General features: G+C 69.9%; 105 protein-coding genes and 1 tRNA gene (2 of these 106 running past the window's edge). 55 read left to right on the top strand and 51 right to left on the bottom strand.

Translation table 11 applies throughout. The features are described from left to right. A protein-coding gene (locus RS84_RS03360; RefSeq protein WP_045256334.1) for an amidase crosses the window boundary here: on the bottom strand, window positions 1-236 show its 5' end (the start). It extends 1,474 nt beyond the left edge of the window; the window shows 236 of its 1,710 coding nt (coding positions 1-236); its start codon is at window positions 234-236; its stop codon lies off the left edge, out of view. Window positions 237-354: 118 nt separating this feature from the next. After that, on the bottom strand, window positions 355-1,377 hold the full coding sequence (locus RS84_RS03355; RefSeq protein ID WP_045256333.1) for an agmatine/peptidylarginine deiminase: 1,023 nt from the start codon (window positions 1,375-1,377) through the stop codon (window positions 355-357). 94 nt (window positions 1,378-1,471) lie between these two features. On the opposite strand from RS84_RS03355, the gene RS84_RS03350 reads away from it, so the two are divergent. Together RS84_RS03350 and RS84_RS03345 are read left to right on the top strand one after the other, a co-directional pair. Then, on the top strand, window positions 1,472-2,056 hold the full coding sequence (locus RS84_RS03350; RefSeq protein ID WP_045256332.1) for a TetR/AcrR family transcriptional regulator: 585 nt from the start codon (window positions 1,472-1,474) through the stop codon (window positions 2,054-2,056). A gap of 23 nt (window positions 2,057-2,079) precedes the next feature. Continuing rightward, window positions 2,080-3,456: a pyridoxal phosphate-dependent decarboxylase family protein gene (locus tag RS84_RS03345; RefSeq protein ID WP_045256331.1), complete on the top strand. Its 1,377-nt coding sequence runs from the start codon at window positions 2,080-2,082 to the stop codon at window positions 3,454-3,456. Between the two features lie 30 nt (window positions 3,457-3,486). On the opposite strand, the gene RS84_RS03340 is transcribed toward RS84_RS03345, so the two are convergent. The 4 genes from RS84_RS03340 to RS84_RS03325 form a co-directional block, all read right to left on the bottom strand. Further along, entirely contained in the window at window positions 3,487-4,548 is a 1,062-nt protein-coding gene (locus RS84_RS03340) for an alpha/beta hydrolase (RefSeq protein WP_045256330.1), read from the bottom strand. A 57-nt stretch (window positions 4,549-4,605) separates the two neighbouring features. Continuing rightward, window positions 4,606-5,172: a cysteine hydrolase family protein gene (locus RS84_RS03335; protein WP_045256329.1), complete on the bottom strand. Its 567-nt coding sequence runs from the start codon at window positions 5,170-5,172 to the stop codon at window positions 4,606-4,608. Next, the gene (locus RS84_RS03330; RefSeq protein ID WP_045256328.1) at window positions 5,169-6,620 is read right to left on the bottom strand and encodes a purine-cytosine permease family protein; all 1,452 of its coding nucleotides are present in this window, start codon (window positions 6,618-6,620) and stop codon (window positions 5,169-5,171) included. Before RS84_RS03330 ends, RS84_RS03335 begins: the two co-directional genes overlap by 4 nt. A 136-nt stretch (window positions 6,621-6,756) precedes the next feature. Next, window positions 6,757-8,037 carry a M18 family aminopeptidase gene (locus RS84_RS03325; RefSeq protein ID WP_045256327.1) on the bottom strand — a complete coding sequence of 427 codons (1,281 nt, stop codon included), beginning with the start codon at window positions 8,035-8,037 and terminating at the stop codon, window positions 6,757-6,759. A 167-nt stretch (window positions 8,038-8,204) separates the two neighbouring features. Between RS84_RS03325 and RS84_RS03320 the strand changes: the two genes are divergently transcribed. Continuing rightward, window positions 8,205-13,736 (top strand): DUF11 domain-containing protein, encoded by a 5,532-nt coding sequence (locus RS84_RS03320; protein ID WP_045256326.1) that lies wholly within the window; start codon window positions 8,205-8,207, stop codon window positions 13,734-13,736. A gap of 118 nt (window positions 13,737-13,854) precedes the next feature. Here RS84_RS03320 and RS84_RS03315 read toward each other — a convergent pair whose 3' ends face one another. Beyond that, window positions 13,855-14,508, bottom strand: a complete 654-nt coding sequence (locus RS84_RS03315) for a response regulator (RefSeq protein ID WP_045256325.1) — start codon at window positions 14,506-14,508, stop codon at window positions 13,855-13,857. A 231-nt stretch (window positions 14,509-14,739) separates the two neighbouring features. Here RS84_RS03315 and RS84_RS03310 point away from each other — a divergent pair, with 231 nt between their 5' ends. Both RS84_RS03310 and RS84_RS03305 read left to right on the top strand, forming a co-directional pair. Further along, window positions 14,740-15,882 (top strand): sensor histidine kinase, encoded by a 1,143-nt coding sequence (locus RS84_RS03310; RefSeq protein ID WP_045256324.1) that lies wholly within the window; start codon window positions 14,740-14,742, stop codon window positions 15,880-15,882. A gap of 497 nt (window positions 15,883-16,379) precedes the next feature. Continuing rightward, window positions 16,380-17,459, top strand: a complete 1,080-nt coding sequence (locus RS84_RS03305; RefSeq protein WP_045256323.1) for an alcohol dehydrogenase catalytic domain-containing protein — start codon at window positions 16,380-16,382, stop codon at window positions 17,457-17,459. On the opposite strand, the gene RS84_RS18860 is transcribed toward RS84_RS03305, so the two are convergent. Then, a complete protein-coding gene (locus tag RS84_RS18860) occupies window positions 17,345-17,950 on the bottom strand; it encodes a CinA family protein (protein WP_200891957.1) in 606 nt (201 codons plus the stop codon). The two genes, RS84_RS03305 and RS84_RS18860, sit on opposite strands and share 115 nt — an antisense overlap. 8 nt (window positions 17,951-17,958) lie before the next feature. Further along, window positions 17,959-18,372 carry a CBS domain-containing protein gene (locus tag RS84_RS03300; RefSeq protein WP_045256322.1) on the bottom strand — a complete coding sequence of 138 codons (414 nt, stop codon included), beginning with the start codon at window positions 18,370-18,372 and terminating at the stop codon, window positions 17,959-17,961. 277 nt (window positions 18,373-18,649) lie between these two features. Between RS84_RS03300 and RS84_RS03295 the strand changes: the two genes are divergently transcribed. Beyond that, entirely contained in the window at window positions 18,650-19,327 is a 678-nt protein-coding gene (locus RS84_RS03295; RefSeq protein ID WP_045256321.1) for a DUF6766 family protein, read from the top strand. Here RS84_RS03295 and RS84_RS03290 read toward each other — a convergent pair. Both RS84_RS03290 and RS84_RS03285 read right to left on the bottom strand, forming a co-directional pair. Beyond that, the gene (locus RS84_RS03290) at window positions 19,300-19,863 is read right to left on the bottom strand and encodes an FHA domain-containing protein (protein ID WP_235281371.1); all 564 of its coding nucleotides are present in this window, start codon (window positions 19,861-19,863) and stop codon (window positions 19,300-19,302) included. The two genes, RS84_RS03295 and RS84_RS03290, sit on opposite strands and share 28 nt — an antisense overlap. Before the next feature lie 70 nt (window positions 19,864-19,933). Continuing rightward, window positions 19,934-20,266, bottom strand: a complete 333-nt coding sequence (locus RS84_RS03285) for a hypothetical protein (RefSeq protein ID WP_045256320.1) — start codon at window positions 20,264-20,266, stop codon at window positions 19,934-19,936. A gap of 77 nt (window positions 20,267-20,343) precedes the next feature. On the opposite strand from RS84_RS03285, the gene RS84_RS03280 reads away from it, so the two are divergent. The 5 genes from RS84_RS03280 (at window position 20,344) to RS84_RS03260 (ending at window position 25,340) form a co-directional block, all read left to right on the top strand. Further along, window positions 20,344-20,691, top strand: coding sequence for a hypothetical protein (locus RS84_RS03280; protein ID WP_045256319.1), 348 nt, complete (start codon window positions 20,344-20,346; stop codon window positions 20,689-20,691). A gap of 111 nt (window positions 20,692-20,802) precedes the next feature. Next, window positions 20,803-21,780, top strand: a complete 978-nt coding sequence (locus RS84_RS03275) for a TIGR03885 family FMN-dependent LLM class oxidoreductase (RefSeq protein WP_045256318.1) — start codon at window positions 20,803-20,805, stop codon at window positions 21,778-21,780. Continuing rightward, window positions 21,777-23,417, top strand: coding sequence for an alpha-amylase family protein (locus RS84_RS03270; RefSeq protein ID WP_045256317.1), 1,641 nt, complete (start codon window positions 21,777-21,779; stop codon window positions 23,415-23,417). The genes RS84_RS03275 and RS84_RS03270 overlap by 4 nt, the downstream gene beginning before the upstream one ends. A gap of 103 nt (window positions 23,418-23,520) precedes the next feature. Beyond that, on the top strand, window positions 23,521-24,405 hold the full coding sequence (locus RS84_RS03265; RefSeq protein WP_045256316.1) for an SDR family oxidoreductase: 885 nt from the start codon (window positions 23,521-23,523) through the stop codon (window positions 24,403-24,405). A gap of 26 nt (window positions 24,406-24,431) precedes the next feature. Beyond that, window positions 24,432-25,340, top strand: a complete 909-nt coding sequence (locus RS84_RS03260; protein ID WP_045256315.1) for an EamA family transporter — start codon at window positions 24,432-24,434, stop codon at window positions 25,338-25,340. A gap of 15 nt (window positions 25,341-25,355) precedes the next feature. Here the strand turns inward: RS84_RS03260 and RS84_RS03255 are convergent, their stop codons facing one another. Together RS84_RS03255 and RS84_RS03250 are read right to left on the bottom strand one after the other, a co-directional pair. After that, window positions 25,356-26,111, bottom strand: coding sequence for a YidC/Oxa1 family membrane protein insertase (locus RS84_RS03255; protein WP_045256314.1), 756 nt, complete (start codon window positions 26,109-26,111; stop codon window positions 25,356-25,358). A gap of 60 nt (window positions 26,112-26,171) precedes the next feature. After that, window positions 26,172-26,444 (bottom strand): DUF6412 domain-containing protein, encoded by a 273-nt coding sequence (locus RS84_RS03250; RefSeq protein ID WP_045256313.1) that lies wholly within the window; start codon window positions 26,442-26,444, stop codon window positions 26,172-26,174. A 101-nt stretch (window positions 26,445-26,545) separates the two neighbouring features. Here RS84_RS03250 and RS84_RS03245 point away from each other — a divergent pair, with 101 nt between their 5' ends. Beyond that, complete coding sequence (locus RS84_RS03245) at window positions 26,546-27,580, top strand: NAD(P)H-dependent flavin oxidoreductase (RefSeq protein ID WP_045256312.1); 1,035 nt, start codon at window positions 26,546-26,548, stop codon at window positions 27,578-27,580. Window positions 27,581-27,604: 24 nt separating this feature from the next. On the opposite strand, the gene purU is transcribed toward RS84_RS03245, so the two are convergent. Further along, the gene (gene purU / locus RS84_RS03240; protein WP_045256311.1) at window positions 27,605-28,456 is read right to left on the bottom strand and encodes a formyltetrahydrofolate deformylase; all 852 of its coding nucleotides are present in this window, start codon (window positions 28,454-28,456) and stop codon (window positions 27,605-27,607) included. A 75-nt stretch (window positions 28,457-28,531) separates the two neighbouring features. Here purU and RS84_RS03235 point away from each other — a divergent pair, with 75 nt between their 5' ends. Continuing rightward, on the top strand, window positions 28,532-28,996 hold the full coding sequence (locus RS84_RS03235) for a hypothetical protein (protein WP_045256424.1): 465 nt from the start codon (window positions 28,532-28,534) through the stop codon (window positions 28,994-28,996). A gap of 335 nt (window positions 28,997-29,331) precedes the next feature. Further along, on the top strand, window positions 29,332-30,504 hold the full coding sequence (locus RS84_RS03230; protein ID WP_045256310.1) for a DUF222 domain-containing protein: 1,173 nt from the start codon (window positions 29,332-29,334) through the stop codon (window positions 30,502-30,504). A gap of 1,068 nt (window positions 30,505-31,572) precedes the next feature. Here the strand turns inward: RS84_RS03230 and RS84_RS03225 are convergent. The 5 genes from RS84_RS03225 to RS84_RS03205 form a co-directional block, all read right to left on the bottom strand. Continuing rightward, window positions 31,573-32,292 (bottom strand): glutamine amidotransferase-related protein, encoded by a 720-nt coding sequence (locus RS84_RS03225; RefSeq protein ID WP_045256309.1) that lies wholly within the window; start codon window positions 32,290-32,292, stop codon window positions 31,573-31,575. A gap of 86 nt (window positions 32,293-32,378) precedes the next feature. Beyond that, window positions 32,379-32,954, bottom strand: a complete 576-nt coding sequence (locus tag RS84_RS03220) for a YdeI/OmpD-associated family protein (RefSeq protein ID WP_045256308.1) — start codon at window positions 32,952-32,954, stop codon at window positions 32,379-32,381. A 17-nt stretch (window positions 32,955-32,971) separates the two neighbouring features. Then, window positions 32,972-33,697 (bottom strand): substrate-binding domain-containing protein, encoded by a 726-nt coding sequence (locus tag RS84_RS03215; protein ID WP_200891956.1) that lies wholly within the window; start codon window positions 33,695-33,697, stop codon window positions 32,972-32,974. A 25-nt stretch (window positions 33,698-33,722) separates the two neighbouring features. Beyond that, a complete protein-coding gene (locus tag RS84_RS19545) occupies window positions 33,723-34,136 on the bottom strand; it encodes a hypothetical protein (RefSeq protein WP_082062011.1) in 414 nt (137 codons plus the stop codon). Then, window positions 34,133-35,719 carry a PspC domain-containing protein gene (locus RS84_RS03205; protein WP_045256306.1) on the bottom strand — a complete coding sequence of 529 codons (1,587 nt, stop codon included), beginning with the start codon at window positions 35,717-35,719 and terminating at the stop codon, window positions 34,133-34,135. The genes RS84_RS19545 and RS84_RS03205 overlap by 4 nt, the downstream gene beginning before the upstream one ends. 114 nt (window positions 35,720-35,833) lie before the next feature. Here RS84_RS03205 and RS84_RS03200 point away from each other — a divergent pair, with 114 nt between their 5' ends. After that, window positions 35,834-37,024 carry an ATP-binding protein gene (locus RS84_RS03200; RefSeq protein ID WP_045256305.1) on the top strand — a complete coding sequence of 397 codons (1,191 nt, stop codon included), beginning with the start codon at window positions 35,834-35,836 and terminating at the stop codon, window positions 37,022-37,024. After that, window positions 37,017-37,757 carry a LuxR C-terminal-related transcriptional regulator gene (locus RS84_RS03195; protein WP_045256304.1) on the top strand — a complete coding sequence of 247 codons (741 nt, stop codon included), beginning with the start codon at window positions 37,017-37,019 and terminating at the stop codon, window positions 37,755-37,757. The genes RS84_RS03200 and RS84_RS03195 overlap by 8 nt, the downstream gene beginning before the upstream one ends. Window positions 37,758-37,770: 13 nt before the next feature. On the opposite strand, the gene RS84_RS03190 is transcribed toward RS84_RS03195, so the two are convergent. From RS84_RS03190 to RS84_RS03150, 9 genes are all read right to left on the bottom strand, one after another. Continuing rightward, window positions 37,771-38,178, bottom strand: coding sequence for a transferase (locus RS84_RS03190; protein WP_045256303.1), 408 nt, complete (start codon window positions 38,176-38,178; stop codon window positions 37,771-37,773). 81 nt (window positions 38,179-38,259) lie between these two features. Beyond that, window positions 38,260-39,033: a DNA-formamidopyrimidine glycosylase family protein gene (locus RS84_RS03185; RefSeq protein ID WP_045256302.1), complete on the bottom strand. Its 774-nt coding sequence runs from the start codon at window positions 39,031-39,033 to the stop codon at window positions 38,260-38,262. Next, a complete protein-coding gene (locus RS84_RS03180; protein WP_045256301.1) occupies window positions 39,033-39,800 on the bottom strand; it encodes an EI24 domain-containing protein in 768 nt (255 codons plus the stop codon). The genes RS84_RS03185 and RS84_RS03180 overlap by 1 nt, the downstream gene beginning before the upstream one ends. Before the next feature lie 19 nt (window positions 39,801-39,819). Continuing rightward, window positions 39,820-44,466 (bottom strand): ATP-dependent helicase, encoded by a 4,647-nt coding sequence (locus RS84_RS03175; protein WP_045256300.1) that lies wholly within the window; start codon window positions 44,464-44,466, stop codon window positions 39,820-39,822. A gap of 38 nt (window positions 44,467-44,504) precedes the next feature. Further along, entirely contained in the window at window positions 44,505-44,684 is a 180-nt protein-coding gene (locus tag RS84_RS03170; RefSeq protein ID WP_045256299.1) for a PspC domain-containing protein, read from the bottom strand. Between the two features lie 187 nt (window positions 44,685-44,871). After that, window positions 44,872-46,194 (bottom strand): CHAT domain-containing protein, encoded by a 1,323-nt coding sequence (locus RS84_RS03165; RefSeq protein ID WP_052676190.1) that lies wholly within the window; start codon window positions 46,192-46,194, stop codon window positions 44,872-44,874. After that, complete coding sequence (locus RS84_RS03160; RefSeq protein WP_045256298.1) at window positions 46,188-47,819, bottom strand: tetratricopeptide repeat protein; 1,632 nt, start codon at window positions 47,817-47,819, stop codon at window positions 46,188-46,190. Before RS84_RS03160 ends, RS84_RS03165 begins: the two co-directional genes overlap by 7 nt. Then, a complete protein-coding gene (locus tag RS84_RS03155) occupies window positions 47,816-48,898 on the bottom strand; it encodes a hypothetical protein (protein ID WP_045256297.1) in 1,083 nt (360 codons plus the stop codon). The genes RS84_RS03160 and RS84_RS03155 overlap by 4 nt, the downstream gene beginning before the upstream one ends. After that, a complete protein-coding gene (locus RS84_RS03150) occupies window positions 48,895-50,211 on the bottom strand; it encodes a hypothetical protein (RefSeq protein WP_052676189.1) in 1,317 nt (438 codons plus the stop codon). The genes RS84_RS03155 and RS84_RS03150 overlap by 4 nt, the downstream gene beginning before the upstream one ends. Window positions 50,212-50,294: 83 nt before the next feature. Here RS84_RS03150 and RS84_RS18570 point away from each other — a divergent pair, with 83 nt between their 5' ends. Continuing rightward, entirely contained in the window at window positions 50,295-51,590 is a 1,296-nt protein-coding gene (locus RS84_RS18570; protein WP_052676188.1) for a PA2928 family protein, read from the top strand. 85 nt (window positions 51,591-51,675) lie between these two features. Here RS84_RS18570 and RS84_RS03140 read toward each other — a convergent pair whose 3' ends face one another. Beyond that, on the bottom strand, window positions 51,676-53,358 hold the full coding sequence (locus tag RS84_RS03140) for an ABC-F family ATP-binding cassette domain-containing protein (RefSeq protein ID WP_045256296.1): 1,683 nt from the start codon (window positions 53,356-53,358) through the stop codon (window positions 51,676-51,678). Between the two features lie 285 nt (window positions 53,359-53,643). On the opposite strand from RS84_RS03140, the gene RS84_RS03135 reads away from it, so the two are divergent. Further along, entirely contained in the window at window positions 53,644-54,915 is a 1,272-nt protein-coding gene (locus tag RS84_RS03135; protein WP_045256295.1) for an endonuclease/exonuclease/phosphatase family protein, read from the top strand. Between the two features lie 6 nt (window positions 54,916-54,921). Here RS84_RS03135 and RS84_RS03130 read toward each other — a convergent pair whose 3' ends face one another. After that, on the bottom strand, window positions 54,922-55,569 hold the full coding sequence (locus tag RS84_RS03130; RefSeq protein WP_235281370.1) for an alpha/beta hydrolase: 648 nt from the start codon (window positions 55,567-55,569) through the stop codon (window positions 54,922-54,924). A gap of 29 nt (window positions 55,570-55,598) precedes the next feature. Between RS84_RS03130 and RS84_RS03125 the strand changes: the two genes are divergently transcribed. From RS84_RS03125 to RS84_RS03075, 11 genes are all read left to right on the top strand, one after another. Next, window positions 55,599-56,201, top strand: a complete 603-nt coding sequence (locus tag RS84_RS03125; protein ID WP_045256294.1) for an NUDIX hydrolase family protein — start codon at window positions 55,599-55,601, stop codon at window positions 56,199-56,201. Window positions 56,202-56,493: 292 nt separating this feature from the next. After that, window positions 56,494-58,221, top strand: a complete 1,728-nt coding sequence (locus RS84_RS03120; protein WP_045256293.1) for a dihydroxyacetone kinase family protein — start codon at window positions 56,494-56,496, stop codon at window positions 58,219-58,221. Window position 58,222: 1 nt separating this feature from the next. After that, window positions 58,223-58,678 (top strand): ribose-5-phosphate isomerase, encoded by a 456-nt coding sequence (locus tag RS84_RS03115; RefSeq protein ID WP_045256292.1) that lies wholly within the window; start codon window positions 58,223-58,225, stop codon window positions 58,676-58,678. Next, window positions 58,665-59,450 (top strand): triose-phosphate isomerase family protein, encoded by a 786-nt coding sequence (locus tag RS84_RS03110; RefSeq protein WP_045256291.1) that lies wholly within the window; start codon window positions 58,665-58,667, stop codon window positions 59,448-59,450. The genes RS84_RS03115 and RS84_RS03110 overlap by 14 nt, the downstream gene beginning before the upstream one ends. After that, complete coding sequence (locus tag RS84_RS03105) at window positions 59,447-60,202, top strand: GntR family transcriptional regulator (RefSeq protein ID WP_235281369.1); 756 nt, start codon at window positions 59,447-59,449, stop codon at window positions 60,200-60,202. Before RS84_RS03110 ends, RS84_RS03105 begins: the two co-directional genes overlap by 4 nt. A gap of 82 nt (window positions 60,203-60,284) precedes the next feature. After that, entirely contained in the window at window positions 60,285-61,253 is a 969-nt protein-coding gene (locus RS84_RS03100; RefSeq protein WP_235281368.1) for a sugar phosphate isomerase/epimerase family protein, read from the top strand. Window positions 61,254-61,284: 31 nt separating this feature from the next. Further along, complete coding sequence (locus tag RS84_RS03095; protein WP_045256290.1) at window positions 61,285-62,256, top strand: 3-hydroxyacyl-CoA dehydrogenase family protein; 972 nt, start codon at window positions 61,285-61,287, stop codon at window positions 62,254-62,256. Window positions 62,257-62,266: 10 nt separating this feature from the next. Next, entirely contained in the window at window positions 62,267-63,037 is a 771-nt protein-coding gene (locus RS84_RS03090; protein ID WP_045256289.1) for an SDR family NAD(P)-dependent oxidoreductase, read from the top strand. Between the two features lie 195 nt (window positions 63,038-63,232). Continuing rightward, window positions 63,233-64,606 carry an MFS transporter gene (locus RS84_RS03085; protein ID WP_045256288.1) on the top strand — a complete coding sequence of 458 codons (1,374 nt, stop codon included), beginning with the start codon at window positions 63,233-63,235 and terminating at the stop codon, window positions 64,604-64,606. A 9-nt stretch (window positions 64,607-64,615) separates the two neighbouring features. Further along, window positions 64,616-65,488, top strand: coding sequence for an NAD(P)-dependent oxidoreductase (locus RS84_RS03080; protein ID WP_045256287.1), 873 nt, complete (start codon window positions 64,616-64,618; stop codon window positions 65,486-65,488). After that, on the top strand, window positions 65,485-66,726 hold the full coding sequence (locus tag RS84_RS03075) for a four-carbon acid sugar kinase family protein (RefSeq protein WP_045256286.1): 1,242 nt from the start codon (window positions 65,485-65,487) through the stop codon (window positions 66,724-66,726). The genes RS84_RS03080 and RS84_RS03075 overlap by 4 nt, the downstream gene beginning before the upstream one ends. Before the next feature lie 15 nt (window positions 66,727-66,741). Here RS84_RS03075 and RS84_RS03070 read toward each other — a convergent pair whose 3' ends face one another. Continuing rightward, window positions 66,742-67,809, bottom strand: coding sequence for a threonine aldolase family protein (locus tag RS84_RS03070; protein WP_045256285.1), 1,068 nt, complete (start codon window positions 67,807-67,809; stop codon window positions 66,742-66,744). A 63-nt stretch (window positions 67,810-67,872) separates the two neighbouring features. On the opposite strand from RS84_RS03070, the gene RS84_RS03065 reads away from it, so the two are divergent. After that, a complete protein-coding gene (locus RS84_RS03065) occupies window positions 67,873-69,339 on the top strand; it encodes an MFS transporter (protein ID WP_082062010.1) in 1,467 nt (488 codons plus the stop codon). Here RS84_RS03065 and RS84_RS03060 read toward each other — a convergent pair whose 3' ends face one another. Continuing rightward, window positions 69,340-69,849 (bottom strand): hypothetical protein, encoded by a 510-nt coding sequence (locus RS84_RS03060; protein ID WP_045256284.1) that lies wholly within the window; start codon window positions 69,847-69,849, stop codon window positions 69,340-69,342. A gap of 79 nt (window positions 69,850-69,928) precedes the next feature. Then, complete coding sequence (locus RS84_RS03055; RefSeq protein ID WP_045256283.1) at window positions 69,929-70,327, bottom strand: VOC family protein; 399 nt, start codon at window positions 70,325-70,327, stop codon at window positions 69,929-69,931. A 102-nt stretch (window positions 70,328-70,429) separates the two neighbouring features. Between RS84_RS03055 and RS84_RS03050 the strand changes: the two genes are divergently transcribed. Then, complete coding sequence (locus RS84_RS03050; protein WP_045256415.1) at window positions 70,430-71,389, top strand: helix-turn-helix transcriptional regulator; 960 nt, start codon at window positions 70,430-70,432, stop codon at window positions 71,387-71,389. 27 nt (window positions 71,390-71,416) lie between these two features. Next, the gene (locus RS84_RS19680) at window positions 71,417-71,542 is read left to right on the top strand and encodes a hypothetical protein (RefSeq protein WP_268748602.1); all 126 of its coding nucleotides are present in this window, start codon (window positions 71,417-71,419) and stop codon (window positions 71,540-71,542) included. Window positions 71,543-71,552: 10 nt separating this feature from the next. Here RS84_RS19680 and RS84_RS03045 read toward each other — a convergent pair whose 3' ends face one another. Then, complete coding sequence (locus RS84_RS03045) at window positions 71,553-72,191, bottom strand: SDR family NAD(P)-dependent oxidoreductase (protein ID WP_045256282.1); 639 nt, start codon at window positions 72,189-72,191, stop codon at window positions 71,553-71,555. A gap of 144 nt (window positions 72,192-72,335) precedes the next feature. Continuing rightward, on the bottom strand, window positions 72,336-73,766 hold the full coding sequence (locus RS84_RS03040; protein WP_045256281.1) for a DUF6421 family protein: 1,431 nt from the start codon (window positions 73,764-73,766) through the stop codon (window positions 72,336-72,338). A gap of 69 nt (window positions 73,767-73,835) precedes the next feature. On the opposite strand from RS84_RS03040, the gene RS84_RS03035 reads away from it, so the two are divergent. Next, window positions 73,836-74,294: an Lrp/AsnC family transcriptional regulator gene (locus tag RS84_RS03035; protein ID WP_045256280.1), complete on the top strand. Its 459-nt coding sequence runs from the start codon at window positions 73,836-73,838 to the stop codon at window positions 74,292-74,294. On the opposite strand, the gene RS84_RS03030 is transcribed toward RS84_RS03035, so the two are convergent. Continuing rightward, the gene (locus RS84_RS03030) at window positions 74,295-75,317 is read right to left on the bottom strand and encodes an ArsR/SmtB family transcription factor (protein ID WP_082062009.1); all 1,023 of its coding nucleotides are present in this window, start codon (window positions 75,315-75,317) and stop codon (window positions 74,295-74,297) included. Between the two features lie 45 nt (window positions 75,318-75,362). Here RS84_RS03030 and RS84_RS03025 point away from each other — a divergent pair, with 45 nt between their 5' ends. From RS84_RS03025 to RS84_RS03010, 4 genes are all read left to right on the top strand, one after another. Continuing rightward, on the top strand, window positions 75,363-75,722 hold the full coding sequence (locus tag RS84_RS03025) for a cupin domain-containing protein (protein WP_045256279.1): 360 nt from the start codon (window positions 75,363-75,365) through the stop codon (window positions 75,720-75,722). Between the two features lie 14 nt (window positions 75,723-75,736). After that, window positions 75,737-76,027 carry a DUF4287 domain-containing protein gene (locus tag RS84_RS03020; RefSeq protein ID WP_045256278.1) on the top strand — a complete coding sequence of 97 codons (291 nt, stop codon included), beginning with the start codon at window positions 75,737-75,739 and terminating at the stop codon, window positions 76,025-76,027. Window positions 76,028-76,043: 16 nt separating this feature from the next. Further along, on the top strand, window positions 76,044-76,691 hold the full coding sequence (locus RS84_RS03015) for a dihydrofolate reductase family protein (RefSeq protein WP_200891962.1): 648 nt from the start codon (window positions 76,044-76,046) through the stop codon (window positions 76,689-76,691). A gap of 217 nt (window positions 76,692-76,908) precedes the next feature. After that, entirely contained in the window at window positions 76,909-77,880 is a 972-nt protein-coding gene (locus RS84_RS03010) for a 1,4-dihydroxy-2-naphthoate polyprenyltransferase (protein ID WP_045256276.1), read from the top strand. Window positions 77,881-77,998: 118 nt separating this feature from the next. Here the strand turns inward: RS84_RS03010 and RS84_RS03005 are convergent, their stop codons facing one another. Genes RS84_RS03005 through RS84_RS02995 form a run of 3 tightly spaced genes read right to left on the bottom strand, consistent with a single transcriptional unit; the run spans window position 77,999 to window position 80,706 of the window. Continuing rightward, entirely contained in the window at window positions 77,999-78,334 is a 336-nt protein-coding gene (locus RS84_RS03005) for a DUF4229 domain-containing protein (RefSeq protein WP_045256275.1), read from the bottom strand. Window positions 78,335-78,343: 9 nt separating this feature from the next. Continuing rightward, window positions 78,344-79,222 carry a hypothetical protein gene (locus RS84_RS03000; protein ID WP_045256274.1) on the bottom strand — a complete coding sequence of 293 codons (879 nt, stop codon included), beginning with the start codon at window positions 79,220-79,222 and terminating at the stop codon, window positions 78,344-78,346. Between the two features lie 41 nt (window positions 79,223-79,263). After that, window positions 79,264-80,706 carry an HNH endonuclease signature motif containing protein gene (locus RS84_RS02995; protein ID WP_045256273.1) on the bottom strand — a complete coding sequence of 481 codons (1,443 nt, stop codon included), beginning with the start codon at window positions 80,704-80,706 and terminating at the stop codon, window positions 79,264-79,266. A 148-nt stretch (window positions 80,707-80,854) separates the two neighbouring features. Between RS84_RS02995 and RS84_RS02990 the strand changes: the two genes are divergently transcribed. The 7 genes from RS84_RS02990 (at window position 80,855) to arfB (ending at window position 87,280) form a co-directional block, all read left to right on the top strand. Further along, window positions 80,855-81,835, top strand: a complete 981-nt coding sequence (locus RS84_RS02990; protein WP_045256272.1) for a glycosyltransferase family 2 protein — start codon at window positions 80,855-80,857, stop codon at window positions 81,833-81,835. Continuing rightward, window positions 81,832-83,181: a polysialyltransferase family glycosyltransferase gene (locus tag RS84_RS02985; protein ID WP_045256271.1), complete on the top strand. Its 1,350-nt coding sequence runs from the start codon at window positions 81,832-81,834 to the stop codon at window positions 83,179-83,181. Before RS84_RS02990 ends, RS84_RS02985 begins: the two co-directional genes overlap by 4 nt. After that, entirely contained in the window at window positions 83,178-84,323 is a 1,146-nt protein-coding gene (locus tag RS84_RS02980; RefSeq protein ID WP_235281367.1) for an acylneuraminate cytidylyltransferase, read from the top strand. Before RS84_RS02985 ends, RS84_RS02980 begins: the two co-directional genes overlap by 4 nt. An 84-nt stretch (window positions 84,324-84,407) precedes the next feature. Next, complete coding sequence (locus tag RS84_RS02975) at window positions 84,408-85,280, top strand: N-acetylneuraminate synthase family protein (protein ID WP_045256269.1); 873 nt, start codon at window positions 84,408-84,410, stop codon at window positions 85,278-85,280. Continuing rightward, a complete protein-coding gene (locus RS84_RS02970; protein WP_052676187.1) occupies window positions 85,277-86,644 on the top strand; it encodes a DUF6716 putative glycosyltransferase in 1,368 nt (455 codons plus the stop codon). Before RS84_RS02975 ends, RS84_RS02970 begins: the two co-directional genes overlap by 4 nt. 81 nt (window positions 86,645-86,725) lie before the next feature. Continuing rightward, window positions 86,726-86,801: transfer RNA gene (locus RS84_RS19090), tRNA-Met, on the top strand. A gap of 38 nt (window positions 86,802-86,839) precedes the next feature. Further along, window positions 86,840-87,280, top strand: a complete 441-nt coding sequence (gene arfB / locus RS84_RS02965; RefSeq protein WP_045256268.1) for an alternative ribosome rescue aminoacyl-tRNA hydrolase ArfB — start codon at window positions 86,840-86,842, stop codon at window positions 87,278-87,280. Between the two features lie 111 nt (window positions 87,281-87,391). Here arfB and RS84_RS02960 read toward each other — a convergent pair whose 3' ends face one another. Then, window positions 87,392-88,168 (bottom strand): hypothetical protein, encoded by a 777-nt coding sequence (locus RS84_RS02960; RefSeq protein ID WP_052676186.1) that lies wholly within the window; start codon window positions 88,166-88,168, stop codon window positions 87,392-87,394. A 74-nt stretch (window positions 88,169-88,242) separates the two neighbouring features. Then, window positions 88,243-88,692, bottom strand: coding sequence for a GNAT family N-acetyltransferase (locus RS84_RS02955; protein ID WP_082062008.1), 450 nt, complete (start codon window positions 88,690-88,692; stop codon window positions 88,243-88,245). A 114-nt stretch (window positions 88,693-88,806) separates the two neighbouring features. Between RS84_RS02955 and RS84_RS02950 the strand changes: the two genes are divergently transcribed. Next, complete coding sequence (locus RS84_RS02950) at window positions 88,807-89,871, top strand: PQQ-dependent sugar dehydrogenase (protein ID WP_082062007.1); 1,065 nt, start codon at window positions 88,807-88,809, stop codon at window positions 89,869-89,871. 15 nt (window positions 89,872-89,886) lie between these two features. Here the strand turns inward: RS84_RS02950 and RS84_RS02945 are convergent, their stop codons facing one another. Then, a complete protein-coding gene (locus RS84_RS02945) occupies window positions 89,887-91,383 on the bottom strand; it encodes a protein adenylyltransferase SelO family protein (RefSeq protein WP_235281366.1) in 1,497 nt (498 codons plus the stop codon). Window positions 91,384-91,397: 14 nt separating this feature from the next. Beyond that, window positions 91,398-92,225, bottom strand: a complete 828-nt coding sequence (locus RS84_RS02940; protein ID WP_082062005.1) for an NADPH-dependent oxidoreductase — start codon at window positions 92,223-92,225, stop codon at window positions 91,398-91,400. Between the two features lie 198 nt (window positions 92,226-92,423). Between RS84_RS02940 and RS84_RS02935 the strand changes: the two genes are divergently transcribed. The 7 genes from RS84_RS02935 to RS84_RS02905 all read left to right on the top strand — a co-directional run bounded on the left by RS84_RS02935 (window position 92,424) and on the right by RS84_RS02905 (window position 98,968). After that, window positions 92,424-92,777 carry a carboxymuconolactone decarboxylase family protein gene (locus RS84_RS02935; RefSeq protein WP_045256266.1) on the top strand — a complete coding sequence of 118 codons (354 nt, stop codon included), beginning with the start codon at window positions 92,424-92,426 and terminating at the stop codon, window positions 92,775-92,777. An 8-nt stretch (window positions 92,778-92,785) separates the two neighbouring features. Beyond that, window positions 92,786-94,096, top strand: a complete 1,311-nt coding sequence (locus tag RS84_RS02930; RefSeq protein ID WP_045256265.1) for a M20/M25/M40 family metallo-hydrolase — start codon at window positions 92,786-92,788, stop codon at window positions 94,094-94,096. A gap of 154 nt (window positions 94,097-94,250) precedes the next feature. Next, on the top strand, window positions 94,251-95,345 hold the full coding sequence (locus RS84_RS02925) for an amino acid ABC transporter permease (protein ID WP_082062004.1): 1,095 nt from the start codon (window positions 94,251-94,253) through the stop codon (window positions 95,343-95,345). Further along, window positions 95,342-96,133: an amino acid ABC transporter ATP-binding protein gene (locus tag RS84_RS02920; RefSeq protein WP_045256264.1), complete on the top strand. Its 792-nt coding sequence runs from the start codon at window positions 95,342-95,344 to the stop codon at window positions 96,131-96,133. Before RS84_RS02925 ends, RS84_RS02920 begins: the two co-directional genes overlap by 4 nt. A 64-nt stretch (window positions 96,134-96,197) precedes the next feature. Continuing rightward, the gene (locus RS84_RS02915; protein ID WP_045256263.1) at window positions 96,198-97,196 is read left to right on the top strand and encodes an ABC transporter substrate-binding protein; all 999 of its coding nucleotides are present in this window, start codon (window positions 96,198-96,200) and stop codon (window positions 97,194-97,196) included. 111 nt (window positions 97,197-97,307) lie between these two features. Then, entirely contained in the window at window positions 97,308-98,450 is a 1,143-nt protein-coding gene (locus RS84_RS02910; RefSeq protein WP_045256407.1) for an LLM class flavin-dependent oxidoreductase, read from the top strand. Continuing rightward, window positions 98,447-98,968, top strand: coding sequence for a GNAT family N-acetyltransferase (locus RS84_RS02905; protein WP_045256262.1), 522 nt, complete (start codon window positions 98,447-98,449; stop codon window positions 98,966-98,968). Before RS84_RS02910 ends, RS84_RS02905 begins: the two co-directional genes overlap by 4 nt. A gap of 383 nt (window positions 98,969-99,351) precedes the next feature. On the opposite strand, the gene RS84_RS02900 is transcribed toward RS84_RS02905, so the two are convergent. From RS84_RS02900 to RS84_RS02865, 8 genes are read right to left on the bottom strand one after another with little or no spacing between them, the layout of a single operon-like run. Continuing rightward, window positions 99,352-100,227, bottom strand: coding sequence for a DUF1684 domain-containing protein (locus RS84_RS02900; RefSeq protein ID WP_045256261.1), 876 nt, complete (start codon window positions 100,225-100,227; stop codon window positions 99,352-99,354). After that, a complete protein-coding gene (locus RS84_RS02895; protein WP_045256260.1) occupies window positions 100,224-101,600 on the bottom strand; it encodes an NtaA/DmoA family FMN-dependent monooxygenase in 1,377 nt (458 codons plus the stop codon). Before RS84_RS02895 ends, RS84_RS02900 begins: the two co-directional genes overlap by 4 nt. Before the next feature lie 17 nt (window positions 101,601-101,617). Beyond that, window positions 101,618-102,826, bottom strand: coding sequence for an LLM class flavin-dependent oxidoreductase (locus tag RS84_RS02890; protein ID WP_045256259.1), 1,209 nt, complete (start codon window positions 102,824-102,826; stop codon window positions 101,618-101,620). A gap of 32 nt (window positions 102,827-102,858) precedes the next feature. Further along, complete coding sequence (locus tag RS84_RS02885) at window positions 102,859-103,881, bottom strand: LLM class flavin-dependent oxidoreductase (protein WP_045256258.1); 1,023 nt, start codon at window positions 103,879-103,881, stop codon at window positions 102,859-102,861. Continuing rightward, window positions 103,881-105,518, bottom strand: a complete 1,638-nt coding sequence (locus RS84_RS02880; protein WP_052676185.1) for an ABC transporter substrate-binding protein — start codon at window positions 105,516-105,518, stop codon at window positions 103,881-103,883. The genes RS84_RS02885 and RS84_RS02880 overlap by 1 nt, the downstream gene beginning before the upstream one ends. A gap of 29 nt (window positions 105,519-105,547) precedes the next feature. Next, entirely contained in the window at window positions 105,548-107,239 is a 1,692-nt protein-coding gene (locus RS84_RS02875; protein WP_045256257.1) for a dipeptide ABC transporter ATP-binding protein, read from the bottom strand. Continuing rightward, window positions 107,236-108,186 carry an ABC transporter permease gene (locus RS84_RS02870; RefSeq protein ID WP_045256256.1) on the bottom strand — a complete coding sequence of 317 codons (951 nt, stop codon included), beginning with the start codon at window positions 108,184-108,186 and terminating at the stop codon, window positions 107,236-107,238. The genes RS84_RS02875 and RS84_RS02870 overlap by 4 nt, the downstream gene beginning before the upstream one ends. Then, on the bottom strand, window positions 108,183-109,253 hold the full coding sequence (locus RS84_RS02865) for an ABC transporter permease (protein ID WP_052676184.1): 1,071 nt from the start codon (window positions 109,251-109,253) through the stop codon (window positions 108,183-108,185). Before RS84_RS02865 ends, RS84_RS02870 begins: the two co-directional genes overlap by 4 nt. Window positions 109,254-109,504: 251 nt before the next feature. Here RS84_RS02865 and RS84_RS02860 point away from each other — a divergent pair, with 251 nt between their 5' ends. The 3 genes in view from RS84_RS02860 to RS84_RS02850 are tightly spaced (at most 45 nt apart) and all read left to right on the top strand, a layout consistent with a single transcriptional unit that may run on beyond the window. Beyond that, on the top strand, window positions 109,505-110,221 hold the full coding sequence (locus RS84_RS02860) for a GNAT family N-acetyltransferase (RefSeq protein ID WP_045256255.1): 717 nt from the start codon (window positions 109,505-109,507) through the stop codon (window positions 110,219-110,221). Between the two features lie 45 nt (window positions 110,222-110,266). After that, the gene (locus tag RS84_RS02855) at window positions 110,267-111,472 is read left to right on the top strand and encodes an LLM class flavin-dependent oxidoreductase (RefSeq protein WP_045256254.1); all 1,206 of its coding nucleotides are present in this window, start codon (window positions 110,267-110,269) and stop codon (window positions 111,470-111,472) included. Beyond that, window positions 111,469-112,752, top strand: the 5' portion of a protein-coding gene (locus RS84_RS02850) for an NtaA/DmoA family FMN-dependent monooxygenase (protein WP_045256253.1). Its footprint extends 57 nt past the window's final position; the window shows 1,284 of its 1,341 coding nt (coding positions 1-1,284); its start codon is at window positions 111,469-111,471; its stop codon lies beyond the right edge, outside the window. Before RS84_RS02855 ends, RS84_RS02850 begins: the two co-directional genes overlap by 4 nt.

The raw sequence follows: 112,752 nt of genomic DNA, 5'->3' as shown, positions 1-112,752 counted from the left end.
ATGCCGTCGAGCGGACCGAGCGTCTCGCCGGCGGCGCGACGGGCGTCAGACGCCTCGGCCTCGCGGCGCGCGTCCGGGTTGTGGACCACCACGGCGTTCAGGGCTGTCTCGGTGTCGGGGGCGTCGTAGGCGGCGATGCGGGCGCGGTAGGCCTCGACAAGCTCGACAGAGGTCGTCGCGCCGGATTCGAGCGCCTGGCGCAGGTCGGCGATGGATGCTTCGTAGACGTCGAACATGAGTGAAGTCCTTCGTTGGTCACGCGTTTCGTCTCGTCGCTTCGCTCCTCGCGGGGCGATCCGAGCGGCGGTCGTTGAGCGAGCGAAGCGAGACGAAACGCCCAGAGGGGCCCTCGGGTCAGAGGGATGGCTGCTGCTGGGTGATGCAGTGGATGCCGCCGCCGCGATCGAACAGCGGGCGGGCGTCGACCGTGACGACCGTGCGCCCCGGATAGGCATCCGCGAGGATCGCGCGGGCTGTGGCATCCGCCCGCTCGTCGCCGAAACCGCAGGCGACGACGCCATCGTTCGTGACGAGGTGGTTGACGTAGCTCCAGTCGACAGGTCCCTCCTCGTCGGTCAGGGTCGAGGGCGCCGGCAGGCCGATGATCTCGAAGGCGCGGCCGGCGGCATCCGTCTGCTGCTCCAGGTGCGCGCGCAGCTGTCGGCTGACCTCGAAGTCGGGGTGCTCGGGGTTCTGCTGCTCGTGCAGCAGCAGGCGACCAGGGGCGGCGATCGTCGCGACGATGTCGACGTGGCCGTTCGTGCCGAAGTCGTCGTAGTCGCGAGTCAGTCCGCGGGGCAGCCACACCGCCTTGGTCGCGCCGATCGTGCGACGCATCTCGGCTTCGACGCGCTGCCGGTCGGCGAAGGGGTTGCGGCGCTTGTCCAGCTGCACGGTCTCGGTGAGCAGCACCGTGCCCTCGCCGTCGACGTGGATGCCGCCGCCCTCGTTCACGAGCACGGAGCTGACGAGCTCGGCGCCCACGGCTCCCGCGATGATGCGCGCGTGCTGGGCGGCCTTCTGCCACTCGGCCCAGTCGGGAGCGCCCCAGCCGTTGAAGATCCAGTCGACCGCACCGAGGCGGCCGTCGTCGGAGACCACGAACGTCGGACCCGAGTCGCGCATCCAGAACTCGTCGACGGGCGCCTCGACGATCTCGATCGACCCGCTGAGCATGCGACGCGCACGGGCCGTCTCGGCCGGATCGACGAGCATCGAGACGGGCGTGAACTCGGCGGCGGCGTGCGCGACGGCGGTCCAGGTGGCGTAGCCCTCCTCGCGCTCGGCGGCGCTCTCGCCGAGGGTCTGCCCCTCGGCGGGGAACGCCATCCAGATGCGGTCGTGGCGCGTGGTCTCTGCGGGCATTCGCCAGGTCATGGGATTCTCCTCCAGTGCCGTGCTCTTCGCCGAGATCGAGGCCGCGGCCGATGACTATTGAACGGGTGGCCAACAGGTGCTACGGTATCCCCTGATGAACACGACGTCAAGAGCCGCGGCGAAGCGGCTGCCGCCCGCCGAGCGCGAGCGCTCGATCGTCGACGGTGCCATGGCGCTGGCGCACGAGAGCGGCATCGAGGCGCTCACCGTGCGCGCCGTGGCGAGCCGCGTGGGGGTCACTCCGGCTCTGATCGCGCACTACCGCCCGGTGATGGACGAGTTCGTCGCCGAGGTGTTCGGCGAGATCGTCGCCGCCGAGCGCGAGGAGGTCCTCGGCGGCTTCGAGCTCACCGGCGACCTGCGCGAGAACCTTCAGCGCCTGATCGAGACCCTGCTCGACGACACCCGCGAAGACGTCGCCCTGGTCTGGGTGCAGTCGTGGTCGCTCGGCGCGCGCAACGAGGCGCTCGGGCAGCGGGTCCGCCACGAGATGGACCTCTGGCAGTCGGGACTCGAAGACGTCATCCGCCGGGCATCCGCCGGCACGGTCGACCCGGAGCCCGCCGCCTGGCTGCTGCTCGCGATGGTCGACGGCATGAGCGCCCACTCCCTGGTGAAGTGGGCGCCCCACGACCGGGCGGACCTCGCCCGCCGCACACTCGCAGCCGTCCTCGGCTGACACCGCACAGAACAGGAAAGCGCATGACCGCAGAACGCATGCACGCGGCTTCGGCCGAATCGACCGCGATCGTCGACGCCGTCCTCGACTATTCGAGGCGGCGGATGCTGTCGGACTTCGTGCCGCTCGACAAGCCGCAGACACCCGAAGAGCTGATCAGGCTGACCGGCGGCCGTACGATCACCGATCAGGGGCTCGGTGCGACCAGGGCGCTGGCGACCTTCGAGCATGTGCTCGCGCCCGCATGCCTCAGCACGAGTCATCCGCTGTATCTGTCCTTCATCCCCACCGCGCCGACCATGGCCGCGATCGCCTTCGACCTCGTGGTCTCGGCATCCGGGCTGTATGGGGGCAGCTGGCTCGAGGGCGCCGGCGCCGTACATGCCGAGAACGAGGTGCTCGCCTTCCTCGCCCGTGAGTTCGGGCTTCCAGACAGCGCGGGCGGCGTGTTCGTGCAGGGCGGCACGATCGGCAACCTGTCGGCCCTCGTGGCCGCGCGCGAAGCAGCCAAGGCGCGCCTCGTCGCCGCCGGCAAAGAGCTGCCCACGCGCTGGAAGATCGTCTGCAGCACCGAGGCGCACTCGTCGAACAAGTCCGCGGCCAAGGTCATGGACGCCGACGTCCTGCTGGTCCCCGCGGGCGAGGATGGCAGGCTGCATGCCGACGGCGTGCGTGCGGCTCTCGCCGAGCACGGCGACGAGGTGTGCGCCGTCGTCGCGACAGGCGGGTCGACGAACTTCGGCATCGTCGACGACATCTCAGGCATCGCCGCGCTCAAGGACGAGTTCGACTTCTGGCTGCACATCGATGGTGCATACGGGCTCACCGCGATGCTGGCGCCCGAGGCGAGGCCCATCTTCGCCGGGGTCGAGCGCGCGGACTCGATGATCGTCGACCCGCACAAGTGGCTGTTCGCACCCTTCGACTGCTGCGCGCTGCTGTACCGCGACCCCGACAACGGCCGCCGCGCGCACACCCAGCACGCCGAGTACCTCGACACCCTGACGGATGCCGACGACTTCAACCCGTCCGACTACTCGATACAGCTCACCCGGCGCCCCCGCGGTCTGCCGTTGTGGTTCTCCCTGGCCACCTACGGCGTCACCGCCTATCGCGAGGCCGTGAGCGCGACGCTCGCCCTCACGCAGCGGATCGCGGAGGAGATCGCGCGACGCCCCGAGCTGACGCTGGTGCGCGACCCGCAGCTGTCTGTCGTGGTGTTCGAGCGCAACGGCTGGGATCGCGCCGACTACGACCGCTGGTCCGACCGGCTGCTCGACACGCAGCACGCCTTCGTCGTGCCGAGCTCGCACGCGGGCCGGCCGAACACGCGGTTCGCGATCCTCAACCCGCTCACGACGTTCGACGACCTGGTGGGCATCCTCGACACCATGAAGTGAGGTCCCGAGCATCCGCACCGCCCCGGCTGGTCAGTGCGTCGTGTGCGCGTTCAGGAAGTCGATCGTCTTCTGCAGCGCGGTCTGGGCGTCCGGCATGTCGAGGTGGAACTGGTACTCGTGCGGCAGGGCCGGCTCGTGCGGCGCCGGCCAGAAGAGCGTCGTGACGTCGACTCCGAGCTCGTCCAGGCGCTTGGCCATCGGGATCGACTGCAGCCAGGTCAGTCCGTCGCCGTTGCCGCCGGAGATGTAGGTGGCCGGGAAGTCGGCGGTGACCCAGTCGACGGTCGACATCGTGGCGCCGGTCGAACCCTCGGCCCAGTCCTTCGTGCCGGAGTACGCCCACATCGACGACTTGAAGCCCCAGCCGACGAGGCCGGTCAGCTCGGCCAGCGCCGAGAGGTCGTACACGCCGCAGTTCAGCACGGTCGCGACGACCTGATCGGCCGTGAGCGCGGGGGTCATGCCCATGATCTCCGCGTAGTCGGGGTTGGTGATGAGAGTGGCCATCTGGCTCGCGAGCTGCCCGCCGGCGGAGTCGCCGGCGAGAACGATCTGCGTCGGGTCGACGCCGAGCTCTTCCGCATGCTCGTCGATGTAGGCGAGAGCGTCGTTGAGCTGGTGCACCGCGAGAGGATAGACGCCCTCCGGACCGATCGTGTAGTTCACCGCGATCGTCGTGTAGCCCTCGGCGGCGAGGATGCGCATGTACGGGTCGACGTTCTCCTTCGAGCCCGAGATCCAGGCGCCGCCGTGGATCCACACGATCGTCGGCAGCGGGCCGGTGGCGGATGCGGGAGAGAAGACGTCCATGGTGGTGTCGACGCCGTCATCCGAATAGGCGACGTTGAGCGTCTCGGTGAGCTTCGTGTCCGGCACGTGCTTCTTCATCTCGGCAGCGGTGTCATCGCCGCCCTTGGTGAACACCGAGCGGATCACCATGGCCGACGGCCACGGCGTGATCGACCCGATGATTGCGACGACCGCCACGACGCCGGCGATGACGCCGAGCGTGATCCTGGTGCGCCGCCACCGGCGACGCTTCTTCGGGTGAACGGTGTCTTCGGTGTGCTCGTCTGCGGCGTGCGTGCTCATGGAACCCCTCCCGACGAACAGTGTGGCAGTATTCCCGTTCGCGCGGGGAACCTGCGATCAGAGCGCGGCGAGGATGCCTGCCGCATCGCCGATGGTGATCTGCGGCGGGTACAGACCCATGACGTGCAGCGCAGCCGCGTGGTTCTCCGCGGTCGACCCCGCGCAGGCATCGGCGGCGATCGTGACGCGGGCCCCGGCATCGGCCGCCGCCAGCGCTGTAGACAGCACGCAGCAGTCGGTCGAGACGCCCGCGAGCACGACGTGCGCTCCGCGGCCGACGACCGCCTCGATCTCGGGTCCCCACTTCCCGAAGGTCGGCAGATCGAGACTCGGAAGCGGTGACAGGTCGACGGCATCGGAGACGAGGTCGTACAGCGGATCAGTCGCCGGCCGATCCGCGAACGGCCAGGCGGCGAAGTACTCGCCCCATGAGGTCGAGCGGTCGGCCGTCGGCATCCATCTCGTCACCAGCACGCGCTCGCCGAACGCATCCGCCAGCGCCCTGATGCGAGGCATCGCCTCAGTGAAGAACGGCGACCCCCAGGCCGAGTCGGGGGAGGCGAAGATGTTCTGCGGATCGATCACGACCAGCCACTCTTCGTCTCGCTCCGGCTCCGCGGTCACACCTGCTCCTGCCGGCGGATTGTGCCGGCCCGGCCGAACCAGGTCACGAGGAACGACAGCACGAGCGCGAAGAGCACGCCGAGGTTCGCGTATCCCCAGTCGTCGCGCCAGCCGAGCAGGTCGAGGAAGTAGCCCTGCCAGTCGTTCCATGGCGTACCGGGGATCTGGTTCATGACGAAGCCCCAGCCGATCGCCGTGGCGACGAGCATGGTGCCGATCGAGAGCGCGTCGACGGCGCCGTATCGTCCGCGCGAGTCGAAGAGCGCGGCCTCGTCGTAGTCCGTGCGGCGGCGGAGGATGTCGGCGATCAGGATGCCTGCCCACGACGCCATCGGCACACCGAGCGTGATGAGGAACGACTGGAACGGCCCGATGAAGCTCGTCGCGAAGAACACCACGAAGATCGTGCCGGTCGTGAGGATCACGCCGTCGACCGCTGCGGCGGCAGGGCGGGCGATGCGGATGCCGAGGCTCAGCAGAGTGAGCCCGGAGGAGTAGATGCCGAGCACGGCTCCCGATACGAGCGTGAGGATGGCGACGACCAGGAACGGGAACAGCAGCCACGGCGGCAGCAGGGTCGCCAGGGCGCCGATCGGGTCGCCGCCGACGGCTGCCGCGAGATCGTCATCGGATGCCGCGAGCAGCAGGCCGAAGAAGACGAGGATCACGGGAGCGACCGAACCGCCGATCGTGTTCCATGCGACGATCTGGGCGTCGGATGCCGTGCGCTTCTGATATCGCGACCAGTCGGCTGCGATGTTGATCCATCCGAGCCCGAATCCCGTCATGACCATGACGAGAGCTCCGACGGTCTGGGCGAACGTGCCGTCGGGACGTGAGAACGCGGTCGTCCAGTCGATGGCGTCGAAGGTGAAGATCAGGAACAGCACGGTCATGGCCCCGGTCAGCCAGGTCAGCACCGACTGCAGCTTCATGATCGTGTGGTAACCCAGCACCGACGCACCGACGATCAGCACGGCGACCGCGATCGTCGCGATGATCTTGACCGCGGTGTCGTCGTCACCGTTCACCCAGCCGAGCGTGCGCAGGATCGTGCCGGTCGCGAGCACGGCCGTGATCGCGAGCGAGGTCTCCCATCCGATCGAGGTCAGCCACGACACGATGCCTGGCAGCTTCTGACCCTGTACGCCGAACGCCGCGCGGGACAGCACCATGGTGGGTGCGGATCCGCGCTTGCCGGCGATCGCGATCAGCCCGCACAGGAAGAACGACACGACGATGCCGATCACCGACACGACGGTCGCCTGCCACAGGGAGACGCCGAAGCCGAGCACGAACGAGCCGTAGGACATGCCGAACACCGACACGTTCGCCGCGAACCACGGCCAGAAGAGATCGCGGGGCTTCGCGCCGCGGTCGGATTCGGGGATGATGTCGATGCCGGCACGCTCGATGAGAGCGGGGCCCGCCGCAATCTTGTCGCTCATGACGACATCCTCCTCGCTCCCCGCGCGAAAAGTCGGAGTCTCACGCGGACACGCCGCCTCCGGACGCCGGTCGCGCGGCGTGTCGTCAAGAACTCCGACTTTTCGCACCGAGGCGGGGGAGGGCGTCGGGACCGGCTCAGCCGGCGAAGAACGCTCCCGCCACGCGTGCCAGGTCGTGCAGGTCGGAGACACCGGCGAGCTCTCGAGCGGAGTGCATCGACAGGATCGGGATGCCGACATCGACCGTGCGGATGCCGAGGCGCGTCGCCGTGATCGGGCCGATGGTCGAGCCGCACGGCACGTTGTTGTGGGAGACGAACTCCTGCGCCCGCACGCCTGCGGCGTCGCACCAGGCGCTCCAGGCGGCTCCGCCTATGGCATCCGTCGCATAGCGCTGATTCGCGTTGAGCTTGAGGATGGGGCCGGAGCCGAGCACGGGGTGCACGACCGGGTCGTGCTTGGCCGCGTAGTTCGGATGCACGGAGTGGCCGACGTCGCTCGACAGGCACCACGACGAGGAGTAAGCCCGACGGCGCGTCGAGGAGTCGGCGCCGAGCCCGGCGTACACGCGCTCCAGCACGTCCTCGAGGAACGGCCCTCCGGCTCCCGAGCGGGAGCCGGAGCCGAGCTCCTCGTGGTCGAAGGCCGCGAGCACGGCGATCGGGCCGGACTCCGTCTGGTGCGAAGCGAGCGCCACCACGCCGGCGTGCACGGAGGCGAGGTCGTCGAGCCGGCCGGAGGCAAAGAATGCGCCGTCCTTGCCGAACACCTCACCGCGCGCCGAATCGGCGATCACGACGTCGTAGCCTCGGATGTCAGACGCCGACACTCCTGCTGACACGGCGAGCTCGGCGAGGATGTCGTTCTGCGTCGGGTCTCCCAGTCCCCACACCGGCTGGGTCTGGAACTGCTTGTCGAGCGCGAGGCCCGTGTTCGCCTCGCGGTCGAGGTGCACGGCGAGCTGCGGCAGGCGCAGAAGCGCGCCGGTGTCGGCGAGCACCACGCGCCCGTCTGACAGGGCCAGACGTCCGGCCAGGCGCAGCTCCCGGTCGAGCCAGGAGTTCAGGAGGGGGCCGCCGTAGACCTCGACCGCGGCCTGCAGCCAGCCGGAGGAGCCGGTCGTCGGCTGCGGCTTGAGCTTGAAGCCGGGGGAGTCGGTGTGCGCACCGAGGATGTGCGCGGGCGTGATGGCCGTGGCATCCGCGGGCACGGTCCAGGCGATCGCCGCCCCGTCGCGGACCACCACGTAGCGTCCTCCTGAGGAGATCTCCCAGGCTTCACCCTCTTCAAGCCGCCGGAATCCGGTCGCCTCGAGTCTCCGCGCGACCTCCGCGGCGGCGTGATAACTCGACGGGGAGGCGGCGACGAAGTCCGCGAGGTCGTCAGCATGGGCGAGTGCGGTCGGGGTGAGGGGCATGACTGGCCTTCCTGCGAGCGTGCATCTCCGATCGTAATCGGGTCTCGGTCCGACAACGTCCGTCGCGGGAGGGGGGACCAGTGACAAGCCCTCCGATAGGGTCGGACCGGGGAAGTGCGCCGTGCCGAGCGGCGCGGGGAGCTTCCGGGGAGAAACAAGGGGAACGCATGTCCGCGTACGCTCAATCGCGCCTTCGTCGCACCGTCGCCGGGGTCACCTCGGCTCTGCTGCTCGCGGCGGGTCTGACGGTGGTGACCGAGGTCGCCGCACCGGCTCCGGCGTCGGCCGCACAGAATCCGACGCAGTGCCAGGGAGCGGTCTCGCTCACCAATGGCACGTTCGAGTCGCCCGCGATCGGCAATGCGACGTATCGGCTGATCCCCGAGGCGCAGGTGCCCGGCTGGTCCACCGACGACAGTGCGAACCAGATCGAGATCTGGTCGAGCGGCTTCCAAGGCGTCACGGCGCCGCAGGGGCGCCAGTTCGCCGAGCTCAACGCCAACAGCGCGAGCATGCTCTACCAGGACGTCGCGACGACTCCCGGACAGACCCTCGCCTGGTCGCTCAAGCATCGTGCACGCGTCGGCACCGACGTCATGCGCGTCATGATCGGCGTCCCGGGCGGCACGCTCGTGCAGAGCGGCTCGAACCTCTCCGATACCACCGCCGCGTGGGGCTCGCACTCCGGCACCTACACGGTCCCCGCCGGCCAGACCATCACGCGCTTCGGCTTCCAGGCCGTGAGCGCCGGTTCCGGCAACAACTCGGTGGGGAACTTCCTCGACGACATCACGTTCGGCACCGGGCCCTGCCTCGTCACGACGAAGAGCGTGACGAACCTCACCCGCGGCGGGACGACGGCCGAGGTCGGCGACGTTCTGCGCTACACGGTGACGACCGTCAACAACGGCGGCAACCCGGCCACCGCGGCCGCGTCGACTGATCAGCTCGCCAGCGGCATCGACTTCGTGCCCGGCTCGATCAAGATCGTCAGCGGCGCCGGCGCCGGTGCGCTCACCGACGCATCGGGTGACGACCGCGGAGAGTTCACGTCGGGGACCCGCACGCTGCGCGTGCGCCTGGGCGACAACGGCACGGCCACGGCCGGCGGCTCGATCGGCGTCGGCGCGAGCACGAGCTACACCTTCGATGCGAAGGTCAACGTCTCCGCGGCGGCGACGACCGTCCTCAACGAGGCGAACGTCGCCTTCCGCGACGGCGTGGCGAACCAGGACCGCACGTCCACCAGCAACGAGGTGCAGACGCCGGTGAACGCCGCTGCGGATCTCGCGATCACGAAGACGCTGAACACCTCGCCTCTCGTAGTGGGTGAGTCCGCCACCTTCGCGATCACCGTGACCAACAACGGCCCGCAGGCGGCGACAGGCGTGTCCGTGACGGACGCCGTGCCCTCCGGATACTCGGTGACTCAGGTCACCCCGGCGCAGGGCACCTGCACCACCGGAGCGACGATCAGCTGTGCTATCGGATCGCTCGCGGTCGGCGCGAGCACGACGATCACCGTCACCGGCACCGTGTCCGCCTCGATGAGCCCAGGCGCAGCGCTCACCAACACGGCCTCCGTGTCGGGCACGCTCACCGACCCGAACCTCTCGAACAACACCGCTTCCGCCTCCGGCACGCTCACCGCCGAGGCCGACGTCTCGATCGTGAAGACCTTCGCGCCGGCATCGCCCGTGGCGGGTCAGAACCTGACCTACACGCTCACGGTCCACAACGACGGCCCCTCCGAGGCGCGTGACGTGCGCGTGACCGACCCGCTCGACCCTGCGACGACCTTCGTCAGCGCGACGGCGCAGCAGGGCTCCTGCGCGATGACGGGGCAGACGCTGGGATGCCTGGTCGGCACGCTCGCACCAGGAGCGACGACCACGATCACGGTGACCGTCGCGCTCGCCTCCGGTGCGAACGCGGTCGTGCAGAACTCGGCCAGCGTGACGAGCACCACTCCCGACCCCGATCCGAGCAACAACGTCGACTCGACGAGCTTCAACCCGACCATCATCGCCGACCTGGCCCTGACCAAGACGGCCTCTCCCGCGCAGGTAGCCGCCGGCGGCACTGTCACCTACACGATCGTGGTGACCAACAACGGCACCTCGGATGCCGTGAACGCCGTCCTCAAGGACGCACTGCCCACCGGTCTCACCGTCGTCACCGCCGCGGCCACCTCGGGCAGCTGCACCACGACGTCGACCGATGTCACCTGCACCTGGCCCACGCTCGCGGAGGGTGCATCGAGCACCGTCACGGTGCAGGCGCTGGTCGCCGCTGACGCCCCCGCCGGAACCGTGACGAACACGGCATCCGTCGCATCGCCCGCCGAGGACTCCGACCCCGCGAACAACTCCGACTCCGCCGATGTCGAGGTCGTCCAGAGCGCCGACATCAGCGTGGTCAAGACGGCCGACGCCACCGCCGTGCCCGGCGGGGCATTCGGCTACACGCTCACGATCGCGAACGGCGGCCCCTCGGTCGCACGCGGCGTCACGGCGACGGACACGCTTCCCGCCGGCTTCACGCTCGGCACGACGCCGGCAGGCTGCACGCTCGCCGGCAGCACGCTGACCTGCGCGGTCGGAGACCTCGCAGTCGGCCAGTCGGTGCAGATCCGCATCGAGGGCACCCTCGCCGCGAGCGCGACGGGAACTCTGACCAACACCGCCACGGTGACCTCGCCGACGCCCGATCCCGACCCCTCCGACAACACGTCGACGGTCGACAAGCCCTTGACTCCGAGCGCCGACATCGTCGTGACGAAGACCACCAGCACCCCGAGCGTCCCGCTCGAGGGCGAGGCGAGCTTCGTCGTCACCGTGCGCAACGACGGCCCGTCCACCGCTGCGGGTGTCGTCGTCGATGACGCAGCAGGGCCCGGACTCATCATCACGGGCGCGACGCCGTCCGTGGGCACGTGGTCGGCTGCGGACGCGCGGTGGACCGTCGGGACGCTGCTGCCGGGCGAGTCCGCCACCCTCACGGTGACCGCGCGCGTCGTGGCCACCGGCACCGTGGCGAACACCGCCACCGGCACCTCGCAGACGCCCGATCCCGACCCGTCCGACAACACGAGCACCTCGACCGTCGAGGGCACGCCGTCTGCCGACCTGTCGATCGTGAAGACGGCATCAGCGAACCCGGCGCAGCTGAACGCGCCGATCACGTACACGATCGTGGTGACCAACAACGGGCCGAGCCCGGCATCCGCCGTCACGGTCTCCGACCCGCTGCCGGCGGCGCTGCTGAACCCCACGACCCCGACCGCGGGCTGCACCGTGACGGCGGGTCAGCTCGGCTGCTCCGTCGGCACTCTCGCCGTCGGTGCGACCTTCACCGCGACCGTCACGGGCACGGTCGACCCGGCCACGGCGGACACGCAGCTGTCGAACACCGCGACCGTCACCTCGACCACGCCGGACCCTGACCCCTCCGACAACACCTCGACCAGCGTCGTCCCGGTCGCCGGGACCCCGCGCATCGAGCTCGTGAAGTCCGCAGCGGCTCCTGCCGACGCGAACGGCAACGGCCGGATCGACGCGGGTGACACCGTGGCCTACACGTTCACGGTGCGCAATACCGGAGACGTCACGTTCACGAGCGCGCAGATCACGGATCCGCTGCTCGGCGGCGCCGTGACCTGCCCGGCCCTCGCGGCCCCGCTCGCTCCTGGTGCCGAGGTGACCTGCGCGCCGGTGACCTACACCCTCACGCAGCAGGACCTCGACAACGGCACCGTGCACAACGAGGCGTCCGTCACCGGTCAGTCCCCGCAGGGCACCGCGACCGACGGCGCCGAGGCGAACGTGACCGTCCCGAGCGTGAACAGCGTCAGCCTCACCAAGACGCCGAGCACCGTCGTCGACGTCAACGCCGACAACCAGGTGAACGCGGGCGACACGATCCAGTACACGTTCGCGCTCATCAACACCGGGACGACGACGCTGCACAACGGGCAGATCGACGACCCGATGCTGGGCGGCCCCGTGACCTGCACCGCGCTCGACGGGGTCCTGCTGGAGCCCGGTGAGTCTGTGACGTGCGACCCCGTGCCGTACACGCTCACACAGGCCGACATCGACAACGGCGTGGTGCGCAACACCGCCTCGACCATCGCTCAGGGACCCGACAACCGCTTCGTGGAGGACACGGCGTCGGCCTCGGCCGACATCGATCAGACCGCAGGCATCGAACTCACCAAGACGGCAGGTCAGGTGACCGACGCGAACGGCGACGGCTTCATCGGCGCCGGCGACACGATCGACTACTCGTTCACGGTGAACAACTCCGGGAACACGACTCTGACCGACGTCACGGTGACCGATCCGCTCCTCGGCGCCACCGCGCTGTGCACGATCGCCGAGCTCGTTCCCGGTGCCAGTGCAGACTGCGGCCCGTTCACCTACGCCCTCACGCAGGCGGACATCGAGGCGGAGCGACGCCCGAACATCGCCACCGCGACCGCGGACAGCCCGATCGGCGAGGTCAGCGACGACGGCTCGGCGGAGGTGCTGTTCGTCGGCACCACGGCGATCGCGCTGACCAAGACGCCCGGCTTCGCAGACCCCGGCGCCGACGGGATGGTCGGCGCGGGTGACACCGTGCCTTACTCGTTCACGATCAGGAACACGGGCACGACCGTCCTGCGCGACATCGTGCTGAACGACCCGCTGCTCGGCGGAGACATCGACTGCCCGGCACTCGAAGGTCTCGAGCTCCAGCCCGGCCAGGAGGCGCAGTGCGGCCCGATCGCCTATGAGCTGACGCAGGCCGACGTCGACGCAGGCACCGTGCACAACACGGCGACGGTCGAGGGAGAGTCCTGGAGCGGCTCCGCTGACGCAGGAGCCGAGGCGGATGTCCGGGTCGCCGGCACCGACCGTCTCTCGCTGCTGAAGTCGGCGGCCGCGATCGTCGATGCGAACGGCAGCGGACGCACGGATGCCGGCGACACGATCGCCTACACGTTCACGGTCTCGAACATCGGGACCACGACGCTCACGGGCATCTCGGTGTCCGACCCGCGTCTGACCGGCGACATCGTGTGCGATGCCACGGAACTCGCCCCCGGCGACTCCACCGTGTGCGCGGGCGATCCGGCCATGCTGACGCAGGCGGAGATCGATGCGGGCGAGATCGTGAACACCGCCATCACCACCGGCACCGGCACGGGCGAGATCCCGCCCACGGCGGAGGACACGGTGGTGACGCCGATCGAGGCGCAGCCTGCGATCGCGCTGACCAAGACCGGCGGCGACTACGCCGACGTCGACGGCAATGGCAGGATCAACGCCGGCGACACCGTGAAGTTCCGTTTCACCGTCACGAACACGGGAGTCCGCACGCTCTCCGGCGTCGTGATCTCCGATCCGATGCTCGGGGGCGCGATCGACTGCGACATCGCGGATCTCGCTCCTGGTGCGGCGGCGGACTGCGGCCCGATCGCATACGTGCTCACGGCGGCCGACGTCGCCGCGGGCAAGGTCGTGAACGTGGCGACGGTGAGCGGATCGGCCGGAGCGGTCACGGTGACTGCGGCGGCGACGGCATCCGTCGACCTTCAGGTGCTCGCGACCACCGGCGGCATCGTCACCGGACTCGGCTGGGCGCTCGCGCTGCTGGCGATCGGCGGCCTGGTGCTCCTCGTGGCCCGGATGCGGCGCCGGGAGGCGGCGGCCTGACGGCTGAGACCCCTGATCGACGGCTCCCGGTGCGGATCGCACCGGGAGCCGTCGCGTTCACGTCGATGGACCGGGTGGCTCGCTCTCGCGCCGCTCGCGCTCTCGCCCTGGTGCCCGGTCAGCGGAAGTCGACGAGGCCCGCGTGCGCGGCGGCGACCAGGATCTGCACGCGGTCGCGCACCTGCCACTTCGACATGATGCGGCCGAGGTGTGCCTTGACCGTGCCCTCGGAGACGATGAGCGACTGCGCGATCTCGGCGTTCGACATGCCCTGGGCGAGGCGTTCGAGAACCTCGGTCTCACGATCCGTGAGCGCCTCGAGTTCGGCCCCGCCTCCTGCGGGCTCGGTGCTGCGCACGTGCTTGACCAGAAGCGACGCGATGCGCGGAGACAGCGAGCTCGCGCCGCTGTGCACCTCGCGGACGCCCGTCACGATGCTCTCGGCGCTCGAGTCCTTGAGCAGGTAGCCGGATGCTCCGGCACTCAGCATCGGCAGGACAGTGTCGCTGCCGTCGAGGGTGGTGACGGCGAGCACCCGCACGTCCGGCCAGCGCTCGACGATCGCGGCCGTGGCCTCGATGCCGTTCATTCCCGGCATCTGCACGTCCATCATCACGACGTCAGGGCGGTCGCGCTCGATGAAGTCGATCGCCTCGTATCCGTCCTCCGCGTGGCCGATCACCGTGATCTCGGGGTCTCGAGCGACGAAGTGCGCGAGCGCGGAACGCACGAGAGGGTCATCGTCGACGATGAGCACGCGGATTTCGGGCATGGGGAAAGACTAACGGCGCTCGCCCCGAGGTCGGGGGCAGATCTAGACCTTTGGCTAGCGAGGTCTGGCCACGAGGCAGATGTGCGGAAATCTGCCAACCGAGAAGATCAATAGATACCTAGACGAACAACCCCACTTGGGAGGTGAAAAGCTATGACTTTCTGGCAGCAGGTTGGATACTTCTTCGGTGTCTATCGCTAAGAATAACTGGCGAAAAGGAGATACTGAAGAGTGGCCTTCGACCAGTCAACCCGTGAAGACGCCGGCATACTTCGGCTGAGTCACGGAGAGAAGCTCGGCGTCGTCGAACGCATCGTCGTCCTGGTGATCATCGGGATCGTGATCGCTCTCGACCTCGGAAGCAGCTTCTTCGCCGCAGGCGTGGAGCCGGGCGCCGTGCTCGTGAGCGTGGCGTCGACCGCCGCGTTCGCCTTGTATCTCTGGTCGCCCTTGTTGGCGACTGTCGCGTTGGGGCTGATATTCGCCCTCTCTTTTCTCACAGGGACCGAGACCCAGGTGCTCACCGCAGCCGCCTTCGCGGCTGGGCTCGTCCTCAGGCTCGGCTGGACCTCGCTGATCCTGTCGTACGCCGGGGTGTTCCTGGTCTCCTCCGCGATCATCGCGTACGGAGACACACGTGTGCCGGTCAACATCGGCATCCATCTCATTCTCGCTGCGGTGTCCGGAGCCATCGGGTTCGCGCTCCGGCTCGCAGCCGCCCGGGGGCGGCGCCTGGAGCAGCGGCTCGCCGAGAGCGCAGAGCAGGAACGTCAGGCGGTCCTCGCCGAGCGGCGATGGATCGCCGGCGAACTGCACGACAGCATCGCCCACCACCTCACGGTCGTGGCGCTGCACGTGCAGATGCTGGACGATCCGACGGCGAGCGCGGAGTCGCAGGAGGCTATCCGTGTCGCAGCCCGGAAGGCCATGGCCGATCTGCGTTTCGTGATCGAGCTCGCCGACGACGGGCCTCGGTCGTCGGGAATGCCGACCGGCGACCTCGACGCGGCGATCGACGAGGCGGAGCACGAGATCAAAGCCGCGGGGCACCCGGTCATAGTGGATGGTGATCCACGCGACGAGCGGATCCCGCGTGTCGCCGAGATCGTGTTCGCACGCATCGTCCGGGAGTCGGCGACCAACATCCTCAAGCACGCCGGCCCCGGCCAGGTCGAGATGCGTTTGGAGGTCGACGACGACGCGGCCACCCTCACGATCCGCAGTCCTCTTCCTGCCACGCCGCGACGGGATCTGCCCTCGAGCGGCACTGGCCTCACGCGCATGGCCGAGCGCGTGATCGGCGCGAGCGGCGAGTTCCACGCCGGAGCCGACGGCGGGGCCTGGCGGGTGCACGCTAGACTTCCGATGTCCTGATCAGAGCCGGAAACAAGATCTAGACGAAAGTCCATATGACTTTCGCCGTTTGGCACTACTGATCGACCGGGCGGCGCTCGTAATCTGGGATCTCCCCAGAAAAGCGTCCCCAGCGCTGCGATCGCGAGCGCGATCTTCTAAGGCTTCTGAACCACTGCGCTCGCGATCGCGTTTCTGTGTTCGGGCCTCTTTCTCCGTGAGGCCGCTCGTGCGGTCAGACCCGTTCCCGTGGTCGATCCTGTGTCTTCATGTGACGCCGCCGAGACGAACCGCGAAGCGTGCGGAACCTCGGGTGAACGGACGCTGAACTCTTCCGAGTCGCGCGCGGTCACCCCGCATTCCCTTGAGAGAGTCGTCGTGGATCCATCCCCACATCCATGAAAGGGCTCCGATGAAGCGCCGCGACCTCTCCGTCACCGCCGACGCCACCGCCCGGTGCGGCGACCTCGCCGCTGGCGACCCGCTGCCCGTCGTGGCCCTGGCCTGAGCGAGCGGTCATGGGCACTGTGCTGGTCCGCCCGCCCGGGCACCGCCGCGACGTCGTGCTGCGACCTGCAGCCATGGCTATGGTCTGGATCGGAGAGGGTCACTCGCACGAGATGATCGCCGTGCCGGGAGTCGCTCTCGGCGACGGAGACGCCCTCGTCGCGGTGGAGATGTCGACGATCTGCAGCTCCGACGTTCACACCGCGCAGGGGAGGGTCGAGGCTCCCGTGCCGCTCGTGCTCGGTCATGAGAGCGTCGGACGGGTGATCGCGATCGGCGATGGAGGGGTGCTCGACGCCGCCGGCACGCCGTTGCGGATCGGCGATCGGGTCGTATGGTCTGTCACGATCTCGTGCCGGTCATGCGATCGGTGCTCGGCGGGCCTCACGCAGAGGTGCCGGACGCTCGGCAGGTACGGCCATGACCGGATCGGCGGGCATGGCGATCTCACCGGATGCTTCGGAAGCCACGTGCAGCTGCGCGCGGGCACCACGATCGTGCGGGTGCCCGAGACGCTCCCGGCATCCGTTCTCGCTCCCGCATCGTGCGCGACGGCGACGGCCTGGGCGGCCGTCGCCCGCGCCCGCCGCAGCCTGGACGGCGCTGCGGTGCGCATCCACGGCGCGGACCTGGTCGGCCTGTCGATCGCGGCGATCGCCGCCGAGTACGGGGCGTCGGTGGAGGTGCTCGATCCGAACCCCGCACGGCGCGCCCTGGCCGCCCGATTCGGCGCGACCGGCATCGCCCGAGATCCTGACCTCGTGTTCGAGGCCTCCGGGCAGGCCGTGGCCGAGGCGATCGCCGGTGTCGCGGTCGGGGGCACAGTGGTCCTCGTGGGCAGAGCGTGCGCGGCGGAGCCCGTGCCGGTCGACGCGGAGAGGATCGTGCAGGGGCTCGTCACGATCGCGGGCGTGCACGACTGCACAGGCCCTGAACTGGCCGAGGCGATCGCCTTCCTCTCCGGGCGCGGGCGCGCCTACCCGTTCGCCGACGCGGTCGGCGCGGTGCGCCCGCTGACCGAACTCGATGATGCGCTCGCCGCAGCATCCGCCCCAGGCGCCCCGCTGAGGATCGGGCTGGTACCGGGCTGACCCTCCGGCGGTGTACGCAGGGGACCGGCCGGGCGAACCGTCTCAGCGTGGAAGAGGAGAAGCCGCAGCGCGGCGTCGGACGCATCGTCGATGACCTGCTCGGGGTCGCCGAGGAGGCTGAGAGCCCGGTGCCCCGTTCCCTGTCGTGTCGCCCAGCCGAGAAAGACGGTTCCTGCGGGATGTCCTCCTTCAGGCCCCGGGCCGCCGACGCCCGTCGTCGAGACGCATACGTCAGCGTCGAAGAGCGAGAGACCGCCCTCCGCGATCTGCTGGGCGCACGTCGCTGAGCAGGGGTCGGTGCCCGGTGTGAGGCCGAGAAGGCGCTCCTTCACGTCTGTGAGATACGCGACGACGCCGCCCGCGAACCAGGTCGACGCGTCTTCTCCCGCCCCGACTGCTGCGGCGAGCCGGCCGGAGGTGAGCGACTCGACGACGCACACACGAAGACCCCTTTCGCGTGCGATCTCGCTCAGGCGATGAACCTCTTCCATACCGGCGCTCAGCGCGAGATGCTCTCGACGGTCTTGCCCGTGGTGGAAGCGGACAGAGACAGGGCGATGTCGGCCTGGCTGACGATGCCCACGAGAAGACGATCCTGGATGACGGGAAGCCGGCGCACCTGGTGCTCCTGCATCAGGTCGAGCGCCACTCGCACGTCGTCGTCGGCGGCCACCGTCACAGGCTTTCCCTGTGCGAGAGCGCCCGCGGGCGTGGTCTCCGGATCCATCCCCATCGCGATGCCGCGCACCACGATATCTCGATCGGTCAGCATGCCCTTGAGCTTGCTGTCCTCTCCGCAGATCGGGAGGGCGCCGACATCGAGGTCGGCCATCACGGATGCCGCGATGCGGAGCGAGTCGTTCACACCGATGCAACGAGGGCTCGGCGTCATGATCTCGGCTGCAGTGGTCATGGGTCTTCCTAACTGGTTGCGTGTCTTAGTTCCGTGACGGCGACGATAGGCGCACTCACGGCGCGCAGGAGGGGGATTGACAAACCCCAGGAGCGCTCGTCAAGCCCCTTGGCACGCATCCCACTCCTCCGCCATGATGCTGATGCACGGAAGGGAGGGGCAGCATGCCCGTAGATGAGGAGACCGCGGGGATGCGGTCGATGTTCTGGACCTGGATGACCATCATCATCGTGGGGCTCGCCGCCATGATCCTCGTGCCGTTGAGCGGGCGGTGAGCATGCGACGGGCACTGCGCGACAACGGGCTCAGCCTGTTCTTCCTCGCACTCTTCGCTCTGGCATTGGCGGGGCAGTCGATCGCCGGCTTCTTCCGCAACAACTCCGAGCTCCTCGACCACGGCATGCCGGCGATCGGCTTCGGCGAATTCGTCACCTCGTCGGATTTCCTGGTCGACGTGGCAGAGAACTGGCAGTCTGAGTTTCTGCAGTTCTTCCTGTTCATCGCCGCGACCATCTGGCTGGTTCAGCGCGGATCGCCCGAATCGAAGAAGCCGGGCGATGAAGGTCCGGGCGACGATGCCGACCAGCGGATCGGCGCCCACGCCGACCCGCGCTCACCGCGGTGGGCGCGGGTCGGGGGATGGCGCACGGTGGTCTACGGCAACTCGCTGCTCATCGTGATGGGTGCGATCTTCCTGCTGTCGTGGCTCGCCCAGTCGCTCGGGGGTCTCGTCGTCATGAACGAGGAGAACGCGATGCACGGAACGGCCGCGATCACCTGGCTGGACTATGTCGTCTCACCCGACTTCTGGGATCGCACGCTGCAGAACTGGCAGTCCGAGTTCCTCGCCGTCGGCAGCATGGTGGCCTTCTCGATCTACCTCCGCCAGCGGGGCTCAGCGGAGTCGAAGCCGGTGGGCGTGCCCCATCACGTGTCGGCGCTGGAGTCCGAGTGACGCACGGGGTCGGTCCCGGTCGACGTCTCGACCGGGACGTCGGTTCCTGATTCGGCAACTGCCCGCTCATCGTCGGAGTAGTCGGGGCGGGGCGGCTGCATCGGCTGGTCGGAGTATTCGCCTCCCTGCCGGCCCCCGAAGGGTCGGCCGTGGTCGGCGAACTCGTCGCGAGCGAACACGAGGGTCCACGGACCCACCGTGAACCGCGCTCCCGTGCGGAGAGTCTCGGTGCGATCCTCGCCGTGCGTCGCAGCGACGCCGGCGCTGGCGTTCATCTCTCCCTCGCCATGCAGCTCGAGAACGTACTCGTCGCGGTCGTCGTGCGTGATGGTGGCGTGCACCGGATCGGTGTCGGCCAGCCTCAGCTCGTTGTCGGCGGCTGAGCCGATGCGCACCAGGTCCGCGTCGAGCGCGAACTCGGCGCGCTCATCGTCACGGGTCAGGCGGAGGCGGGGAGAGCCTGCGCCCCATTCCGCGTGCGTGGTGGTCGGGTTGTACCCCTCGTCGGGGCGTTCGTCGATGTAGCGTCCGTCCATGGAAAGCAGCCTCCTCGTGTCGGGATCCCGAGCCTAGATCGGGGCGGCCGCACGGCAGAGGGGGTTGACTTCAGACCGGTTGAGTCGCCGTCGCCCCGCCGGGGAGCATGTCGGATGCCGGAATCGTGATCCCGCCGCTCGAGTTCGCGGAGTTGGCCATCGCGGTGATCCACTCTTGCTGCAGAGGCGGCGGCGTCGGCTCGTCGAAGATGAATCGCAGCGGGATCGCCGGATGCAGCCACAGCGTGGAGCGGCCCTGGGGGCTGCCGTCCGGGTGCTGCCATGACAGCGTGAAGCTCTCATTTCGACGCAGCTTGGTGGCGATGACCACCTTGAGATGAGCGAGCGCCAGATCGTCGATGCAGACCGGTTCTTCGGAGTCGTCGTAATAGAGCAGGCCCATACCGAATACGCTACGCATAGGGGGAAGATTTCGACAGTCCCATCCGGACTGACAGCAAGCCAGAAGGAGCGCTCTCGATGGGCAAATTCATCTACGAAGACGGTGTGAAGACGGAGATCGAGGATCGAGCGCTCACTCACCTCCAGCTCGTGATCACGGCGAAGCTCCGCCGAGGCGAGCCGTTCCCGTTCAGCTGGCGCGAGGACGCGAGCGTGGGCGGCGGACGGACGACCGTATGGATCCAGCCGGGCAGCGCCCTGGTCTTCAAGTACTTCGGCAGCCGCCAGCCGGCGATCAACCGCGCATGGATCGAAGCGCTCGCCTTCACAGCGAACGCACCCAGCGGGCTGTACCTGGTTCCCGAGCCGCCGGAGGCGGGCGAGACTCCCGGTGCGGGAGACGTGCCGGTCACGCCGCCGGTCTGATCGAGCCTGACACCTGAACGGGGCTGTCAACCCCCGTGCGCCCGGCGCCCATCCCGACGACCATCTCGGGGTGGGCGCCGCCTTGTCCGGGCGCCCGGGAAGGAGCGTTCCGTGACCATCATCGGCTATCACGCCTCGCACGAGCAGGTGCCGCCAGGACGGCTTCTCGCTGACGTCCGCCTGGCTGAGACAGCAGGGTTCGACGCGGCGATGTGCTCGGATCACCTCGCACCGTGGACCCGCAACCAGGGGGAGTCGGGCTTCGCCTGGTCGTGGATCGGGGCGGCCCTGGCCACCACCCGCATTCCGATCGGGCTCGTCACGGCACCGGGGCAGAGATACCACCCCGCCATCACCGCGCAGGCGATCGCGACCGTGGCCGAGATGTTCCCCGGCAGATTCTGGGCGGCACTGGGCAGCGGCGAGGCGGTGAACGAGCACGTGACAGGCGATCCCTGGCCGGACAAGGCCTCGAGGGATCAGCGGCTGCGCGAATGCGTCGAGGTCATCCGCGATCTGCTCGCGGGTGAGCGGGTGAGCGTTGACGGACACGTGCGGGTGCACGACGCGCGGGTGTGGAGCCGGCCGTCGAGTCCGCCACCCCTTCTCGCCGCTGCCGTCAGCCCGCACACGGCGAGCAGTGCGGCGGAGTGGGCCGACGGAGTCATCACGGTGGGGACGGATGCCGCCGCGAGCGGTGAGACCTTCGACGCGTATCGCCGGGCCGGCGGCGCCGGGCGCACGGCCCTGCAGGTGCACGTCAGCCTCGAAGACACCATGGAGCAGGCCATGCGCACGGCGCGCGAGCAGTGGTCGCATGCGACCGCTCCGGCCGAGCTCATGTGGGACCTGGAACAGCCGGAGGATTTCGAGGCCCGGGCCGACCCGACGGATGAGAAGCTGCGGCAGGCGGTGATCGTCACCTCCTCGACGCAGGAGCTCGCCGAGCGGGTCGCCGAGCTCTCGCGCGGTGTCGACGAGATCTATCTGCACCACGTCGGTCGCGCGCAGTCTCCCTTCCTGCACAGGTGCGGCGCCGAGCTGATCCCGGCGATCAGAGCGCTCCTCGGCGGGGAGAGCCAGTCATGAGGGCCGCCGACACGAGCGATCTCTGGTGGCGGACGGCCGTGGTCTACTGCCTTGACGTCGAGACCTTTCAGGACTCCGATGGAGACGGCGTCGGAGACTTCGAGGGGCTCGCGAGCCGGATCGACTATCTGGCGGATCTCGGCATCACCTGTCTGTGGCTCATGCCCTTCCAGCCGACGCCCGATCGCGACGACGGCTACGACATCACCGACTTCTACGGCGTCGATCCCCGGCTGGGAGACCTCGGGCACGTGGTGGAGCTGCTCCGGATCGCCCACGGTCGTGGACTGCGGGTGATCATCGATCTGGTCCTGAATCACACCTCTGACAAGCATCCGTGGTTCGTCGCTGCGCGGCGCTCTCGCACCTCCCCGTTCCGGGACTACTACGTGTGGCGGGATCGGCCGACGCGCGGATCGAAGAACCTCGTGTTCCCCGGAGAAGAGGACAGCGTCTGGGAGAAGGACGAGCGCACCGGTCAGTACTACCATCACAGCTTCTATCGGCATCAGCCCGACCTGAATCTCGCGAACCCGGCCGTGCGTGCCGAGATCGCGAGGATCGTGGGCTTCTGGCTCGAGCTCGGCGTCGACGGGTTCCGGATCGACGCCGTGCCGTTCCTGATCCAGCAGCCCGGCGGACCCCAGACCGCTGATCCGCACGACTTCCTGCGAGAGCTGAACCGCTTCATCACACGTCGTCGCGGCGACGCCATGCTGCTCGGCGAGGTGAACCTCCCGCACGAGCAGCAGCTCGAGTACTTCGGCAACAAGGGTGCGGAGCTGGACCTCCAGTTCGACTTCACGACCATGCAGGCGTGTTTCCTCGCCTTCGTGAGGCACGACTCGGGACCCGTCGCGGAAGTGCTGCGGGCGCGGCCCAAGATCGATGCGAGCCAGGGGTGGACGATGTTCCTTCGCAACCACGACGAGCTCACGCTCGATCAGCTGAGTGAGCAGGAGCGTCAGGAGGTCTTCGAGGATCTGGCGCCTGATGAGCAGCAGCGCGTGTACGGGCGCGGAATCGTACGACGGCTCGCCCCGATGCTGCGCGGCGACCCTCGTCGGCTGCGCATGGCGTACAGCCTGATGTTCTCGCTGCCCGGAACCCCAGCGCTCTTCTACGGCGAGGAGATCGGGATGGGAGAGGTGCCGGGTTTCGCCAGCCGGATGGCGGTGCGGACGCCCATGCAGTGGCTCCCGGACCGGACGGGCGGATTCTCGACGGCTCCGGTCTCGCGCCAGCGCAGAGAACTCGCGAAGAGCGGCTACGGGCCGGAGCACGTGAACGTGCACGAGCAGCAGCGCGACCCGGATTCCCTGTTGTCGTTCATCCGGACGCTCACCACCCGCTACCGCGAGGCTCCGGAGATCGCCTGGGGCTCGGTCGCGGTGCTCGACGCACAGGACCCGGCGGTTCTCGCCCACACCCTGAGCGCAGAGGGCGTCGTCTTCCTCGCGCTGCACAACTTCGGAGACGAACCGCGGCGAGTGGAGCTGTCTGCGCGCGACGTCGGCGGGAACGTACTTCATGAGCTGCTCTCGTCCCGGCCTGCGCTCACGGCCGAGAGAGGACGGTTCGAACTGGATCTGGACGCTTACGGATTCCGCTGGCTGAGAGTGGGGGAGGCCGAATAGCTCTGTGCGGGGCGTCGGGCCCTGTCAACCCCCTGGAGGCCGGATGCGATGAGCCACCAGGCTCGAAGGCGACCGGAGAAGACATCGAGACACGAGGAGCGCCATGAGCGAGAACACCGCCGACCCCCGTCACGCACACCGTGAGGAGGGCTTCCCCTCGCAGCATCAGGACCAGCCGGGCCACACCGACGAGACCATGCCCAAGCCCGACCACGGTGAGGAGAGCTACGTCGGCCACGGCCGGCTCGAGGGGCGCCGTGCCCTCATCACGGGAGGGGATTCCGGGATCGGCCGGGCCGCTGCGATCGCCTTCGCTCGCGAAGGCGCCGACGTCGCGATCGTGCACCTGCCGGAAGAGCAGGCGGATGCCGATGAGACGGTCGGGCTGATTCGCGAAGCGGGGCGCAACGGCATCAGCCTCGCGGGCGACATCCGCGACGAGACCTTCGCCGCCGACATCGTGTTCGAGACGCGCAAGGCGCTCGGCGGCCTCGACGTGCTGGTGCTCAACGCGGGCTACCAGCACGACATCGACGGCATCGAGAATCTTCGCACCGAGCGGATGCGGCGGGTGTTCGAGACCAACCTCCTCTCGCAGCTCTTCACGACGCGCGCCGCGATGCCGGACCTGGAGCCGGGAGCGAGCATCATCGTGACGGCATCCATCCAGGCCTTCAACCCCTCGCCGGGCCTCCTGGACTACGCCATGACGAAGGCCGCTCAGGTCGCGTTCGTGAAGGCGCTCGCGGAGGAGGCGGGGCCGCGCGGCGTGCGTGTGAACGCCGTCGCACCAGGCCCGATCTGGACCCCGCTGATTCCCGCGACTGGCTGGGATGCCGAGCGGCTGAAGACCTTCGGGTCCGACACCCCGCTTGGCCGGGCCGGGCAGCCGGCCGAGCTGGCCGGTGCGTACGTGTATCTGGCCTCGACGGAGTCGTCGTACGTCTCCGGTTCGGTGCTCGCCGTGACAGGAGGCAAGCCGCTGTGATGCACCCCCGGCTCTAGGCTGGAGAGGTGCAGTCGCCCGCGTCGTCCCGCCCCCTCGTGGGCGTCGCCCTCGTCGTCGGCTCGTGCCTCTCCCTGCCTTTCGGCGCCGCGGTCGCCGCTCAGCTCTTCCCCGTGCTGGGCCCATGGGGAGTCACGTCGCTGCGCGTCGCGATCGCGGCGCTCGTGCTGTACGTCGCCGTGCGACCGAGGCCGCGGCGGTGGAACCGGCAGCAGTGGACTGCCGCAGTGCTGTTCGGGGTCTCGCTCGCGGCCATGAACGGCTGCTTCTACGCAGCGATCGAACGCATCCCGCTCGGCCCGGCCGTGGCCATCGAGTTCCTCGGTCCTCTCGTGCTCGCCGCCGTGCTCACCCGGCGTATGGCCGACGCGGTCTGGGTGGGTGTGGCGCTCGCGGGTATGGCGCTTCTCGGCATCGACGGCATGATCGGGTCAGAGCCGCTGGACCCGGTCGGGCTCGCCTTCATCCTCGTCGCGGCCGCCTTCTGGATCATGTACATCCGCATGAGCGCGCGAGTGGGCAGGCTCATCCCCGGTCACAGCGGGCTGTCGGTCGGTCTCCTGGTCGCGGCTGTCCTGCTGCTGCCCGTGGGCGTGCCGGCAGCCGTCACGGTCGTCGCCGCACCGGATCTGCTGCTGCTCGCCGTGATCACTGCTGTGCTGTCGTCCGTCATTCCCTACACCTTCGAACTGGCGGCTCTGCGCCGTCTGCCCCAGCGCGTGTTCGGGGTGCTGCTCAGCCTGGAGCCGGCATTCGCGACGCTCGCCGGATGGCTGATCCTCGGTCAGGACGCGACGATCCTGCGGATGCTGGCCGTCGCCCTCGTGATCGCCGCGAGCGTCGGCACGACGCTGGGTGTGCGGCGCGAGAAGCGGGACGAGGGGCCGTTCACGGCGCCCATCCCGCTTCCCGAGTGAGTCGGATCCCGACGTTCAGGCCCGGACTGCGGCCGGCTCAGGCAGAGGATAGCGGCGCCGCAGCACGACCCGCTGCACGAGCGTCCACGCGACGGTGACCGTGAGGTAGAGCGCGGCTGCGAGCGGGACGAACACGGCGAAGACGGCCGTCAGATAGTGCAGGGCGTTCATGACGCGCAGCATTCCCGGCGACGACATCGGCGAATCGTCGACGGGCGCCGGGGCGAACACTCGCCTCGTGATGTCCGCGATCACGAGCATGATCGCGATGAGGACGCCCGTGACGAGCAGGGTCTGCCCCGAGAACGGACCCGCGGTGAGCATGTGCACGAGGCTCGTGTCGAGAGGTGCGCCGAAAAGGTCGTGCGTGAGCAGCTCGTTCGGATGTCCGGCGATCTCGGGCCGGATGAACAGCGTGTACAGGATGCCGACGACCGGCGCCTGTGCGAGCACCGGCAGCATGCCGGCGAAGGGGGAGGTGTTCTCGCTGCGGTACAGGTCGAGCATCGCGGCCTGCAGCTTCTCGGGGTTCTTCTTGTGCTTCTGCTGTAGCGCGCGCAGCTTGGGGGCGAGGCGGGCTCTGGTCTGCTCGGCCTTCGCCTGCGAGATCCCGACCGGGATCAGCAGAGTGCGCACGAGCAGGGTCACGATGACGACGGCGAGGGCGGCGGATGCCGTGCTGAGCGGGTCGAGGAGGGTGGAGAGCCCGGCCATGCCGCGGTAGGCGGTGTCGAGCAGCCAGGTCAGGGGAGGGAAGGCGAAGATGTCCAATGCGTTGTCCGTTTCATGAGTCGGGAGGGTCGGCGAAGACCGCGCACTCCCGATCGGGGACTACGCGGGAACGGCGACTCCCGGCGCACGAGGACGCGGGTGTCCGGCGGCATCCGGATCGCTCTGGTCGAGCCGCGCGCCCACGCCGATGGCGCGGAGCGGATGCGGTCTGTCTGCCTGCCTGAGGGGAAGCAGCGTGAGAGTGACGGCGATCGTGAGCACGGCCACGGCGACGAGCGCGATCGCGAGGCCCAGGGCCGCGGCATCCGGAACCTGGATGAGCCCGAGCGCGGCGGCGACGAAGCTCAGCATCTGGCCGAACCACTCGCTCATGCGCGCACCCCTTCTCATCACGTTCGCAGGCTTGTGCAGTGAGGCTATCATCCTCGTCACAGTCGATCCTGCCCGTGCGCTGCGGGCGTAACGTCGAGAGCATGAGCCTCTTCGATGTCGAGCATCCGATCGTCCTCGGCCCCTTCGGCGGGCTGTCTTCCGTGGCGCTGACGGCCGCGGTGAGCGAGGCCGGAGGGCTCGGCTCGTACGGTCTGTACGGGTATGACGGCGACCGGATCCGGTCGACCATCGCCGCCCTGCGTGCCGCGACCTCGAAGCCGTTCGCCGTGAACATCTGGCTGCCCACGGGTGATGAGGTCGAGCCGAACGCGCAGCACGCGATGTTCGCGCAGGCGCTCGAGCCGTTCTACTCGGCGGTCGGCCTTGACGTGCCTGCCCGACCGGAGCGATACCTGCCGCCGCTCGAGGAGCAGGTCGAGGCGATCCTCGAGGCGGCGCCCGCGGTGCTGAGCTTTGTGTTCGGCGTGCCGTCGACGTCGCTCGTGGACGAGGCGCATCGGCGCGGCATCCGCCTCGTGGGCACCGCGACCACCGTCGCCGAGGCTGTCGCGCTGTCGTCTGCCGGCGTCGATGCTGTCGTCGCGACAGGTGCGGAGGCGGGCGGACACCGAGTGTCGTTCCTGAAGCCTGCGGAGGAGTCGCTGGTCGGCCTGTTCGCACTGCTGCCGCAGGTGGTCGATGCGGTCGACGTGCCGGTGATCGCCGCGGGCGGCATCTCGGATCGGCGGGGAGTGGCTGCGGCATTCGCCCTCGGGGCGGCTGGAGCGCAGGTGGGCACCGCGTTCCTCGCGACGGCGGAGTCGGCCGTGAACGACGCGCATCGCGGGGCGATCCGCTCGACGGCCGCGGATGACACGGTGCTGACCAGGGCGATGAGCGGCCGTCTCGCGAGGGGTGCTCGCAACCGGGCGGTGCGCGCGATCGAGGCGAGCGGAACGATCGCGCCTTTCCCCATGCAGAACTGGCTCAGCGGGCGCTTCCGGGCTGCTGCGGGGGAGCAGAACCTCGGTGAGCTGCAGTCGCTGTGGATGGGGCAGGCCGCGCCACTCGCCCGGTACGCCTCGGCGCGCGAGGCCTTCGACGAGCTCATGGCCGGGGTGCCGGGCGCGGAGTGACGGGCAGCCCCGGCATCCGCCTCGCTACAGGATGACGGTGGATTTGCCGTGCACGATCACGCGGTCTTCGGCGTGCCACTGCACGGCTCGGGCCAGCACGAGGCGCTCGACGTCCGCGCCGCGACGCTGCAACTCGGCTGCCGACTCGGAATGCGTGACGCGCGTGACGTCCTGCTCGATGATCGGCCCCTCGTCGAGGTCGGCCGTCGCATAGTGCGCGGTCGCGCCGATGAGCTTGACTCCGCGCTCCTTCGCACGCGCATAGGGGTTCGCCCCGATGAACGCCGGCAGGAAGGAGTGGTGGATGTTGATCACCGGGGCGCCGAGATTCACGATGAAATCGTCGGTGAGGATCTGCATGTAGCGGGCGAGGACGACGAGGTCGACGTTGCCTCGCAGCAGCTCGAGCTGCCGCTGCTCCATGGCCTGCTTGTCGCCGGAGGGGATGTGTACGAAGGGGACGCCGAAGGAGCGCACGGCCTCGGCGAGATCCGGGTGGTTCGACACGACCATCGTGATGTCGATGTCGAGCTGGCCGCGCTGCGTGCGCCACAGCAGCTCCATGAGGCAGTGGTCGTACTTCGACACGAAGATGGCGACCCGCTTGCGGCGTGCGGTGTCGTGCAGCGACCATTCCATGCCGAAGCGCTCGGCGACCTTCCCCAGGTCGGCCTCGAGAGCGGGGCGGGCAGCGGAGAGCCCGGGCAGGTGGATGACGGTGCGCTGGAAGAACCGACCGCCCTCGGAGTCGGTGGAGTGCTGGTCGAGGGAGATGATGTTCGCGCCGTGCTCCGAGAGCACACCGGCGACGGCGGCGACGATGCCGGGCTGGTCGTCGCAGGCGATGAGCAGACGGGCGGTATCAGGCTGAGACATGGGGACTCCTCGAGGGTGTGCATCGATTCTGCCGTGGATGCCGGTGCCGGGCGAATCGGCTCCTACCCTGGAGATGTGGACACTGCCTCTCGACTGCTCGACGATGCCCGATCCGCGCTCGCCGGAGCTGCCAAGGAGGGCCTCGGAGAGGAGCGGCAGTCGCGCTGGCGAGGGCATCGCATCGTGCGCGTGGGCGAGGCCTGGCATATCGGAGTGTTGCTGCTCACCGATGCGGACGCGCTTGCCACAGCCGAGGTGCTGAGGGCGGCTGAGCCCGGGCGTCGCGGGTACACGGCCGAGTCGGCGCGCTCCCGGGCAGAGCGCCGTGCGCTGGCGGTGCGGGGCGGGTTCCGCGAGGGCGAGGTCGTCCACGTCGGCTGGAGCGCGATCGACGTGGATGCGGTGGATGCCGGCGGGGCGTCGGGTCCGCTCGCCATGGTCGAGGGGGTGCCGTCGGTGCGTTGGAGCGCCGCGGGTGGGTTCATGCCGCTGGCGAAGTACCTGGACGAGCGGGTGCAGCTGCTCCTCGGTTCGCGTTGATACTTCGCGCGGGGATGGGGTCGTGGATGCGGGCGGCGTTCCGCTCCCCGCGGGTCGTTGAGCGAGCTCCGTCCGCCCCCTTCGGTCGTTGAGCGAGCGCAGCGAGACGAAACGCGGTGACCTCGTTCTGGTCGTTGAGCGAGCGCAGCGAGACGAAACGGTGTGGCGTTCCGGTTGCAGTCGGTGCCGTTTGCACGCGATTCAGACGGCGTGAACTGCGACCGGAGTGCGGGTTAGTGTCGCGCAGGAGGGCCGTCGAGAAAACGGTGGAAAAGTTTCTCTGATCGGCCTGTTTTCGGGGTGGGAATGTCGGTGGCCCTCGGCATGATGGAGGTATGAACAGCATCGCCGGAACGCTCGCGCAGGTCGCGTCCGTTCTGCGTGCGGTGCTGTCCGATGACGGCGTGGCGGGTCTGTCGGATGGGGAGCGGGCGGAGGTGCTGCGGGGTTTCGGTGAGGTGTCGCGGCTGATCGACGCGGGGATCGTGGAGACGGTCGCGACCGCGGATGTGGAGTTCGGGCACCGGTTCGGATGCCGGGGCATGAACGAACTGTTGCAGCGAGCCCTGCTGACCGACGCCCCGTCGGCATCGAAGATCGTGAAAGCCGCCGACCTGGTGCACCGGGAAGTGAGCCTGGTGTCCGGGGAGCGGCTCCCGGCGCGGTGGCCGGCCCTGCGTGAGGCCCTGCTTGACGGTGCGGTCGGGATCGCCGGGGTGCTCGCCGCGACGAATCCGATCGAGTACGCCCGCACCCGGATCGGTGTCGACGAGCGACTCTGGGCGGACGAGGCCCTCGCCGGACACGCCCGTGGACTCCTCGACGCGGCGGACTCAGCCGATGGCGACGGAAGCATTGCGGACGTCGATCCGGCGGAACAAACGGATGCGGACGCGGACGCCGCCGATGATGCGGACACGACGGCAGAATCGGGTGCGGGCCCGACGCATCCGGGTCCTCCCGCGACGGCGGATGATCTGCGGTTGCTGTCGTCGACGCTCGCGATGATCCTGGACCCGGACGGGGCCGAGCCGACCGACCGGGATGCGCAGCAGGGGCGGTTCCTGAATCTCGGGCGGTTGCACAAGGGCGCGCATCGATTGGCGGGGAGTGTCACTCCGGAGGTCGCGGCGCAGCTGCAGCAGATCTTCGACGCGTTCAACAACCCGAAAGTCGGCGGCGCGCCCGCCCCAGGGGTGACATTCACCGAGACAGACGATGCGGGGGACGTGTTCAACACCGATCCGCGGAACGTGATCGACCCCCGCGCCCCCGGCCAGAAACGCCACGACGCACTCGCCGCAGCCCTCGGGATCGCCGCCCGCCACGAAGCCATGCCCACCCTGGGCGGCGCCGCCCCCACACTCGTGGTCCACGTCGATGCGAAAGATCTCGCGGCGGGCACCGGGTGGGCGACGGTCCCCGGCTCCGGGGCCCCGGTGCCGCTGTCTGTCGCGGCGCACACCGCGTGCGTGCACCGGGGCGATTCAGCGGGTTCTGTTCGATGAAGGCCGCATCATCGGCATCAGCACCACGGACCGGGTGTTCAACGCCCACCAGCGCCGCGCGATCATCGCCCGTGACAGGGAATGCCTGATCCCTGGATGCCATGTCCCCGCCTCCTGGTGCGAGATCCATCACGTCACCGAACACGCCCGCGGCGGACCCACCCACACCGACAACGGTGTGCCCCTGTGCTGGTGGCACCACCGCTCCCTCGACCACTCGGGGTGGGAGATCCGCATGAACGCAGGGGTCCCGCAGATCCGCGGACCCGCCTGGTGGGACCCCACCCAACAGTGGCGCACACCCCGTCTCTCCGCGCCGTCAGCACCCGCCCGCCATACCTTGCTGCGCACCTGACCGTGCACACAACTGCACACAACTGCACACCTCCCGGCACGAGGACCCAGCGCCGGCGAAGGAGGCGACGCCGGATTCCGTCGCGTCGCCGCGGTGTTCCCGAGAGCCTTCGTCTCGGTCGCTGCGCTCCCTCCCTCAACGAACGGGAGGGTTCGGGTCGTTGTGCGAGCGACGCGAGACGAAACGTGTGTCCGCCACCTTCGGTCGTTGTGCGAGCGAACCGAGACGAAACGAAACGTGTGTCTCCTGCCGGGGCATCACGTCGACCGGCCGAGTACGCGTTTCGTCTCGGTCGCTGCGCTCCCTCGCTCAACGAACGGGAGGGTTCGGGTCGTTGAGCGAGCGACGCGAGACAAACGTGTGTCCGCCACCTTCGGTCGTTGTGCGAGCGACGCGAGACGGAACGTGTGTCCGCCACCTTCGGTCGTTGAGCGAGCGAACCGAGACGAAACGAAACGTGTGTCTCCTGCCGGGGCATCACGTCGACCGGCCGAGTACGCGTTTCGTCTCGGTCGCTGCGCTCCCTCGCTCAACGAGCGGTGTGCAGGATCGTGCGTTTCGCCTCGCTCAACGACCAGGGGAAGGGGCGTGGTTCGGCTTGCTGCGCCGCGCAACCGGACCGCGAGCTCGTTGCGTTTCATCTCCCTGCGCTCGCTCAGCGGCCGGGAGACTCTGCGCTCACCCAAGAAACCGCAGGGCTGAGCGGCCGCGCGTCAGGCGGCGAAACGCTCGGCGAACCGGCGCAGGAGCGCGGCGCCCTCGGTGACGGATGCCGCGAGCACCTGTCCCTGCACGAGATCGAACTCCTCGGGGTCGAAGTATCCGGTGGTTCGGTAGAAGGTCATGCGGTCGGCGAAGTCCCGCGGGGTGGGCTCAGGGTGGAACTGTGCCGCGTACAGGTGCGTGCCGACGCGGTATGCCTGCACCGGGCAGACGTCGTTCGTGGCGAGCAGCACGGCGCCCTCAGGGACCTCGACCGCGCTCTCCTTATGTGCCGTGAACACGGTGAGCGCCGGGGCGCTCGGGCCGAACACCGGATCGGCGGCGCCTGCATCGGTCGTCTGGATGACCGTCGCACTCGCCGACTCGGGAGTGTCGTTCGCGACCTCGCCGCCCAGCATCCGCGTCAGGACTCCGATGCTGAAGCAGGTGAAGAACGCCGCGATCCTCGCCTCCATCGCCGCGCCGGCGATGCGCTGGAGATCGGCCTCGACGCGCAGCTGCGGGGACGACTTCGACGGGTCGCTCACGTTGAACGGCGAACCGCCCACCACGACGCCTCGATACCGCTCGAGCCGGTCCAGGTCGAGCCTCTCGTCGAGCAGATCGAGTCGGTCGACGACGTCTGCGCCGAGCGCCCGCCGGAACGAGGCGTGCTCGGCATCCGCCGCCCCGATCTCGGGTCGCACGCAGACGTAGAGAAGCGAAGCCACCCGGCGATTCTACTGAGCACGGCGCGTGGGCTCCGGCGCGCGTCGAATCGTTACCCTCCCCGGCCGGGTGGCCCGGGCGGCGGGCGTCAGTGCAGGGTCTCGCCCCGCCTGAGCATCTCGACGTACTGGGCGACCCGCGCGGCTCGCGACTCCGGCCGCTTGAGCTGAGACACCCGGAACGCCATCGCGAACCGGTTCTGCGCCGACTGCGCGGCGTACGCCAGGGCGACTTCCGGGTCGGCATCCAGAGCAGCCTGAAGCTCCGCCGGCACCTCGCCGTCGCGCTGCCGGTAGGCGGCATCCCAGCGTCCGTCCGCCTTGGCGCGGTCGATCTCGCGCTGGCCCTCCGGACGCATGCGGCCCTCGTCGATCAGCCTGGTCACGTGACCGATGTTGACCTTCGACCACAGACTGCGCGGACGTCGGGGCGTGAAGGTGTGCAGGTAGTAGTCGGCGTCGAGGGATGCCGTCTGCCCGTCGATCCACCCGAAGCACAGCGCGACGTCGAGCGCTTCGGCGTAGGTGATCCCCGGCAGACGCGACGCCTTCTTCCGCACCCGCAGCCGCACGCCGTTCGGGTCGGGATCAGCGCTCAACCACGCTTCCCACTCCGCCACCGAATCGACGTGGAGCTCGGGTTTGTCGTTCGCAGCGGCGGCCATGACAGCGGGGTTCGGAGTCAGCGCGAGGAGTTCGCGGTGCGTCCTCGGACGATCCCGACGAACGTGTCGACGTCGGCGGTCGTGCGCTCGCGCGGCCAGGCGAGTGCCACGGTCGAGGTGGGGCCGTCTGCAAGCACCCGGTAGTCGGCATCCTTGCGGTGGTGCAGCCGGGCGAGTGACATCGGCACGATCACGATTCCCACGCCGGAAGCCGCGGTCGCGATCGCCTCCTCGGTCGGCAGCGCGGCGAAAGAGGCGGCCACCGTGCCGGGGAACTCGAGCGCGCCGAACGGGTCGTCGACGAGTCGGATCACGACCTCTCCCTCGAGGTCGGCGACGGTCAGCTCCTCGGCGGCCAGCAGATGCGAATCGACCGAGGCGACGACCACGGGCCTCTCGTCGTAGAGCGCGATCACGTGCAGACCGTCGTCGTCCGCAACCGGCAGACGCACGAGAGCCGCGTCGACCTCGTCGATCGCCGAGCGCTGGCCGGCGATCTCGACGGGCACGAGTTCGAGTGGCACCCGGGGCATCCGCTCTTTCCATGCATCGATCCACTTGCCCGGCGTCGCTCCGGCGATCACACCCAGCCTGAACGTACGGGGTTCATCGGGCTCGGGAGCCGGCGCATCGAACACGACCTTGACGGTCTTCTTCGGCGGCTTGCGCGGCGGGAAGCGCTCGGCCGGCGCCGCCTTGTTCCTGCGCACCGGTCCCGATGGACGCCGAGGTTGTTTCGCCATCAGGCCAGGGTATCGCCGACCGCCGTCAGCTTCCCATCGGCTGTGCGGAGCGGCCGACCGCAGCCTTTCGCTGCAGACGGCGGATCAGCCCGATCGTGCCGCAGATGAGCACGACGCCGCCGAGTGCAAGCAGCACTATCGCAGTGATCGAGCCCGGCGTCAGCGACATGATCCAGTCGGACACCCCGTCGCTGCGGCGATCGTCTGATAGCAGCCCGATCATGATCACCGCGATCACCGCGAAAACCAGTCCCCAGATGATCGCGGCCCAGCGGATGCGCGGCGGATCGGCGGCAGCGGACGCTGTACTCCCGTACGGGGCCGGCGGTGCGGCCGGGTAAGGGGCGGTGGCGCCGTCAGGGGCGGGCGAATCCTCGAACGCCGGGGTGATCGGGGGAGCGGATGCCGCCTCTTCGGTGGCCATGTCGTCGGTGCTCATTCTTCTTCCTCCGCCGGTTCGTGGATGATGACCTGGATGTAGCCGCCGTGCTGGGTGATGCTCACCGGCTGGACGGTCCTGATGGGCTCCTTGTCCGACGAGGCGCGCTGGGTGACGTGCACGTCGCTCGTCTGGGCGGCCCACACTCCGCTGTCGATGATCTGACCGGATTCATCGCTCATGCGGATCCAGCTGATGTCGGTGGACTCGACCGTGGCATCGAGCACGAGCTCGACACCGGGCAGCACATCGATCCTCGTCGAGCCCGATCCCTTTGTGACGTCGATGGGGCGGACCGTGTCATCGTGCTGAGCGAGGTTCATGTAGAGCTCGCCGAACGGCTGCGTCATGGTGGTCGCACGGTCGTTCGAGATGCTCGCCCAGCCCAGCGTCACCTGCGGCAGCGCCGCGACTGCGCCGGCGATCAACCCGCCCATCAGCGTCGTCGCCGCGACGAAGGCGAGGAACCCGCTGCGACGGCGCCACACACCGGCGACGATCATGCCCAGAGCGAGAACCAGCGCGGCGGACAGCGCTCCGATGGCGCCGGCGGCAGCGCCGAAGCCACCCCAGAGGCCGACCCCTGCCCCGACCACGACCGCGAGCCCGATCACCGCGGCGACGTAGGCGACACTCGCCCTCGGGTTCGAGGCTCGACGGATGCGCTGCCGTTCCGCTGCCGCCGCGGCGAACACAGCCGCCTCCGCCTGGCGCTCACGGCGCAGCTGGTCGCGGACGGCCCGCTCTGCATCCTGCTGCTGACGACGCCACAGCTGATCCTGCTCCTTCCAGGCGGCATGCTGCTCGCGCCAGACCGCGAGAGACTCGGCGTCGTTGCCGCCCGGAGCTGCGGGAGGCTGCGGGCGGACGAGCGGCACAGAGCCGGGGGCAGGCGACGGCCAGGCTGCGTCGGCCATCGGCACGCCATTCATCGGGAGAGTCGAGCCGGCGGCATCCGCAGAAGGGGCGCCCGCACCCTCGGGCGTACCCGAAACGCCGAGGGTGGCGGGCGCGGCCGGGGCCGTCGGATCTGCAGAAGCCATCGGCAGATCCGGCGCAGAGGCACCCGGGGCGCGACTTGCGGCGCGCACGATGAGGATGAGCAGGAAGACCACGATGCCGAGACCGACGATCCAGCTGAAGATCGACAGAGCCGACCAGTTGACGTAGCCGAGACCGAAGACCGTGCCGGTGAGGGGCGCGGTCGGGATCAGGCCGATGACCGCCATCGCGAGGATGCCGAGCTGCACCGGCTGATAGTCCTGGCGCAGCAGGTCGCGGGCGTGAGTGCGACCGTCGGCGTCAGGCAGCAGCGCCCAGGCCAGCGCATACAGGAAGATCACGGGCAGTCCGAAGAGCGCGGCGACGACCAGCACTCCGCGTACGATCAGCGGATCGATGCGCAGCCGTGCGGCGATGCCCGCAGCCACGCCGCCCAGCCATCCCTCCGACCGCGCCACGCCGAGACCTGCGACCCACAGGAAGAAGCGGTCGCTGCTCTGGGGCGTCGGAGAAGGAGGGGGCGGAGGCGGCGCGGAGGCGGCATCCGGCCCCGCGATCGGCGGCTCTGTGGGAATCGTCATGAGTCGATCCTCGCGGCATCCGCTCGCCCGCCGCCATGGGGTGTTCCCCTGAGCGGTCCCTGATTCCTGCCCCTGACGCCCCCTCGGGAACGAGCCGGATGGTTGGATGGCGTCATGTCCACTTCCACTGCGCCGGCGTCCGTGCGCCCGCGCCCGCCGCTCGTGCGCGACCGCGAGTGCGCGGTGGCGGGCGTGAGCACAGGGCTCGCCCGGCATCTGGGCGCGCGCGTGTGGATGGTTCGGGCGCTGTTCGTCGTGCTCGCGCTGTGCGGTGGGTCGGGGGTGATGCTGTACGCCTGGTGCTGGGTGTTCACGCCCTGGGCCGAGGGAGAAGAGGCGCCGACGAGGCGGATGCCCGTGGCCTGGACGCTCCTCGTCGGCGCCGCGATCGGCGCGATCGCCGTGCTGTCGTGGAGCGTCGGACGGTACGGCGAGGGCGACCCCGGAGCATCGCATGCCGCAGCCGTCGTCGTAGGGGCGACCTCGGTTCTCGCGACTGCAGCGGGGCTGTGGGCGACGCTGATCGACCGCTCCGACACCGCACGCGGGCCCCGTCACGCGATGATCGTGCGAGTACTCGCCCTGATGGTGCTCGCCGGAGTGTTCGGCCTGCTGCTCGTGATGCGGCCGGGCGCCGCATCGACCGTCGCTCTGGTGCTGCTCCCGCTCGCGGGCCTTCTGGCCGTGCTGTCGTCGACATTCGTGCACCGCTGGCGCGAGCTCGCAGGCGAGCGGGTGCGGCGCATCCGCGAGGAGCAGCGCAGCGAGATGGCCGCCCACCTGCACGATTCGGTGCTGCAGACGCTCGCCCTGATCCAGAATCGCGCCGGTGCGTCGAGCGAAGCCGCCCGTCTCGCGCGAGCACAGGAGCGCGAGCTGCGCGCGTGGCTGTACGACGGCGACGCACCTGCCGACGGCGACCTGCCCACCGACCTCCGCGACTACGCGGGGGCTCTCGAACTCGATTATCCGGTGCGCATCGACGTGGTCTCGGCCGGTCTGTCGACCGAGCGCGCGAGCGGCGGCCTGGCTGCGGCGGCCCGCGAGGCGATGCTGAACGCCGCACGTCACGCGGGCGGCGAGATCTCTGTCTACATCGAGGGCAGTGCGGCCTGTGTCGATGTGTTCATCCGCGACCGCGGCCCCGGCTTCACGCTCGACGAGGTGCCGAGCGACCGCCTGGGCGTGCGAGAGTCGATCGTCGGCCGCATGCGACGCTCCGGAGGCTCCGGCAGCGTGCGCAGCGATGAGAACGGCACCGAGGTGCACCTGCACCTCCCGACAGGAGGAGAGCCCCGTGTCTGACGGCATCCGCGTCGTGATCGTGGACGATCACTCGATCTTCCGCTCGGGGCTTCGCGCCGACCTCGATGCGAGCGTCGACGTGGTCGGCGAGGCGGCCGACGTGCCGAGCGCGATCGCGGTCATCCGAGACACCATGCCGGACGTCGTGCTTCTCGACGTGCACCTGCCGGGCGGCCCTTCGATCCCCACGCCCCCCTCCGAGCGCCGCTCCGCGTCGCCCGGAGCCTCCGGGGCGCGTGGGCCCGGCTCAGGGACCCAGAATGCGGAAGCGACGGGCGGCGAAGCCGTCATCCGCGGCTCGCAGCCGACGGCGAGCCGCTTCCTCGCTCTGAGCGTGTCGGATGCCGCGGAAGACGTCGTCCGCGTCATCCGCGCCGGAGCCCGCGGCTACATCACGAAAGGCTCGTCTGGGGCCGAGGTGAGCCGCGCCGTGCACGCCGTCGCCGGAGGCGACGCCGTGTTCTCGCCGAGACTGGCAGGCTTCGTGCTCGATGCCTTCGGCGCCGTGTCGGGGGAGACCGCGACGGCGCAGGACGAGCTCGACCGCCTGTCAGCACGCGAGCAGGAGGTCATGCGATTGATCGCCCGCGGCTACGCGTACAAAGAGGTCGCAGCCGAGCTTTTCATCTCGATCAAGACGGTCGAGACCCACGTCTCGGCGGTGCTCCGCAAACTGCAGCTGTCGTCGCGGCACGAACTCACGGTCTGGGCCTCGGAGCGCCGGCTGCTGTAGTCGGCGCCCCCGCTCAGGCTGCGAGCCAGAGACCCTTCGGGTCGGTGGCGACCGTGAGACCGGCAGCGACGGTCTCGTCATCGCCGATGCGCGCCCCGCGCACGATGCGTGCGCCCGGTCCGATCTCGGTGCGGACGCCCACATGCGCGCCGTCGCCGATCGCGGCGCCCTGGCCCACGTGCGCGTGCGCATCGATGTGCGCGTTGTCGCCGATCACAGCATCCGTGTCGATCCACGCACCGCGTGCGATGGTCGCTCCCTTGCCGACGCGGGCGCCGGGCTCGATGTACGCACCTGCTTCGATGTGCGCCATCGGATGCACCTTCGCGCCATGCGCGACGAGGCCGCGACCGTTGGCGTGCTTGCGGTACCGCAGCGTTCCGCCCTGGTCGTTCTCGATGTCGACGTAGTTCTTGCCCACGATTCCTCCCGTGTTCCGGAGTTCTCCGGATATAGCAACAACCACCGACCGTCCGGATTCATTCCCGGGCGGTGATACCCGTCAGCGCTGGCAGTTGGGACACCAGAAGGTGACCCGCTCACGGGTCGGATCGGCACCCTGCGAGCCCTTCAGGATCAGCGTGCCGCACCGCCGGCAGGGGCGCCCGGCCCTGCCGTAGACCCAGGTCGTCTGCCCCCGGCGGTTGATTCCGGTGAAAGTGCGGTCGACCCGGTTCCGGTTGGCGCGGATCGTGCGCACGCCCAGGTCGAGCAGCGCACGGACATCGACCTCGGCCGTCGGAGTCGTGGGCAGGATCCCGCGCAGGAACAGGAGTTCCGCCGCGTACTCGTTGCCGAAGCCTGCGACGTTTCGCTGGTCGAGCAGGGCGACGTGGATGCTGCGAGCATCCGCTCCGAGCCGGCGGATCGCCTCCTCGACATCCCAGTCGGGGGCCAGCGGATCGGGACCGAGGTAGCCGACGAGTGACTCCTCATCGCGCGTCGGAACCACCTCGATCTCGGCGAGGTCGACGCCCACGGCTTCGCAGTCAGCCGTGCCGACGATCGCACGGACCTTGAACGCCGGATGCCGCCACTTCTCGCCCGGCCGGTAGACGAACCAGGCGCCGTCCATGCGCAGATGCGAATGAAGCGTGAAATCGCCGATGCGCATCAGCAGGTGCTTGCCGCGCGGGGCGACGCCGTGCACGATGTGCCCGGTGAGATCGACGGTCGCCGCCTGCGGGACGCGCAGATCGAACCGCGTCACCTCGTGCCCGGCCAGCACATCGTCGAGGCGATGCGCGGTGCGGAAGACGGTGTCGCCCTCGGGCATCAGACGGGCCCTGGGGTCGGAGGAACAGCGGCGAGCGGCGTGCGCGCCATCATGTCGCGGGCCAGCATGGTCGACGCGGCCACGGCCACAGGCATCACGACCACGGCTCCGCCGGGGATCAGGAAGCACAGCTGCGTCGCGACGCCGAACCCGAGCACGCGCGCGCGGCTGCCGGAGAACAGCGCCGCCCGGTCGGCGGGGCTGAGGTTGCGAGCGTCGAAGGAGCGTCCCGTGAGTTCGCGGGCCAAGAGCCGGCCGGACAGCACCACGCCGAGAACTCCGCCGAGGATGCCGCCCACGAGCGGGATGAACCCGACGAGCAGCACGAGCAGCGCGGTCAGGATGCCGAGCACGACGAGTCGGAGCCCCTCGCCCAGAGCGGTCCAGAAGCCTCCGCCGTCCTCGGGCGGAGGGTTGCCGAGATCGACCTCGACCGCATGCCAGATGCGCTGGTAGAACGGATCGCCGATCGTCAGCGTCAGGGCGCTGAACACGGCGGTCGACAGAGCGATCGCCGCGGCGACGATCACGAAGCCCACTGCTGCGCGCAACAGGCCCTTCCACGGCGCCGGCCAGTCCTCCGCGAACGGCGTGAGCCAGGCCGAGATCGAGTTCATCCCGAGGATGAGCGGCAGCAGCACGGCGGCGATGATCGCGAGTGAGATCACCGCCGGGATGAGGCCGAGGTTCATCAGGCCTGGCCGAGTGCGCCACAGCGCGAATCCGCGGATCAGGGTGCGCACGCCGGCGCCGAATTCCTGGATCATGGGTCTCAGCGTACGAGGCTCAGACCGTCTTGCGGAGCGTGTAACCGCGCGGAGTCACGACGAAGCCGGCCTCGTGCAGGGCCAGCGCGAACTCCGTGCCGTACACGCCCTCGCCGTTGACCTTCTCGACCGTGAGGGTCTCGAGGCGCCTCGATCGCGCGGTGGCGGCCAGGTCGGATGCTGCGGCTCGCAGCACGTCGGGGTCATCGCTGAACGACAGCACTGTGCGCCCTCCTCGCTCGAGGTAGAGCACGAGGGCGCCGTCGACCAGCACGACCAGGCCTCCGGCCTTGCGGCCGGGCCGATGCGAGACGCCCTCGAGGGGCGGCCAGCCGAGCGCGGCGCCGTAGGGGTTCGCAGGGTCGGTCGCGGCGAGCGTGACGGCGTGCCGAGGCGGAGGGTCGGCGAGACCCGCGAATGTGCGCAGACGATCGACGGTGGCGGATGCCGCGAACTGCGCGGCCCCGAGCTTCTCGATCACGTACCCGCGTCGGCAGTGGCCCGCCTCCTCGAACCCGGCGAGCACCCGGTACGCCTGAGCGAATCCTCCTGGCACGCCCTCGGCCTGCACCGCGCCGCGCGTGACGACGCCGTAGCGGTCGAGCAGCAGGCCGGCCGTGACAGTCGCCCGGCGGGCTGCATCCTGGGTCGCCGAGCCCGCCGACGCGTCGGCGCCCGGCAGCAGCGACCAGCGCCCGCCGAGCGAGGTCGGCCGGGGAGCGGTGCGCGCGAGCGAGACGCCTCGATAGGTGCGGGTGCGAGGCGCCCTGCGAGTGACCTTGTGAGCCTGGGAGCCGCCGGCGAGCAGCGCGCGGATCGGCGCGAAGGTGTCGTTCGTGACGCGGCTCGCCCAGGTGAGGTTCCACAGCGCCTCGAGCACGGACTGCTCGCTCTCGGCCCCGGTCATCTCCTTGAGCTGGGTCGCGAAGTAGGCGCCCCCCGCGCCGAGGGCGGCGAGCAGCTGCGCCTCAAGCGAATCGGCGCCGATCTCGGCATCCGATTCGGGCAGCGTGAACGGTGCGAGGTCTGCCGGATGCAGCGACACCCAGCCGTCGCGCCCCGGGAGCGTGCCGTTGCCCGCCCAGATGACCTCTCCTGCCGAGGTGAGCTCGTCGAGCATGGCCGGCGTGTAGTCGCGCACTCGCGAGGGGAGGACGAGAGACTCCCAGGCGCTCGCGGGGATCGGCACGCCGGCGAACTGCTCGATCACCGTCAGCACGCCGTCGAGACCCTCGAGCGGGCGAGACAGATGCTGCCAGTCGGGCAGGAAGCGGGCGTACGCCTCCGGGGATACCGGCTCGACAGACCCGCGGATCGCCGCAAGAGAGCGCATCCGCAGTCGCCGCAGCACCTCGGTGTCGCACCACTCCAGATCGTCGGCGGAGCCGGCGGCGGTGGGCAGGAAGTACCCGCTCGTGATGCGCCCGGACTGCTCCAGCCGCTGCAGGGTGTGCCGAGCGACCGCGGAGCCGATGCCGAAGCGGGTGGCGACAGCATCCGTGGTGAAGGGTCCGTGCGTGCGGGCGTGACGTGCGACCAGATCACCGAGCGGATCTGCCACCGGCTCGAGGAACGCGACCGGGATGCCGGTGGGGAGAGCGACGCCCAGGGCATCGCGCAGACGGCCGGCGTCTTCGATCGCGGCGACTCGCGCAACACCGGCGATGGTCACGGGGATGGCTCGGCGAGCGGAGACCAGCGCATCGAGATGCGCCTGCGCGGCGACCGGCTCGTCGAGACGGCTCGCAATCTCGGCGGCATCGAGTGGTCCGAGCATTCGCAGCAGATCGGCTGCGCCTTCGAGACCCCTCGCGTGGCGTTCGGGATCGAGCCGCTGCGCCTCGCGCTCGAACTGCGCGATGACGTCGGGGTCGAGCAGCTCGCGGAGCTCGACCGTGCCGAGCAGCTCGCCCAGCAGAGCAGGGTCGACAGACAGGGCTGCAGCGCGCCGCTCGGCGAGCGGCGAATCGCCCTCGTACATGAACGCGCCGACGTAGCCGAAGAGCAGATCGCGCGCGAAGGGCGAGGGCTGTGCGGGTTCGGTCTCTACGAGGCGGATCCGCCGGTCGGCGATCGACATCGCGAGCCGGCGCAGCGACGGCAGGTCGTAGACGTCCTGCAGCACCTCGCGCAGGGTCTCCAGGATGACGGGGAAGGTCGGATGCCGGCGCGCCACCTCGAGCAGCTGGGCCGAGCGCTGACGCTGCTGCCACAGCGGCGTGCGCTTGTTCGGGTTCATGCGCGGCATCAGCAGGGAGCGAGCCGCGCACTCGCGGAACCGGGAGGCGAACAGCGCCGAGCCGCCGACCTCTTCGGTGACGAGCTGCTCGAGCTCGTCGGGGTCGAACACGAACAGCTCGGCGCCGGGCGGCTCGGCGTCGGCATCCGGGATCCGCACGATGATGCCGTCGTCGCTCGCGACCGCCGACCCCTCGACGCCCAGCCGCTCGCGCACGCGCGCGTTGATGGCCAGCGCCCACGGCGCGTGCACCTTCATGCCGTATGGGGAATGCAGGATCACCCGCCAGTCGCCGACCTCGTCGTGGCCGCGCTCCACAGTCAGCGTGCGGTCGGTCGGCAGAGTCCCCGTGGCTTCGCGCTGCTCGGTGAGATGCGCCATCAGGTTCGCTCTGGCCTGCTCGTCGAGACCGGCGTCGATGAGTCGCTGCGCCGCCTTCTCGGGAGCCGCCGCAGACACCTCGCGAGAGAACCTGCCCAGCGCCTCGCCGAGTTCGAAGGGGCGCCCGATGCCGTCGCCATGCCAGAACGGCACCTTGCCGGGCTGACCGTATGCGGGGATCACGTTCACCCTGTCGTGGGTGATCTCGGCGATGCGCCAGCTCGTCGTTCCCAATGTGAACACGTCGCCGACACGCGACTCGTAGACCATCTCCTCGTCGAGCTCGCCGACGCGCGCCCCCGTGGTCTCGCCCGCGACGAACACCCCGAACAGCCCACGATCGGGGATGGTCCCTCCGCTGGTCACCGCGATGCGCTGCGCGCCAGGACGGCCCGTCAGGGTGCCGGCGTCTCGGTCCCACACGAGGCGGGGCCGGAGCTCCGCGAACTCGTCGGAGGGGAAGCGTCCCGCCAGCAGATCGAGGGTGGCCTCGTACGCCGAGCGGGGCAGCGACTGGAAGGGGGCCGAGCGCCGTACGGTCTCGAACCACTCCTCCACGCTGATCGCGCCGAGGGCGCTGGCGGCCACCGTCTGCTGCGCGAGGATGTCGAGCGGATTGCGCGGCACCTGGATCGCCTCGATCTTGCCCGCCAGCATCCGTTCGGTGACGATCGCGGTGTGCAGCACGTCGCCTCGATGCTTCGGGAAGAGCGCGGCGCGACTGATCTCTCCGACCTGGTGACCTGCGCGTCCTACGCGCTGCAGCCCGGATGCGGCAGACGGCGGCGCCTCGACCTGGATCACGAGATCGACGGCACCCATGTCGATGCCGAGTTCGAGGCTGCTGGTCGCGACGACGCAGCGGAGGACCCCGGATTTCAGCTCCTCCTCGACCTGCGCTCGCTGCTCCTTCGAGACCGAGCCGTGATGGGCCTTGGCGAGAACGGGGTCGGCGCCGGCTGTCGCTCCGGCCTGCGCCATCATCGCGGCCGGGACGGTCGCGTCGGGCAGCGCGATGCCGATCCGCTCCGAGTAGATCTCGTTCAGCCGCCCGGTGAGCCGTTCGGCCAGACGGCGGGAGTTCGCGAAGACGATCGTCGAGTTGTTCTCGAGGATGCGGTCGACGATCGCCTCCTCGACGTGCGGCCAGACGGATCCGGTCACCTCGCTGTACTCCGCCGGCTCGCCATCGACGGGCGCGGCGACTCCCGGTGGAGGGGGCGGGTTGGTCATGTCGTCCATCGGGACGACCACGCCGAGCTCGAAGGTCTTGGACGCGGGAGGCGCCACGATCTCGACGGGGGCGGAACCCCCGAGGAACCGCGCCACCTCGTCGATCGGCCGAACCGTGGCCGACAAGCCGATGCGCTGGGCGGGATCCTGTGCGCCATGCGCGCGGCGCAGCGCATCGAGCCGTTCGAGACTCACCGCGAGGTGGGCTCCGCGTTTGGTCGCGGCGACCGCGTGCACCTCGTCGATGATGACCGTGTGCACGTCGCGCAGCGTCTCACCCGCGCGGCTGGTGAGCATCAGGTACAGCGACTCGGGAGTCGTGATGAGGATGTCCGGCGGGTCGGCGACGAGCTTGCGTCTGTCGCTCGAGGTCGTGTCGCCCGAGCGCACGCCGACCGTGACGCTCGGCGCGGTGGTGCCCAGACGCCGCGCCGACTGGCCGATGCCGATCAGCGGCGAGCGCAGGTTGCGCTCGACATCCACGCCGAGCGCCTTCAACGGCGAGATGTAGAGGATGCGGGTGCGCGAGGCATCCTTCTTCTTCGGCGCAGCATCCGTGAGCTGCATCCGCTCGCGGGCTGTGCCCGTGGTCCGCTCGCGGGCTGTACCCATGGTCCGCTCGCGGAACACGCTGTCGATCGCCCAGAGGAACGCCGACAGCGTCTTGCCGGAGCCTGTGGGCGCGACCACGAGCGCATGCTTGCCCGCCGAGATCGCCTCCCACGCGCCCGCCTGCGCCGGTGTGGGCGCGCTGAAGGCCCCCCGGAACCAGTCCTGCGTGGCGGGGGTGAACCGATCGAGCACATCGCCCATCCCTCCATCTTCGCCGAGGGGACGGACATCGGCTCGGTTCACTCGTTCGGGATCACGATCCAGAGCAGCACGTAGGCCCACAGCGAGAGCCCCGCGAAGAGCACCAGGAGCACGCTGAGCAGCCGGACGGTCGACGCCTTCATGTCGAATCGTCGGGCGACGGCGGAGCAGACGCCGGCGATGACGCGGTCGTTCCGGGGGCGCACGAGAGGGTTCATGGACCCATCCTGCCCTGGCTGCCCGTCCAGATGAAGCACTTTGTCGGGACGACGGAGTGAGTTCCCCGCGTCTCCCACGCGATTCTCCCGACAAACGCGAATTCTCCCGACAAACCGTCCGCGCCGAGCGGTATGCTCCCGCCCTCGGACGATGCGGTCGAACGTGCACGACGTGACGCCGCAGAGCTCAGAGCAGCACCGGCTCGGGAGCCCAGGCGGTCGCGAAGGCACCCCACATGATCGGGGAGTGACGGGGATCCCCGGTCGAGGTCCACAGTCGGCGCTGCTCGCGCTGCCACGCGCCGAGCGCGCTGATCGGGTCATCCGATTCGTGCGCGGCGTTCACCGCGATCACGGCATCCGTCAGCATCCCCTCTGCTCGATCGCCGAGACCTGGGACGAGCCTGCGCAGACCGGCTTCGGTGGGCAGGGTCCATCGGGTGGCCGTCACATATTCGGCGCCGCGGTGCAGGAACGCCGCGACGAGCCCTGTGGGCTCTGCGAAGCGCATGTCGGTGCCCGAGTCGCAGGCGATCAGCGCGACGCGGTTGGGTGCGCGCAGCGGCTCGAGACCAGGCGCTCCCAGCGCGATCTCGGCGGCCGAGTACGGGCGATGCGCGCCGAGCGGCGGGGTCGCGCCCGGCGCATCCGCAGGGTCGGACAGATGCAGCCGCGCATCCAGCGCGTGCGTCGAGGCCGTGACGTGCCCGAGGTACAGCAGGCGTCCGGCATCCGCGAGCGCCTGCGCGAGCACCAGCCGGTCGACATCCGCTCGGCGGAACGCCTCGCCGCGCGGCAGCCGTCGGCATCCGAGATCGTCGATCGCCCGCGCGAGGTCCGAGCCGGGTGCGATCGTGCCGAGCACGCTGCCCAGCTCGCTCGTCGCAGAGAACCCGGGGACCGCGGGATCCAGCACCGTCACCACCGGCGACGACGGCGACCACGGCGACACCGCCCGCGAGGGATCGTTGCGCAGCGTGGCCGGCAGCAGGACGGATGCATCGGCCATGTCGATGCCACGCTCGACGCCGGACGTGCTGAGCAGCTCCCACGGCAGCTGCGCGGTCGACGGGGACAGCTGGATCCGCAGGTGCGGGCGGAGGCCTGCCTCCTCCAGCGCGTCGAGCTCGGCACCCAGCCACTGCGGGATCAGCGCCGAGGTGAGCAGCACCGCGAGCTGCTGCTCCCGCTCAGGATCGACGAGGTCGCCGCCGGCGAGAGCACGGGTCAGCGCTTCGATCCCGCTCTCGCCGGGCAGCGGCGAGGGCAGCGCCTTGGCGAGCCGGTCGAGCGCCGGCGCCACGAGCTCGCGGCCGATCAGGGTCATCCTCGGCGCGGTGCGCTGATGGTCCCAGATCCAGCTCACGAACAGATCGTCGCCATCGACGAACCGCAGCCGCGCCACGGGGCGCTCGCCGTCCGGGAGGTCTTCCAGCACGGCGGCGCCCTCGGTGCGCGCGCGGGGCAGCGGGGAGCCGAAGTCGGGGAGATCGCGCCAGCCGCTCACCATGCGGGCACCGTCGTCTCAGAACGAAGCGGGATGCCGTACTCGGCCTCGGCAGCGCGGATCCACTCGTCCAGCACGGGCTCGGCGCCGGGGACGGCGACGACTCGAGGCGGGGGAGCGAAGCGGACGGATGCCGTGCCCTCGCCGCCGAGCAGCCCGGCGGCGGCCGCGGGCAGCTCGCCGTGGTCCCGGACGTCTCGCTCAACCGCGTCGTCAGGAATGCTCGGACGTTCGAAGGGCAGCAGCACGGCGACGTCGGTCGGGGCATCCGCCCGCAGCGTCACGGACGCCGCCGCGTTCTCGATCAGCTGGAACAGCAGCGCCGAGTCTCCGAGCGTGCGCGCGAGACGGAAGGCGAGCTCGCGCGCGGGGGCCGCGACCTGCAGGCTCCAGCGCTCGCGTGTGACACCCGGCGCGAAGCCGTCGCGCAGCGCCTCGGTGACCAGGAGCACGGGGATCGCGAGGTCGCGCGCCTTCTCGAGGCGGGTGAGGCGCGAGCGAGGGGTGATCGACATCGACGCCCATTCGGCGTGCATCTCGGCGCGACGCAGGTTGATCCTGCCGCGGTCGTGCGGCGAGCGGGCGAGCTCCAGCGCGGCGCGGTACGCCTCGTCGGCGGCCGTATAGCGGTTGCGGGTCGACTCGGCATCTCCGAGGAACGAGTACGCCTCGAGGCGTTCGTGCACCGCCGCTTCCGAGTCCAGCTCGTCCAGCAGGGCGCGCAGCGCCTTCGCCGCAGCCGATGCCCGCCCCGACTGCAGCAGCACCGCGGCAAGGCCGGTCCTGCTGGCCGCGAGCCTCGTCGTGAGACCGATCTGCCGGGCGAGGTCCGCTGCCTGGCGGAAAAGAGCTTCCGCCTCCCGCATGCGCCCCTCCTGCATGGCAGCACGGGCGAGGTTCTCCACCGCGTGCTGGCGGCTGGTGGCATCGCCCGAGAGCTCCTGCGCCTGATGCGCGAGCTGCAGGTATTCTCGCGCCGCGGCATCGTCGCCCGTCCGCTGAGCGATCACGCCGAGGTTCGCGTATGCGTGGCCGGCGAGGGCAGGACCGACGCTGAGCGCGACCGCGAGAGCGCGCTGCGCCTCGTCCTCCGCATCCTGCAGCCGCCCGGTCATGATCAGCACCGCGGTGCGGGCGTTGTGCACCGAGAACCGGAGGAGCTCGCGCTGGTCGAGATCCTCCGAATCCAGCAGCGCCTCGGCTGCGGCGATGCCGTCTAGTGCGTCGTCCAGACGGTCCATCTGCGTGAGAGTCTGCGCCCTCGCCAGCATGCCGTTGAGCTGCACGGTGCGCGTTGCTCTCTCGTCGCCGATCAGCGCGAGAGCGTCGGATGCCGCGGCGAGACCTTCGTCGGCCGTGCGCAGCGCGCCGACCAGATCGCCCCGGAACTCGTGTGCTGCCGCGAGGTTCAGCAGCGCCCGGGCCCGCATGTCCAGGCCTTCCGCGTCGACGTCGTCGACGCGGGTGAGTGCGACCACCTCGGCGAGGACGACCGCGGCCTCATCCACGCGGCCGGCGTGCAGCATGAGGGCGGCCTCGTTGTTCCGGTCGCGTCCTGCCTTCCAGCGGGGTGACGCAGGGACGCGACCGAGCACGGCGCTCGGTGGTCGCTCATCGGGCGAGGTCACGCCCGCGCTCCCGCCACCCGCTCGGCCAGCGATGCGTCGGGCGAGCTCAGCCGAGAGGCGGCGAACGCGAGCACGCGCTCGCGCTGGTCGAGCGGCTCTGGCGCTCCATCGTCCTCGGCGCTCAGCAGAGGATCGTGCACCCGGAGCGTGCGATCGGCTGCGGGGAGGAACAGGGCGGATGCCGGCACCTCGGCTTCACCGTGGAACATCGCCGATCCGCGTTCGAGAATGACCTCTGTGCCGAGTTCCGCCGGTCCGAACCGGGCGACCAGCGAGCGACCGGCGTGCGGGGAATCGACGGCCGGCACCTCGACGTGCAGCACTGCGGCGCCCGCGTGCTGGCGGATGGTCCACCGCGCCTCGGACTCTGCGGCCACGGTCTGCGCCGGCACGTCGGCCCACCGCACGGGTGCGCTGCCCGATGCGACCTCGACGCCCGCGCGAGAGGCATGCGCGCCGCCCGCTGCGAGAGCCCATTCCTCCCTGGCACCCGAGATGCTCCGACCCGGGGTCGCGTCGAGCACGACCCCGTAGTCCTCCGCGAGGGCGGAAAGCGCCGACAGCATCCGCTCGGCGTCGATCGCGAGTGCCGAGGGCACAGCGGCCAGTGCCGCGGGGGCGGCCGCGGCATCCGCCAGAGCCCGCTCGACCGCCTGGTCGTCATCGAGCAGGTGCTCGACGATGTGGGTCGTCAGAGCGGTCTCGGCGGCGAGCAGCGCGGGGTCGAGTGCCGGAACCCGTGAGCCGGCCGGCCACCACGTGCCGGCCCAGGCGAGGTGCCCGAGTCGCAGCACGGCATCGATGACGACGGGGTCTCCCTCGCCCGCGGGCAGCGTCGCGTCGGTGCCGTGGCTCAGGGCGTCCGCGACGTCCTGCCCGTAGATCTCCGCGAGCCAGGCGGTTGCCGCGTGGACGTCGTCGACGTCGGCATCCGGGGCCGTGACGGCTTCCGTCGGGTCCCAGTGCAGCAGGCCGCCCCGTGCCTCGACGATCGCGGTGCGGAACGGGACCCGATCGGGAGAGGAGTCCGCCGACGACAGATGCACACGATCGCCCTGCACACGGATCTGCGCGCTCATGCCGCCTCCGTCGCTTCCCGGGCGCCGGCGCCGCGGATCATGGCCGTCTTCAGGCGCTGGCGCTGATCCATCACGACCGAGCGCAGCACACCGTCGAGGACGTCCCACACGTCGGCGCCCTCGATGCCCTGATCGCGCAGCTCCCTGCCGTGCAGGCGAACCCAGAGCCGCCGCAGGTAGGCGCGGCGCACCGAGCGCACGTCGTCGATGATGGGAGCGGGCACTCCGCTCAGTCCGTCGGGCATCCGCAGTGCTCGCCGCACGTAGGCCTCGCGATGCCAGCGTGCCGCCAGCAGCCGGTGAGCCGCGGAGGACTGCACCGTGCCGCCCTGCTCGAGCGCGCTGCTCGCCTCCGTCCCGAGCAGCATCGCCACCCGGCTCTCCTCCTCGCCGAGCTGCCACGCGCGCGCGGAGCGGATGATCTCCTCGGCGAGCAGTCCCTCGGCGTCGACACCGAGCTCGGGCGGCACGCCGCCCGAGAGCGCGGCGAACAGCCGCTCGAAGATCGACCGGTCGAAGGGCGGCGGAAGGTCGCGTTTCGAGGCGGTCTCGCCGAGCTGTGGCACGGGGGGAATCGGATGCCGGGTGAGTCCGAGCGCGTGCGCTGCGCCCTCTTCGCCCAGGGCTCGACCGGAGGCCGTTCCTGCGGCACGGTCGACGAGATCAGCGAAGGGCGCGCACGCCGCGCCCGCTGGGGAGGCGTCGAGGGCTGCGGCGACGGCGTCAGGCGAGGGCGGGGGCGCTGCGGCCTCGGGCCGCCGGTCCCAGGCATCCGCGAGCTCGCGGCCGAGCCGCGCAGCATGTTCTTCGTCGGCGAGGATCCGGCGCATGTGAGCGAGCAGCGAGTCGCCGGACGCCTGGGCGATCTCCGCGACGACCTCGGCGGCGACGGCATCCGCCCCGTCGGACGGAGCACCCGCGGTGCGCGCCAGCTCGTAGCAGCGCTGGAAGTACTTCTCCTGCGGGTTGCCGTCGGTGATCCGCAGCCTGCGCCGTGCCGCCTTCAGCTCGAGGAACCAGGAGGATGCGGCCGAGAGCTCGCTGCCCGCCGCGCGGATGCGGGCGCGGAGCTCGGCCGCGGCGGACTCCGTCAGCGAGCCGCCGGCGAGAGCGGGGTTCTGCACGGGCCGGATCACCAGCGGATCGAGGATCAGCTTCAGGGTGCGGGCCAGCGGGCGCCCTGATCCGTTGCTCAGCGGAGCGACACCGGGGCCGAGCTCCATCCAGGCCTGGCTGATCACCTGCGCGCGCGGACGGGAGGCCGCGGCCTTCTCGGGGGAGGGCGCCTCGGAGGAGAGGTCGGTGGCGCTCATGACCGCCAGCCTATACAGCGCGACGCCCCCGCTCCGCGGAAACCCGTGATCGGGAGGGCAATCCGCGGCGGGAGGCTGACGTCATGAACACGAACGAGTCGCGAGGGTATGTGCTCAACGGCAGCACGGTTCTTCCGCTGGGGTCGACGCCGGTTCCGCCTCGGCGGCCGCACGACCCGCGCACGGTGCGACGGCGCATCCGATTCCGCTTCCTCGGATTCCTGCTGACGCCGGTGCTCCTCGGCGCGGCGATCTTCATCGGGACGTGGATGCTCTCGCCGCCGACGCGCGATCTGGAGATCCTGCCGGGCGCCGCGGTGATCAGCATCGACGAGCAGGACGTGGCGATCGTCGTCTACGCCGACGACTCCCGCCCTGGCATCGGCGAGCCCATGTTCCAGCACCGAGCGGCGGCGATCCGGCTCTCCGACGGCGAGACGCTCTGGGACCAGCGCCTGAACGACGATCTCGGCGGCGAAGCCATGGCGCTCGCCGGTGACTCGACTCTCGTCTACGTCGCGAGTGACGAGGGGCTCGTGATCCTGGATGCGGCGACCGGGAACATCCGCGCCGAGGGAACCGGCGTCTCGGGAATCGGTTCCGACGCCGTGCTCGCCGCCTCGGCATACGGCTACGACCTCGAGACGAACGCCGTCGTGGCGCTCACCGGCTCGGGCGCGGTGCTGCAGATCCCGGTCGGCACGCAGACTGCGACCGCGGCGGATCCCGACGTCGCGAGCCGATGGCGGGGCGCGCTGAGCGCGAGCGCGTTCCTCGACACCGCGGCTCTCACGACTCGCGTCGACGCGGCGACGGGCCCCGATGGCACGAAGGTCGAGATCGAGTCGATCGCCGAGGCCGTCAGCCGCGATGCGCTCGTGATCACCTCGCCCGACGGCCGCACCGTCAGCCGCACCGAGCTCGTCGGCGCCGAGATCATCCCCCTCACGGGCCCGTCGTCGCGGCAGGGTGTGATGCTCGAGACGGGGCAGTTCCTGGAGGGGGACTTCGACGGGATCGACCTCGACGACGTCGAGGCGCTGCTCGAGGCGGCGAGCGCGCAGGCATCGGCCGGCAGCGCGCCCGCGACCCCTGCAGGGTTCGCCTCGGGGTACGTGCTCGTGCAGCACCGGGAATCCGTGAACGCCGAGCGGATGCTGCTCAGCAGCGTGTCCGTCGCGACCGGCGAGATCGTCGACACGGTCGAGATGGGGACCGACGCGCTGAGGGCCGTCACCGGTTCCTCCGGCACGACGGCCGTGATCGCGGCCGCACCGGAGTCGTGGCAGCCGGACTCTCTGCGAGTGCTCGATGCGGACGGCTCGCTGCGGCCCGTCGAGGTCGGGCAGGTGCCGTGGTGGGTGGCGCCGTTCGGATGATGCTTCGCGCGGATGAGGGGTCCGCGCGGATGGGGGAGCGGCCGGTCCGGAGTCTTCGACGTCCGGACCGGCCGCGTGACGCCGGTCAGACGGCGTGCAGGGCCCCCTCCGCATCGATCTCGAGCGTGAGATCGAGATCGAGCCTGGCGAGGAATGCATCGTCGTGACTCACGACGAGCACCGCTCCGCGGTAGGCGCGCAGCGCCTCGACGAGCTGATCGACGGTGTCGATGTCGAGGTTGTTGGTCGGCTCGTCGAGAACGACCAGGTGAGGGGCGGGATCGCTCATCAGCAGCCTCGCGAGCGCCACCCGGAAGCGCTCGCCGCCGGAGAGCGCAGCGACGGGACGTTCGGCCGTCGCCCCGCGGATGAGGAAGCGCGCGAGCCGGTTGCGCAGCTCCTTCTCCGGCACCTGGGGTGCGGCATCCGCGATGTTCTCGAAGACCGTGCGGGTCTCGTCGAGATCGTCGACGCGCTGCGGCAGGTATCCGATGCGGTCGGTGTGGGCGACGGCATCCGCGCGTTCACAATTCAGGAAAGAAGAGTCCCGCGGCGGTTCCGGGGTGCGGGAATCCCGGGGTCCGGCGCCTTCGGCGACAGATCTTCCTGAGTTGTGAACGGCGCCGGCGACCAGCCGCTCGAGCAGCGTCGTCTTGCCCACGCCGTTGCGGCCGATCAGCGCGACCCGCTCAGGACCCTGGATCACCCATTCCCGCTCGGCGTCGCTGATCGTCGCGATCCGGCGCGATCTCGACACACCGGGATCGGGCAGCTCGATCTTCATCGACGCGTCCGAGCGCACGCGGCGCCCCGCCTCGTCGAGCGCCGAGCGCGCCGCATCCTCCTTCGCCCCGACCTCGACGCGCAGCCGGCCTGCCGAGACCTCCGCAGCCATCTTGCGCCCGTTCATGACGATCTTGGGCTCCTTCTTGTTCTCGTAGGCCTTCTTGGCCATCTGACTGCGGGTCGCGAGCTTCGACTCCGCCTCGATGCGCTGGCGCTTCTCCTTGCGGAGCACCTGCTTCGCCGCGACCTCGGCCTGCTTCGCGGCATCCTGCTCGGCATCCAGCCGTGCCCGCCATTCCGAGTACGGGCCGCCGAACACGGTCAGCTCGCTGCCGTACAGCTCGGCCGTGTCGTCCATGAGCTCCAGCAGCGACAGGTCGTGACTGACCACGACGAGCGCGCCCTTCCACGACTCGACCATCGCCGCCAGCGTCGCGCGGGCGTCGCGGTCGAGATTGTTGGTCGGCTCGTCGAGCAGCGTGATCGGCGCACGGCGAAGGCGGATGCCGGCGATCGCCACCAGCACCGCCTCGCCACCAGAGAGCTCTCCGACACGGCGGTCGAGGAAGTCGGGGGAGAGGCCGGCTTCGGCGAGGGATGCTGCGGCTCGCGCCTCGATGTCCCAGTCGTCGCCGACGGCATCGAAGCGGGCCGGATCCACATCGCCCGCCTCGATCGCGCGCACGGCGTCGAGAGCCGTGGCGACGCCGAGAAGCTCGGCGACGCGGCGGTCGACGTCGAGCGTCAGCTGCTGCGGCAGATAGGCGATCTCGCCGGTGGCGGTGATCACCCCCGAAGTGGGGGTGAGGACACCTGCCATCAGGCGCAGCAGAGTGGACTTCCCTGCCCCGTTGCGCCCGACGAGACCGGTGCGGCCGGTTCCGAAGGACCCGGACACCTCGCTCAGGGCGGTCGAGCCGTCAGGCCAGGTGAAGGTGAGGCGGTCGAGGACGACCGAAGCGTGAAGGGTGGGTGTTGACATGAGTGTCTCCTGTCGAGTGCGGGGTGCACTGACACCGATCCCCCGGAACGTCGAGGGGTTCCCGGAACGGGAGGGTGGCCGTGGAGTCGGCGATCGTCGGGTCAGCGCGCGAGAAGAGGGGCGCGGAGGCGACGGATCAGATCAAAGGACTTCCAGACACGGCGGACAGGACGCCACGACGATACCCGCCCCGGGCGGCGCGCGCAACCCGGGCGTGTCGCTCGTGATCATTCACGCTCGCCAGGAGTTCACCCGGTGGCCACCTGCCGGGGTTAGCGTGGCTTCATGACCAGACCGCATCGTCGCGTCCGCACCGTCGGAATCGCTGCAGCACTGCTCCTCGTCGTCGCAGGGACCGCCACGGCCGCGCCCGCGGTCGCCGCATCCTCGCCGTCCTCAGGCGGCCAGGGCGCCGCGGGCGACGTCCGGTTCGCCACGTTCAACGCCTCGCTCAACCGCGGTGCGGAGGGCGCGCTGGTCAGCGACCTGTCTGCGCCGGGCAACGCGCAGGCGGATGCCGTCGCCGAGATCATCCAGCGCGCCAACCCCGACGTCCTCCTCATCAACGAGTTCGACTACGTCGCCGGGGGCGAGGCGCTGCGCCTCTTCCAGGACAACTACCTCAGCGTGCCGCACGGCGATGCGGCCCCGGTCGAGTACCCCTATCGCTACACCGCACCCGTGAACACGGGCGTGCCCAGCGGCTTCGATCTCAACAACAACGGCGCCGTGGGCGGCGGTGACGACGCATGGGGCTTCGGGCTCTTCCCCGGGCAGTACGGCATGGCCGTGTACTCCAAGCTGCCGATCGACGAGGACGCGGTCCGCACGTTCCGGAACTTCCGCTGGGTCGACATGCCCGGCGCGCTCCTGCCGGACGACCCGGCCACCGATGCGCCCGCCGACTGGTACTCGCCGGAGGAGCTCGCGCAGTTCCCGCTGTCGAGCAAGTCGCACTGGGACGTGCCGATCCGGGTATCGAAGAACAAGACCGTGCACTTCCTGGTGTCGCACCCGACTCCGCCGACCTTCGACGGCGCAGAGGATCGCAACGGCACGCGCAACCACGACGAGATCCGCTTCTGGTCGGATTACGTCACCGGTGGCGATGCCTCCGCGTACATCACTGACGACGCCGGCCGTGCGGGAGGGCTCAAGGGCGGCTCGCTGTTCGTCATCGCCGGCGATCAGAACGCCGACCCGAACGACGGCGACTCGACCGGCGGCGCGATCCGTCAGCTCCTCGAGAACCCGAGGATCAACACGAGCACGGTGCCGACGAGCGCCGGGGCGGCAGAGGCGACCGAGCTCCAGGGCGGTGTGAACCTCGATCATGTCGGCGCTCCCCAGCAGGACACGGCCGACTTCTCGGAGCCGCCGGGGAACCTGCGCGTCGACTACGTGCTGCCCAGTCGGCAGATCCGCGTCCTGGGGTCAGGCGTGTTCTGGCCCGCGTCCGACGAGCCGCTTTCGGCGCTGACAGGCACCTACCCGTTCCCGTCGAGCGATCATCGCCTGGTGTGGATCGACGCCGGCGTGCCCGGCGCGAGGCGCTGACCACCCTCAGACGCTGAGGTTCTCCAGCCATCGGTCCAGGAACACCCGCACGTCGACGAGCTCGTCCTCGGAGATGCTGTGGGTGAGACCGGTGTACACCCGGCCGGAGAGGTCGGAGTGCGTCGGCAGCCAGTCGGCGGTGTGCACGACCAGGTTCGGCGGGATGACGTCGTCGTGTGTGCCGCGCCCCCAGAAGACGCGCGGGCGCCGCTCAGCCAGCTCAGGATCGCCGGGGAGGTCTCCCGGGGCGACGTATCCGCTGAGCGCGACGACGGCGCCGATCCGCTCCGGCGCGAGCCGCAGCGCCTGCAGCGACACCGCCGCGCCCTGTGAGAAGCCGAGCAGTGCGATGTCGTCGGCGCCGATCTCGTCGAGCCAGCGCAGCAGGGCTTCGGCGGCGGCCGTCACGTGCGAGGGATCGCGACCGTCGAGCCCCTCGATCGGATACCAGGAGCGGCCGGGCATCGGCCAAGGCGGGGCGAGGGGAGCGGCGACGGATGCCACGGCGAGCCCTGCGGGAAGATATCGCGCGAGCCCGAACAGGTCGTTCTCGTCGGCGCCGTAGCCGTGCAGCAGCACCAGCAGCGGCATCCGCTCTCGGGCCTCTGTCGACCAGAGCGTCGCGCTGTCGTCGATCCTCAGGTTCTCGCTCACGCCTCCATCCTGCCTGGTAGAAAGGACACATGGCGGTTCGCACACCTGATCCTGATCCCGAGCCCGAAGACGACGGGCTCGCCGGCTTCGCCGCGGCCACGCCGGCGCCGGGATCGAACCCGGGCTGGCTGAGCGAGTTCGAGCTGGAGGAGGCGCGGCGTCGGCTGCCCATGCTCTACGTCGAGGCCGTTCCGGTGCGCACCGACGGCTCGGGAGTCGTCACCGAGATCGGCATCCTGCTGCGTTCGACGCCGATGGGCGAGATGACGCGCACGATCGTCTCGGGCAGGGTCCGGTTCGGCGAGACGATCCGTGACGCCCTGTTCCGGCACGTCGAGAACGACCTCGGCCCCATGGCCTTCCCGCTGCTGCCCCCGCAGCCCTTGCCGTTCACGGTTGCCGAGTACTTCCCGATCCCCGGTGTCAGCGCCTACCACGACGACCGTCAGCACGCCGTGTCGCTGGCGTTCGTGGTGCCTGTCACGGGTACCTGCGAGCCGCGTCAGGACGCGCTCGAGGTCACCTGGTTCACCCCGGAGGAGGCGGGGTCGGATGCCGTCGCCGCCGAGATGGAGGGCGGCCGCGGCACGCTGATCCGGCAGGCCCTCGCGAGCGTCGGGCTGCTGCGCTAGCGGCATCCCCTTCCACTACGGCGCCCTTCCGCTACGGCGCCCTTCCGCTACGGCGCCCTTCCACTACGGCGCCCTTCCGCTACGGCGCCCTTCCGCCACGGCGCCCTTCCGCCACGGCGCCCTTCCATGACGCCCTCCTCTGCTACGGCGTGAGAGCCCTCGCCCGCCCGGCTCCCGCCGGTCTCGGCCCGCTGCGCTGACCGTCGCCTCCGGGGAGGCCAGTGGCTCGCTCTCTGTACGTATGATCCGATTTCCTATAGGATCGAGGAACGCCACCACAGAGGGGAACGCAATGACGCGCTTGTTCAACGATCCGGACGATTTCGCCGCCGACTCAGCCGCCGGCTTCGCCGCGGCATCCGGACGCTGGGTTCGCCAGGTCACCGGCGGCGTCGTGCGCTCGACGCGCGGACCCGAGCCCACGGTCGCCGTCGTGATCGGCGGGGGCAGCGGGCACTATCCGGCCTTCGCCGGACTGGTCGGGCCCGGTCTCGCGCACGGCGCGGCGATGGGAAACCTCTTCGCCTCGCCCTCCGCGCACCAGGTGCACTCCGTCGCGACGGCCGCGCACGAGGGGCGCGGCGTCCTGCTCAGCTACGGCAACTACGCCGGCGACGTCCTGCACTTCACCCAGGCGCAGGAGCGTCTGCGGGAGGCCGGCATCGACTGCCGGACGGTCACGGTGACGGATGACATCTACAGCGCGCCCGCCGACGAGAGCGAGAAGCGCCGCGGAATCGCCGGAGACCTCGTGGTGTTCAAGGTCGCAGGCGCCGCCGCCGAGGCGGGATACGACCTCGACGGCGTGGAGCGCGTCGCGATCCTCGCGAACGAGCGCACGCGCTCGCTCGGCGTCGCCTTCACGGGCTGCACGCTGCCGGGCGCAGATGAGCCCCTCTTCACGGTTCCGGAGGGGCGCATGGCCGTCGGCCTCGGCATCCACGGCGAGCCAGGCATCGACGAGGTCGACGTCCCCTCGGCAGACGGGCTCGCCGAGCTGTTCGTGTCGTCGCTGCTGGCCGAGATCCCCGAAGGTGTCGACGTCGCTGGCGCACGTGTCGTGCCGATCCTGAACGGTCTCGGCAGCGTCAAGTACGAGGAGCTCTACGTCGTCTACGACGCGGTGCATCGACTGCTCGGTGAGGCCGGAGCGGTCGTCGTCTCGCCCGAAGTGGGGGAGTTCTGCACCAGCTTCGACATGGCCGGGGTCTCGCTCACGCTGCTGTGGCTGGATGACGAGCTCGAAGATCTCTGGCACGCACCGTGCGACACCCCGGCGTATCGTCGCGGCGCCGTCGACGGCCGCGTCGCGGCCGAGATCGCGGGGGAGGATCTCCACGAGGACGAGTTCGCCGTCGGCGACGCGAGCGACGAGTCCCGCGCCGCGGCCGTGACGATCGGCCGCGCCCTCGATGCCATGGCCGGGATGCTCGACGAACAGGCCGATGAACTCGGAAGGATCGACCGCGTGGCCGGCGACGGAGACCACGGGATAGGCATGCAGCGCGGCAGCAGAGCGGCCGCGACCGCGGCTGCCGATGCAGTGCAGCGCTCGGCCGGCTCCCGCACCACGCTCCAGCACGCGGGGGACGCCTGGGCCGACAAGGGCGGCGGCACGTCGGGTGCCATCTGGGGCGAGATGCTCGTCGCGCTCGGCGCCGCACTCGGGGACGACGCGGCCGTCGATGCCGAAGCCGTCGGCGCCGGCGTCGCCCGCATGAAGGATGCGGTGATGTCCTTCGGCAAGGCGAAACCCGGCGACAAGACCATGATCGACGCGATCGTCCCGTTCGCCGACCGCCTCCACGAGCGACTCGGCGCCGGCGCGGGGCTCATCGAGGCGTGGAGGGATGCCGCGGACGCGGCGACCGCTGCCGCCGAGGCCACGGCCCAGCTGACGGCCAAGCTCGGACGGGCGCGTTCGCACGGCGACAAGAGCATCGGCACCCCAGACCCGGGCGCGGTCTCGTTCGCGCTCATCGCACACACGGTTCTACGGATCCTTGAGGAGGAAGACTGACATGGCACTTCGACTGGTGATCGGCTCGGACGACGCGGGGTACGAGTACAAGGAGCGCATCAAGGCAGACCTGCGGGAGAACCCGCTGGTCGCCGAGGTGGTCGACGTCGGCGTGGACGCCGACGGGCACACGAACTACCCGCGCATCGCGACGAACGCCGCCGAGCGCGTGGCCGCCGGCGACGCCGACCGCGCGATCCTGATCTGCGGCACGGGACTCGGCGTCGCGATCGCGGCGAACAAGGTCCCGGGAATCCGCGCCGTGACTGCGCACGACTCGTTCAGCGTCGAGCGCTCGATCCTGTCCAACGATGCGCAGGTGCTCTGCATGGGGCAGCGCGTCATCGGCATCGAGCTGGCGCGCCGGCTCGCGAAGGAGTGGCTCACGTACACGTTCGACCCGCAGAGCGCTTCGAACGAGAAGGTGCAGGAGATCTGCGCCTATGAAGGGCGCTGACGGCCGCCTCATGCTCATCGGGGTCAGCCTCAAGATGTACTTCTCCCACACGCGCACGCGCGAGTGGGTGCAGGAGGTCTCCGGCATCCTGGCCGCGCATCCCGCGGCGGCGGGGGTATCGGCGTTCGTCATTCCGCAGTACCCGTCGATCCCCGCATGCGTCGAGATGGGCGATCGTCTCGCGGTCGGCGCGCAGGACCTCGCCACGGAGGATGCCGGCCCCTTCACCGGTGAGGTTTCCGGTGCGGTCCTCGCCGAAGTCGGATGCCGTTACGTCGAGGTGGGCCATGCAGAGCGCCGCCGCCTGTTCGGCGAGACCGACGACATCGTCGCAGCCAAGGTCCATGCGGCGCTGCGGAACGGTCTGACCCCGATCCTCTGCGTCGGCGAGGAGCAGCGCTCGAGCGCGGAGGAGTCAGCGCAGGCCTGCATCCGGCAGATCGAATCCGGGATGCGAGCGGCGGACGCCGCCGGCATCGGGGGCGCGATCGTCGTGGCATACGAGCCGCTGTGGGCCATCGGGGCGCCTGCGCCTGCGGGGCCGGAGCACATCCGCAGCGTGTGCGCCCGGCTGCGCGCGCATCTGGCCGACCGCGCCGTCGTCGGCGGATCGGGCGGCCGGCGCGGACAGGTGATCTACGGCGGCAGTGCCGGACCTGGTCTGCTCAGTGAGGTGGGGGGATGCGTGGACGGGTTGTTCCTCGGGCGCTTCGCGCACGACCCGAGCGCATTCCGTGACATCCTCGATGAAGTGGATGCGCTGAACGGATGACTGTCCTCGGCGCGCAGGAGGGACGGAAGATGGCGGCCGAGCGCGACGGTGGCATCAAGGGACTGGACTCGACGATCAGGCGTCGCGGTCTGCGCGACCATGTCTACGAGCGCATCCTCCAGCTGCTGCTCAGCGGAGACGCCTCGCCTGGTGCGCGCCTGTCGATCGACACGATCGCCCGGCAGCTCGACGTCTCGCCCACCCCCGTGCGGGAGGCGATGGTCCAGCTCGAGCGCACCGGACTCGTCACTCGAGAGGCGCTCAAGGGGTATCGGGTCGCGCCGCCGCTCGGCCTCGGCCAGCTGCGGGAGCTGTTCGAGGCTCGCATGATGCTGGAATCCGAGGCGGCACGTCTCGCGGCGCCGGCGACAGCGGAGATGCTGGCCGAGCTGAGGGCGGCGGAGGAGGCGCACCGCCTGACCGGCGGGCGTGTCATCGCGGCGCTGCGCGCCGGTGCGAACGACGTCGAGCTCACCACCGCGTACTTCGCCGCCGATGCCGCGTTCCACCGCGTGGTGTTCGAGCACTGCAGCAATCGCTATCTCACCGAGATGTCGGAGAACCTCGGCGCTCAGGTGCACCGCATGCGGCAGTCGATGGAGCACGGCGTCACCGATGTGCGCGAGGCGATCGCCGAGCATGAGGCGATCGTCGACGCGTTCGCGGGCGTCACCGCAGAGACTCCGCAGGACGCTATGCGCCGGCACATCGAGGGAGTGCGAGCGCGCTCTCTCGATCTCGAAGGCGCCTGAGCTTCGCGTTCGAGAATGCATCCCTTGTCTTTTGCTCTATTTCCTATAGGATCTACGAAGACCCGCACATCGTGGGCCTGAGATGACCGTCAACGGAGTCGTGATGACCGCAACGCCGCACCCCCACACCAGCGAGACCTGGCCGATCGCCGTCTGCATGCACGGCTTCGCGCCGGTCCTTCCGGACGGAACCCGTCTGCACGACGCCCCCGTCGAGGAGTGGGATCGCGTGTTCCGCCAGGTCGCCCGGCTCGGTTTCACCGCGGTCGAGATCGCCGACAGCCACATCCGGCCTTCCGAGCTGACGCCGCAGCGTCGCCAGGAGCTGAAGACGGTCGCCAGCGAGAACGGTGTGCAGCTGATCTCCGTGCACGTGCAGCGGCAGAGCGTCATCCAACCGGGCAAGGGCGAGGAGAACCTCGCCTACGCCCACCGTGCGATCGACGCGGCTGCCGAGCTGGGCATGACGGTGTTCTCCACCGGCCTGCACCAGCCGTTCACCGAGGCGCAGCGCAAGGCGCTCTGGTTCTGGACCGCCCGCGGCCCGGTCGACCCTGACGATGCAGAGACGCGTGCTCTCGCAGTGCGGCGTCTGCGAGAGCTCGGCGAGCACGCAGCATCCGTCGGACTGCCGATGTCACTGGAGATGTACGAGGACACGTACCTCGGCACCGCGGACAGCGCCGTGCGTCTCGTGCAGGAGATCGGCCTTGACAACGTCGGCCTCAACCCCGACATCGGCAACCTCATCCGCCTCCACCGGCCCATCGAGGACTGGCGAGAGATGCACGAGAAGACCCTGCCGTACGCGAACTATTGGCACGTGAAGAACTACATCCGCGACGAGGCCGGCGACGGCTCGTGGCAGACCGCCGTCCCGACCAGCCTCGAGCTCGGCCTCATCAACTACCGCGACATGGTCGCGCGCGCGATCGAGCTGGGCTTCCGCGGGCCGTTCCTGATGGAGCAGTACGGCGGCGACAGCCTCGGCGTCTGCGCCACCAACCGCGACTACCTCCGCACACTCCTGCCCGAATCCGCGCAGGCCTGAGACGACAGCTTCACTGAAGGAGACGATCCCCATGACCGAGCAGGAACGCCCCGTCTACGCCGTGATCGGCAGCGGCTACATGGGCGGCGGCATCGCGCAGTCGCTCGCCCTCTCCGGCGCCGATGTGCGCATCGCCGATGTCGACATCGACATCGCGCGCGGCAACCGAGAGCGGCTGATCGCCGAAGCCGGGCAGTTCGCCGCCGACGGACTCTTCGCCGCCGACGCCGCAACGGTGATCGCAGAGCGCCTCACGGCGGCCACGATCGAGGATGCCGTCGCCGGAGCATCCTTCATCGAGGAAGCCGTGCCCGAGAAGATCGAGATCAAGCACGCGACGCTGCGACGGATCTCAGAGGCGGCGTCCCCTGACGCCATCATCGGCAGCAACACCTCCACGATCCTCATCGGCCGTCTGGCCGAGGCGGTGACGAACCCGGCTCGTTTCCTCGGCGTGCACTTCTCCAACCCCGCGCCGTTCATCCCCGGCGTGGAGCTCATCCCGCACTCCGGCACCGACGACGCCGTCCTCCCGGTGGTCGAGCAGATCGTCGCCGCCACCGGCAAGGAGACCGCCCGCGTCAAGGACGCGACGGGATTCGTCCTCAACCGCCTGCAGTATGCGCTGTTCCATGAGGCCACCCAGCTCGTGGAGGAGGGCGTCGCGACGCCCGAGGACATCGACACGATCGTGCGCACGACATTCGGGTTCCGGCTGCCGTTCTTCGGCCCGTTCGCGATCGCCGACATGGCGGGGCTCGACGTCTACGCGTTCTGCTACGCCTCGCTGCAGACCGAGTTCCCCGAGCGCTTCGCGACGCCGAAGATCCTCGCGGACCTCGTCTCGGCCGGCAAGCTCGGCACCAAGTCGGGGGCGGGCTTCCTCGATGTGCCGGCCAACCGCACGCCCGAGCTGGTCGCGTACCGCAACAAGGCCTACGTCGCGATGAAGAAGCTCGTCGACGAGCTCGGCCCCGCCCCGATCCACAACTCCGAGAGCTGAGAGGTCCATCATGGCAACTCCCTTCCCCGCTGAGCGCACCGCGATCCTGACCGGTGCCGCGAGCCCCCGCGGGATCGGCCGCACCACGGCGTTCCACCTCGCAGAGCGCGGCTGGAGCATCGGCATCATCGATGTCGACGGCGATGCGGCCGCGCAGACCGCCGCAGAGGTCACCGAGAAGCACGGCGTCCGCGCCGCAGGCATCGGCGCGAACGTCGCCGACCGCGAGCAGGCCGTCGCAGCTGTCGACGCGCTCGAGGCCCAGCTGCCGCAGGTCGTGGCGCTCGTGAACTTCGCAGGCGTCTCCTCCCCGGTGCCGTACCTCGATGTCACGCCCGAAGAGTGGCAGCGAGTGCTGTCGATCAACCTCGACGGCGTGCACTGGGTCACGCAGCGCGTCGCCCGCACGCTCGCGGGCAACGGCGTCGGCCGTCTGGTCGGAATCTCCTCGGTCTCTGCGCAGCGCGGAGGCGGCACGTACTCCAAGACGCCGTACTCCGCGTCCAAGGCGGGAGTGATCGGCTTGATGCGTTCGATCGCCCGCGAGCTCGGCCCTGTGGGCGTCACCGCCAACGTGATCTCGCCCGGGCCCATCGACACCGACATCATGGGCGGCACGCTCTCCGAGGAGCGCAAGACGGCGATGGCTGCGGACGGGGTCCTCCCGCGCATCGGCACCCCCACCGACATCGCCGCGGCTGTCGCCTACCTCATCAGCGAGGACGCCGGATTCGTGACGGGCCAGACCCTGAACGTCGACGGCGGACTCTACATGCACTGAGGCGCATCGATCGGAGCATCCATGTCATCCACCTGGTCCAAGGGGCGCATCGCGTTCCTCGTCCTCGGCGTGATCTGCGTCATCGTCGGTCTCGTCCTGGTCATCCCCGCGCTCGGCAGCTGACGCCGACGGCGCACCGGCGCACGGCATCCGACGGCCGAACGCCTTTTCCCACCCCACTCAAAGGAGAGTCACGTGTCTCAACCCGCGACCGGTCAGAGCGCCCACGCCCTGCTGACCAGCCCGCATCTGGCCAGCGGCATCAAGAAGGCGACCTTCCGCCTGATGCCCATGCTGATCATCCTGTACTTCGTCGCCTTCTTGGACCGCACGAACGTCGGATTCGCGGAGGCGGCCATGGAGGTCGACCGCGGCATCTCCGCCGGCGCGTATGCGCTGGGTGCCGGAATCTTCTTCATCGGCTATGCGCTGTTCGAGATCCCCTCGAATCTGCTGCTCACCCGCTTCGGTGCGCGCTTCTGGCTCGCGCGCATCGCCATCACCTGGGGCATCGTCGCCGCGCTGTTCGCGTTCGTGAACGGCGAGCCGATGTTCATCATCCTGCGCTTCCTGCTCGGCGTGACCGAGGCCGGCCTGTTCCCCGGCGTGATCATGTTCCTCGCGCAGTGGTTCCCGAACAAGCGCCGCGTGCAGATGTTCGCGCTGTTCTACCTGGCGCAGCCGTTCTCGCAGATGCTCGGAGCTCCGCTCTCGGGCGGACTGATCAGCTTCGGCGAGAAGTTCACCCCCTGGGCGGGCTGGCAGGTGATGTTCTTCGCGGAGGGCATGCTCGCCGTCATCGCCGGCATCGCCGCGTTCTTCTTCCTGGTCGACTCGCCCCAGAAGGCGAAGTTCCTCGACGATGACGAGAAGCTCGCGCTCAAGCAGGTCATGGAGCACGAGGACGCCGTCAAGGAGACGGACGGCCCCGTCGGCATCGGCCGCGCGATGATCAACTGGAAGGTCTGGTACTTCACGGTGATCTACTTCTGCCTGCAGATCGCCGTCTACGGCACGACGTTCTACCTGCCGCAGCAGGTTTCCGGCCTCATCGGCGAGGATGTCGGATGGCAGGTCGGCCTGGTCTCGGCGATCCCGTGGCTGGTGGGGCTGTTCGCCTGCTACTACGCGGGCAAGCACGCCACGACCGTCCGGCGTCGGCGCACCTGGGGCACCGCGTTCTTCGTCATCACCGGCGTCGCGATCCTGGTCTCGGCCTGGGCCGGCGCGAACGGGCAGAGCCTGCTCGGCATCGCGGCGATCACGGTCGCGGTCGCCGCGTTCCTCTCGACCGGTCCCATCACCTGGTCGTTCCCGACCGCATTCCTCACCGGGGCGGCAGCTGCTGCGGGCATCGGACTGATCAACTCGCTGGGCAACCTGGGCGGCTTCGTCGCCCCGATCATGCGCACCGGCGTGAACGAGGCGGTTCCCACGGACAGCGGCGCATGGGGCGTCGTCTCGCTGGGCGTGTTCGCGTTCCTCGCCGCCGTCATGATGTGGGGGACGCGCTTCTTCAGCGCCAAGGCGGATGCCCTGCTCCTCGAGGACGCCACCCCCGTTCACTGAGGAGGAATCATGGCAGAGCTGACCAGAGTCGTCTTCGTCGGTCTGGGCGCCATCGGGCTGCCGATGGCCGCGAGCATCGCACGCGGCGGATTCGACGTCCTCGGCGTCGAGCCGTCGGAGCAGGGGCGGGAGCGGGCTGCGGATGCCGGCATCCGCTCCGTGACCGGCATCGCGGATGCCGGACAGGCCGACGTCGTGGTGGTGATGGTGGCGACCGCCGAGCAGCTGGCGGCCGTGATCGATGACGCCCTCGGCTGCCCGCTGGTCGGGGCCCGCTGGATCGTGATGTCGACAGTCGGCCCTGATGCCGTGCGCGCGCAGGCCGCGCGCCTCGCCGACGCCGGCGGCTCGGTCGTCGACGCACCGGTGAGCGGCGGCGTCGCTCGCGCGGCGAACGGAGATCTCGCGCTGTTCGTCTCCGGGGCGCCCGATGACGTCCAGGCGGTCGTCCCCGTGCTGGAGGCCATGGGCGCGCCGCGGGTCGTGGGCAGCGAGGTGGGCGACGGGCAGGCGGTGAAGGTCGTCAACCAGCACCTGTGCGCGGTGCACATCGCGGCGGCCGCAGAGGCGCTGGCTCTTGCGGAGCGCCTGGGGCTCGACCCCGCCTTCGTGCTCGACGTGGTGGGGCAGGGTGCAGCCGCCTCGTTCATGCTCGGCGACCGTGGGCCGCGCATGCTGCATAGCCCGGACGCGCCGGTGCTCAGCCAGATCGGCATCTTCGTCAAGGACACCGGCCTGGTGGCGGATGCCGCAGCCGCAGCATCCGCCGATCTGCCGCTGCTCGCGGCGGCACGAGAGCGCTTCCTGCTCGCCGAGGCGAAGGGGCTGCGCACTCGTGATGACTCGAGTGTGATCGAGACCTATCGGGCGGAGACGCCATGAAGACCGTGGTGCTGGATGACGACCCGACGGGGACGCAGTCCGCGTCCGGTGTGACCGTGCTCCTGGAATACGACGTGGACCTGATCCGCGAAGCGCTGAGCGCAGCGGACAGCGTGTACGTGCAGACCAACTCGCGTGCGATCGATGAGCGGGCGGCTGTCGCGCTCGTCCGCGACGTGCGCGATGCCGCGCGCCAGGCCGCACGGCAGCTGGGGGAGGACGTGCAGTTCGTGCTGCGCGGCGATTCCACGCTGCGAGGGCACGTGTTCGCCGAGACGGAGCAGTTCCTGGAACCCGATTCGGTGATCGTGTTCAGCCCCGCCTTCCCGGCGGGCGGTCGCACCACGGTCGACGGCGTGCATCTGGTGCGTGTGGGCGATCAGGTGGTCCCGGCGGATCGGACCGAGTACGCGCAGGACCCGGTCTTCCCGTTCTCCACGGGTGTGCTGCGCGAGTACGTCGCCGAGAAGTCAGGGCGCGACTCGGTCGTCGTGCCGCTCGCGGAGGTGCGGGCGGGACGTGTCGCCCCTGCGATCGCGTCAGCCGCGGCCGGTGCGGTGGTGCTGCCCGACGCCGAGAACGACGAGGACATCCGCCTGATCGCCGACGGCATCCGTCACGCTCGCCGTGCGGGGCGCTCGGTGGTGGTTCGCAGCGCGGCGCCGCTCGCCGCGGCGCTCGCCGAGGTGGAGAGCGCCGGGCTGCTTCCTCGTCCGCTGGTGCCTGCTCCTGTTCCCACCCTGCTCGCGTGCGGGTCGCATACGGCGGGCGCGACGGCCCAGATCGATGCCGTCGTCGCAGCGCACGGCAGCGCCGTCGTGATCCTGACCGATGATGCCTTCGCCGACCCTGAGGCGGCCGGTGCGGCTGCCGCCGACGCCGCGCGGTCCCAGCTGCGCGAGCACGGGCTCGCCGTGATCTCGACCGAGCGGCATCGCCGACCCGAGCACAACACGCTGCGCCATGGCGAGCTGGTGATGCGGGCGCTCACGGTCGCGGTGCGGGCGCTGATGCCGGAGGTCGAGGCGGTGGTCGCCAAAGGCGGCATCACATCGGCCGAGCTGGCGCGGACGGGCGTCGGGGCGACGCGCGCACAGGTGCGAGGGCAGGTGCTGCCCGGGGTGTCCGTGTGGGACCTCGTCTCCACGGAAGGCGAGGATCGGCTCTACGTCGTGGTCCCAGGCAACGTGGGCGGGCCGGACGCTCTGATCGAGGTCCTGGCCGCGCTCGGTCGCTGAGCGCGGTTCGAGCGGTCAGGCCGTGGTGAGTCTGGACAGCTCCGTGACGAACGCGTCGACGTCTTCCTCCGCCGTGTCGAAACCGCACATCCAGCGGACCTCGTTGCGGGCGGCATCCCAGTCGTAGAAGCGGAACGACTCGCGCAGCTGATCGGCGACACCGTCGGGCAGCGTCGCGAACACGCCGTTCGACTGCGTCGGCTGCGTGAACTCGACGCCGGTGATCGAGCCGTCGGCGATGCCTGCCTCGATCTCGCCGCGCAGGCGCTGAGCCATCGCGTTCGCGTGCGTGGCGTTGCGCAGCCACAGATCGTCTTCGAGCAGCGCGATGAGCTGGGCCGACACGAAGCGCATCTTCGAGGAGAGCTGCATGTTGAACTTGCGCGAGAAGATCAGACCGTCGGATGCCGCGGGGTTCAGCACCACGATCGCCTCGCCGAGCATGGCGCCGTTCTTCGTTCCGCCGAAGCTGAGCACGTCGACGCCGGCATCCGTCGTGAACGCCCGCAGCGGCAGGTCGAGGGCGGCCGCGGCGTTCGAGATGCGCGCGCCGTCGAGGTGCAGCCTCATGCCGCGCTCGTGCGCATGGTCGGCGAGCGCCGTGATCTCCTCGGCCGTGTACAGGGTGCCGAGCTCGGTGGACTGCGTGATCGAGACGACCAGCGGCTGTGAGCGGTGCTCATCGCCCCAGCCCCAGGCTTCGCGGTCGACGAGCTCGGGGGTGAGCTTGCCGTCGTCGGTGGGAACCGTGAGCAGCTTGAAGCCGCCGATCTTCTCGGGCGCGCCGCCCTCGTCGACGTTGATGTGCGCCGTGGAGGCCGCGATCACCGCTCCCCAACGGGGGAGCATCGACTGCAGGCCGGTGACGTTCGCGCCGGTGCCGTTGAAGACCGGGAAGGCCTGCGCCGTGTCGCCGAAGTGCGACTGGAAGACCTCCTGGAGCCGCGCCGTGTAGGCGTCTTCGCCGTAGGCGATCTGGTGGCCTCCGTTGGCGGCGGCGATGGCGTCGAGAACCTCCGGATGGATGCCGGAGTAGTTGTCGCTGGCGAATCCCCGGATCGCGGGGTCATGCTGAATGCTCACCGACCAAGTCTATTTGGCGTGCGCGGCCTACCGGATGTCCGACGTCGCGCCTACCCTCTAATCATGCAGCGCACCGCAGCGAAGACGGCCTTCGCGAACGTCCTCGTCAACACGCTGATCGCCAACGTGACGACGAGCTTCCTCTGGTTCGCCCTCACGTTCTGGGTGTACATCGAGACGCAGTCCGTGCTCGCCACGGGCATCATCGGCGGCGCCTACATGCTGTTCATCGCGTTCTTCGCGATGGTGTTCGGCACGATCGTCGACCGGCACCGCAAGCACACGGTCATGCTGCTGTCGAGCGTGATCTCCGCAGCGGCGTTCCTCGTGGCTGGCATCCTCTACCTCTGGCAGCCCGAGTCGGCGCTGCTCGACCTCGGCGGGCCGTGGTTCTGGCTGTTCTCGCTCGTGATCCTGTTCGGCGGGGTGATCGAGCAGCTGCGCAACATCGCGCTCTCGACGACCGTGACCCTCCTCGTCGAAGAAGACAGGCGAGCCAACGCGAACGGGCTGGTCGGCACCGTGCAGGGGCTCGCGTTCCTGGTGACGAGCGTGTTCTCGGGCCTGTCCATCGGGTTCCTCGGCATGGGGTGGACGCTCGTGATCGCGATCGCCGCGATGGCGCTCACCTTCGTGCATCTGCTGTTCATCCGCATCCCCGAGGGAACACCCGAGCCCGATCCCAGCGCCTCGAGCGCGCTCGACTTCCGCGGCAGCGTGAAAGCGATCCGCCTCGCACCGGGGCTGTTCGCGCTCATCATCTTCTCCACGTTCAACAACCTCATCGGCGGCGTCTACATGGCGCTCATGGATCCCTACGGCCTCACGCTGTTCGACGCGCAGACGTGGGGCTTCGCGCTGGCGTTCGCGTCCACGGGATTCCTCATCGGCGGGGGACTCGTGGCGAAGTTCGGGCTCGGAGCGAAACCCATGCGGACGCTGCTGTTGGTCGTCATCGCGATGGGGCTGCTCGGGGCGGTGTTCATGCTGCGCGAGTGGTGGCCGCTGTTCGTGGTCGGCATGTGGATGTACATGGCGCTCGTGCCCCCGGCCGAGGCCGCTGAGCAGACGATCATCCAGAAGGTCGTGCCCTTCGACAGGCAGGGCCGCGTGTTCGGCGTGGCCGCCGCCATGGAGGCTGCCGCGGCACCGGTCACGGCGTTCCTGATCGCGCCGATCGCCCAGTTCCTGATCATCCCGTTCATGCGCAGCCCCGAGGGCGACCGGCAGTGGGGCTGGCTGCTGGGCGAGGGAGAAGCCCGCGGCATCGCTCTGATCTGCCTCTTCGCCGGACTCATCATGGTCGTCGTGGGCGGCCTGGCGTTCCTCACCAGGTCGTATCGCACGTTGACCGATCTCTACGCGCACGCTCCCGCCCGAGAAGCGGGGGCGGACGAGGTGGATGCCGCTGCCTCGCCCTCCTCCGAGGCAGCGCCGTCTGACGCCTCGGCGCCCATCGACCCGGTGTCGGCGCGCGGCGGCAGGGCGGGAGCGGACGGCATCGAGGCTCCCCGCGACGACCGCGCCTGATCAGCCGTGGGCGAGCGTCTGCAGCCCGACGACGGCGAGTCCGACGACCGCCTCGGCGCCGAGCGCGAGGAGGCGCTGCCACCAGGTCATCGGCACGCGCCGGATGCCGGCGAATCCGATCACGACGAGCGACAGGATGAGCCCCGCGGCCGAGACGCGCAGCGCGATCGTGGTCGACCACCAGCCGATCAGCGCGATGAGCAGCGCGACGACGGGGACGGCGACGGCTGACAGCGCGCCGAAGCTCGCGAAGACGGCGTGCGCGAACTCGCCGCGGGTCATGGTGCGCTCGGTCATGATCATGTGCGAGATGACGTCGGCGACGAGAACCGCGAGCAGGGTGCCCAGGGTCGTCACGGCCAGCGTCGTCAGCGCATCAGCCGCGGTGACCTCGTGCGACCCGAGTGCGAGCACCACGGCGAGCGCCACGAACGCCAGATAGATGCGCTCCTTGAGCCGGTCGCTCTGGGCGCGGCGGGAGATGGCCGGGGTCTCGGCGCGGTCGTTCATCGGACTCCTCGGTGTCGACGTGACTGGACGCCGCAGCATCCGTCGTCTCAGACTGCCACGATCCTCGCCGCCGGCGCCCTCAGCGCTCGAATCGCGACCTCGCGTCGGCATCGAGCGGGGAGAAGAAGTTGATCAGGTTGCCATCCGGATCGCGGAACAGCAGAGAGCGATTGCCCCACGGCATGTCAGCGGGGCCGCTGACGAACTCGGTCACGACCGACCGCAGAGACGAGGCCGAATGGTCGACGTCCTCGACGAGGAAGTCGAGCATCACGGAGCGGTTCGCCCCGGCCTCCGCGGCGTTCTCGCCGAGCAGGGGCACGGTGGCGGAGCTCGCGATGGCGAGGGTCGCGGATGCCGTGCGCAGCTCCGCGAACAGCGGATGCAGTCGCACCGCCTTCAGGTCGGTGATGCGCTCGTAGAAGTCCACCAGGCGATCCACGTCGTCGGTGATGATGCGGGTGGCGGCAAGCTGCATGGTTCGTCTCCTTGTGATGTTCGGCCCGGGATCTCGGGCCCGTCAGAAGGTTAGGAAAGATACCGGGCGATTCCTGTCCGGTATTGCGCGATGATGGGACTCATGACGGGAACGACCAGCCGTGTGCTGCAGCTGCTCGAGCTGCTGCAGTCGAGCCAGACCCGCACGGTGGCCGAGCTCTCCGAGCGCCTCGGCGTGGGAGAGCGCACGGTCCGCCGCTACGTGACACAGCTGATCGATCTCGAGATTCCGGTCGAGTCGGTACGCGGCCGTTACGGCGGCTACCGCATCGCGCCCGGGTACCGTGTCCCACCGCTCATGCTCGAGGAGGGGGAAGCGGTCGCGGTCGCCCTGAGCCTGCTCCGCGCGCAGTCCACCGACGAGGGGGAGACGCTCCCGGCGCGGACCGCGCTCGCCAAGATCGTGCGGTCTCTGCCGCCCACGGCATCCCGGAGCCTGGATGCACTGCTCGCCGGCACCGTGCTTCGGTCGCCGGCCGCAGAAGACGTACCGGATGCGTCGATCCTGCTCACGGTCGCCGACGCCGTGCGCACGCGCCGAGCCCTCGACATGCGATACCGCAACGCTGCTGACGAGCCGTCGCGGCGAGTGCTGCACCCGTACGACCTGGTCGCCAGGAACGGCCGCTGGTACGTCGTGGGACTCGACCTCGAGCGCGCGGCCGAGCGAGTCTTCCGTGTCGACCGCATCCGCACCGCGCGTGCGCTGATCGAGACGTTCCCCGCTCCCGCGCAGCCGCGGGATGCCGCGGAGCGCCTGGTCGGGGGCTTCGCGGATGCCGACTACCGGTGGCATGTGGTGCTGCGCATCCGGGCCGAGCAGGAGGAGATCAGGCGACACCTGCCGGAGTCCGTCGCGAGGCTCACCCCTCTCGCCGGCGAGCAGGCGGGCTGGCACCGCGCGGACATCCGCGCCGAGAGGCTGGACTGGCTGCCTGCCGTGATCGCGGCTGTCGACGGCACGACCGTCGTCGAGGCCCCCGAGGAGCTGCGCGGCCTGGTGCGGGCCGCGGCCGACCGGCTGCTTGCCGCGGGCGCGTGAGCGCGGGGGCGCGGGCGGCGCTTTGCCATGCATGCATCGACGGGCTCAGCGACGACCAGCCGGGCGTCTGGGGTGCGTGTTGTGGTCGCCTCAACTCCTGCGGGCGGCCTGTTCGCGCACCTCGACGGGCTCAGTCTGCTCGCCGCCGGATGATCGCCTGGGCCTACAGCTCGATCACGGTGTCGTTCAGCTCGGCGGCATCCGTGTCCCACAGAGCGACGGCAGCGGCTGCCAGCGCTTCCGGATCCAGCGCCTTGACTCGGAACACGACGGATGCCGCCCGCAGGGGCTGCTGCGCATCCCGAGCAGCCTTCGCGAATCCGTGTGCGACCGCACGCGTCCAGGCCTCGCTCGCGGCCTTCACCGCGGCGTAGTTCGCACCGCCGGCCAGCGGGCGGGCGACGGCCGTCGACGACACGATCGCGAAGCGGCCGGCATCCGACGCCTGAAGCGCGGAGTCGAAGGCGCGACTCGTGGCACGCACGGCCTGGAGCGCCGGCATCAGCGCGTCGAAGTCGGCATCTGTCTGCCCTGACAGGCCGCCTCCTCCGCGCCACCCGCCGACCAGCGGGATCACGGCATCCACACTGTCGAGGCGCGCGGCGAGTGCCGCCATCGACTCGAGAGATGTCGCGTCGGCGACCTCTACCTGAGCGCCCGCCTCGCGAAGCGGCTCGAGGCGCCCGGCAGAGCGGCCGGTCGCGACCACGCGCGCACCGGCGGTCAGAAGGCGGGAGGCCGCGACGAGTCCCGCGTCGCTCGTCGCGCCGGCGAGGACGATCGTGCGCCCTGCAGCATTCATGGGTTCCTCCTCAACGGCGGGTGTCACGCACTGCGGAGGATGTTACGGGCATCGGAGGGTTCCCGGGGGAATCTCCGACGCCCGTCACATCCTCCGCGAGAGGTCACTTCCGCATCGCGGGCGTGACGGGGGCAGGGGAGTGGGTCAGTCGTCGGTTCCGCGGATGCCGACGGTCGACTCGATGACGGGCTTCATCTTCTTGTCGAGGGTCTCGAAGAACATCGACAGCGGGAACTCGTCGTCCATCACGGCATCCGTGTATCCCTTGGGAGCTCCCGCGAGAATCTCGTCGGAGAGCCCGCGCGCCCACTGCGACGCGGGGTGCGGGGTGAGCGTGCCGCGGACGAGCTCGTAGGCGGCGAGCCAGTGCGAGACCTTCGGGCGATCGATCGAGTGCCAGTACAGGTCGTCGATCGCGTCGCCCAGGGCGACGACGGCGTCGGGCACGTTGTCCCAGTCGAAGGCGAGGGCTGTGTCGGTCCAGTGCAGCACGCCGCGCTGGTGCAGCCAGGCGAACAGCAGCTGGCCGCCGACCGCGTCGTAGTTGCGCGTACGGTTGCCGGTGATCGCGAAGCGGAAGATGCGGTCGAAGATCACGGCGTACTGCACGAGCGGCGCGTGCTCGAGCATCTCCTGCTCGGCGGCGGTGAGCTCCTCGCCGGCCTCGACGCGCGCGGTGAGCGAGCGCTGGATCTTCACCGACTCGCGGAACGCGGTCATGTCGCAGCGCATCTCCTCGAGGGAGTACAGGAAGAACGGCATCCGCTGCTTGATCATGAACGGGTCGAACGGCAGGTCGCCGCGCATGTGGGTGCGGTCGTGGATGATGTCCCACATCACGAACGCGCGCTCTGTGAGCGCCTGGTCGTCGAGCATCGCGGCGGCCCGCTCGGGCAGGTCGAGGTTGGTGATCTCGGAAGCGGCGCGCACGACGCGACGGTAGCGGGCCGCCTCGCGGTCCTGGAAGATCGCGCCCCACGTGAACGAGGGGATCTCGCGCATCGCGACGGTCTCGGGGAACAGCACGGCGGAATTCGTGTTGTATCCGGGGGTGAAGTCGACCAGGCGCAGCGAGACGAAGAGCTTGTTTCCGTAGTCGCCGGCCTCGAGCGCCGCGATGAACTCGGGCCAGATCGTCTCGACGATCAGCGCCTCGACAAGACGGTCGCTCGAGCCGTTCTGCGTGTACATCGGGAAGACCACGAGGTGACGGATGCCGTCGATCCGGTGCCGCTGCGGCTGGAACGCCATGAGCGAGTCGAGGAAGTCGGGAACGCCGAAGCCCTCATCGGCCCAGCGCTCGAAGTCCACGATCGAGGCGGCCAGGTACTCGGCATCGTGCGGGAAGGCAGGGGCCAGGGCGCGGATGCCGGACACGATCGCGGAGACGAGCTCGCGGGCGACGGCGTGGTGCGCGGCATCGGGGATCGAGCCGTCCTTGACCTGCATCTCCCGGATCGCGATCGCGGCGTCCTTCAGCTGCACCCATGCAGCAGAGTGCTCGGCGACCGAGGCGTCCTCGACGACCTCGGGTTCGCCGATGAGAGCGTTGCTGTGGGTGGTGGTGAGGGACATCGGGACCTCCGATCGTTCTGACAGGAAATATTCCGGTGAATGCCGGAATCTACAGGTATTATTCCACGTATGGATGACTCTGTCGACCGCGCGATCCTTGCCGAGGTCTCCCGTGACGGGCGCGCGACGCTCTCTCAGCTCTCGGACGCTGTCGGCCTCTCGGTCTCGGCCGTGCAATCGAGGCTCAAGCGCCTCGAGACCCGCGGCGTCGTGACGGGGTATCGCGCCATCCTCGACCCCGAGCAGGTGGGCACTCCGCTGTCGGCCTTCATCGAGATCACCCCGCTGGACCCTGCCCAGCCCGACAACGCTCCTGAGCTGCTGGAGCACCTCGAGGCGATCGAGGCCTGCCATTCGATCGCAGGCGACGCGAGCTACATCCTGTTCGTGCGGGTCCCCTCTCCCCGCGCGCTCGAAGAGCTCGTGCGCGACATCCGCACCGAGGCCAACGTCAGCACGCGCACCACCGTGGTGCTGCAGACGTACTACGAGCACCGCCCGATCATCCCGGTGGGCGTGACCGGCTGATCAGAGCGCTGCGCCGATCATGGCCTCGCCGAGCGGCGTGCGCAGATGCTGCATGCGCGCGCCGTCGCGCTCGCTCGTGATCAGCCCCGCATCGCGCAGGACCGTCAGATGGTGGGATGCCGTCGACACGGCGACACCGGCATCCTGCGCCACCTGCGAGGTGGTGCGAGCGCTGCCGGACGACAGCAGGATGCCTGCCCGTGCCGGGCCGAGCAATGCGGCGAGAGCCTCTTCGGTCTCGGTCGCATCCCGTGCCCACCCCGCCGTCACCCCGCGTGCCGGATAGAACAGCGTCGGCTGCGCGGGCGGCTCGGTGAGGACCATGCATCCCCAGGAGGACATGACCGACGGCACGAGGACCAGGCCGCTGCCGCGGCAGTCCACGTTCTCGCTGTGCCTGCGCAGGGACACCCGCACGGCGCCGTCGCCCCAGCTCACCTTCGGGTGCAGGCCATCGGCCATGCCCGCGATGCCCGATGTCGCGATCGCCCGCGCGCGCACCGCGATGTCGGCGCGCAGAAGCCGCTCCAGCTGCGGCCACACCGGCGCGAGCGCGGCATCCCACAGCTCCGCCCACGCGTCGGCGATCAGGGAGCGCGCGCGGGCCGGGGCATCCTGCATCCTGCGCAGCGCCGCCTGGCGCGCTCCCCTCGAGCGGAGCACCATCTTCCCGAGGTCGACCCGCATGGGTGCGATGTCGGCGGTGCGCAGGGCTTCGAGCTCGGCATCCGGGGTCATGTCCCAGTGCGGGGCGGCGGTGAGGAAGTCAGGCAGGTAGCCGTCGTCGCCGATGACGGCGGCGAGCAGCTCGAAGCTCTCGCGGGGAAGCCTCTCGCGCGCGGAGCGCAACCAGCCCCACTGCAGCGGATGCTGCTGAGGTCGCAGCAGCACGCGCACGGCATGCGCGAGCTCGTGGCCGGGGGAGACCCCGAATCGCACGGCCTGGATGTCACCAGGTGAGAGCTCGAACTCCACGCGATGGTCCGGATGCTCGATCCCCTCGACCGGCGAGTTTCGATCCACATCGAAACTCTAGGTGCTCGGCACGGCTCTGTCGAGACTGGGCTCATGAACAGCACATCAGTTTCCGCAGGGGTCGTCGACGCGGCGGAGATCCGCATCGGCGACGGCCCGAGCCGCAGGTTCGTCGGGGCCGAGCACGGCGCCGACGTCTCGTACTTCTACGTCGAGAATCAGCCCGGTCAGGGCCCGGGAATGCACTGGCACCCCTACTCTGAGACCTGGGTGGTGCTCGAGGGCACCGCTCGCATCACGATCGGCGAGGAGACGTTTCTCGCTGAGGCGGGTGACACCGCCACCGGACCCGCGTTCGTTCCGCATCGCTTCACGAATGCGGGCGACGGGATGCTGCGCATCATCGGCATCCATTCGTCTCCCACGATCATCCAGACGTTCCTCGACGATTGAGACAGGCGGACAGAATGACTTTCCAGGCGTACCTCGACAACATCGAGACCAAGACCGGCCTCACGCCCCGGCAGTTCATCGATCTCGCGGCCGAGAAGGGATTCGGACCGGACACCAAGGCGACGCCGATCCTCGAATGGCTCAAGGCCGACTACGACCTGTCACGCGGATACGGCATGGCTCTCGTCCACGTCATCACCAAGGGGCCGAAGATCAGCACCACGCACGTCGGCACCGAGGGCACGCACGCCGATCCCTCGGACATGCTCTGGCTCGACGGCAAAGACACCAAGCCCGCGCTCTGACCACCCAAGGAGAACAATCATGGCCGTTCGCGCCGACCTCAACATCTCACTCGACGGATTCGCGACCACGACCGACCAGACGCCGGGGAATCCGTTCGGCGACGACTGGGGACGCCTCGTCGCAGCCTATGTGGCGACCCGCACGTTCCGAGCCCGCGTACTCGGCGACACCTCGGGGGAGGGGACGACCGGACTCGACGAGGACTATGCGGCCGCCTACTTCGAAGAGGTCGGCGCCGAGATCATGGGCGCCGGGATGTTCGGCCTGCACGACCACGGCCACGAACCCGACTGGCGCGGCTGGTGGGGCGATGAGCCGCCGTTCCGCGTGCCGGTGTATGTGCTCACGCACACGCCGCGTGAATCGATCGAGTTCGCGAACGGCACGGTCTTCCACTTCATCGAGGCGACGCCGGAGGAGGCGCTCGCAAAGGCGACCGCCGCCGCCGGCGGCGGAGATGTGCGCATCGGCGGAGGAGTCGACGTCGTGCGGCAGTTCCTGCGCGCGGGGCTCATCGATCGGATGCACCTCGCCGTCGCCCCGCTCGTGATCGGGAGCGGTGAGCGCATCTGGGACGGTCTGCGCGGAATCGAGAACGACTATGAGGTGCGCAGCGAGGTCGCCGAGAGCGGCGTGACGCACGTGTCCTTCACTCGCCGCTGAGTCGCCAGCGCAAGGCGTTTCGTCTCGCTTCGCTCGCTCAACGACCGGGTGGGGGCAGGGAGCGGACCCGGTCGTTGAGCGAGGGGGCGGGAGTGGACCCGGTCGTTGAGCGAGGGAGCGCCAGCGAGCGAGACGAAACGCGTGGGGATGCGGTCGGCTGAGGCTCGCGCCACGGGGCGCGTGGGCGGGCAAAGCCAGGCCCACTAGGATTCCCTCCGTGGCAGCATCCTCGAAATCCGCGAAGCGCAAGAACAGTAACCGCAAGCCGACGCGCACCACCGGCAATCCGGCGAAGAAGCCGATCGTCGAGATGGGGCCGGTGACGGCTCGCGACTGGATCGGCGCCGCGCGACTGCGCACGCTGCCGCTCGCGATCGCGCCCGTCGTGATCGGCACCGGAGCCGCACGCAGCACGGGACCGGAGTTCCATTGGGTCATCGCGCTCGCATGTCTCGCGGTCGCCGTGCTTCTGCAGATCGGCGTGAACTTCACGAACGACTACAGCGACGGCATCCGCGGCACCGACGCCAACCGCGTGGGTCCCGCTCGATTGACGGCCTCGGGGCGCGTGAAACCGCGAACGGTGCTGATCATCGGACTCGCCTTCTTCGCACTCGCCGCACTCGTGGGGCTGGCGATCGTGATCCGTACCCAGCAGTGGTGGATGCTGGCGGTCGGCGCCGTGTGCATCATCGCCGCCTGGTTCTACACGGGCGGGAAGAAGCCGTACGGCTACTTCGGGCTCGGCGAGGTCTTCGTGTTCGTGTTCTTCGGGCTCGTCGCGACGCTGGGGACGACCTGGGTGCAGATCTTCGCGCTGCCGCAGCAGGCGTGGCTCGGCGCTGTCGCGGCCGGCCTGTTCGCATGCGCGGTGCTGTTGGCCAACAACCTCCGCGACATCGATCAGGACCGGCTGGTGGGCAAGCGGACGCTCACGGTGCTGATCGGCAAGCGCGCCACACAGGTGCTGTTCACGCTGTTCCTGCTCGCGCCGTTCGCCATCGCGGTCGTGCTCGCGCTGCTCTTCCCGATCGCCTGGATCGCGATGCTCGCGCTCTTGGCCGCACTGCCGGCGCTGCTGATCGTGTGGACCTACCGCAAGCCCGCCGAGCTCGTCATCGCGCTCGCGCTCACCTCGCTCGCAGCCCTGCTGTACGCCGGCGCGCTGTTCTGGGCGTTCGTCGGCTGAGAATCGACGACTCGAGCCAGGGGCCCGAAGACGCGGCTGCGGCTCGACCCGCGGGCCGGTATCGATTGTTCGGCTGGGTCGAGCTCGGGTCGAGCTCGGGTCGAGCTCGGAGGCGGGCTCAGGCCCCGGAGTCCTTCTCGAGAGCCTGGTCCTTGTCGAGAGCCTGGTCCTTGTCGAGGGCCGGGTCCTTGTCGAGGGCGTCGTCCTCGGCGTCGGCATCCCGCTGGCCGGCCGTGGTGCGGGTGCGCCGACGCGCGTAGATGTCGGCGGAGGCCTCGGAGAGCGGCGAGCGCAGGAACAGCATCGAGATGCTCACGCCGATGAGTGCGGCGAAGATCGCAGCCAGCCACCACAGCTCCCGGAAGATCGGGAAGAAGTACCACAGGATCGCGAGCGGGAGCAGGAACGCAAGCAACCGCAGCACGGAGTAGACGAGGATCGGTGCGGGCTTCACCCGTCCAGTCTACGTTCGCCTCCCATGAGCGATTCCCAGCTCGGCGAAGCGGATGCCGTGCACGACGCGCCGCCACGGATGCTCTCCGAGCGACCACAGCACGCGATCCTCCGCGTCGAGGGCGAGGTCCTGGCATCCGGCGGGCAGCGGCAGGGATGCGCGCTGCAGCCCGTCGCCGGTGCCCCTCCACAGGGTTCCGGCGCGCAGTCCGTCAGACTGCGACACGAAGATCTCCTCGCCCCAGCCCACGGCCCCCTGCATGTGCCGCAGGCCCGGTTCGAGCATCCGTCGTGGCGAGAATCCGTCAGAGGTCAGGTCGAACTCGCCGATGCGACCCGCGTCCTTCGAGCGGAACTCTCCGATCAGCACGCGGTGCAGTGGACGGCCGTGGTCGTCGAACACGCGCCCGATGAAGGAGCAGCGCAGGTCGACGGCGTGCACGCGCGTGCGCACGGCCACGAGCGTGCGCGATCGCGCCCCGCCGGTCAGCCGGCGGGCGACGGCGCCCCGAACGGACCGGATGCCGGCCAGATCGAACTCCCAGATCCCCTGCTTCGTCGCCGCCGCGAACAGCCGGTCGCCGAACCAGGCGAGTCCGCCCACGTGAATCCGTGCGGGTTCGAGCGTGCCCCCCTCGCCCTCGATCGCCAGCGCGACGTCGAATCGCCGCGGACGGGCCAGATCGATGAACGACACCCGCGACGCGAGGTGCGTGCGGGTGCGATCCTGCCGGAACCAGCTGATCGCCAGCATCCGCCGGCCCTGCAGCACACCGGTGTCGACGCCCTGCGGATACCAGCGGTTCGTCCACGACCGCGCCGTGAGCCAGCGCAGGTCGGCACCACGGCGCAGCACGGGTCTCCACGAGGGGCGGTGCGGCTGCGGCATCCGTCCATCGTGACAAATCCGGCCGGGAATCGCGAGAACGCTCAGACGAACAGCACTCGTCGTCGAGGGCGATCATCATAGGAGCGGACGATCGGGCTGAACCAGGTCACCGTTCCGTCTGGCCTCTGCTGTGCGGTCCACCGGAAGACGTCAGGCACATCGGGGTGCTTGAGCGCGTGGTGCTTCGCGCAGAAGTGGCACAGGTTGTCGACCGCAGTGCGCCCGCCCTTGGCGTGATCGTGGTTGTGGTCGATCTGACACCGATGCACGGGCGTGCGGCATCCGGGGAATCGGCAGTGCTGATCTCTCGCTCTGAGGAATCTCTTCATCGCTGTGGTCGGGGTGTACGTGTCGGTCTCGACGACCATGCCGGCGGGATCGAGGAAGAGTCGCGCCCACCCGTCGTTGCGGCCCGCCAGGAGCCGGGCGATGCGGGGATCGAGCGGGCCGTGGCCGTCGAACTCGGCGGGTGCATCGTCGTCGCCCGCCAGGGTGGTGGCGGCGATCGTGACCTGGATCCGGGCCTGCACGTTGTCGAGCGCATCGCCCAGGGCCCGGCTCGGGTCGGAGGCCAGCAGCATGTCGGAGAGGATGTCGGCACGGATCTGATCGAACGTGCGGGTGTCGGCCGGGATGTGCTCGACGTCGGCGTCGGGGTCGAGCGCGAACGTACCGTCGGCGGAGATGATCGACTCGCCCCACGCCTCGTCCCAGAGGCGGTCGCGATCGAACGCCGGGTCGTCGGGCGCGATGTCGTCGGGGGTGATGCGATCTTCGCCGCTGTCGAGCACCTCGGGGTCGAGCTGCGGTTCGCGGGTGCCACGTGCAGTGGCGATCTTCTGAGTCATGCGGGTCAGCCGGTCCATGATCGCCTCGGCGACCCATTCGGGCAGCACAGCCGTGAGGAGGGCCAGACCGTCGCCCAGTGAGCGCACGTTCACGGTGCGGTCCTTCGCGGCGCGGCGGTTCCGCTCGATCACGGTCTCTCCCGCCAGCGCCGCAGCGATCTGCTGCACATGCGGTCGGGTGCGGGCGGCCGTCTCCTGCTCGGCGACGGCGAGGGCGGCCTCCTCGAAGAGCGGGAGCGCCTCGGCATCCGCCTTGCCGTGCCGAACAGCCTCGACCACGACGCTCGACGCCCGCACGATCTCGTGCACGTGCGCCGCCGTGATACGGCCCTCGGTGAAACACGCGCGCACTGCGGGGAGGTCGTCGCGGAGCGTGCGGGCATCGAGGAACGCGCCCTCCATGGTTCCCGAGGCGATGCGGCCGGCCGCCGAATACTCGGCGATCATCGACCGGTAGGCGCAGTCGCGGTGGTAGCCGTTGCCGATCAGCTCGCGCTCGTGGACGGCGATGCGCTCGATCAGCAGCTCAGCGGACTCGGCCTGCAGCACGGCGATCTGACGCTGCGTCTCGACCCAGGCATCGAGAACGCGCTCGCGGTCTTCGAAGTCTCGGACGACATCCGTCGAATCTGGCATGATTCAAGAATAGAACATAAGTACGGACTATGCAATCATGAAGACATGGGAGTTAGAAAGAATTTTCGAATCACATCTCTCGAGGACACCCTCCGTTCACCTCGGCGTCCACCACCAGCCACGAACCCGTGTCACGATCCCTGGCACCATGCGCACACCACTCGTGACCGTGATCCTCCCCGCGAAGGACGCCGGTCCCTACATCGGGACCACGCTGGAGACCCTCGCCCGGCAGTTCGATGACAAGACGGCACTCAAAGCCGTCATGATCGACGACGGTTCGCGCGACGACACCGGCGCGCTCATGCGGCGCTACGCCGATCACTTCGGCGATGCCGTGGTCCTGACGAATCCGCGGCCCAAGGGTCTCGCCAGCGCGCGCAACCAGGGACTCGAGCATGTCGACGGCGACTTCTTCTGCTTCCTCGACGGTGACGACTGGATGCAGCCGCTGCGACTCCAGGTGCTGGCCGGGAGGATGCGCGAGCTCGACTGCGATTTCGTGCGCACGGATCACGTCACGGTCACAGGCACGAAGCGGATGCTCAAGAGGGCGCCTTTCCCGTGGCGCGAGCGCCTCGCAGCTCCGCGCGACGCGATCCTGCCCGAGCATGAGCCCACCATGGTCGACTATCCGTTCGCGTGGGCGGGGATGTTCCACCGGCGAGTGATCGATCAGGGGCTCGCCCGCTTCTCGCCGGGGCTGTTCACAGCAGAGGACCGGCCGTGGATCTGGCGACTGCATCTGAACGCGCAGTCGTTCGCGGTCGTCGACGCCCCCGCTCTCCTGTACCGCCGCGGCGTCTCGTCGTCGCTCACACAGGTGCGCGACCGGCGGCAGCTCGACTTCGCACGTGCGATGAGCGAGGTCGTCGACATCGTCGAAGCGGATGCCGACGCCGAGCGCTTCCTGCCCAAGATCACCTGGACCGCGCTCGCGCTCAGCTCGCGGCACCTCGTGCGGGCTCGTCGCATGACACCGGCGCTGCGAGCGGAGATGCGCGCGAGCATCCGCGGACTTCTGGGGCGCCTTCCCGCCGCGGAAGTGGATGCCGTGATCGGGCGGCTCGACGGCCCCCGTCGCCGCGTGCTCGCACCGCTGCTGCGCACGACGGGGGTGGGTGCATGACCCAGGTCTTCGCGCTGCACAGCGCATACGGCCTCGCCACCGCCGCGGCCGCGATCGACGGCGGACTGCTGGGCGCCGCGGGTGAGCGCGTGCTTGTGCCCTTCACCTCTTCGCGGATCCCGGAGCTCAGCCGCAGCATCGGCACCGATCCGGCGCTGCGCTCGCTGCGCGACCGGTTCGATCGCATCGAGGACCTCGACGAGCTGCTGGGCGCCGCTCACCCGAGTTCCTGGCGCCCGCGCGACGCCGATCTTCCGCTGCTCGAGCGCCTGCTGACTCGGGCGTGGGGTCTCGACCCCCGGAATGTCGAGCTCTTCGTGCAGAGCCCGCAGGTGGCTCCGGCCCGCACGCTGATGACGATCTTCCCCGGAGCGCCGGTCGCGATCGTCGGCGACGGCCTGATGACCTACTCGCCGATGCGGGTGAAGCTGCCGCACACGATCGCCGCCCGCATCGGCAGCGTGGTGTACGCCGATGTGGTGGCGGGCGTCACACCGCTCGTCGGTTCGCCGCATGCCTCCGCCGTACCGGTACCGCCCGCGCTGTTCGGCGCGGCCCTCGCGGAGACCGCGCACGCGGACGAGGACGATCGACAGCTCGGTGCCTCGCGGTCGACCGTGCTCGTGCTCGGCCAGTACCTGGCAGCTCTCGGACTCGTGTCCGAAGACGAAGAGGTCGCGATGCAGATCGAGATGATCGATCGTGCCGTCGCCTGGTCTCCCGAGCGCATCGTGTTCAAGCCTCACCCCGCGGCTCCTCCACGATTCACGGATGCTCTGCGCGGGAGGGCCGCATTCCACGAGGTCGAGTTCGCGGAGTACCGGGGGGCGCTGGCCGCCGAGCTCCTGGCCGAGCGCCTGGATGCGGTCGCGGTGGTGGCCGGTTTCTCGACCGCACTCCCCACCGTGCACGCGCTGCAGGGGCGCGAGATCGGGTCGGCGGGCAACGAGACCGTGCTGTCTCGCCTCGCCCCCTTCGAGAACAGCAACCGGATACCGGCCACGATCGTCGACGCTCTCACCCGAGGCGATTCGCGGTGGAAGGATGCTGCGGCGCTGCAGCTTCTGGTCGATGCGGTCGGGTACGCGATGCAGCCCGAGATCGCAGGGCACCTGCGTCCGCGGGCCGAGGCGCTGCTCGAGGGCCTCGAGCCCGACGAGCGGGAGCGCTATTTCTCTCCCGCCCGGCTGACGGAGCTGCGGCTGCCTGGCGCCCCCGCCCCCACTCCCGTGCAGCGCGCGCTGCAGCCTGCGGGCGGAGTCGGGCGCGTGGAGGAGCTGCGGCTCACCGCACAGGGTGTGAGAAGAAGGGCAGGGCGAGCATGGAAGGCGCTTCGAGGACGATGACGACGGTTGCGATCATTCCCGCGCGTGGCGGGTCGAAGCAGGTTCCGCGCAAGAACGTGCAGAAGGTCGGCGGCGTGCCGCTCGTGGCCAGAGCCGTGCACGCCGCACTCGCCGCCGACGGCATCGATCTCGTGGCGGTGTCGACCGATGATGCGGAGATCGCGGCGATCAGCGAGGCGGCGGGGGCCAGGGTCATCCCTCGACCGGTCGAGATCGCCGGCGACACGGCGACCTCCGAGAGCGCGATCCTGCATGCGCTCGACGAGCTGGCGGCATCCGGAGTAGACGTCGACGTCGTCGCGTTCCTGCAGGCGACCTCGCCGTTCATCCCCTCCGAGGCGCTCGCGGGCGCAGTGGCGCTGGTGCGCTCCGGCGAAGCCGACAGCGTGTTCTCGGCGCACGAGACCTACGGCTTCCTCTGGCGGAGGGATGCAGGGGGCGCTGCCGCAGCGATCAACCACGAGGCCGCGCACCGACCGCGTCGGCAGGACCGTGAGCCCCACTACCTCGAGACCGGCGCCTTCTACGTGTTCAGCGCTGCGGGGTTCCGTGAGAGCCGGCACCGCTTCTTCGGCCGCATCGCGATCGCAGAGGTGCCGGAGTGGACGGCGATCGAGATCGACGACGAGCACCAGCTGCGCATCGCGCGCTCACTCGCCGCACTTCACGAGGCACGGCATCCGATCCCGGTGAAGGCCGTCGTGACCGACTTCGACGGCGTGCACACCGACGACACCGCGATCGTCGATGCCGACGGCGGGGAGCGGGTGCGAGTGAGCCGTGAAGACGGCATGGGGGTGTCCCTGCTGCGCAGCGCCGGTGTGCCGATGCTCATCCTCTCGACCGAGGTGAACCCCGTCGTGCGGGCGAGGGCCGACAAGCTGCGCGTGCCCGTGCTGCACGGCCTCGACGACAAGGCGGCTGCGCTGCGCACATGGGCGTCCGCGCAGGACATCGATCTCGCCGACATCGCCTACCTCGGCAACGACGTGAACGACCTTCCGGCGATGAGCCTCGTCGGCTGGCCCGTCGCGGTGGCGAACGCGCACCCACGCGTGCTCGAGGCGGCCAGGGTCGTGCTCACCCGCGAGGGCGGACGGGGAGCTGTTCGCGAACTCGTCGAACGCGTGTTGTCGAGCTGACCGGACCCGGTAACCCGCAGGTCGCGCGATGTTCACCCTCGGCGCGTACCCAGGAGAGAAGGCATTCGACGACCGGAGGAAATCATGACTGTCAGCATCGGATCGCACGTGATCGGCGGCGGTCGCCCCGCCTACGTGATCGCCGAGATCGGCCTCAACCACAACGGCGACGTCGAGATCGCCAAGAAGCTCATCGACGTCGCGGCACGGGCAGGGGCCGACGCCGTGAAGTTCCAGAAGCGCACGCCCGAGATCTCCACGCCCGAGCACATGCGCGATGTGCCTCGCGAGACGCCGTGGGGCACCATGAGCTACCTCGACTACCGTCGTCGTGTCGAGTTCGGCCGCGACGAGTACATCGAGATCGGCGACCACGCCACGATGCTCGGACTCGACTGGTTCGCCTCCCCGTGGGACGTGCCGAGCGTCGACTTCCTCGAGGACCTGAACGTCGTGGCGCACAAGGTCGCGTCGGCCAGCCTCACCGACACCGAGCTGCTGGTCCGCCTGCGCGAGACGGGCAAGCCCGTCATCCTCTCCACCGGCATGTCGACGATCGAGCAGATCGACCGCGCACTCGACACCCTGGGGACCGACCGGGTCATCCTGATGCACGCGACCTCGACCTACCCGCTCGAGCCCGAAGAGGCCAATCTGCGCGTGATCTCGACCCTTCGCGACCGCTACGCCGGCATCCCGGTCGGCTACTCGGGCCACGAGCGCGGTCTGCAGATCTCACTCGCCGCCGTCGCTCTCGGTGCTGTCGCGGTCGAGAGGCACATCACGCTCGACCGCACGATGTGGGGCTCCGACCACGCAGCGTCGCTCGAGTCGACGGGCCTGGAGCACCTTGTGCGCGATATCCGCGTGATCGAGAAGGCTCTCGGCGACGGCGTCAAGCGGGTGTTCGACAGCGAGCGCGCACCGATGGCGAAGCTGCGTCGCGTTCCGGCATGAGCGAGCAGCTGCGCGTCGTCGCCGTGGCGGATGCCGACTCGTTCGTGAAATGGTCGGCGTCGCTGCTCGGCAGCGTGCCCGGCATCCGTCCTCATCTGCTGCTCGTGAAGACCCCGCTGACGGCGAGCGCCGCGCAGGAGCGCACCGCGCTTGCCGGAGCGGGTCTCGACGCCTCCGCGGTGTCGCGGATCACGTTCCGCGAGGCGGCGGGATGGCTCGAGGCGCAGCGCCCCGATGTCGTGCTGCTCGCCGGTCGCGGGCCTTTCGTGCGGCTCATGGGCCGCGTGATCGACACGCTGTCGCGGCGCCCCGTCACGGTCGCGGGCCTTCCGGGCATGGCGATCCCCGCGCAGCGCGGCGCGCTCGAGTACCGACGCCACGCCGATCTGCTCGTCGTGCACTCGCATCGGGAGGAGCGGGCGTTCGAAGAGCTCGGCCGACGCATCGGCGTGCACGTGCCGACGGCTCTCGCGACGCTTCCGTTCGCGAAGACGAGGGCGCGGATGCTGTCGCCCGAGCTCGCGCGCGTCTCAGGCGGGCGCGGGGTTCTCGTCGCGGAGCGCCCGGCCGAGGGGCTGCTCCGCCCGGCCGCCACGGATCTCGTGTTCGCCTCGCAGGCGCTCGTTCCGATGGACCGCGAGGAGCGTGCGGAGATCGCGGCGACCCTCGTGAAGGCGGCGAAGGCCGATCCGGACCGCCGCATCGTGGTGAAGCTGCGCTCACGGCCGGGGGAGGCCGAGACGCATCTCGAGCATGACGCCTACACCGATCTGCTCGAGGGCAGACGCCCGTCGAACCTCGTGTTCTCCTACGACTCGATGGCCGATGCGCTGTCGACCGCGGCAGGCCTCGTGACGGTGAGCTCGACCGCCGCGATCGAAGCCGTGGCGCTGGGTGTGCCGGTGATCGCGCTGGACTCGTTCGGGGTCAGCAAGTCGCTGCTGAACACGGTGTTCGTCGGCAGCGGTCTGCTCGGCGGACGCAGCGAGGTCGTCGCGGGGCGCTTCCGGCACCCGCATCCGAACTGGCTGCGCGACAACTACTTCCATCCCCAGGTGGAGTCGACCTGGTGGCAGCGGGTCGAGGAGCTCGTCGCGCAGCGACGCGCCGGCATCCTGCCCCCGCGCACGGTGCAGTACGGCCGCGGGGGAGCGGTCAAGGCTGCGTGGCACCGGGCGAGCGTGCTCGGTGCCGAGGATCGCACTGTGAGCGGGCGTCTCGCGCTCGCGCTCGGAGCGCCGGCGACCCGGGCGATCGTGGCCGTGCGTGCCGGACGCCGTGCGCCGGGACTGGGAACGTGGGCGGAGGCGGCGACGGATTACACGCTCGAGCCCAACCCGTTCCACGACTCGATCAGGCGCTGATCGTCACCGGCCGACTCATAGCGTTATCCCAGGCAATGCTCCTCGGTTCTGAGGGGTTGTCGGGGTACCGTCGAGTCACATCGCGGCGATCCGGGCGGTCCCGGGCCTCAGCTCATAACTGAAGGCGTGGCGGGTTCGACTCCCGCCGTCGCGTCCACGTGACTCATCAGCCCGCCGGTCGGGGATGATGGGTGCATGCCTGCTTCTCACCGCCCCGGTCTCCGGGTCTCGGCCGGGGTCACGATCCCCGAGTCCGAGCTGTCGTGGCGGTTCTCGCGGTCGTCGGGTCCCGGCGGGCAGGGCGTGAACACCGCCGACTCGCGCGTCGAACTGGTGTGGGATGCCGCGGCATCCGCTGCCCTCTCGCCGGTCCAGCGTGAGCGACTGATCGAGCGGCTCGGCGGGCGGCTCGTCGACGGCGTGCTCACGATCGCGGCATCCGAGCACCGCGCGCAGCTGCGCAACCGCGACGCGGCCAAGGAACGCCTCGCGGCGCTGGTCGCCGACGCCCTGCGTCCGCCGGCGCCGCCCCGCCGGCCGACGAAGCCGAGCCGCGGGTCGAAGGAGCGGCGGCTGAAGGCGAAGCAGCGCCGCACCGACGTCAAGCAGCTGCGCAGGCCGCCTCGCGACGGGTGAACGCGGGCGGCGCGGCTGGGTCGCGCGTGAACTCCTGCTTCGCGCGTGAACTCCTGCTTCGCGCGCGAACTCCCCGCGCGGCGGCACGGAACTCACGCCGAAAGCGGGAGGTCACGAAGTCCGGGTGCCCTCGCTCAGTGTCGTGACGGTGGTCGAGGCAGGAGGGGTCGCCCGCCGCGGCACGTAGTGCGCCCACGCCCATCGGAAACCGACACCGCCGAAGATCACGAATCCCGCGCTGAAGAGCACCCCGGCGACGATGCCGGCACCCGTCGCCCAGGAGAACGCACCTCCGGCGGAGAGGACCGAGGCGCCGGCGAGGAGGCCGACGACGCACGCGTTCACGACGATCAGCAGCATCACCGAACTGCCGAGGAAGATGCTGAGGCCGCGCGGGCGCAGGAACGAATACGTCCGCTTCATCCCCGGCAGGTCGTCGTAGACCGAGGCGAGGAAGATGTCTTCCACCTGCGGATCCAGGTCGGCGTATGCGCCGCGGATCCGATTCATCGCGACGACGTACATCATGTCCTCTTCAGAGACGTTCATGACCCTGACCTGCGTCATGAACCCGATCAGGGCGAGGAAGGCGAGGATCGCGACGGAGGCCCCGCCGAACCAGCCGTGGAAGCCGGAGGCCTGACCCAGGAGCCCGATCGTCACGAGCCCGGCGGAGACGAGGGTGAGGAAGATGGTGATGCGCGCGAGCACCTCGTTCTGCGCCGTGCTGCGGGCGGCGAGCAGACCCCAGTGCTCGGTGGCGAGGAGCTGGGCGCGCCGCGCCAGCGCCGCATCCGATTCCTGCGCACGCGTCGTGACGGCGCCGCCTGCGTGCGCCGCGGCAGGCTCCTCCGGAGGAGGGGCGTCCAGGGGTGCGGGTTCGCCCATACCGTCATTGTCCACCCGTGGACGGGCGCAGGGACATGGCTTCCGAGATCGTGCGGTCCGACGACGGATGCCGCTCAGCGCAGCCGCTTGCGCATGAAGACCTGCGCCGTGCCGTCGCCCTGGTCGATGCGCTCGGCCTCGCGATATCCGCACGACTCGTACAGCGCGATGTTCGCCTCGCTCAGGCTGCCGGTGAACAGCTCGGCCTCGTCGCACTCGGTGTCGTTCTCGATCGCCTCGAGCAGCCGCCTGCCGATCCCCTCGCCCTGAACATCGGGCGCGACCGCGATGCGGCCGATCTGCAGCAGGCCGTCGCCTTCACGGGCACGGAGCGCGCCGACGATCCGTCCGTCGATCACGGCGACGACGCCTTTGGCGGTGCGCAGCTCGGCCTCGAGTTCCTGCAGCGACTGCGTCAGCACCGGCTGATCGGGATCGCCGTAGATCTGCGCCTCAGAGACGAACGCCGCGCGCTGGAGCGTCAGAACCTCACCGGCGTCGGACGGCGAGATGGACCTGATCATGGCGTCGGTCAAGGGATCCTCCAGTCATCGGCGTGCGCATGGTCGCTGCCAGACTACGACGACCGGCCGCACGAGCCCCTTCCATCGCCGCGGCCGTCCGCGTTGGATGGGGATATGACACGAACAGGCGGGAACGGGATGCCGCGACGGGCGATCGTGTCGTGGGCGACGGCCGCGGCATCGGCTCTGCTGCTGAGCGCCTGCTCATCCGCCCCCGTGCAGACGGCCACTGCACCGGCCCCCATCACCATTGCCGAAGACCTGGACGCGCCGTGGTCGATGGTCCTGTACGGCGACACCCTGCTGGTCAGCGAACGAGACACCGCCAGGGTCCTCGAGCTCGACGAGACCGGTGACGTGCACGAGGTCGGCGTGATCGACGACGTCGCACCCGGTGGCGAGGGAGGGCTGCTCGGGCTCGCCGTGCGCGACGACGAGCTCTACACCTACTTCACGGCCGACGACGGGAACCGGGTGGAGCGCCGGCCGATTCTCGGCGAGGCAGGCGAGCTCTCGCTCGGGCGGCCCGCGGTCGTGATCGACGGCATCCCCTCGGCATCGAACCACAACGGCGGCCGCATCGCCTTCGGACTCGACGGGATGCTGTACGTGACCACCGGCGATGCGGGGGAGCGCGTCAGCGCGCAGGACCTCGATGCCCTGTCGGGCAAGATCCTGCGCCTCACTCCCGACGGCGGGATCCCCGACGACAACCCGTTCCGCGGGTCGCCGGTGTACAGCTACGGCCACCGCAACCCTCAGGGCATCGGCTGGGATGCGGAGGGCACGATGTACGCGAGCGAGTACGGACAGGACACCTGGGACGAGCTCAACATCATCGAACCCGGCGGGAACTACGGCTGGCCCGAGGCCGAGGGGATCGCCGGTGGCGTCGGCTTCATCGATCCCGTGCAGCAATGGCGGCCTGCTGACGCGAGCCCGAGCGGTATCGCGGTGACCCGCTCTGCCATCCTGATCGCCAACCTCCGCGGTGAGAGGCTGCGCCGGGTGCCGCTGGATGACCTGTCGACGAGCACGGAGGAGTACGTCGGCGAGTTCGGACGGCTGCGTGACGTCATCGCCACGAACGGCGGGGTGTGGATGCTGACGAACAACACCGACGGTCGAGGAGACCCGGCAGAGGGGGAGGATCGGATCATCCTCGTCCCGATGGACTGAGCTTCCCGCAACAGCTCAGGTCCCGCAGTACGTGACGTGCCGCGCGGCGCCCTCGGGTGCCGGCCGCGCGAAGCGCCGGTACTGGCTGCCAGGGCGCTCGGCGAACGGGTCGCGGAGCAATTCGAGCAACCGCTCGAAGAGGGTCAGGTCGCCGTCGGCCGCTGCTGAGAGCGCCTCGTCGACGATGTGGTTCCGCGGGATGTACACGGGGTTCGTCGCGCGGATGAGTGCGGCGTCGGGAGAGAGGGCGGACCAGCGGTCGAGCCAGGCGCCGAGCTCGGCCACGGGTCCGAGGAATCGTCCGCGCACGGCTCGGCGATCGCCTTGCGCTGCCGCCGCGAGGTCGCGCCAGAATCCCGAGAAGTCGACGTGGTGCTGTGCAAGCAGCGCGAGCGCGGCATCCGCAAGCGCATCCGACACGGCAGGATCGATGCGGCTGTCGAGACCCAGCTTGGCGCGGAAGACCCGCGATCTGTGCGCGAGGTAACGGCGGTCGAAGAGCGCGACGATCTCCGCTGCCTCGCGCTCGCCCGACGCCGGATCGTCGGCGAGCAGCGGCGCGAACGCCTCGCCCAGCCGTTCGAGATTCCAGCGCATGATGGCGGGCTGCCGCTCGTAGGCGTAGCGGCCGAACCTGTCGATCGAACTGAAGTGCGCCCCGGGCTCGTACTCGTCGAGCAACGCGCAGGGACCGTAGTCGATGGTCTCTGCCGACACCAGAACGTTGTCGGTGCTGAGCACGCCGTGCACGAATCCGAGGCTCATCCAGTCGGCGGTCACGGCAGCCACCGCCTCGACGATGCTGTCGAGGAGAAACCGATGCGGATGCTCGGCGGACACCGCGTGCGGGTGGTGGCGGATGATCGTGTGATCGGCGAGCCGGCGCAGCAGCGTGGGATCGTTGTGCCTGCGGGCGTACTCGAAGGAGCCGAAGCGAATGTGGCTCGTCGCGGTGCGCGCGAGGACGGCCCCCGGCGCCACGACGCCGTCGAGCTCACGTGGCGCGCCGGTGTCGACCACGGCCAGGGCGCGGGTCGTGGGCACCCGGAGGGCGTGCATCGCCTCGCCCATCAGGTACTCGCGCAGCATCGGCGCCACCGCGGCGAAGCCGTCCACCCGCGACATGGACGTGGGGCCGATGCCTTTCAGATGCACGTCGCGCAGACGCCCCTGGCCGTCGCGACGTTCGCCGAGGAGTGCGGCGCGGCCGTCGCCGAGGATGGGCTTGAACTCGCCCCACTGGTGGCCCGCGTACACCTGGGCGACCGGCGTCGATCCCGGATCGTGCGCCTCGCCGGTGAGGAAGCGCACGCCCGCATCCGATCGCAGGTAGTCGGCAGCGAGACCGAGATCACCCGCGATCTCCTCGTTCAGGGCCAGCAGTCGCGGTCGCGGGGTGCGCGCCGGCGCGACCGGCCGTGAGAGCTCGGGCAGCGTGCTCGCCCACCCGCGCTCGAGCACCGGCGGAGACTGCCCTTCGAGCGCAGGGCTCCGGGCGATCTGCTCCGTCACTGCGTGCCCGCCGCTCATGCCGAGGGCAGTCCACGTGAGGAGAGGATGCCACGCAGCCGCTCGCGTCCGTGCAGGGCGCTGCGGCTCCGCACACGAGCGACGACCGCGTCGAGCCAGCTGCCGGTACGCCCCTGCGACTCGTTGAACCGCCGCAGCGCCTCGTCATAGCGGGCGAGATCAGAGGCGGATGCCGAGGCGTACCGTTCGTCGTGACGCACGACTGACTGCGGGAGACGCGGCTTGACCCGTGCAGGCCTCGCGGTGTGCGGCCACCCGACCGCGACGCCGACGACCGGATAGGAGGCGTCGGGCAGACCGAGCAGAGCGGAGAGTTCGTCGGGCCGATTGCGCACCGCACCGACGAACACGGCCCCGAGACCGAGAGCCTCAGCGGCCACGATGGCATTCTGCGCGGCGATCGCGGCGTCGATGGTAGCTACCAGGGTGCTGTCGAAGTAGCCGATGCCCTCGGCGGCCTCGCCCCGGCTGCGCGAGATCGCCGCTCCCCGTGCCCAGTCCGCGACGAAGACGAGGAACAAGGGAGCCTCGCGGATGAACTCCTGATCGCCGGCCAGCATCGCCACCGCGCTCTTGTGCGTCTTGTCACGGACCACGACGACGCTCCACGACTGCAGATTCGACGATGTCGACGCGGATTGCGCGGCCGTCACCAGGGTATCCACGATCGCCGGATCGACCGGTCGGCCGTCGAACGCCCGCACCGAGCGATGGGCCAACAGCCCGCGGATCGTGCCGGATTCGTCGAGGCACAGCGACTCATCGTCCGCGTCGACGCCGTAGCGTTCGCGCAGGAGGGTTCCGCTGTCGATCACATCTGCCATGCCACGAGTCTCGCCCCGGCGGAGTCCTGCAGGGGCCGACGTGAAACCTGACGACATGCGAGGCAAAGAACTATCCTTTCACGACGTACCGAGACGCCGCATGACGGTCCGCGTCATCGCGCGTCATCCGCTCTCCGCGCCGCGGTTACCGTGAGGGAGCGCCGGGCGCCCGCGCGGCCTGAACTCCGAGGAGAGCACGTGTCCGACTACTTCGATCGCGCCGCAGACAAGACCTTCACCCGCGTCTACAAGAACGAGACGCCCGACATCCTCGCCGCGTTCGCCGCCTTCGATCAGGCCGTCTTCGCGACGGAGGGCCGGGAGATCCCGCTGAAGTACCGTGAGCTGATCGCGCTGGCGGTCGGGATCACGACCCAGTGCGTGTACTGCATCGACGGTCACTCGCAGAACGCCGTGCGAGCCGGGGCCACCGAAGCCGAACTCGCCGAGGCCGCCTGGGTGGCCACGGCGATCCGGGCGGGAGGCGGCTACGCGCACGGCCGGCTCGCGTTCAAGCTCGCGGGCGACGCGCGCGCAGAGCACCAGCACTGAGTCCCGAGATGACCACTCCTCTCGAAGACGAAGCCCTCGACTTCATCCGAGCGCTCATCCGCATCGACAGTGTGAACACGGGCGAGGCCGCCACGATCGGCGACGGCGAGACCCGCGCTGCGCTGTTCGTGAAGGAGAAGCTGGAGGAGGTCGGCTACCGCGTCGATCTCGTCGAGCCGCAGGCGGGCCGGGCGAGCGTGGTCGCCCGGTTGGCAGGGTCGGATCCGGATGCCGGAGCCCTGGTCGTACACGCGCACCTCGATGTCGTGCCGGTGGCCGAGGCCGACTGGACCCACCCGCCGTTCGCTGCCGAGATCCATGACGGCATCCTGTACGGGCGGGGCGCGGTCGACATGAAGAACTACGCGGGCACGATCCTCGCGATCGCCCGCGCCTACCGGCGGCAGGGCATCGTGCCCCGGCGAGACCTCATCTTCGCGTTCTTCGCCGACGAGGAGGCCGGGGGAGTATGGGGCGCGCGCTGGATCGTCCGCAACCGTCCCGAGCTGTTCGCGGGTGCGACCGAGGCGATCAGCGAGGTCGGCGGCTTCTCGGTGCCTCTCGCTGACGACCGCCGCGCCTATCTCGTCGCGACCGCCGAGAAGGGCGTGACCTGGGCCACGATCACGGCTCGGGGTCATGCCGCGCACGGCTCGCGGCCGACCCCCGACAACGCCGTCGTGCGCCTCGCTCGTGCGGTGACGGCGGTGGGGGCGCACGAGTTCCCCGTCGTGCGCACACCGGCCCTGAACAGGTTCCTCGAGGTGTTCGGTCAGCACCGCGGCATCCGCTTCTCCGCAGCCGACCTCGACGCCGAACTCGAGAATCTGGGTTTCGTCGCGTCTCTGGTCGGCGCCTCGGCACGCAACACCGTCTCGCCCACCGTGCTGGCCGCGGGCGGCAAGACCAACGTGATCCCCGCCGAGGCGATCGCGCGGCTCGACATCCGGGTGCTGCCAGGGGCGGATGCCGCGCTCCACGAGGAACTGGCGGGGATCGTCGGGGACGACGTCGAGATCGCCTGGGGGCGGCCGGTTCCCGCGATCGACTCTCCTCTGGACGCACCGCTCGTCGATGTCCTTCAGGAGGCGATCACGGCGGAGGATCCCGGCGGTCTCGTCGTGCCGTACCTGCTGCCCGCGAGCACCGACAACAAGCACCTCGCTCAGCTCGGCATCCGCGGCTACGGCTTCGTGCCCCTGCGCGTGCCCGACGATTTCGACGTGTTCGGCGAGTTCCACGCCGCCGACGAGCGGATCCCCGTCGACGCCCTGTACTTCTCGGTCAGGGTGACCGACCAGATCCTCCGGAACGCCTGACCGCTCGCCCCGTCGTGTTACGGGGCGAGCCTCTCGGTTACGGCGTGCGTCGGCCGGTTGCGACGTGTGAATCGCGGCTGGGACGGGCGGTGCAGATGACCCTAGCTTGGCTTCACGCGGCGCACCGGGCGCTGCGGGGAACACGAGGATCATCATGACTGACACCGCCGCTCCGCCCGTCGGCGCCCCGGTCGATCCCGAGATCGACCGTCCCGTCGAGAACCGCACGAAGGTCGATCTCGGCGCCGTGACCGTGGTGCACACCCGCCACTGGTGGCGGTGGACGATCGCCGCGGTGATCGTCTTCGCCGTCGCCCAGTTCGCCTGGAGCCTCGTCACGAACGACCGCTACATGTGGGGCACGTTCGCCGAGTACTTCTTCTCGGGCCCTGTGCTGATCGGCATCGGCTACACGCTGTCGATCACCGCGGTCTCGGCCGTCGTCGGCTTCGTGCTCGGCACGATCATCGCGCTCGGGCGGCTGTCGAAGTCGGTGCTGCTGAGTTCGGCCGCGTGGGGGTACATCTGGTTCTTCCGCTCGGTGCCGCTGGTCGTGCAGATCATCGTCTGGTACAACCTCGGCTACCTGTATCCGACGCTGGGCCTCGGCACCCCCTTCACGACCGACTTCTGGATCGTCGAGTTCCCCACGGTGCAGTTGATCAGTGCCTTCGCCGCGGCGATCCTCGGACTCGGCCTGCACCAGGCCGCCTACTCGGCCGAGATCATCCGCGGCGGACTCATCTCGGTCGACCAGGGGCAGTCGGAGGCTGCAGCGGCCCTCGGCATCCCGGCGGCCAGGCGGCTGTTCCGCATCATCCTCCCGCAGGCGATGCGCTCGATCGTCCCGAACGCGACCAACGAGGTGATCGGCCTGGTCAAGGGCGCATCCGTCGTGTTCGTGATCGCGATCCCCGAGCTGTTCTACGCCGTGCAGGTGATCTACAACCGCAACAGTAGGGTCATCCCGCTGCTGCTCGTCGCGGTGGTCTGGTACACGATCATCACCACGATCCTCAGCGTCGCGCAGTTCTACATCGAACGGCACTTCGCCCGCGGCTCCGTGCGAGCGCTGCCGCCGACTCCGCTCCAGCAGGCTCGGCACTGGATCCGCGTGCAGTGGGCCCGGCTGGGAGACGCGCCGCCGCCCGGAGCGCTCGAGGGCGCTAACGCCCCTGCATTGACGAGCGCATCCCAGCAGGGCAACCGCAACGACGCCAAGTTCGGCAACTCAGGAGCAGCATCATGACCACCGTCGTCGCAGAGACCGCCACCCGCGGACTCGTCGAGATCCATAACGTCCACAAGAGCTACGGCGGGGTCGAGGTGCTGTCCGGCATCGACCTCACCGTGCGGCCCGGCGAGGTGATCGCCCTGCTCGGACCGAGCGGCTCCGGCAAGTCGACACTGCTGCGCACGATCAACCACCTGGAGAGCGTCGACCGCGGATCGGTCACGGTCGACGGCGAACTGATCGGCTACGAGCTCCGCGGCGAGAAGCTGCATGAACTGCACGAGCGCGAGATCCTCCGTCGGCGCACGCAGGTGGGCATCGTGTTCCAGAACTTCAACCTGTTCCCGCACCTCACGGCGCTCGAGAACGTCACCGAGGCGCCGATCGCCCTCAAGCGGCTGACCAAGGACGACGCCCGTGAGCTGGCTCTCGGCCTGCTCGACCGGGTGGGACTCGCCGACAAGGCGGACGCCTATCCGCGTCAGCTCTCCGGCGGCCAGCAGCAGCGCGTCGCGATCGCCAGGGCCCTCGCGCTCAAGCCGAAGGTGCTGCTGTTCGACGAGCCGACGAGCGCACTCGACCCCGAGCTCGTCGGAGAGGTGCTCGACGTCATCCGTGATCTCGCCCAGCTGGGCACGACGCTCATCATCGTCACCCACGAGATCGGCTTCGCCCGTGAGGTGGCCGACCGCGTGGTGTTCCTCGACGGCGGCGTGATCGTCGAACAGGGCCCGCCCGCCGAGGTCCTCACCGCTCCCCAGCATCCGCGTACCCAGGAGTTCCTGGCCAAGGTGCTGGGCTGACCTGCACGACCCGACGCGGCGCCTGACAGCAGGCGCCGCAGCACCACTCACCAAGGAGATTCACATGGCACTCAGCAAGAAGCAGGGCGTCGCGATCGGAGTGGCCGCGGCAGCGGTCATCGCGATCGTCGGCGTCGTGGCCGCCGTCACCCTCAACCGTCCGGCCGAGGCGGTCGCCGACAACGCGACGCCCACACCGGCGGCGACATCGGCCAACGTCTCGGCGGACGACATCGAATGGATCGAGGGAGATGTCGTCCCCGAAGCCGTCGAGGCGCTCAAGAAGAGCGGCTTCGAGCCGATCGAACCGGGCAAGCTCACCGTGGCGGTCGCCGCCTACGTGCCGCCGCTCGCGTACGTGCCGGAAGGCGAGACGCTGCCCGCCGGCACCGAGCCGAACATCGGCAGCCTGATCGCCGAAGGGCTCGGCCTGGAGTACAACCCGGTCGTCGTGGCCTGGGCCGACTGGCCCCTCGGCATCCAGTCCGGCAAGTACGACCTCATCACCTCGAATGTGACGGTCACCGAGGAGCGCAAGGAGCTCTTCGACTTCGCCAGCTACCGTCAAGACCTGCTCGGCTTCTACGTGAAGGCCGACAGCGACATCGAGAAGATCGAGGAAGCGGCGGACATCTCGGGCCTCAAGATCGTCGTGGGCTCCGGCACCAACCAGGAGCAGGTGCTGCTGAAGTGGAATGAAGAGCTCGAAGCCGATGGCAAGGCGCCCGCCGAGCTGCAGTACTACGACGACTACGCGGCGTCTGTTCTCGCTCTGCAGTCGGGACGGGTGGACGCCACCTTCGGCCCGAACGCCACCTCCGCGTGGGCGGCGCGCGAGACCGGCGACACCAAGCTCGTCGGCATCGTCCCCGGCGGCTGGCCGCTCGCGGCCAGCATCGCGGCCGGCACGGCGAAGGGCAACGGGCTGATCGAGCCGGTCAGCATCGTCATCAACAAGCTCATCGCGGACGGCACCTACGCCGAGCTCCTCGACGCCTGGGGCCTCGACTCCGAGGGGATCGAGAAGTCCGAGGTCAACCCGCAGGGACTGCCCAAGTCCTGAGCTTCAGTCAGCACGTGGGCTCTTCGACAGGTTCAGCGACCCACGATCTGGGTGCCTGAGCCTGTCGAAGGCCCGTCCACAGCATCCACCATCTCCGAGAAGGACACAGACATGACCGACCGCGCGCCACTCAGCATCCTCGATCTCTCTCCGTTCGGCGAAGGGTCGACCCCGGGGCAGGGGCTGCGCGACACGATCGAGCTCGCCCGCGTGGCCGAGCGGCTGGGATATCGGCGGTTCTGGCTCGCGGAGCATCACCTGAACCCGGGCGTCGCCGGGGCGGCTCCGCACGTGCTGCTCGCCGCCATCGCCGCGGCCACCGAGCGCATCCGCATCGGGACCGCGGCGACGATCATCGGCAACTACGCCGCGCTTCAGGTCGTCGAGGCCTCAGGCGTCGTCGCCGCTCTGCACCCCGGTCGCTTAGACCTCGGCATCGGACGCTCCGGTTCCAGCGGCGCCGCCGCGACGCCTCCTCCCGTCGCGGGCGCAGCTCGCGTCGTCGACGGGCTGCTGCTGCCTGCGGCGAAGCCCTTCGCCTTCGACGCCGCGCGCTTCACGGCGCAGGCGCGGCTGCTGCGCCGCGCCGCGGGCGACGCCGATCGCTTCGAGCAGGACGTGCTCGACATCCTCGCCCTGATCGCCGGCGGCTATGCCGCCCCCGAGGGCGTTCCGATCCACGCGACGCCCGCGGAAGGTCAGGACATTCAGGTCTGGCTGCATGGCAGCACCGCCGGCATCAGCGCCGAGCTCGCCGGACGCCTCGGCCTGCCCTTCGGCGCCAACTACCACGTGGCAGGCAGCTTCGTGCTCGACGCGGTCGACGCATACCGTCGGGCATTCCGTCCCGGAGCGCTCGACGAGCCGCGCGTGATCGTCTCGGCCGATGTGCTGGTGGCCGACACGGCCTCCGAGGCCGAGCGCCTCGGCCGCGGTTACGCTGAATGGGTGCACAGCATCCGCGCAGGTCAAGGCGCCATCGCCTATCCCCGCCCCGAAGACGCGCTCGTCGAGCCGTTCGAGCCCGATTTGCTCGACGTCGTCGCCGATCGTCTGGACACCCGGTTCGTCGGAGATCCGGATGCCGTCGCCGAACGGCTCGCGACGCTGCAGCGCGTGACCGCGGCCGACGAGCTGCTGGTCACCACGATCGCACACGATCCCCGCGACCGCGTGCGCTCCTTCGAGCTGCTCGCCGAGGTGTGGGGACTCGACGCCGCAGCCGAACGGCCGCTCGAGGCGGCCCGTTCATGACGGCATCCGCTGCACCGCAGACCCTCGTCATCAGGATCGCGATGGCCGACGACTACGACCTCGCCGGGCAGGTCACCGAAGAGGCGTACAGCTCGAGCTACTCCGAGCTGTCGCCGGCGTACCTGCGCTCGCTGCGAGACGTCGCCACGCGGGTCGAATCGGGTGATGTCTGGGTCGCGGAAGACGCCGCCGGTGCGATCATCGGCACGGTGTGGGTCCCGCGTCCGGGCGAACGCCTATCGGAGCTCGCCCTGGAAGGGGAACTCGACTTCCGGCAGCTCGCCGTCGCGCCCTCCGCACGGGGACGAGGCATCGGCGAAGCCCTCACCCGGCACGTCATCGCGCTCGCGGTGGAGCGCGGGATCGAGCGGGTCGTGATGAACAGCGGTCCGGAGATGGTCGGTGCGCACGCGCTGTACGCCAAGCTCGGATTCCGCCGGCTGCCCGAGCGCGAGCACCGCATCGAGGTCGAGCCGGGTCGGTTCCTCGACCTGCTGGCCTTCGGGCTGGATCTCTGAGCGCCATTCCGTTCCCACGCATAGCGGGCCAGTTCCCGGCCGTCATCGCGGCGTCGAGTTCGCGGCGCGCGCGCCACCTTCGCGCCGCGCGCGCCGGTCGTCCACCCCCCGCGTCGTGGTGCGTGTGGATGCCGCCTTTTCGGCGGGAGGCGACAATGACGCGCACCTTGGAGATGGGAGAAGGGCAAGAGGGGGATCTGACGTCCGCCGAGCGCCGGTCGTGGCGCCCGTGGTGCGTGCTGATGCCGCCTTTTCGGCGGGAGGCGACAATGACACGCACATCGGAGAAGGGGAGAAGGGCGCAGCGGGGGGGGGGGGGGGCGACAACGGAAACCGCGAGCAGTGCCGCTGGCGGCGTACCGCCGGCGGCACTGACGGTTCGTTCAGGCGGATGAGGATGCTGCGGGCACGATCCCGGCTGCCGACACGAGGCCCTCGACACGAGCGCTCGGCGTCTTCTCCCCGGCTGTGACCGCGATGCGCAGATGGTTCTCGGCCGGCGGCAGTGGGCATGTCGCGAAGTCCGTGTACGCGCAGGGCAGGTTCACCGCCCTGTTGAAGTCGACCACGGTCTCATCCGAGTCCTCGGATACCTCGATCGCGACCATGCGGTTCGCCGCATAGGTGGTGACACCGCTGGTCGCGTCGGTGAACAGCGCGAACAGCGAACCGGGCGCATGGCCAGGGAAGGCGAGGAGCCGGATCGTCTCGTCGCCGATCTCGAACTCGACGTAGCCCGGCGACTCGTAGACGTGCGCGAGCGCATCGACCGCCGCGCCGACCTCGATCGCGCGAGGGGCGATGAAGCGCACGAACCGTGCCGGGATCCGCCATCGCGGATCGGCCGGGTAGGCGGCCGTGCCGGTGTAGGAGCGGAGGAACGGGAAGTCGGCGCGGCGTGGACGCAGGATGTCGCGGCCGCCGCGCTTGGCGATCTCGATCACGCCCTCATCGAAGCCGGCCGTGATGCCGTCGCGCTCGGCGATCGGGCCGAAGCGGTGGGTCCCGCTGATCACGGTGCCGCCGAGCAGCAGCACGTCGTCCTCCGCGAGCTCGACCACCGGGCCCTCCGCTCCGGTGCTCCAGAGCCCTGGGAGACCAGGCACCGCGGTCTTCTCCTCGGACAGCCAGAACAGACCGGTCACCGCGAGGAAGCCGTGCGGGTCGGCGCGCCGCTTCTCGTGCGCGCGGTGCCACTCGTCCCATTCCTGCGCGAACGACGTCTGCGTCGATCGACTCGCCTCGGACTGCAGAGTCATCGCGCCCCCTCGCTCGTCGCACCGGCGAGCTGCGCATCGCGCGAGGGCACCGGAAGACCGAGGTTGTCGCGCAGCGTCGTGCCCTCGTAATCCGTCCGAAGCGAACCGCGCTCCTGCAGCAGCGGCACGACCTGGTCGACGAACTCGTCGAGACCGGCCGGCACGAGGTGCGAGCCGATCACGACGCCATCGCCTCCGTCTTCCTGCACGAAGGCGTCGAGCTGATCGGCGATCTGCGCGGCGGTGCCGACGTACGCGGCCTTGCCCGAGACCTCGTGCGCGAGCCCGCGCAGCGTGAGCCCGCGTTCGTCGGCCAGCTCCCGCCACTTCCGCACGGTCTCGAAACGGTCCTGGAACACGAAGGCCCGCCCCTGGATGATGGGCGGAGCCTGCGGATCGGGATCGATGTCGGGCAGCGGCCCATCGGGGTCGTAGGCCGACAGGTCGCGGTTCCACACCTGCTCGAAGGTGACCTGGATGGTCTTGTCCGTGAGCTGCTGCTCGCGGATGTCGCGCGCCTTCTCCTCGGCGTCGGCCTTCGAGTCGCCGATCACGAAGGCCGCGGCCGGGAGGATCTTGATCTCGTCGGGTCCGCGGCCGAAGCGGGCCGCCCGCTCCTTGATGTCGGCGTAGAACGCCTTGCCCTCGGCGAGTGACGCGTAGGGTGAGAAGATGGCGTCCGCCGTGGATGCCGCGAAGTCGCGTCCCTGCGGCGAGACTCCGGCCTGCACGATCACCGGCCGGCCCTGCGGACTGCGCGGAACCGTGAAGCGGCCCGCGATGTCGAACTGGGTGCTGTTCTGCGCGAAGGCGCCGGCGGCGGCGTCCGCGAGGAACTCGCCAGAGGCCTTGTCGGCGACGATCGCGTCGTCCGCCCAGGAGTCCCACAGCCGGCGGATCGCGGCGACCGTCTCCTCGGCGCGCACATAGCGCTCGCTGTGCGGCAGGAATCCGCCGCGGCGGAAGTTCGCTCCGGTGAACGCGTCGAACGAGGTGACGACGTTCCAGCCGGCGCGGCCGCCGGACAGGTGATCGAGGCTGGCGATCTGCCGAGCCAGCTCGTACGGCTCGTTGAACGTCGCGTTCAGGGTGCCGACGAGGCCGATGTGCTCGGTCACGGCGGCCAGGGCCGCAAGCACCGGAAGGGTGTCGGGGCGTCCGGCGATGTCGTGGTCGAAGATGCGACCTGCGCGTGCTCGCAGCGCGAGGCCTTCCGCGAGGAAGAAGTAGTCGAATCGGCCGCGCTCGGCGGTCTGCGCGACGTGCCGGAACGTGGAGAAGTCGATCTGGCTTCCCGCTTCAGGATGCTCCCACAGGGTGTGCTCGTTGACCCCTCCGACGTAGGCGGCGAGGATGATCTGCTTCTTTGTCATGTCGGCTCCAGGAGATCTCAGACGGTGGCGTAACGGCTGGGCAGGTGCTCGGTCAGCCCGAGCAGGCCGCGCAGGGTGCCGGCCTCGTAGCGGTCGTGGAAGAGCCCGCGGGCACGCAGCTCGGCGGTGAAGGCGCCGGCGATGCGCGGGAGGTCGTCGGTGGCCACCCCAGGGCGCAGCCGCACCCCTGCGTAGCCGATCTCCCCGAGCTGGGCGACGAGGTCGGCGAGCTCGGATGCCGACCCCGTGAAGATCCGGGTGTCGCTCGTGAGCGGGCGGCCGAGCGCGTCGAGGCGTCGCAGCCGCTCGTCGGCGGGCTCGCCTCCCGGTTCGTCGAGGAGCACGAGGATGTCGGCGAACACCTGCAGCGGCTCGCCGTCGCGTTCGCCGGCGGCGACGGCATCCGCCTCGATGGCGGACACCTCGTCGAGGATGCTCTGCGCGTGGACGGCATCCGCCGGGGTGACGAAGACCGCGTCGGCGGAGCGCGCGGCCAGCCGGTAGGGGATGTCGTTGTGCGCGAGCGCGACGACGACCGGCTGACCCTGCGGCGGACGGGGCGTGATCGACGGCCCGCGGACGCTGAACCACCGGCCCTCGAAGTCGATCTGGTGCACCTTGTCGGCGTCGAGGAACCGGTCGGTGCCGACATCGCGGATCTCGGCATCGTCCTCCCAGCTGTCCCAGAGCCGCCGCACGACCTCTACGGCGTCCGCAGCCTCGTCGAAGAGCTCGACGGCGAAATCACGGAACCCCGGCGACGTCCACTCGATCTCGGTGCCGGGGTGCGCGCGGCGGCCGAAGTGGGCCGTCTCGTCGGCGCGCCCTGACACCTTCACCTGCCAGCCGGCACGGCCCTCGCTGGTGTAGTCGAGGGTGGCGATGGCCTTGGAGACGTGGAAGGGCTCGGTGTGCGTCACGGTCGCGGTCGGGATCAGGCCGATGCGGCCGGTCACCGGCGCCACGCGCGAGGCGATCAGCACCGCGTCGAGGCGTCCTCTCACCTCGTCGGTGCGGTCGTCGGGTCCGAGGGGATCGGAGGACTGCAGCGCGAGCGAGTCCTCGATCGTGACGAAGTCGAGCAGACCGTCTTCCGCGGTGCGGACGAGGTCGAGCCAGTACTGCGGGGTGAAGAGCTCGTCGGGGCGTGAGGACGGCTCGCGCCAGGCGGCGGGATGCCAGCCGGCTCCGTCGAGGGCGACGCCGATGCGAAGTCGTGAGGTCATGTGCGGTGCTCCTTGTCTGCGGGGTCGAGTGTCTAGGCGGCGGTCGAAGCGAGGGCGGATGCCGCGGGCGCCCAGCCGAGGCGAGGCAGGACGGCGTGGCGGATGTCGGAGAGGATCTGGCGGTAGTCGTCGAGCGACAGGGCGTACGGCAGGGCGACGCGCAACTCGGTGAGGCCGTCGATCGAGGGATCTGCCAGCAGCCGTTCCGCGATCTCGTCGGCGGTGCCGAACAGATCCTCCTGGAACAGGTGGCCGTTCGTGGCCTGCTCGGTCCGTGCCTGCCGGCTCTCCGCGAACGCGGTGTAGCGCTCGCGCTGCGCCGTCGTCGCGCTGTCGATCGGCAGGATGACTCTTTCGACGCCGACCGCCGGGGCGCCGGGGCCGGTGTGGTGCGCGTAGTAGTCGTCGATGTGCGCGCGCTGGGCAGTCTCGAAGTCGTCGGCGCCGCCGGCAGCCGTGATGTTGCCGAGCAGGAGCTTGAGCCCCTGCTCGGCCGCCCAGCGCACCGACCGGGCGGAGCCGCCGCCCAGCCAGACCCGTTCTCGCAGCCCCTGGATGTGCGGCTGCACACGAGGGGTCTGCGGACCATAGGGGGTGTGGATGTCCTCGCCCAGGGGGCGGCCCTCGAGCGCCTCGAGGAACCGGGCGATCAGCACGTAGGCGTCGATGTCGCCCTCGTCCTCGATCCGGCCGAGGTGTCGCAGCAGCGCACCGTGCGGTGCGGACGAGCTGATCCCGACGTTGAGCCGGCCCTTCGACAGCGCGTCGACCGTGCCGAAGTCCTCGGCGAGCCGGAACGGCGTCTCGTAGCCCAGCGGCACGACCGCGGTCTCGAGGCGGATGGCCTCGGTGCGCTGCGTCGCGGCGGCGAGGAAGGTCAGCGCCGACGAGACTCCGCGCTCCAGGTGACGCTGGCGGATGCCGGCGACCTGCAGCCCGATCTCCTCCGCGAACTCGAACAGCCGCAGCGTGTCCTCGAGCCCGGTCGCCGGATCGGTCTCCGGGTAGTTGCCCGCCAGCGTGAAGCCGGCCTCGATGATCTTCGGCGTCGTCATCAGCTCGCGTCCTTCCAGGCGGCGACCAGAGAGTTCAGTCGCGAGTCCGCGCCGAAGGTGACGTCGTGCACCGTGGTCTGCGTGGACAGGATCGAGGTGAGTTCGTGCACCGGGATCTGGTAATACTGCGAGGCGATGCGCGCCTGAGCGTCGGCGAGGATCTTGTCGCGCGCGGCGGTGTCTCCCGCGGCGAGCTGACCCTGCAGCAGCGCCTCGAGCTCGGGGTCGTCGATGTTGAGCTTGGTGGTCGCGGCCGAGTACTGGGTGCGCAGGACGTCGCCGTCGGCGCGAGACAGGTTGCCCCACACGATGTCGAAGTCACCGGACGCCTGCTTCTCGAGGAACTCGGGCACAGTGCTGCCTTCGAGCTCGACGTCGATGCCGACGGCCTTGAGCTGCTGCTGGATCAGCTCGAGAGAGGTCTGGTTGGGCCCGAAGTTCGTGATCCAGGCGAGCTGGAGGGTGAGCGGCTGGCCGTCCTTGGTGCGGATGCCGTCGGAGCCCTCGGTCCAGCCGGCCTTCTCGAGAAGCTCGGCGGCGTGGTCGGGGTCGTAGGAGAAGTGCTTGCTCTCGTCGGCCCACGACGGGGTGTTCTTCGCGAGAGCGCTGGTGGCGACGTTGAAGAGGTCGTTCAGCGCGGTGTCACGGACGACCTTCGGATCGATCGCCGCCGAGATGGCCTCGCGCACCGCGATGTCCGACACGATCGGGCGGGCGAGGTTGAAGGAGAGCCCGAAGCTGATGCCGGGGTTGCCGCGCGACACGAGCGGGTAGCCCGCATCCTGCAGCGTCTGCACGTCGGTCGGCTGCACGCCGCCGATCACGTCGACCTGGTCGCTCGTGAGACTGCCGGTGCGCACGCTCGCCTCGGGGACGATCTGGAACGTCACGGTGTCGAGGTGCGCGCGGCCGTCGTTGCCGAGCGCCTCCGGCGCCCAGGCGTAGTCCTCGCGTGCGGCGAGAACGGTCTCGACGTCCTTCGTGTAGGTGTCGAGGGTGAACGGTCCGGTTCCGACGACCGCCTTGCCGTCCGCCCGATCCGCGAACGGGACAGCGAGCGTCGCATCGCCGACGATGCCGAGTCCCACGGCCGCGGTCGAGTTGGGGAAGGCGGCGTTCGGGGTCGAGAAGTCGACCTCGACCGTGTCGTCGTCGATGACCTTGGTCTCCTGATAGCCGACGAAGCTGCTGACGGACTGGCTCAGGGCGCCCGCGGCGATGATGTCGTCGAACGTCGCCTTGACGTTCGCCGCGGTGAAGGGTGTGCCGTCGGAGAAGGTGACGTCGTCCCGCAGCTCGAACGTGAAAGCCGTCGCGTCGTCGTTGGCGGTGTACGAGGTCGCGAGCCACGGCTCGAGCTCGCCCGTGTCGGGGTTCTGGTACAGCAACGAGTCGACCAGCTGACGGGTCACGTACCAGGTGTCGTTTCCGGAGCCGATGCCCGAGGGGTTCAGCGAGATCGGGTCGTTGGCGATCGCGAAGGTGAGGTCGCCGCCGTCCACGGGCGTCGCGGCATCGTCCTGCGGGGCGCTCGCGGGGGCGGCACCGGCGCACGCGCTGAGGGCGAGTCCGGCAGCGACGGCGATCGAGGCGGAAAGCGCGACGCGGCCGCGCAGAGGGTGTCGGGTGCGGGTCATGATGGCTCCTAGGTGGGGGTGCAGGTGGGTCAGAGGGCGGCCTGGAGGCGGCCGGGGATCGCGTCGAGGAGTGTGCGGGTGTATTCGGCGCTCGGGTTCTCGAAGATCTCCTCCGCGGGGCCGAGCTCGACGAGCCGGCCGCGCTGCATGACGCCGACGGTGTGAGCGATCTGCCGCACCACGGCGAGGTCGTGCGAGATGAAGAGATAGCTGAGTCCGAACTCGCGCTGGATCGTGCCGAGCAGCGTGAGGATCTGGTGCTGGATCGACACGTCGAGCGCAGACACGGGCTCGTCGAGCACGATGAGCTCGGGCGAGAGGGCGAGTGCGCGGGCGATCGCGACCCGCTGGCGCTGACCGCCGGAGAGCTCGGCCGGACGTCGGTGCAGCGCGGACGAGGGCAGGGCCACGACGTCGATGAGCTCGGCGGCTCGGCTGCGGCGCTGCGCAGCCGAGCCCAGCCGGAACGCCTGCAGAGGGTCGGCGACGATCTCCTCGACGGTCAGGCGCGGGTTGAGAGCCGCGTACGGGTTCTGCTGCACGAGCTGGATCCGTCGGCGCAGCTGGCGCAGGCCTCCGCCGCGCAGATCCGTGACGTCAGCGCCGTCGATGCGGATGCGGCCGGAAGTGGGGTCGGCCAGACGCAGGGCGAGGCGCGCGGTGGTGGTCTTTCCCGATCCGGATTCCCCGACGAGGGCGAGCGTCCGCCCGCGCTCGATGCGGAAGCCCACGCCGTCGACGGCGCGCTGCACGGCGCCGCCCGACCCTGGCAGCGGGAACTCCTTCACGAGCCCCTCGACCTCGAGCACGGGCCCTGCGGGGTGCCGGGCGCCGTCCGCGGTCTCTCGCACCGCGAAGGGATCGCCGGCGCGTCCCTGCAGCACGAGCGGCGGACGCTCGGATGAGGTGATCGGCTCGCGCCGGGCATTCAGGCTGGGAGCGGCGGCGATCAGCTGGCGGGTGTACGGATGCTGAGGCGTGAGCAGCACCTGCTCCGGTGTGCCCTCCTCGACGATCTCGCCCTGGGACATCACGACGATCCGGTCGGCACGATCCCCCGCGACTCCGAGATCGTGAGTGATGAGCAGCAGGCTCGAGCCGCGCTCGCGCTTGAGGTGGTCGAGGTGGTCGAGGATCTGCCGCTGCACCGTGACGTCGAGCGCGCTGGTCGGCTCGTCGGCGATGATCAGCTCGGGGTCGGCGACGATCGCGATCGCGATGAGCACACGCTGGCGCATGCCTCCGGAGAGCTCGTGCGGATACTGGCGGGCCCGCAGCGCCGCGTCGGGGAGCCCCGCCCGTTCGAGCGCCTCCACCGCTCGCTCTGCGGCATCGCGCCGCCCGGCGAGACCGTGCACGCGCAGGACCTCGGCGACCTGTTCGCCGATGCGCTTCACGGGGTTGAGGCTGACCGTGGGGTCCTGCGGCACGAATCCGATCCGGCGCCCGCGGACCGTGCGCAGCGCGGAGCGCGAGGCGGTGGCGAGATCGGCGTCGCCGAAGCGGATGGCGCCGGAGGCGATCCGCGCGGCGTCGGGGAGCAGGCGGATCACGGCGTGCACGGTCGTCGACTTGCCCGATCCTGACTCGCCGACGATCGCGACGGTCTCACCGGGTGCGACGGAAAGGCTCACATCCCGCACCGCCTCGATGGCGCCGCGCGGGGTGCGGTAGGTCACCGACAGCCCGTCGATCTCGAGCAGCGACGTCTGAGCGGTCATCTTGTGGCTCCTTCGGAGTCGAGCCCGCGCGCCAGCCGGTTCGCGGCGAGCACGGTGAGGGCGATGGTGAGGCCGGGGAGCGTGGTGAGCCACCAGGCGTTTCGCAGGAAGTCGCGGCCACCGGACACGAGCGCGCCCCACTCGGGCGCCGGCGCCGGCGCGCCGTAGCCGAGGAAACTGAGCGCCGAGACGGCGAGGATGGCCCCGCCGAACTCGAGCACGCCGAGCACGATGACAGGGCCCGTCGAGTTGGGCAGCACGTGGCGCACGAGCACCCGGAGCCAGCCGTTGCCGGATGCCCTGGCCGCCTCGATGTACGGCGAGCTGCGCACCTTGATGACCTCGGAGCGCATGATGCGCGACACCGATGCGACGCTCGCGACGCCGACCGCGATCGCCACGTTGACCGTGCCGAAGCCGAGCGCGGTGATGAGGGCGAGTGAGAGCAGCAGCCCGGGGATCGCCAGCAGCACGTCGGCGGCGCGCATGATGACGGCATCCGTCCGTCCGCCGGCGAACCCGCTGAGCAGGCCCAGCGCGGAACCCGCGATCAACCCGACGGCGACGGCGATCGCGGCCGCGCTGATGGTGAGGGACGTGCCGTGGACCACGCGCGTGTACAGGTCGCGCCCGATCTGGTCGGTGCCGAACCAGTGCGCCGCGGACGGGCCCTGCAGGTTCTCGGCGGGGACGCCGGCGAGCGGATCGCCGGGTGCGAGGACGCCGGGCCAGACAGCGGCGACGATCACGACGAGCAGCCAGAGCAGAGCGAGGGCGGCGGCGGGGCGACGGGCAAGCCAGCCCAGTGCGCGCGCCCACCGCGTGCGGGAGCCGGAGCGGGAGGCGCGGTCGGCGACGGCATCCGCGAACCGATCGGCGGACGTCGCGCCGAATCCTTCCGCGGGATGCTGGGCGCTGTCGGGCAACAGCGCGGCGGTCTCGCTCATCGTGCGTCCTCCAGTACGGCGTCGATGTCGGGGACGGGGGCCTCCGCGGCCTCGGCGGTCGGTGCGACGGCGGGGGAGGCGGGGGCCTGACGGCGGCGGCGCGGTGCCGCCGTCAGCTGGATGCGCGGGTCGAGCAGCGGGTAGACGAGGTCGACCGCGAGATTGGCGAGCACGAACGCCGCGGCCGCGAACAGCACGATGCCCTGCACGACGGGGATGTCCTGCTGCTGCACCGCCGATGCGGTGACGCGGCCGATGCCGGGGCGGGAGAACACGGTCTCCGTCACCACGGTGCCGCTGAGCAGCTGTCCGACGATGAGCCCGGTCATGGTGATCGCAGGCAGGGCCGCGTTGCGAAGGGCGTGCCGCAGGTGCACCCGACGGCGGTCGGCGCCCTTGGCCTTCGCGGTGTCGATGTACGGCTCGCGGAGAGAGGTCGCCAGACTCTTCGACAGCAGCTGGGCGATCATCGCACCGGTGGGCAGGGCCAGCGTGATCGAGGGCAGCACCAGGGAGGCGATGCTCTTGTCGCCCATGGCCGGGAAGAGCGGCAGCTGGAACGAGAACCACTGGATGAGCATCAGACCGAACCAGAACGACGGGATCGCGACGCCGAGCGGAGGCAGCCCGAGCAACAGCGTCGACAGCGCCCGGCTGCGGACGTAGGTGGCGAGCACGGCGAGTCCGGTGCCGGTCAGCACCGCGAGCAGGAAGCCGAGCCCGGCGAGCTGCAGCGTCGGCGGGATGGCCTCGCCGATCACCTGCGCGACCGGCCGGCCGGTGGCGATCGAGCTTCCGAAGTCTCCCGTGAGCACGCCGCCGAGACGGAGCAGATACTGCACGACGAGCGGCTGATCGAGACCGTAGTGCGCCTTCAGCTCGGCGAGCTGCTCGGGGGTGATGTCGCTCGCGTCGCCACCGGCGAGCAGGGCGACGGGATCGCTCGGCAGCGCGTACAGCACGATGAACGAGACGGTGTAGGCCGCCCAGAGCACGAGCAGCGACTGGCCGAGCCGTGAGGAGACATAGCGCGCGATCGTCGATGCGGGTCTGGTCGCAGCGGGCATGGCGGGGCTCCTTCCGTGGTTGCAGCGATGGTGCGGCGGGATGCCGATGGGCGATGTTCTCACCGTCTGGACGCTCTTCCGAGGCCGAGGGTCATGTGCTGACGCGCGCGGTCGGAGAACGACTCCGACCGTTACGCGCCGACGCGTTCGGTCATGAGGCGACACAGTGGGCATCGATCGGCACCCGGCCGCACGGCGTGCTCCTAACGTGGGGGCACGCCAGATCGACACCTCGACGAAACGGAAGATCCATGTCGCACACGCCTTCAGAGGACGTCCTCGACAACCCGGCCTGGCACGCGCTCACCGGGCCGCACGCCTCCTTCGCGATCGGCGACGACCTCGCGCGGCGCTACCCGTCGGAAGTCGCCCCCTTCGTCGCGGTCCGCACGTGGGAAGACCCACGGGTCTGGCAGGCGCTCACGGAGCTGGTGGGGCCAGGCGAGGAGATCGGCATCTCCGGAGCCGATCCCGATCTCCCCGAAGGGTGGGAGGAGCTGGGCCGCGGAGACGGCGTGCAGCTCGTGCAGACGGATGCTCTGCACGCCCGCCCCGACGAGGAGGCCGTGCTGCTGGGGGCCGAGGACGTGCCCGAGATGCTCGCGCTCGTCGAGCGCAACCAGCCGGGGCCCTTCCGCCCTCGCACCCACGAACTCGGCCGCTACATCGGCATCCGCCGCGAGGGCAAGCTGATCGCGATGGCGGGCGAGCGCCTGCACCCCGAGGGATGGACCGAGATCAGCGCGGTCGCCACGGATGCCGAGCATCGTGGACAGGGCATCGCCTCGCGGCTCGTGCTCGACGTCGCCTTCCACATCCAGCAGCGCGGCGACCGCGCCCTGCTGCACGCCGCGGCGACCAACGTCGGCGCGATCCGCGTCTACGAGCGGCTGGGCTTCGCCCTGCGCCGCCGCACGACCTTCCTCGCGGTGCGAACGCCTGTCGGCGACCGCATCCTCGCGGGCTGAAAGAACCCGCAGGACCCGCGTCCTGCTGATCGAAAGGAACGACCGATGACCGAGAAGGTGCACATCGCCGTCGCGCTCGACGGTGCGGGCTGGCACCCTGCTGCCTGGCGCGAGCCCACGGCGCGACCGACCGAGCTCACCACGCCGGGTTACTGGCGCGACCTCGTGCGCGCAGCCGACGACGCGGGACTCGTGCTCGCGACCATCGAAGACGCGCTCACGCTCGAGGGCCGCACGACGGAGTCGGATGCCGGCATCCGCCGCGACCGCGTGCGGGGACGCCTCGATGCACTGCTCGTCGCCTCGTTCCTCGCCCCGCTCACGCGGCGGATCGGCCTGGTGCCGACTCTCACCACGACGCATCCCGAGCCGTTCCACCTCGCCACCGGCCTGCAGACCCTCGATCACGCGAGCCTCGGACGAGCCGGCGCGCGCATCGTCGCCGGCTCCTCTCCGCAGGAGCGGGCGAACTTCGGCCGTCGCAGCGACGGACCGGCAGGTTTTCCTGCATCCGGTCGCGTCGAAGACGATCCGGCGTGGGAAGCCGCCTTCCGCGAGGCGGGTGAGGTCGTCGAGGCCATCCGCGTGCTCGCCGACTCCTGGGAGGACGACGCGATCATCCGCGACGTCGAGTCCGGCCGCTTCCTCGATCGGGAGCGCGTGCACAACGCCGACTTCGAGGGGGAGTTCTTCTCGATCACGGGCGCCTCGATCGTGCCGCGCTCGCCGCAGGGGCAGCCGCTGATCACGGCCCTGGCGCACCAGAGCATCCCCTATCGGTTCGCCGCGGAGCACGCGGACGTGGTGTTCATCACCCCGCGAGATGCCGAGGATGCCGCGTCGATCATCGTCGAGGTCGCTCGGGCCGCGGCAGAGGTGCGCGAGGAGTCGGAGCCGCTGCGCGTGTTCGCGGACCTCCTCGTGCTGATCGAGGACACCACGCAGCAGGCGCACGCGACCTGGAACCGCCTCGAGGAGCGCGCGCAGATCTCCACCGACGCGCGCGTCGTGATCGGCACGGCCGAGACGGTGGCCGATGAGATCCGCGCCCTCGCCACCGCCGGAGTCGACGGCATCCGCCTGCGCCCTGCCCGCCTGCCCGCCGATCTCGTGGCGATCACCGAGCAGCTGGTCCCGCTGCTCGAGGCCGCGGGGGTCCTGCACCAGGACGACGGCGCACCCACCCTGCGGCAGCGGCTCGGATTGCCCCGCCGCGTCAGCCGCTTCGCCGCACAGGAGGTCTTCGCATGAGCCGCCGCATCCATCTCGCCGCGCACTTCCCCGGTGTGAACAACACCACGGTGTGGACCGACCCGACGGCGGGAAGCCAGATCGACTTCTCGTCGTTCGAGTACTTCGCGCGGAACGCCGAGCGGGGACTGTTCGACTACCTGTTCCTGGCAGAGGGGCTGCGGCTCCGCGAGCACCGAGGCCGCATCCACGACCTCGATGTGCTCGGCCGCCCGAACACCCTGGCGATCCTCGCGGCGCTCGCCGGGGTCACCGAGAACATCGGCCTCGTCGGCACGCTGAGCACGACGTTCAACGAGCCCTACGAACTGGCGCGCCAGCTCGCGACTCTCGACCATCTCTCGAACGGCCGGGCTGGATGGAACGCCGTCACCAGCTCCGACGCGTTCCACGGAGCCAACTTCCGCCGCGGCGGTTTCCTCGACCATGGCGACCGCTACCGGAGGGCGGCCGAGTTCGCCGAGCTGTCGAAGCGGCTGTGGTCGTCGTGGCGCGAAGACGCGATCATCGCGGATGCCGAGACCGGCGAGTTCCTGCGTCGCGACGCCGTCGAGCAGGTCGTGCACACCAGCGACCTGTTCGACATCGACGCGCGCTTCGACGTGCCGCGCTCCCCGCAGAACCGCCCCCTCATCGTGCAGGCGGGTGATTCGGCCGACGGCCGCGATTTCGCCACGGCGCACGCCGACGTGATCTTCTCGCTGCACACCGAGTTCGAGGATGCGCAGGATTTCTACCGCGATGTGAAGGGCCGTCTGGCTGCGGTGGGGCGTCAGGAGGACGACCTCAAGATCCTGCCCGCAGCATCCTTCGTGCTGGGCGACACTCTCGAGGAGGCGCGCGAGCGCTCGCGCGAGATCGCGCTCGCCCAGGTGCGCCCGGAGACCGCGATCACGTACCTCGAGCAGGTGTGGAACCGCGATTTCAGCGGCTACGACCCCGACGGGCCGTTGCCCGACGTCGATCCGGACACGGGGCCCGAGTCCGCGCAGGGCTTCGCGAATCGACACGCGGCCGTGCGCAGCCGCATCGCCAAGCTCCGCGAGGTCGCCGAGACCGAGAAGCTCAGCATCCGCGATCTGATCATCAGGCTCACCGCGAACCACACCTTCGTCGGCACGCCCGGCCAGGTGGCGGCCGACATCGACCGCTATGTGCAGGAGCGCGCGACCGACGGCTTCACGGTCGTCGGCCACCTCACACCTCACGGGCTCGACGAGTTCACCGACCGGGTCATCCCGCTGCTGCAGGAACGCGGCACGTACCGCGAGTCGTATGAG

This window comes from Microbacterium hydrocarbonoxydans (assembly GCF_000956475.1).
In the GTDB taxonomy this organism is placed as follows: Bacteria; Actinomycetota; Actinomycetes; order Actinomycetales; family Microbacteriaceae; genus Microbacterium; species Microbacterium hydrocarbonoxydans_A.
The sequence above is the reverse complement of the archived record's forward strand: the minus strand, read 5'-3'. Positions and strand labels throughout refer to the sequence as shown.

Bases quoted from the DNA above. Each gene is read 5' to 3' on its own strand.
- RS84_RS02875 (WP_045256257.1), bottom strand. From the start codon at position 107,239: ATGACCGCTCAGACGTCGCTGCTCGAGATCGACGGGCTGTCGGTGACC.
- RS84_RS02860 (WP_045256255.1), top strand. From the start codon at position 109,505: ATGTCGCACACGCCTTCAGAGGACGTCCTCGACAACCCGGCCTGGCAC.
- RS84_RS02915 (WP_045256263.1), top strand. From the start codon at position 96,198: ATGGCACTCAGCAAGAAGCAGGGCGTCGCGATCGGAGTGGCCGCGGCA.
- RS84_RS03170 (WP_045256299.1), bottom strand. From the start codon at position 44,684: ATGAACCCTCTCGTGCGCCCCCGGAACGACCGCGTCATCGCCGGCGTC.
- RS84_RS03035 (WP_045256280.1), top strand. From the start codon at position 73,836: ATGGATGACTCTGTCGACCGCGCGATCCTTGCCGAGGTCTCCCGTGAC.
- RS84_RS03215 (WP_200891956.1), bottom strand. From the start codon at position 33,697: ATGGCGAAACAACCTCGGCGTCCATCGGGACCGGTGCGCAGGAACAAG.
- RS84_RS03135 (WP_045256295.1), top strand. From the start codon at position 53,644: ATGACCAGACCGCATCGTCGCGTCCGCACCGTCGGAATCGCTGCAGCA.
- RS84_RS03080 (WP_045256287.1), top strand. From the start codon at position 64,616: ATGGCAGAGCTGACCAGAGTCGTCTTCGTCGGTCTGGGCGCCATCGGG.
- RS84_RS03200 (WP_045256305.1), top strand. From the start codon at position 35,834: ATGTCCACTTCCACTGCGCCGGCGTCCGTGCGCCCGCGCCCGCCGCTC.
- RS84_RS03270 (WP_045256317.1), top strand. From the start codon at position 21,777: ATGAGGGCCGCCGACACGAGCGATCTCTGGTGGCGGACGGCCGTGGTC.
- RS84_RS02900 (WP_045256261.1), bottom strand. From the start codon at position 100,227: ATGACTCTGCAGTCCGAGGCGAGTCGATCGACGCAGACGTCGTTCGCG.
- RS84_RS03150 (WP_052676189.1), bottom strand. From the start codon at position 50,211: ATGAGCGCCACCGACCTCTCCTCCGAGGCGCCCTCCCCCGAGAAGGCC.
- RS84_RS03025 (WP_045256279.1), top strand. From the start codon at position 75,363: ATGAACAGCACATCAGTTTCCGCAGGGGTCGTCGACGCGGCGGAGATC.
- RS84_RS02930 (WP_045256265.1), top strand. From the start codon at position 92,786: ATGACCACTCCTCTCGAAGACGAAGCCCTCGACTTCATCCGAGCGCTC.
- RS84_RS18860 (WP_200891957.1), bottom strand. From the start codon at position 17,950: ATGGAAGAGGTTCATCGCCTGAGCGAGATCGCACGCGAAAGGGGTCTT.
- RS84_RS02940 (WP_082062005.1), bottom strand. From the start codon at position 92,225: ATGGCAGATGTGATCGACAGCGGAACCCTCCTGCGCGAACGCTACGGC.
- RS84_RS03050 (WP_045256415.1), top strand. From the start codon at position 70,430: ATGACGGGAACGACCAGCCGTGTGCTGCAGCTGCTCGAGCTGCTGCAG.
- RS84_RS03175 (WP_045256300.1), bottom strand. From the start codon at position 44,466: ATGGGCGATGTGCTCGATCGGTTCACCCCCGCCACGCAGGACTGGTTC.
- RS84_RS03220 (WP_045256308.1), bottom strand. From the start codon at position 32,954: ATGGCCGCCGCTGCGAACGACAAACCCGAGCTCCACGTCGATTCGGTG.
- RS84_RS03265 (WP_045256316.1), top strand. From the start codon at position 23,521: ATGAGCGAGAACACCGCCGACCCCCGTCACGCACACCGTGAGGAGGGC.
- RS84_RS03355 (WP_045256333.1), bottom strand. From the start codon at position 1,377: ATGACCTGGCGAATGCCCGCAGAGACCACGCGCCACGACCGCATCTGG.
- RS84_RS03180 (WP_045256301.1), bottom strand. From the start codon at position 39,800: ATGATCCAGGAATTCGGCGCCGGCGTGCGCACCCTGATCCGCGGATTC.
- RS84_RS03110 (WP_045256291.1), top strand. From the start codon at position 58,665: ATGAAGGGCGCTGACGGCCGCCTCATGCTCATCGGGGTCAGCCTCAAG.
- RS84_RS02925 (WP_082062004.1), top strand. From the start codon at position 94,251: ATGACTGACACCGCCGCTCCGCCCGTCGGCGCCCCGGTCGATCCCGAG.
- RS84_RS03140 (WP_045256296.1), bottom strand. From the start codon at position 53,358: ATGTCAACACCCACCCTTCACGCTTCGGTCGTCCTCGACCGCCTCACC.
- RS84_RS02905 (WP_045256262.1), top strand. From the start codon at position 98,447: ATGACGGCATCCGCTGCACCGCAGACCCTCGTCATCAGGATCGCGATG.
- RS84_RS03090 (WP_045256289.1), top strand. From the start codon at position 62,267: ATGGCAACTCCCTTCCCCGCTGAGCGCACCGCGATCCTGACCGGTGCC.
- RS84_RS02995 (WP_045256273.1), bottom strand. From the start codon at position 80,706: ATGCCAGATTCGACGGATGTCGTCCGAGACTTCGAAGACCGCGAGCGC.
- RS84_RS18570 (WP_052676188.1), top strand. From the start codon at position 50,295: ATGAACACGAACGAGTCGCGAGGGTATGTGCTCAACGGCAGCACGGTT.
- RS84_RS03350 (WP_045256332.1), top strand. From the start codon at position 1,472: ATGAACACGACGTCAAGAGCCGCGGCGAAGCGGCTGCCGCCCGCCGAG.
- RS84_RS03120 (WP_045256293.1), top strand. From the start codon at position 56,494: ATGACGCGCTTGTTCAACGATCCGGACGATTTCGCCGCCGACTCAGCC.
- RS84_RS03000 (WP_045256274.1), bottom strand. From the start codon at position 79,222: ATGCCGCAGCCGCACCGCCCCTCGTGGAGACCCGTGCTGCGCCGTGGT.
- RS84_RS02970 (WP_052676187.1), top strand. From the start codon at position 85,277: ATGAGCGAGCAGCTGCGCGTCGTCGCCGTGGCGGATGCCGACTCGTTC.
- RS84_RS03300 (WP_045256322.1), bottom strand. From the start codon at position 18,372: ATGACCACTGCAGCCGAGATCATGACGCCGAGCCCTCGTTGCATCGGT.
- RS84_RS03345 (WP_045256331.1), top strand. From the start codon at position 2,080: ATGACCGCAGAACGCATGCACGCGGCTTCGGCCGAATCGACCGCGATC.
- RS84_RS03325 (WP_045256327.1), bottom strand. From the start codon at position 8,037: ATGCCCCTCACCCCGACCGCACTCGCCCATGCTGACGACCTCGCGGAC.
- RS84_RS03330 (WP_045256328.1), bottom strand. From the start codon at position 6,620: ATGAGCGACAAGATTGCGGCGGGCCCCGCTCTCATCGAGCGTGCCGGC.
- RS84_RS02890 (WP_045256259.1), bottom strand. From the start codon at position 102,826: ATGACCTCACGACTTCGCATCGGCGTCGCCCTCGACGGAGCCGGCTGG.
- RS84_RS02870 (WP_045256256.1), bottom strand. From the start codon at position 108,186: ATGAGCGAGACCGCCGCGCTGTTGCCCGACAGCGCCCAGCATCCCGCG.
- RS84_RS03315 (WP_045256325.1), bottom strand. From the start codon at position 14,508: ATGCCCGAAATCCGCGTGCTCATCGTCGACGATGACCCTCTCGTGCGT.
- RS84_RS03165 (WP_052676190.1), bottom strand. From the start codon at position 46,194: ATGGTGAGCGGCTGGCGCGATCTCCCCGACTTCGGCTCCCCGCTGCCC.
- RS84_RS03185 (WP_045256302.1), bottom strand. From the start codon at position 39,033: ATGCCCGAGGGCGACACCGTCTTCCGCACCGCGCATCGCCTCGACGAT.
- RS84_RS03295 (WP_045256321.1), top strand. From the start codon at position 18,650: ATGCGACGGGCACTGCGCGACAACGGGCTCAGCCTGTTCTTCCTCGCA.
- RS84_RS03055 (WP_045256283.1), bottom strand. From the start codon at position 70,327: ATGCAGCTTGCCGCCACCCGCATCATCACCGACGACGTGGATCGCCTG.
- RS84_RS02865 (WP_052676184.1), bottom strand. From the start codon at position 109,253: ATGCCCGCTGCGACCAGACCCGCATCGACGATCGCGCGCTATGTCTCC.
- RS84_RS02975 (WP_045256269.1), top strand. From the start codon at position 84,408: ATGACTGTCAGCATCGGATCGCACGTGATCGGCGGCGGTCGCCCCGCC.
- RS84_RS03075 (WP_045256286.1), top strand. From the start codon at position 65,485: ATGAAGACCGTGGTGCTGGATGACGACCCGACGGGGACGCAGTCCGCG.
- RS84_RS02920 (WP_045256264.1), top strand. From the start codon at position 95,342: ATGACCACCGTCGTCGCAGAGACCGCCACCCGCGGACTCGTCGAGATC.
- RS84_RS03065 (WP_082062010.1), top strand. From the start codon at position 67,873: ATGCAGCGCACCGCAGCGAAGACGGCCTTCGCGAACGTCCTCGTCAAC.
- RS84_RS03105 (WP_235281369.1), top strand. From the start codon at position 59,447: ATGACTGTCCTCGGCGCGCAGGAGGGACGGAAGATGGCGGCCGAGCGC.
- RS84_RS02985 (WP_045256271.1), top strand. From the start codon at position 81,832: ATGACCCAGGTCTTCGCGCTGCACAGCGCATACGGCCTCGCCACCGCC.
- RS84_RS03280 (WP_045256319.1), top strand. From the start codon at position 20,344: ATGGGCAAATTCATCTACGAAGACGGTGTGAAGACGGAGATCGAGGAT.
- RS84_RS03060 (WP_045256284.1), bottom strand. From the start codon at position 69,849: ATGAACGACCGCGCCGAGACCCCGGCCATCTCCCGCCGCGCCCAGAGC.
- RS84_RS03100 (WP_235281368.1), top strand. From the start codon at position 60,285: ATGACCGTCAACGGAGTCGTGATGACCGCAACGCCGCACCCCCACACC.
- RS84_RS03155 (WP_045256297.1), bottom strand. From the start codon at position 48,898: ATGAGCGCGCAGATCCGTGTGCAGGGCGATCGTGTGCATCTGTCGTCG.
- RS84_RS03205 (WP_045256306.1), bottom strand. From the start codon at position 35,719: ATGACGATTCCCACAGAGCCGCCGATCGCGGGGCCGGATGCCGCCTCC.
- RS84_RS03340 (WP_045256330.1), bottom strand. From the start codon at position 4,548: ATGAGCACGCACGCCGCAGACGAGCACACCGAAGACACCGTTCACCCG.
- RS84_RS03095 (WP_045256290.1), top strand. From the start codon at position 61,285: ATGACCGAGCAGGAACGCCCCGTCTACGCCGTGATCGGCAGCGGCTAC.
- RS84_RS03250 (WP_045256313.1), bottom strand. From the start codon at position 26,444: ATGAGCGAGTGGTTCGGCCAGATGCTGAGCTTCGTCGCCGCCGCGCTC.
- RS84_RS03290 (WP_235281371.1), bottom strand. From the start codon at position 19,863: ATGGACGGACGCTACATCGACGAACGCCCCGACGAGGGGTACAACCCG.
- RS84_RS02910 (WP_045256407.1), top strand. From the start codon at position 97,308: ATGACCGACCGCGCGCCACTCAGCATCCTCGATCTCTCTCCGTTCGGC.
- RS84_RS02960 (WP_052676186.1), bottom strand. From the start codon at position 88,168: ATGGGCGAACCCGCACCCCTGGACGCCCCTCCTCCGGAGGAGCCTGCC.
- RS84_RS02885 (WP_045256258.1), bottom strand. From the start codon at position 103,881: ATGACGACGCCGAAGATCATCGAGGCCGGCTTCACGCTGGCGGGCAAC.
- RS84_RS03230 (WP_045256310.1), top strand. From the start codon at position 29,332: ATGAACAGCATCGCCGGAACGCTCGCGCAGGTCGCGTCCGTTCTGCGT.
- RS84_RS03020 (WP_045256278.1), top strand. From the start codon at position 75,737: ATGACTTTCCAGGCGTACCTCGACAACATCGAGACCAAGACCGGCCTC.
- RS84_RS03125 (WP_045256294.1), top strand. From the start codon at position 55,599: ATGGCGGTTCGCACACCTGATCCTGATCCCGAGCCCGAAGACGACGGG.
- RS84_RS02990 (WP_045256272.1), top strand. From the start codon at position 80,855: ATGCGCACACCACTCGTGACCGTGATCCTCCCCGCGAAGGACGCCGGT.
- RS84_RS02895 (WP_045256260.1), bottom strand. From the start codon at position 101,600: ATGACAAAGAAGCAGATCATCCTCGCCGCCTACGTCGGAGGGGTCAAC.
- RS84_RS03040 (WP_045256281.1), bottom strand. From the start codon at position 73,766: ATGTCCCTCACCACCACCCACAGCAACGCTCTCATCGGCGAACCCGAG.
- arfB (WP_045256268.1), top strand. From the start codon at position 86,840: ATGCCTGCTTCTCACCGCCCCGGTCTCCGGGTCTCGGCCGGGGTCACG.
- RS84_RS03320 (WP_045256326.1), top strand. From the start codon at position 8,205: ATGTCCGCGTACGCTCAATCGCGCCTTCGTCGCACCGTCGCCGGGGTC.
- RS84_RS03045 (WP_045256282.1), bottom strand. From the start codon at position 72,191: ATGAATGCTGCAGGGCGCACGATCGTCCTCGCCGGCGCGACGAGCGAC.
- RS84_RS03285 (WP_045256320.1), bottom strand. From the start codon at position 20,266: ATGGGCCTGCTCTATTACGACGACTCCGAAGAACCGGTCTGCATCGAC.
- RS84_RS03305 (WP_045256323.1), top strand. From the start codon at position 16,380: ATGGGCACTGTGCTGGTCCGCCCGCCCGGGCACCGCCGCGACGTCGTG.
- RS84_RS02950 (WP_082062007.1), top strand. From the start codon at position 88,807: ATGACACGAACAGGCGGGAACGGGATGCCGCGACGGGCGATCGTGTCG.
- RS84_RS02855 (WP_045256254.1), top strand. From the start codon at position 110,267: ATGACCGAGAAGGTGCACATCGCCGTCGCGCTCGACGGTGCGGGCTGG.
- purU (WP_045256311.1), bottom strand. From the start codon at position 28,456: ATGTCTCAGCCTGATACCGCCCGTCTGCTCATCGCCTGCGACGACCAG.
- RS84_RS03115 (WP_045256292.1), top strand. From the start codon at position 58,223: ATGGCACTTCGACTGGTGATCGGCTCGGACGACGCGGGGTACGAGTAC.
- RS84_RS03245 (WP_045256312.1), top strand. From the start codon at position 26,546: ATGAGCCTCTTCGATGTCGAGCATCCGATCGTCCTCGGCCCCTTCGGC.
- RS84_RS02980 (WP_235281367.1), top strand. From the start codon at position 83,178: ATGACGACGGTTGCGATCATTCCCGCGCGTGGCGGGTCGAAGCAGGTT.
- RS84_RS02880 (WP_052676185.1), bottom strand. From the start codon at position 105,518: ATGACCCGCACCCGACACCCTCTGCGCGGCCGCGTCGCGCTTTCCGCC.
- RS84_RS02955 (WP_082062008.1), bottom strand. From the start codon at position 88,692: ATGATCAGGTCCATCTCGCCGTCCGACGCCGGTGAGGTTCTGACGCTC.
- RS84_RS19680 (WP_268748602.1), top strand. From the start codon at position 71,417: ATGCATGCATCGACGGGCTCAGCGACGACCAGCCGGGCGTCTGGGGTG.
- RS84_RS19545 (WP_082062011.1), bottom strand. From the start codon at position 34,136: ATGAGCACCGACGACATGGCCACCGAAGAGGCGGCATCCGCTCCCCCG.